Source organism: Gibbsiella greigii, assembly GCF_039540155.1.
Taxonomy (GTDB): Bacteria; Pseudomonadota; Gammaproteobacteria; order Enterobacterales; family Enterobacteriaceae; genus Gibbsiella; species Gibbsiella quercinecans.
Window position 1 is genome coordinate 1 of record NZ_BAABEM010000003.1, and the last position, 115,343, is coordinate 115,343.

General features: G+C 56.7%; 108 protein-coding genes. 40 read left to right on the forward strand and 68 right to left on the reverse strand.

All coding sequences use genetic code 11. The annotated features are described in order from the left end of the window. Window positions 1–10: 10 nt before the first annotated feature. From tuf to AC559G_RS00070, 10 genes are all read right to left on the reverse strand, one after another. A complete protein-coding gene (tuf, locus tag AC559G_RS00025) occupies window positions 11–1,195 on the reverse strand; it encodes an elongation factor Tu (RefSeq protein ID WP_462614683.1) in 1,185 nt (394 codons plus the stop codon). A gap of 83 nt (window positions 1,196–1,278) precedes the next feature. After that, entirely contained in the window at window positions 1,279–3,393 is a 2,115-nt protein-coding gene (fusA, locus tag AC559G_RS00030; RefSeq protein WP_498910325.1) for an elongation factor G, read from the reverse strand. A gap of 96 nt (window positions 3,394–3,489) precedes the next feature. Then, window positions 3,490–3,960: a 30S ribosomal protein S7 gene (gene rpsG, locus AC559G_RS00035; protein ID WP_279027795.1), complete on the reverse strand. Its 471-nt coding sequence runs from the start codon at window positions 3,958–3,960 to the stop codon at window positions 3,490–3,492. 97 nt (window positions 3,961–4,057) lie between these two features. Continuing rightward, window positions 4,058–4,432 carry a 30S ribosomal protein S12 gene (gene rpsL / locus AC559G_RS00040; RefSeq protein WP_004930426.1) on the reverse strand — a complete coding sequence of 125 codons (375 nt, stop codon included), beginning with the start codon at window positions 4,430–4,432 and terminating at the stop codon, window positions 4,058–4,060. 143 nt (window positions 4,433–4,575) lie between these two features. Next, the gene (gene tusB, locus AC559G_RS00045) at window positions 4,576–4,863 is read right to left on the reverse strand and encodes a sulfurtransferase complex subunit TusB (RefSeq protein ID WP_498910328.1); all 288 of its coding nucleotides are present in this window, start codon (window positions 4,861–4,863) and stop codon (window positions 4,576–4,578) included. An 8-nt stretch (window positions 4,864–4,871) separates the two neighbouring features. Next, window positions 4,872–5,231: a sulfurtransferase complex subunit TusC gene (gene tusC, locus AC559G_RS00050; protein WP_438598298.1), complete on the reverse strand. Its 360-nt coding sequence runs from the start codon at window positions 5,229–5,231 to the stop codon at window positions 4,872–4,874. Between the two features lie 8 nt (window positions 5,232–5,239). After that, complete coding sequence (gene tusD / locus AC559G_RS00055; RefSeq protein ID WP_438598297.1) at window positions 5,240–5,629, reverse strand: sulfurtransferase complex subunit TusD; 390 nt, start codon at window positions 5,627–5,629, stop codon at window positions 5,240–5,242. 11 nt (window positions 5,630–5,640) lie between these two features. Further along, window positions 5,641–6,354, reverse strand: coding sequence for a helix-turn-helix transcriptional regulator (locus tag AC559G_RS00060; protein WP_438598292.1), 714 nt, complete (start codon window positions 6,352–6,354; stop codon window positions 5,641–5,643). A 413-nt stretch (window positions 6,355–6,767) separates the two neighbouring features. After that, on the reverse strand, window positions 6,768–7,589 hold the full coding sequence (gene fkpA / locus AC559G_RS00065) for an FKBP-type peptidyl-prolyl cis-trans isomerase (protein ID WP_498910330.1): 822 nt from the start codon (window positions 7,587–7,589) through the stop codon (window positions 6,768–6,770). Window positions 7,590–7,812: 223 nt separating this feature from the next. Then, a complete protein-coding gene (locus AC559G_RS00070; protein WP_498910332.1) occupies window positions 7,813–7,941 on the reverse strand; it encodes a hypothetical protein in 129 nt (42 codons plus the stop codon). Window positions 7,942–7,979: 38 nt separating this feature from the next. Between AC559G_RS00070 and AC559G_RS00075 the strand changes: the two genes are divergently transcribed. Next, window positions 7,980–8,207: a protein SlyX gene (locus tag AC559G_RS00075; protein ID WP_095846791.1), complete on the forward strand. Its 228-nt coding sequence runs from the start codon at window positions 7,980–7,982 to the stop codon at window positions 8,205–8,207. Between the two features lie 54 nt (window positions 8,208–8,261). Here the strand turns inward: AC559G_RS00075 and slyD are convergent, their stop codons facing one another. The 4 genes from slyD to kefG form a co-directional block, all read right to left on the reverse strand. Beyond that, window positions 8,262–8,831: an FKBP-type peptidyl-prolyl cis-trans isomerase gene (gene slyD, locus AC559G_RS00080; protein WP_498910333.1), complete on the reverse strand. Its 570-nt coding sequence runs from the start codon at window positions 8,829–8,831 to the stop codon at window positions 8,262–8,264. Window positions 8,832–8,924: 93 nt separating this feature from the next. Next, complete coding sequence (locus tag AC559G_RS00085; RefSeq protein WP_498910335.1) at window positions 8,925–9,131, reverse strand: YheV family putative zinc ribbon protein; 207 nt, start codon at window positions 9,129–9,131, stop codon at window positions 8,925–8,927. 14 nt (window positions 9,132–9,145) lie between these two features. Further along, window positions 9,146–10,951 carry a glutathione-regulated potassium-efflux system protein KefB gene (gene kefB, locus AC559G_RS00090; protein WP_498910337.1) on the reverse strand — a complete coding sequence of 602 codons (1,806 nt, stop codon included), beginning with the start codon at window positions 10,949–10,951 and terminating at the stop codon, window positions 9,146–9,148. Further along, the gene (gene kefG / locus AC559G_RS00095; protein WP_165907091.1) at window positions 10,952–11,506 is read right to left on the reverse strand and encodes a glutathione-regulated potassium-efflux system ancillary protein KefG; all 555 of its coding nucleotides are present in this window, start codon (window positions 11,504–11,506) and stop codon (window positions 10,952–10,954) included. A 135-nt stretch (window positions 11,507–11,641) separates the two neighbouring features. On the opposite strand from kefG, the gene AC559G_RS00100 reads away from it, so the two are divergent. Further along, window positions 11,642–13,561: an ABC transporter ATP-binding protein gene (locus tag AC559G_RS00100; protein WP_498910339.1), complete on the forward strand. Its 1,920-nt coding sequence runs from the start codon at window positions 11,642–11,644 to the stop codon at window positions 13,559–13,561. 31 nt (window positions 13,562–13,592) lie between these two features. On the opposite strand, the gene AC559G_RS00105 is transcribed toward AC559G_RS00100, so the two are convergent. Together AC559G_RS00105 and prs are read right to left on the reverse strand one after the other, a co-directional pair. Next, window positions 13,593–15,083: a nicotinate phosphoribosyltransferase gene (locus tag AC559G_RS00105; protein ID WP_498910341.1), complete on the reverse strand. Its 1,491-nt coding sequence runs from the start codon at window positions 15,081–15,083 to the stop codon at window positions 13,593–13,595. Between the two features lie 10 nt (window positions 15,084–15,093). Further along, a complete protein-coding gene (gene prs / locus AC559G_RS00110) occupies window positions 15,094–15,954 on the reverse strand; it encodes a ribose-phosphate diphosphokinase (RefSeq protein WP_498910343.1) in 861 nt (286 codons plus the stop codon). A 207-nt stretch (window positions 15,955–16,161) separates the two neighbouring features. Here prs and AC559G_RS00115 point away from each other — a divergent pair, with 207 nt between their 5' ends. Continuing rightward, entirely contained in the window at window positions 16,162–16,881 is a 720-nt protein-coding gene (locus AC559G_RS00115; RefSeq protein WP_438598286.1) for an NUDIX hydrolase, read from the forward strand. A 3-nt stretch (window positions 16,882–16,884) separates the two neighbouring features. Here the strand turns inward: AC559G_RS00115 and tauD are convergent, their stop codons facing one another. The 6 genes from tauD to AC559G_RS00145 all read right to left on the reverse strand — a co-directional run bounded on the left by tauD (window position 16,885) and on the right by AC559G_RS00145 (window position 21,879). Beyond that, window positions 16,885–17,733, reverse strand: a complete 849-nt coding sequence (tauD, locus tag AC559G_RS00120; protein WP_498910345.1) for a taurine dioxygenase — start codon at window positions 17,731–17,733, stop codon at window positions 16,885–16,887. Then, window positions 17,730–18,566 carry a taurine ABC transporter permease TauC gene (tauC, locus tag AC559G_RS00125; protein ID WP_498910347.1) on the reverse strand — a complete coding sequence of 279 codons (837 nt, stop codon included), beginning with the start codon at window positions 18,564–18,566 and terminating at the stop codon, window positions 17,730–17,732. The genes tauD and tauC overlap by 4 nt, the downstream gene beginning before the upstream one ends. Beyond that, window positions 18,563–19,330, reverse strand: coding sequence for a taurine ABC transporter ATP-binding subunit (tauB, locus tag AC559G_RS00130; protein ID WP_498910350.1), 768 nt, complete (start codon window positions 19,328–19,330; stop codon window positions 18,563–18,565). The genes tauC and tauB overlap by 4 nt, the downstream gene beginning before the upstream one ends. A gap of 8 nt (window positions 19,331–19,338) precedes the next feature. Continuing rightward, complete coding sequence (gene tauA, locus AC559G_RS00135) at window positions 19,339–20,334, reverse strand: taurine ABC transporter substrate-binding protein (RefSeq protein ID WP_498910352.1); 996 nt, start codon at window positions 20,332–20,334, stop codon at window positions 19,339–19,341. 149 nt (window positions 20,335–20,483) lie between these two features. Continuing rightward, complete coding sequence (locus AC559G_RS00140; protein ID WP_498910354.1) at window positions 20,484–21,266, reverse strand: PhzF family phenazine biosynthesis protein; 783 nt, start codon at window positions 21,264–21,266, stop codon at window positions 20,484–20,486. Between the two features lie 10 nt (window positions 21,267–21,276). Further along, a complete protein-coding gene (locus AC559G_RS00145; protein ID WP_346082951.1) occupies window positions 21,277–21,879 on the reverse strand; it encodes a LysE family translocator in 603 nt (200 codons plus the stop codon). A 229-nt stretch (window positions 21,880–22,108) separates the two neighbouring features. On the opposite strand from AC559G_RS00145, the gene AC559G_RS00150 reads away from it, so the two are divergent. Both AC559G_RS00150 and AC559G_RS00155 read left to right on the forward strand, forming a co-directional pair. Further along, window positions 22,109–23,089: a YheT family hydrolase gene (locus AC559G_RS00150; protein WP_498910357.1), complete on the forward strand. Its 981-nt coding sequence runs from the start codon at window positions 22,109–22,111 to the stop codon at window positions 23,087–23,089. Continuing rightward, the gene (locus AC559G_RS00155) at window positions 23,086–23,304 is read left to right on the forward strand and encodes a YheU family protein (RefSeq protein ID WP_121554863.1); all 219 of its coding nucleotides are present in this window, start codon (window positions 23,086–23,088) and stop codon (window positions 23,302–23,304) included. Before AC559G_RS00150 ends, AC559G_RS00155 begins: the two co-directional genes overlap by 4 nt. On the opposite strand, the gene AC559G_RS00160 is transcribed toward AC559G_RS00155, so the two are convergent. Genes AC559G_RS00160 through AC559G_RS00190 form a run of 7 tightly spaced genes read right to left on the reverse strand, consistent with a single transcriptional unit; the run spans window position 23,301 to window position 30,496 of the window. After that, window positions 23,301–24,686 (reverse strand): amidohydrolase family protein, encoded by a 1,386-nt coding sequence (locus tag AC559G_RS00160; protein WP_498910359.1) that lies wholly within the window; start codon window positions 24,684–24,686, stop codon window positions 23,301–23,303. The genes AC559G_RS00155 and AC559G_RS00160 overlap by 4 nt on opposite strands. A 9-nt stretch (window positions 24,687–24,695) precedes the next feature. After that, window positions 24,696–25,457, reverse strand: a complete 762-nt coding sequence (locus AC559G_RS00165) for a cysteine hydrolase family protein (protein WP_498910361.1) — start codon at window positions 25,455–25,457, stop codon at window positions 24,696–24,698. A 1-nt stretch (window position 25,458) separates the two neighbouring features. Continuing rightward, window positions 25,459–25,881, reverse strand: coding sequence for a cupin domain-containing protein (locus AC559G_RS00170; protein WP_095846774.1), 423 nt, complete (start codon window positions 25,879–25,881; stop codon window positions 25,459–25,461). A gap of 3 nt (window positions 25,882–25,884) precedes the next feature. Next, a complete protein-coding gene (locus tag AC559G_RS00175; RefSeq protein WP_416261172.1) occupies window positions 25,885–26,823 on the reverse strand; it encodes an ABC transporter permease in 939 nt (312 codons plus the stop codon). Further along, window positions 26,820–27,935, reverse strand: coding sequence for an ABC transporter permease (locus AC559G_RS00180; protein ID WP_498910363.1), 1,116 nt, complete (start codon window positions 27,933–27,935; stop codon window positions 26,820–26,822). Before AC559G_RS00180 ends, AC559G_RS00175 begins: the two co-directional genes overlap by 4 nt. Continuing rightward, window positions 27,919–29,466 (reverse strand): ABC transporter ATP-binding protein, encoded by a 1,548-nt coding sequence (locus tag AC559G_RS00185; protein ID WP_416262652.1) that lies wholly within the window; start codon window positions 29,464–29,466, stop codon window positions 27,919–27,921. The genes AC559G_RS00180 and AC559G_RS00185 overlap by 17 nt, the downstream gene beginning before the upstream one ends. Before the next feature lie 22 nt (window positions 29,467–29,488). After that, complete coding sequence (locus AC559G_RS00190) at window positions 29,489–30,496, reverse strand: BMP family protein (protein WP_498910365.1); 1,008 nt, start codon at window positions 30,494–30,496, stop codon at window positions 29,489–29,491. 110 nt (window positions 30,497–30,606) lie between these two features. On the opposite strand from AC559G_RS00190, the gene AC559G_RS00195 reads away from it, so the two are divergent. After that, entirely contained in the window at window positions 30,607–31,506 is a 900-nt protein-coding gene (locus AC559G_RS00195; protein WP_498910367.1) for a LysR family transcriptional regulator, read from the forward strand. Between the two features lie 37 nt (window positions 31,507–31,543). Here AC559G_RS00195 and AC559G_RS00200 read toward each other — a convergent pair whose 3' ends face one another. Continuing rightward, window positions 31,544–32,335, reverse strand: coding sequence for a creatininase family protein (locus tag AC559G_RS00200; RefSeq protein WP_498910369.1), 792 nt, complete (start codon window positions 32,333–32,335; stop codon window positions 31,544–31,546). 211 nt (window positions 32,336–32,546) lie between these two features. Here AC559G_RS00200 and AC559G_RS00205 point away from each other — a divergent pair, with 211 nt between their 5' ends. Further along, window positions 32,547–33,416, forward strand: coding sequence for a phosphoribulokinase (locus AC559G_RS00205; protein ID WP_498910371.1), 870 nt, complete (start codon window positions 32,547–32,549; stop codon window positions 33,414–33,416). Window positions 33,417–33,427: 11 nt separating this feature from the next. Here AC559G_RS00205 and AC559G_RS00210 read toward each other — a convergent pair whose 3' ends face one another. Continuing rightward, window positions 33,428–33,835 (reverse strand): OsmC family protein, encoded by a 408-nt coding sequence (locus AC559G_RS00210; protein WP_498910373.1) that lies wholly within the window; start codon window positions 33,833–33,835, stop codon window positions 33,428–33,430. Between the two features lie 480 nt (window positions 33,836–34,315). On the opposite strand from AC559G_RS00210, the gene crp reads away from it, so the two are divergent. Beyond that, window positions 34,316–34,948: a cAMP-activated global transcriptional regulator CRP gene (gene crp, locus AC559G_RS00215; protein WP_004090925.1), complete on the forward strand. Its 633-nt coding sequence runs from the start codon at window positions 34,316–34,318 to the stop codon at window positions 34,946–34,948. Window positions 34,949–35,029: 81 nt separating this feature from the next. Here the strand turns inward: crp and argD are convergent, their stop codons facing one another. The 6 genes from argD to ppiA form a co-directional block, all read right to left on the reverse strand. After that, window positions 35,030–36,247, reverse strand: coding sequence for a bifunctional acetylornithine/succinyldiaminopimelate transaminase (gene argD / locus AC559G_RS00220; RefSeq protein WP_416261177.1), 1,218 nt, complete (start codon window positions 36,245–36,247; stop codon window positions 35,030–35,032). Between the two features lie 133 nt (window positions 36,248–36,380). Next, a complete protein-coding gene (locus tag AC559G_RS00225) occupies window positions 36,381–36,956 on the reverse strand; it encodes an aminodeoxychorismate synthase component II (protein WP_498910376.1) in 576 nt (191 codons plus the stop codon). Window positions 36,957–37,013: 57 nt separating this feature from the next. Next, the gene (locus AC559G_RS00230) at window positions 37,014–38,543 is read right to left on the reverse strand and encodes a P-loop NTPase family protein (RefSeq protein WP_498910378.1); all 1,530 of its coding nucleotides are present in this window, start codon (window positions 38,541–38,543) and stop codon (window positions 37,014–37,016) included. A gap of 111 nt (window positions 38,544–38,654) precedes the next feature. Then, window positions 38,655–39,383 carry a two-component system response regulator BtsR gene (btsR, locus tag AC559G_RS00235; protein WP_279026181.1) on the reverse strand — a complete coding sequence of 243 codons (729 nt, stop codon included), beginning with the start codon at window positions 39,381–39,383 and terminating at the stop codon, window positions 38,655–38,657. After that, window positions 39,380–41,077, reverse strand: coding sequence for a LytS/YhcK type 5TM receptor domain-containing protein (locus tag AC559G_RS00240; RefSeq protein WP_498910381.1), 1,698 nt, complete (start codon window positions 41,075–41,077; stop codon window positions 39,380–39,382). The genes btsR and AC559G_RS00240 overlap by 4 nt, the downstream gene beginning before the upstream one ends. 216 nt (window positions 41,078–41,293) lie before the next feature. After that, window positions 41,294–41,863 (reverse strand): peptidylprolyl isomerase A, encoded by a 570-nt coding sequence (ppiA, locus tag AC559G_RS00245; RefSeq protein WP_498910383.1) that lies wholly within the window; start codon window positions 41,861–41,863, stop codon window positions 41,294–41,296. 508 nt (window positions 41,864–42,371) lie between these two features. On the opposite strand from ppiA, the gene tsgA reads away from it, so the two are divergent. After that, complete coding sequence (gene tsgA / locus AC559G_RS00250; protein WP_498910384.1) at window positions 42,372–43,556, forward strand: MFS transporter; 1,185 nt, start codon at window positions 42,372–42,374, stop codon at window positions 43,554–43,556. Between the two features lie 86 nt (window positions 43,557–43,642). Here the strand turns inward: tsgA and AC559G_RS00255 are convergent, their stop codons facing one another. Continuing rightward, window positions 43,643–44,911: a cytosine deaminase gene (locus tag AC559G_RS00255; RefSeq protein ID WP_498910540.1), complete on the reverse strand. Its 1,269-nt coding sequence runs from the start codon at window positions 44,909–44,911 to the stop codon at window positions 43,643–43,645. Between the two features lie 302 nt (window positions 44,912–45,213). Between AC559G_RS00255 and nirB the strand changes: the two genes are divergently transcribed. The 4 genes from nirB (at window position 45,214) to cysG (ending at window position 50,430) form a co-directional block, all read left to right on the forward strand. Further along, complete coding sequence (gene nirB / locus AC559G_RS00260) at window positions 45,214–47,763, forward strand: nitrite reductase large subunit NirB (protein WP_498910386.1); 2,550 nt, start codon at window positions 45,214–45,216, stop codon at window positions 47,761–47,763. Next, window positions 47,760–48,086: a nitrite reductase small subunit NirD gene (nirD, locus tag AC559G_RS00265; protein WP_498910388.1), complete on the forward strand. Its 327-nt coding sequence runs from the start codon at window positions 47,760–47,762 to the stop codon at window positions 48,084–48,086. Before nirB ends, nirD begins: the two co-directional genes overlap by 4 nt. A 30-nt stretch (window positions 48,087–48,116) precedes the next feature. Beyond that, window positions 48,117–48,917: a nitrite transporter NirC gene (gene nirC / locus AC559G_RS00270; protein WP_498910390.1), complete on the forward strand. Its 801-nt coding sequence runs from the start codon at window positions 48,117–48,119 to the stop codon at window positions 48,915–48,917. An 82-nt stretch (window positions 48,918–48,999) separates the two neighbouring features. Continuing rightward, a complete protein-coding gene (gene cysG / locus AC559G_RS00275) occupies window positions 49,000–50,430 on the forward strand; it encodes a siroheme synthase family protein (protein WP_498910392.1) in 1,431 nt (476 codons plus the stop codon). Between the two features lie 69 nt (window positions 50,431–50,499). On the opposite strand, the gene trpS is transcribed toward cysG, so the two are convergent. The 12 genes from trpS to pilM form a co-directional block, all read right to left on the reverse strand. Continuing rightward, entirely contained in the window at window positions 50,500–51,504 is a 1,005-nt protein-coding gene (trpS, locus tag AC559G_RS00280; protein WP_462614701.1) for a tryptophan--tRNA ligase, read from the reverse strand. Between the two features lie 2 nt (window positions 51,505–51,506). Then, window positions 51,507–52,205 (reverse strand): phosphoglycolate phosphatase, encoded by a 699-nt coding sequence (locus AC559G_RS00285; RefSeq protein ID WP_438597896.1) that lies wholly within the window; start codon window positions 52,203–52,205, stop codon window positions 51,507–51,509. Continuing rightward, the gene (gene rpe, locus AC559G_RS00290; RefSeq protein WP_095846753.1) at window positions 52,198–52,875 is read right to left on the reverse strand and encodes a ribulose-phosphate 3-epimerase; all 678 of its coding nucleotides are present in this window, start codon (window positions 52,873–52,875) and stop codon (window positions 52,198–52,200) included. The genes AC559G_RS00285 and rpe overlap by 8 nt, the downstream gene beginning before the upstream one ends. A gap of 80 nt (window positions 52,876–52,955) precedes the next feature. Further along, window positions 52,956–53,768, reverse strand: coding sequence for an adenine-specific DNA-methyltransferase (dam, locus tag AC559G_RS00295; protein ID WP_438597895.1), 813 nt, complete (start codon window positions 53,766–53,768; stop codon window positions 52,956–52,958). 83 nt (window positions 53,769–53,851) lie between these two features. Continuing rightward, complete coding sequence (locus tag AC559G_RS00300; protein ID WP_498910395.1) at window positions 53,852–54,841, reverse strand: SPOR domain-containing protein; 990 nt, start codon at window positions 54,839–54,841, stop codon at window positions 53,852–53,854. A 164-nt stretch (window positions 54,842–55,005) separates the two neighbouring features. Continuing rightward, window positions 55,006–56,094: a 3-dehydroquinate synthase family protein gene (aroB, locus tag AC559G_RS00305; protein WP_498910397.1), complete on the reverse strand. Its 1,089-nt coding sequence runs from the start codon at window positions 56,092–56,094 to the stop codon at window positions 55,006–55,008. 89 nt (window positions 56,095–56,183) lie between these two features. Next, window positions 56,184–56,705 (reverse strand): shikimate kinase AroK, encoded by a 522-nt coding sequence (gene aroK, locus AC559G_RS00310; protein WP_095846749.1) that lies wholly within the window; start codon window positions 56,703–56,705, stop codon window positions 56,184–56,186. Window positions 56,706–57,030: 325 nt separating this feature from the next. Then, window positions 57,031–58,278, reverse strand: coding sequence for a DNA uptake porin HofQ (gene hofQ, locus AC559G_RS00315; protein WP_498910399.1), 1,248 nt, complete (start codon window positions 58,276–58,278; stop codon window positions 57,031–57,033). A gap of 17 nt (window positions 58,279–58,295) precedes the next feature. Then, window positions 58,296–58,640, reverse strand: a complete 345-nt coding sequence (locus AC559G_RS00320; protein WP_498910401.1) for a hypothetical protein — start codon at window positions 58,638–58,640, stop codon at window positions 58,296–58,298. Further along, complete coding sequence (locus tag AC559G_RS00325) at window positions 58,633–59,130, reverse strand: hypothetical protein (RefSeq protein WP_498910403.1); 498 nt, start codon at window positions 59,128–59,130, stop codon at window positions 58,633–58,635. The genes AC559G_RS00320 and AC559G_RS00325 overlap by 8 nt, the downstream gene beginning before the upstream one ends. Beyond that, window positions 59,123–59,659, reverse strand: coding sequence for a PilN domain-containing protein (locus AC559G_RS00330; RefSeq protein WP_498910405.1), 537 nt, complete (start codon window positions 59,657–59,659; stop codon window positions 59,123–59,125). The genes AC559G_RS00325 and AC559G_RS00330 overlap by 8 nt, the downstream gene beginning before the upstream one ends. After that, on the reverse strand, window positions 59,659–60,504 hold the full coding sequence (gene pilM, locus AC559G_RS00335) for a pilus assembly protein PilM (protein WP_498910407.1): 846 nt from the start codon (window positions 60,502–60,504) through the stop codon (window positions 59,659–59,661). Before pilM ends, AC559G_RS00330 begins: the two co-directional genes overlap by 1 nt. 119 nt (window positions 60,505–60,623) lie before the next feature. On the opposite strand from pilM, the gene mrcA reads away from it, so the two are divergent. Further along, a complete protein-coding gene (gene mrcA, locus AC559G_RS00340) occupies window positions 60,624–63,179 on the forward strand; it encodes a peptidoglycan glycosyltransferase/peptidoglycan DD-transpeptidase MrcA (RefSeq protein ID WP_498910409.1) in 2,556 nt (851 codons plus the stop codon). 68 nt (window positions 63,180–63,247) lie between these two features. Here the strand turns inward: mrcA and nudE are convergent, their stop codons facing one another. Continuing rightward, entirely contained in the window at window positions 63,248–63,802 is a 555-nt protein-coding gene (gene nudE / locus AC559G_RS00345) for an ADP compounds hydrolase NudE (RefSeq protein WP_438597886.1), read from the reverse strand. Window positions 63,803–64,267: 465 nt separating this feature from the next. Here nudE and AC559G_RS00350 point away from each other — a divergent pair, with 465 nt between their 5' ends. The 7 genes from AC559G_RS00350 (at window position 64,268) to AC559G_RS00380 (ending at window position 71,245) form a co-directional block, all read left to right on the forward strand. After that, the gene (locus tag AC559G_RS00350; protein ID WP_498910411.1) at window positions 64,268–66,397 is read left to right on the forward strand and encodes an intracellular growth attenuator family protein; all 2,130 of its coding nucleotides are present in this window, start codon (window positions 64,268–64,270) and stop codon (window positions 66,395–66,397) included. Between the two features lie 91 nt (window positions 66,398–66,488). Continuing rightward, complete coding sequence (gene yrfG, locus AC559G_RS00355) at window positions 66,489–67,169, forward strand: GMP/IMP nucleotidase (protein WP_498910413.1); 681 nt, start codon at window positions 66,489–66,491, stop codon at window positions 67,167–67,169. Then, the gene (gene hslR, locus AC559G_RS00360; protein ID WP_438597883.1) at window positions 67,166–67,573 is read left to right on the forward strand and encodes a ribosome-associated heat shock protein Hsp15; all 408 of its coding nucleotides are present in this window, start codon (window positions 67,166–67,168) and stop codon (window positions 67,571–67,573) included. The genes yrfG and hslR overlap by 4 nt, the downstream gene beginning before the upstream one ends. 25 nt (window positions 67,574–67,598) lie before the next feature. Beyond that, a complete protein-coding gene (gene hslO / locus AC559G_RS00365; protein ID WP_498910416.1) occupies window positions 67,599–68,480 on the forward strand; it encodes an Hsp33 family molecular chaperone HslO in 882 nt (293 codons plus the stop codon). Between the two features lie 315 nt (window positions 68,481–68,795). Then, a complete protein-coding gene (gene pckA, locus AC559G_RS00370) occupies window positions 68,796–70,415 on the forward strand; it encodes a phosphoenolpyruvate carboxykinase (ATP) (RefSeq protein ID WP_498910418.1) in 1,620 nt (539 codons plus the stop codon). 126 nt (window positions 70,416–70,541) lie between these two features. Beyond that, complete coding sequence (locus AC559G_RS00375) at window positions 70,542–70,769, forward strand: FitA-like ribbon-helix-helix domain-containing protein (protein WP_438597880.1); 228 nt, start codon at window positions 70,542–70,544, stop codon at window positions 70,767–70,769. Next, entirely contained in the window at window positions 70,766–71,245 is a 480-nt protein-coding gene (locus tag AC559G_RS00380) for a type II toxin-antitoxin system VapC family toxin (RefSeq protein WP_498910421.1), read from the forward strand. Before AC559G_RS00375 ends, AC559G_RS00380 begins: the two co-directional genes overlap by 4 nt. Before the next feature lie 27 nt (window positions 71,246–71,272). On the opposite strand, the gene envZ is transcribed toward AC559G_RS00380, so the two are convergent. Together envZ and ompR are read right to left on the reverse strand one after the other, a co-directional pair. After that, window positions 71,273–72,643 (reverse strand): two-component system sensor histidine kinase EnvZ, encoded by a 1,371-nt coding sequence (gene envZ / locus AC559G_RS00385; protein WP_346082992.1) that lies wholly within the window; start codon window positions 72,641–72,643, stop codon window positions 71,273–71,275. Further along, a complete protein-coding gene (gene ompR, locus AC559G_RS00390; protein WP_004709363.1) occupies window positions 72,640–73,359 on the reverse strand; it encodes an osmolarity response regulator transcription factor OmpR in 720 nt (239 codons plus the stop codon). The genes envZ and ompR overlap by 4 nt, the downstream gene beginning before the upstream one ends. A gap of 509 nt (window positions 73,360–73,868) precedes the next feature. Between ompR and greB the strand changes: the two genes are divergently transcribed. Both greB and AC559G_RS00400 read left to right on the forward strand, forming a co-directional pair. Next, a complete protein-coding gene (gene greB / locus AC559G_RS00395; protein ID WP_498910424.1) occupies window positions 73,869–74,342 on the forward strand; it encodes a transcription elongation factor GreB in 474 nt (157 codons plus the stop codon). 179 nt (window positions 74,343–74,521) lie between these two features. Next, complete coding sequence (locus AC559G_RS00400) at window positions 74,522–76,852, forward strand: Tex family protein (protein ID WP_498910426.1); 2,331 nt, start codon at window positions 74,522–74,524, stop codon at window positions 76,850–76,852. Window positions 76,853–76,924: 72 nt separating this feature from the next. Here AC559G_RS00400 and bioH read toward each other — a convergent pair whose 3' ends face one another. Then, window positions 76,925–77,695, reverse strand: a complete 771-nt coding sequence (gene bioH / locus AC559G_RS00405) for an alpha/beta hydrolase family protein (protein ID WP_498910428.1) — start codon at window positions 77,693–77,695, stop codon at window positions 76,925–76,927. Window positions 77,696–77,733: 38 nt separating this feature from the next. Between bioH and gntX the strand changes: the two genes are divergently transcribed. Both gntX and nfuA read left to right on the forward strand, forming a co-directional pair. After that, window positions 77,734–78,414 carry a DNA utilization protein GntX gene (gene gntX / locus AC559G_RS00410; protein WP_498910429.1) on the forward strand — a complete coding sequence of 227 codons (681 nt, stop codon included), beginning with the start codon at window positions 77,734–77,736 and terminating at the stop codon, window positions 78,412–78,414. Between the two features lie 58 nt (window positions 78,415–78,472). Next, window positions 78,473–79,048, forward strand: a complete 576-nt coding sequence (gene nfuA, locus AC559G_RS00415; protein WP_438599285.1) for a Fe-S biogenesis protein NfuA — start codon at window positions 78,473–78,475, stop codon at window positions 79,046–79,048. A gap of 79 nt (window positions 79,049–79,127) precedes the next feature. Here the strand turns inward: nfuA and malQ are convergent, their stop codons facing one another. Together malQ and malP are read right to left on the reverse strand one after the other, a co-directional pair. Further along, window positions 79,128–81,221, reverse strand: a complete 2,094-nt coding sequence (gene malQ / locus AC559G_RS00420; protein WP_498910431.1) for a 4-alpha-glucanotransferase — start codon at window positions 81,219–81,221, stop codon at window positions 79,128–79,130. Window positions 81,222–81,230: 9 nt separating this feature from the next. Continuing rightward, the gene (gene malP / locus AC559G_RS00425; protein ID WP_498910433.1) at window positions 81,231–83,639 is read right to left on the reverse strand and encodes a maltodextrin phosphorylase; all 2,409 of its coding nucleotides are present in this window, start codon (window positions 83,637–83,639) and stop codon (window positions 81,231–81,233) included. Window positions 83,640–84,133: 494 nt separating this feature from the next. Here malP and malT point away from each other — a divergent pair, with 494 nt between their 5' ends. Further along, complete coding sequence (gene malT / locus AC559G_RS00430) at window positions 84,134–86,848, forward strand: HTH-type transcriptional regulator MalT (RefSeq protein WP_498910435.1); 2,715 nt, start codon at window positions 84,134–84,136, stop codon at window positions 86,846–86,848. 11 nt (window positions 86,849–86,859) lie between these two features. On the opposite strand, the gene AC559G_RS00435 is transcribed toward malT, so the two are convergent. The 7 genes from AC559G_RS00435 to uspA form a co-directional block, all read right to left on the reverse strand. Then, a complete protein-coding gene (locus AC559G_RS00435) occupies window positions 86,860–87,462 on the reverse strand; it encodes an SIS domain-containing protein (RefSeq protein WP_498910437.1) in 603 nt (200 codons plus the stop codon). Continuing rightward, complete coding sequence (locus tag AC559G_RS00440) at window positions 87,459–89,096, reverse strand: FGGY-family carbohydrate kinase (RefSeq protein ID WP_095846724.1); 1,638 nt, start codon at window positions 89,094–89,096, stop codon at window positions 87,459–87,461. The genes AC559G_RS00435 and AC559G_RS00440 overlap by 4 nt, the downstream gene beginning before the upstream one ends. An 11-nt stretch (window positions 89,097–89,107) precedes the next feature. Next, complete coding sequence (locus AC559G_RS00445; RefSeq protein WP_498910439.1) at window positions 89,108–90,061, reverse strand: ABC transporter permease; 954 nt, start codon at window positions 90,059–90,061, stop codon at window positions 89,108–89,110. A gap of 1 nt (window position 90,062) precedes the next feature. Next, entirely contained in the window at window positions 90,063–91,052 is a 990-nt protein-coding gene (locus AC559G_RS00450) for an ABC transporter permease (RefSeq protein WP_498910441.1), read from the reverse strand. Continuing rightward, window positions 91,045–92,544, reverse strand: a complete 1,500-nt coding sequence (locus AC559G_RS00455) for a sugar ABC transporter ATP-binding protein (protein ID WP_498910443.1) — start codon at window positions 92,542–92,544, stop codon at window positions 91,045–91,047. Before AC559G_RS00455 ends, AC559G_RS00450 begins: the two co-directional genes overlap by 8 nt. Window positions 92,545–92,672: 128 nt before the next feature. Further along, window positions 92,673–93,659 carry an autoinducer 2 ABC transporter substrate-binding protein gene (locus tag AC559G_RS00460; RefSeq protein WP_498910445.1) on the reverse strand — a complete coding sequence of 329 codons (987 nt, stop codon included), beginning with the start codon at window positions 93,657–93,659 and terminating at the stop codon, window positions 92,673–92,675. Between the two features lie 441 nt (window positions 93,660–94,100). Further along, window positions 94,101–94,556: a universal stress protein UspA gene (uspA, locus tag AC559G_RS00465; protein ID WP_279024700.1), complete on the reverse strand. Its 456-nt coding sequence runs from the start codon at window positions 94,554–94,556 to the stop codon at window positions 94,101–94,103. Between the two features lie 552 nt (window positions 94,557–95,108). On the opposite strand from uspA, the gene uspB reads away from it, so the two are divergent. Further along, window positions 95,109–95,444, forward strand: coding sequence for a universal stress protein UspB (gene uspB, locus AC559G_RS00470; RefSeq protein WP_438597115.1), 336 nt, complete (start codon window positions 95,109–95,111; stop codon window positions 95,442–95,444). A gap of 107 nt (window positions 95,445–95,551) precedes the next feature. Here uspB and pitA read toward each other — a convergent pair whose 3' ends face one another. Then, window positions 95,552–97,048 carry an inorganic phosphate transporter PitA gene (gene pitA, locus AC559G_RS00475; RefSeq protein WP_279024698.1) on the reverse strand — a complete coding sequence of 499 codons (1,497 nt, stop codon included), beginning with the start codon at window positions 97,046–97,048 and terminating at the stop codon, window positions 95,552–95,554. Window positions 97,049–97,346: 298 nt separating this feature from the next. On the opposite strand from pitA, the gene AC559G_RS00480 reads away from it, so the two are divergent. After that, window positions 97,347–98,540, forward strand: a complete 1,194-nt coding sequence (locus tag AC559G_RS00480; RefSeq protein ID WP_498910449.1) for a BaiN/RdsA family NAD(P)/FAD-dependent oxidoreductase — start codon at window positions 97,347–97,349, stop codon at window positions 98,538–98,540. A 175-nt stretch (window positions 98,541–98,715) separates the two neighbouring features. Here the strand turns inward: AC559G_RS00480 and AC559G_RS00485 are convergent, their stop codons facing one another. Further along, complete coding sequence (locus tag AC559G_RS00485) at window positions 98,716–99,822, reverse strand: porin family protein (protein ID WP_498910451.1); 1,107 nt, start codon at window positions 99,820–99,822, stop codon at window positions 98,716–98,718. Window positions 99,823–100,169: 347 nt separating this feature from the next. Then, complete coding sequence (locus AC559G_RS00490; protein WP_498910453.1) at window positions 100,170–100,880, reverse strand: HAD-IA family hydrolase; 711 nt, start codon at window positions 100,878–100,880, stop codon at window positions 100,170–100,172. Between the two features lie 334 nt (window positions 100,881–101,214). Here AC559G_RS00490 and ptsP point away from each other — a divergent pair, with 334 nt between their 5' ends. From ptsP to AC559G_RS00525, 7 genes are all read left to right on the forward strand, one after another. After that, on the forward strand, window positions 101,215–103,728 hold the full coding sequence (gene ptsP / locus AC559G_RS00495; protein ID WP_498910455.1) for a phosphoenolpyruvate--protein phosphotransferase: 2,514 nt from the start codon (window positions 101,215–101,217) through the stop codon (window positions 103,726–103,728). 40 nt (window positions 103,729–103,768) lie between these two features. Beyond that, window positions 103,769–104,830, forward strand: coding sequence for a PTS fructose transporter subunit EIIC (locus tag AC559G_RS00500; protein ID WP_498910456.1), 1,062 nt, complete (start codon window positions 103,769–103,771; stop codon window positions 104,828–104,830). A 16-nt stretch (window positions 104,831–104,846) separates the two neighbouring features. Then, entirely contained in the window at window positions 104,847–106,100 is a 1,254-nt protein-coding gene (locus AC559G_RS00505; RefSeq protein ID WP_498910458.1) for a class II D-tagatose-bisphosphate aldolase non-catalytic subunit, read from the forward strand. A gap of 20 nt (window positions 106,101–106,120) precedes the next feature. Continuing rightward, window positions 106,121–106,438: a PTS fructose-like transporter subunit IIB gene (locus tag AC559G_RS00510; RefSeq protein ID WP_498910542.1), complete on the forward strand. Its 318-nt coding sequence runs from the start codon at window positions 106,121–106,123 to the stop codon at window positions 106,436–106,438. A gap of 70 nt (window positions 106,439–106,508) precedes the next feature. Then, a complete protein-coding gene (gene tal / locus AC559G_RS00515) occupies window positions 106,509–107,459 on the forward strand; it encodes a transaldolase (protein ID WP_498910460.1) in 951 nt (316 codons plus the stop codon). Window positions 107,460–107,550: 91 nt separating this feature from the next. After that, window positions 107,551–108,408: a helix-turn-helix transcriptional regulator gene (locus tag AC559G_RS00520; protein ID WP_498910463.1), complete on the forward strand. Its 858-nt coding sequence runs from the start codon at window positions 107,551–107,553 to the stop codon at window positions 108,406–108,408. Further along, window positions 108,405–108,791 (forward strand): PTS fructose transporter subunit IIB, encoded by a 387-nt coding sequence (locus tag AC559G_RS00525; protein WP_498910465.1) that lies wholly within the window; start codon window positions 108,405–108,407, stop codon window positions 108,789–108,791. Before AC559G_RS00520 ends, AC559G_RS00525 begins: the two co-directional genes overlap by 4 nt. Window positions 108,792–108,928: 137 nt before the next feature. Here the strand turns inward: AC559G_RS00525 and gcvA are convergent, their stop codons facing one another. Then, the gene (gcvA, locus tag AC559G_RS00530) at window positions 108,929–109,828 is read right to left on the reverse strand and encodes a LysR family transcriptional regulator (protein ID WP_498910467.1); all 900 of its coding nucleotides are present in this window, start codon (window positions 109,826–109,828) and stop codon (window positions 108,929–108,931) included. A 126-nt stretch (window positions 109,829–109,954) separates the two neighbouring features. On the opposite strand from gcvA, the gene AC559G_RS00535 reads away from it, so the two are divergent. From AC559G_RS00535 to gntR, 5 genes are all read left to right on the forward strand, one after another. Then, window positions 109,955–110,869, forward strand: a complete 915-nt coding sequence (locus AC559G_RS00535; protein WP_498910469.1) for a DMT family transporter — start codon at window positions 109,955–109,957, stop codon at window positions 110,867–110,869. Window positions 110,870–111,049: 180 nt separating this feature from the next. Next, on the forward strand, window positions 111,050–111,730 hold the full coding sequence (gene fetA, locus AC559G_RS00540) for an iron ABC transporter ATP-binding protein FetA (protein ID WP_498910471.1): 681 nt from the start codon (window positions 111,050–111,052) through the stop codon (window positions 111,728–111,730). Further along, window positions 111,717–112,490 (forward strand): iron efflux ABC transporter permease subunit FetB, encoded by a 774-nt coding sequence (gene fetB, locus AC559G_RS00545; RefSeq protein WP_279028745.1) that lies wholly within the window; start codon window positions 111,717–111,719, stop codon window positions 112,488–112,490. The genes fetA and fetB overlap by 14 nt, the downstream gene beginning before the upstream one ends. Before the next feature lie 444 nt (window positions 112,491–112,934). Then, complete coding sequence (locus AC559G_RS00550) at window positions 112,935–113,630, forward strand: pirin family protein (RefSeq protein WP_498910474.1); 696 nt, start codon at window positions 112,935–112,937, stop codon at window positions 113,628–113,630. A 110-nt stretch (window positions 113,631–113,740) separates the two neighbouring features. Continuing rightward, window positions 113,741–114,736, forward strand: a complete 996-nt coding sequence (gene gntR / locus AC559G_RS00555) for a gluconate operon transcriptional repressor GntR (RefSeq protein ID WP_279028749.1) — start codon at window positions 113,741–113,743, stop codon at window positions 114,734–114,736. Here gntR and AC559G_RS00560 read toward each other — a convergent pair. Next, window positions 114,733–115,251, reverse strand: a complete 519-nt coding sequence (locus AC559G_RS00560; protein ID WP_462614725.1) for a gluconokinase — start codon at window positions 115,249–115,251, stop codon at window positions 114,733–114,735. The genes gntR and AC559G_RS00560 overlap by 4 nt on opposite strands. Between the last annotated feature and the right edge of the window lie 92 nt (window positions 115,252–115,343).

Consider the following 115,343-nt stretch of genomic DNA (forward strand, 5'->3'; position numbering starts at 1 on the left):
TTATCAGCGATTAAGCGATAACTTTAGCAACAACGCCCGCGCCTACGGTACGGCCGCCTTCACGGATAGCGAAACGCAGACCGTCGTCCATCGCGATTGGGTGGATCAGGGTCACTACCATTTTGATGTTATCGCCTGGCATTACCATTTCCACGCCTTCTGGCAGTTCGATGGTACCGGTCACGTCAGTCGTACGGAAGTAGAACTGTGGACGGTAGCCTTTGAAGAACGGAGTATGACGGCCGCCTTCATCTTTGCTCAGAATGTACACTTCAGATTCGAACTTGGTGTGTGGCTTGATTGAGCCTGGTTTAGCCAGAACCTGACCACGTTCGATTTCTTCACGTTTGATACCACGCAGCAGAACACCTACGTTCTCGCCAGCACGGCCTTCGTCCAACAGTTTGCGGAACATTTCAACGCCGGTACAGGTTGATTTCTGGGTGTCTTTGATACCCACGATTTCAACTTCTTCACCCACTTTGATCACGCCGCGTTCTACACGACCGGTAACTACCGTACCACGGCCGGAGATGGAGAATACGTCTTCGATTGGCAGCAGGAACGGCTTGTCAATTGCACGCTCTGGTTCTGGGATGTAGCTATCCAGTGCTTCCGCCAGTTCGATAACTTTCGCTTCCCACTCTGCTTCGCCTTCCAGCGCTTTCAGGGCAGAACCACGGATTACCGGGGTGTCGTCGCCTGGGAAATCGTATTGAGACAGCAGCTCGCGCACTTCCATCTCTACCAGTTCCAGCAGTTCTTCGTCATCAACCATGTCGCATTTGTTCAGGAACACGATGATGTAAGGAACGCCAACCTGACGGCCCAGCAGGATGTGCTCACGGGTCTGCGGCATCGGGCCGTCAGTCGCAGCAACTACCAGGATCGCGCCGTCCATCTGTGCAGCACCGGTGATCATGTTTTTCACGTAGTCGGCGTGCCCTGGGCAGTCAACGTGCGCGTAGTGGCGAGTCGGGGTATCGTATTCAACGTGAGAGGTGTTGATGGTGATACCACGCGCTTTTTCTTCTGGTGCGTTATCGATCTGATCGAAAGCACGAGCAGCACCGCCGTAGGTTTTAGCCAGTACGGAGGTGATAGCAGCGGTCAGCGTGGTTTTACCGTGGTCAACGTGACCGATAGTACCAACGTTAACGTGGGGTTTTGTACGTTCAAATTTTTCTTTAGACACGGCTTTATTCCTTACTTTTGTGCTCCCTCCTGCTGGGGGGAGCACTGGATCATTGTGTTAAACCCGAAAGCTAGCTTGAAAGCTTATTTACCACGGGCTTCGATAACGGCCTGAGCGACGTTGTTCGGTGCATCATCATACTTCAGGAATTCCATCGTGTATGATGCGCGACCTTTGGTCAGAGAACGCAGCTGAGTTGCATAACCAAACATTTCAGACAGCGGTACCTCGGCATGAATTTTAACGCCAGTCACTTCAGATTCCTGACCGCGCAGCATACCGCGACGACGGCTCAAGTCACCGATAACGTCACCGGTGTTCTCTTCAGGCGTTTCTACTTCAACCTTCATGATTGGCTCAAGCAGAACTGGTTTTGCTTTCTTAAAGCCATCTTTAAAGGCAATAGACGCAGCCAGTTTAAACGCCAGCTCAGAGGAGTCAACGTCATGGTAAGAACCGAAGTGCAGACGCACACCGAGATCAACAACCGGGTAGCCAGCCAGTGGGCCTGCTTTCAGCTGCTCCTGGATGCCTTTATCAACGGCAGGGATGTATTCGCCAGGAATTACACCACCTTTGATGTCATTGATGAACTCGTAGCCTTTCGGGTTGGAACCCGGCTCCAACGGGTACATGTCGATAACAACATGACCGTACTGACCGCGACCACCTGACTGCTTAGCGTGTTTACCTTCGATATCGGTAACTTTCGCGCGAATCGCTTCACGGTAAGCAACCTGAGGTTTACCGACGTTCGCTTCAACGTTGAATTCACGTTTCATACGGTCAACGATGATGTCGAGGTGCAGCTCACCCATACCAGCGATAATGGTCTGGTTAGATTCTTCGTCAGTCCATACGCGGAATGACGGGTCTTCTTTCGCCAGACGACCCAGAGCCAGACCCATTTTTTCCTGGTCAGCTTTGGTTTTTGGTTCTACTGCGATGGAGATTACCGGCTCAGGGAATTCCATACGCTCCAGAATGATCGGTGAATCCTGATCACACAGCGTATCACCCGTGGTGACGTCTTTCAGGCCGATAGCCGCAGCGATGTCGCCTGCACGAACTTCTTTGATCTCTTCACGTTTGTTGGCGTGCATCTGAACGATACGGCCGAAACGCTCGCGCTGAGCTTTCACAGAGTTCAGTACGGTGTCACCGGAGTTAACAACGCCGGAATACACGCGGAAGAACGTCAAGTTACCCACAAACGGGTCGGTAGCGATTTTGAACGCCAGAGCAGCAAACGGCTCGTTGTCATCAGAGTGACGCACAGCCGGCGTGTCTTTACCGTCGTCCAGCATACCGTTGATTGCAGGAACGTCAGTTGGTGCCGGCAGGTATTCGATAACCGCATCCAGCATTGCCTGTACGCCCTTGTTCTTAAATGCAGAACCACAGGTAACCAGGATGATTTCGTTGTTCAGCACGCGCTGACGCAACGCTTTCTTGATTTCTTCTTCGGTCAGCTCTTCGCCGCCCAGGTATTTGTCCATCAACTCTTCAGAAGCTTCTGCTGCGGACTCAACCAGGTTCTGGTGCCATTCGTCAGCCAGATCTTGCAGCTCGGCAGGAATGTCTTCATAAGTGAAGGTCACGCCTGCATCAGCTTCGCTCCAGTTGATGGCTTTCATTTTCACCAGGTCAACAACACCGGTGAAATGCTCTTCTGCGCCGATAGCCAACTGCAGAGGAACCGGGTTAGCACCCAGGCGAGATTTGATCTGGCCGACAACTTTCAGGAAGTTCGCACCCATGCGGTCCATTTTGTTAACGAACGCAATACGTGGAACTTTGTATTTGTTAGCCTGACGCCATACGGTCTCAGACTGTGGCTGAACACCACCGACTGCACAGTAAACCATTACCGCGCCATCAAGAACACGCATAGAACGTTCTACTTCGATGGTGAAGTCAACGTGCCCCGGGGTGTCGATGATGTTGATGCGATGCGGCTCAAACTGCTTGGCCATACCAGACCAGAAAGCAGTCGTCGCTGCAGAAGTGATGGTAATACCACGCTCCTGCTCCTGTTCCATCCAGTCCATGGTGGCTGCGCCGTCATGAACTTCACCGATTTTATGGTTTACACCGGTGTAGAACAGGATACGTTCGGTAGTAGTGGTCTTACCGGCGTCGATGTGTGCACTGATACCGATATTACGGTAGCGTGCAATGGGTGTTGTACGAGCCATTTGATTCCTCTATTCCTAGGGCGTTCAAGTTCAGTTAACCCAAGCGGGCCGGCTTCTTGAAGCGCCCGCTTGGTTAGCATAACTACTGCGTGGTCATTACCAGCGGTAGTGGGCGAACGCCTTGTTGGCTTCTGCCATACGGTGAACGTCTTCACGCTTCTTAACAGCAGAACCTTTGTTCTCTGCTGCATCAGACAGCTCGTTCGCCAGGCGCAGAGCCATGGATTTATCACCGCGTTTACGAGCAGCATCAACGATCCAGCGCATTGCCAAGGCATTACGACGAACCGGACGGACTTCAACTGGTACCTGATAAGTAGAACCACCAACGCGGCGAGACTTAACTTCGACAGTCGGGCGCACGTTTTCCAGGGCTACTTCGAAAGCTTCCAGTTCGGCTTTACCAGAACGCTGAGCCAGGGTCTCCAGCGCGGTATAGACGATTGCTTCAGCAGTAGATTTTTTACCATCTACCATCAGGATATTTACAAATTTGGCCAGCAGCTCAGATCCGAACTTAGGATCCGGCAGAATTTTACGTTGACCAATGACGCGACGACGTGGCATGGAAATACTCCGTTGTTAATTCAGGATTGTCCAAAACTCTACGAGTTTATTTTGACATTAAAGTTAAAAATGTTTGGCCTTACTTAACGGAGAACCATTAAGCCTTTGGCTTCTTCACACCGTACTTGGAACGTGCTTGCTTACGGTCTTTAACACCGGAGCAGTCAAGTGCGCCGCGAACGGTGTGGTAACGCACACCTGGCAAGTCTTTTACACGACCGCCACGGATCAGGATCACGGAGTGCTCCTGCAGGTTGTGACCTTCACCACCGATGTAGGAAGTCACTTCGAAACCGTTAGTCAAACGCACACGGCAAACTTTACGCAGTGCGGAGTTTGGTTTTTTCGGGGTGGTGGTATATACGCGGGTACATACACCACGTTTTTGCGGGCAGGCTTCCAGCGCTGGAACGTTGCTTTTAGCAGCCTTCACAGAGCGTGGTTTGCGAACCAGCTGGTTAATCGTTGCCATTCAAAAAGCTCCTGGTTTTTGCTTCGTATCTTGCTTCGTAAACATGTGATAAATCCCCTCGTATGCACGACTGGCAAAGTACGAGGACGCAGAATTTTATGGCTGACCAGGAAAGGTGTCAAGAAATATACAACATCATGCGCCTACCAGGCCGTTTGAGCCGGGTGTTTTTCGGTCAGCTCAACGAACTCAGTATAACCGATGACCGTCACGTTGTGTGAAATATAACCAGGCAAACCGCGCGCTTCCACATCGGCCTGCAGGGCAAACAGCGCAACAGGAGCCTGCTGAAGCTGCGCCAGATGAACGCTGCCGGCCAAGCCGGCCAGCACCCCATTTTGCAAGAGCAGCAGCGCATCGCCCGGCTGCGCCAAGCGTAACAACGCGGGCAGATCGCATTCGGCAGGGGAATGGCTCAGGGTAAACAGCATGGGGGCTCCTAGAAGGTCATAACCACATCGTAGCCGGCGAGGCGTTGGCGCAGCGCCTGCGGCGCCAACACGGTGGCATCCAGCACCCAGCGGGTTTCCTGCGCCAATCCGCGCGCCTGTAAAGAGGCTTCGCACAGATAACACTGCTCCACGTCATACAGCGGCAGAACGCCAAAAGTGGCGATATAATCGCGCGCCAACACCTTTGCCGGTTGCTGGCCTGGCAGCAGTTGCAAGACGCCATCGCCAATAAAAAACACGCCGATATCTTCGCTTAATGCCGAAGTGGCAAGCAAGGCATCCAGCCCTTCCCTGCCGCTGCTGCACCCATGCGGGCCGTGGGTAAAGACAAAGGCTACGCGTTTCATCTTGCTCATTAAAACTGCACCATGCGATCGCAACTGAGCGCCGCTTCCGCCAGCGCGCCCAGCCCGCTAAGGGTAAAGCCCGGCTGCATATTGCACGCTGGCAGATCCTGGCGCGCGGCTTCTTCGGCATCGGCCACGCCGCGGCGCAGCGCCGCCGCCACGCAGACGTTCAGCGCGATGCCGTGCTGCTGCGCCAGTTGCTGCCAGGCACGCACCAGATCAAACTCATCGCTGGCGGGTGATGTCAGTTGGTTGGCGTTCAACACCCCTTCCCGATAAAAAAACACGCTGCCAAGGCGATGGCCTTTTGCCAGCAGCGCCTGAGCAAACTGGTAGGCACTGCTGGCCTGCTGCGTGCCGTATGCCGGGCCGGTTACCATCAGGCAATAGTCCAGCACGGGGGATGAACTCACAGCAGATCCCCATTTTTGAACTGGCGAATGTACAGGTACACGGTATGTTTGGAGATATTGAGGCGATCGGCCACCTGGTTGATCGCATCCTTGATATCAAAAATGCCTTTTTCGTACAGGTTTAGCACCACCTGGCGATTTTTAACGTTGTTGGCAACGTTGCGATCGGCATTCACTTCTTCAATGGTGAACTCCAGCGTTTGCGCCACCAGTTCGTCGACCGAAGAGGCGAAGTTAACCGGGGAAGGCACTTCCTCCTGGGTTTGCGGCGGCATAAAGGTTTGCATCACCTGGGAAAACGGCACGTCCAGGTTCATGTTGATGCACAACAAACCAATCACGCGCTGCTCACGGTTGCGGATAGCGATCGTCACTGATTTCATCAGCGCGCCGCTCTTGGCGCGCGTGAAATAGGTTTTGGATACGCTGCTGTCATCCCCGGCCATATCGTGCAGCATCCGCAGTGCCAAATCGGTAATCGGCGAGCCAATCTTGCGCCCGGTATGTTCGCCATTGGCAATGCGCACCGCAGAACATTTCAAATCCTCAAGCGAGTGCAGCACGATTTCACAGTAGCTGCCGATGAGCATCGCCAAACCGTCGACCACGGATTCGTACGACTTAAGAATTTCATGATCCGTTTGGCTAAACGGACGTTCGTCCAGCAAATCCATTTCGCTGGCCTCGCTGGATAAAAGCGAATTAGACATTAAAGATTCCACCCTCATAAATCTAGATCGCCTGTGCCAGGGGGCGCAGCTAAAACTGCTCGTTCAGGCCCCGTTTACGCGGCGAATACCGGCTGCGACATCCCTTTGCGGTAAACAGGCTGACATCAGTATGAAACAGCACGACGAGCGTCCACAGGCCAGATCGGCCGGGAACAGTTTTAGATACACGCCCTAAGGGGCAGGCGCCTGGCATGTAATTCCGGACAGCTAGTTTAGCAAAACTGCCGGCATAAATTCCTTGCATTTGCGCATGGTTCTGACGTTAAGCCCACAGGGCCCAGGGCGTCAAGCGATCCGTCAGCATCATGGCTAACGTTGTAGGGGGGATGCTGGGGCAGCAGAACGCAAACTGCCCTGGGCGTTAACCCAGGGCAGTGTTCAGAGGGGCGGGCTTATTGCGCGCTGCTTTCAGCGGCTTCGCCTGCCGGTTTTTCCGCTTTGGCATCGGCTTTCGGCGCGGCTTTTACGTCCAGCAGTTCAACGTCGAACACCAGCGTGGAGTTGGCAGGAATGCCAGGAACGCCGGTTTTACCGTAGGCCAGCGCTGGCGGGATAACCAGTTTGAGCTTGCCGCCTTTCTTGATGTGTTTCAGGCCTTCTGTCCAGCCTGGGATAACACCGTCCAGACGGAAGGAAAGCGGCTCACCGCGGGTGTAGGAGTTATCAAATTCCGTACCGTCGATCAGCGTACCCTTGTAGTTGACCACCACGGTATCGCTGTCTTTCGGCGCTTCGCCGGCACCCGGTTTTTCTACCTGATACAGCAGGCCGGAAGCGGTTTTCTTCACGCCTTTTTCCTTGGCGAAGGCTTCGCGGTATTTCGCCCCCTTCGCTTCGTTATCTTTCGCGTCCTGCTCCATCTTCGCCTGAGCGGAAGCCTTCACACGCGCTTCAAAACCTTGCAGGGTTTTTTCGATATCGGCATCGTTCAGTTTGCTCTTATTGGCGAACGCGTCCTGAACACCGGCAATCAGCTGATCCTTATCCAGCTTGATACCCAGCTTTTCCTGTTCTTTCAGAGAATTGTCCATGTAACGGCCCAGGGAAGCGCCCAGTGCGTACGCGGCTTGTTCGTCATCGTTCTTGAAATTACCGGTACTTGGTGAAGCTGAAGTGTCCGCGGGTTTCGCCGCATCGGCCGCCATTGCCTGGGTCGCGTTCAACACAAATGCCATGGTGGTTGCCAGAAGCGTAACTTTAAACAAAGATTTCATCCATTTCTCCCGTATTTGAAGCAAAGCCCCAAAACGTTATTTAGTAAGATAACCAGGCTACTATAGCCGCCCGCAAGACAACAAAACAGCCGTACAGGTAACCAATCGAGTCAAAATGTGACCACGCATCCATGAAGAAGTTTCGTCTGATTTTCTACCTGTATGATAAATCAGATATTTCTTGATTATGACACACAGAAATAATCCACTCCCCGGCCATTTATCATAGCGATAGCGGGCGCCGCTGCGGTTTTCCCCAGCGCAACGGCCGCCACGGCGCCAGGCCTGACCACGGCGTTGGAAACGACAACGTGAAATAGCGCAACGCAAAGCCCGCGCCAACTGCTAACATAGCGCCTGTTTTCCGCTTTACGACACAGAGGCCGCATCATGCACAATGCCGACAACCAAAGCCTGCTACAGCGGCTTGAAGAGCTGGAGAGCCGCCAGGCTTTTCAGGAAGTCACCATCGAAGAACTGAACAAAACCGTGGTGCAGCAGCAGCTTGAAATATTAAAGCTGCGCGATCACTTGCGCCTGCTGACGGATAAGCTGCGCGCCACGCAACCTTCGATGATTGCACCGCAATCAGAAGAGACGCCGCCGCCGCATTACTAAGAGCGATAAAAAAGGCCGCCTTAAGCGACCTTTTGAAACAACCTGCGCGCCGGATTAATGGCAACCGCACCCGCCGTTGCCGCAACCGCCCTTACCGTGGTCATGATCATGATCGTGGCCATGACCGCCACAGCAGCCGTCGCCGTGTTCGTGATCGTGCTCACCGTGCACATGGCCGTGCTCCAGCTCTTCTTCAGTGGCCGCGCGGACTGCCACGACTTCCACGTTGAAGTTCAGGTTTTGTCCTGCCAGCATATGGTTGCCGTCAACCACAACGTGGTCGCCGTCCAGCTCGGTGATTTCAACCGGAACCGGGCCCTGGTCGGTATCAGCCAGGAAGCGCATGCCAACCTGAAGTTCATCAACGCCCATGAAAACGTCTTTCGGGACGCGCTGCACCAGGTTTTCATCGTAGTTGCCGTAGGCTTCGTTAGCGCCGACATGCACATCAAAGCGATCGCCGACATCGTGGCCTTCAAGCGCTTTTTCCAGACCTGCGATCAGAGAACCATGCCCGTGCAGATAGTCCAACGGTGCACTCACCGGAGACTCATCAACCAAAACACCGTCTTCTGTACGTACTTGGTAAGCCAGGCTGACCACCAAGTCTTTTGCTACTTTCATGATATCTCCTACCGTTGGAATCTAAACCGGACAGATTGTAACGGAAATCTGGACCGCTGTACCCTTCAGCATAAGAAATCACGGCAAATAACGCTACTCTGGATGGAAAATCCCTATCACCTGTTCCTGCGGCCGCACGTGTTTTTCCACCTGTGCTGCTTCAGGTTGGCGCTGATGGTGGCCGCATTTGACGCATTCGACAACTTCCACCTGATCCTCACGCCAAACCGCCAGGGTATCCATCGCGTTACAGGCCGGGCATACGGCACCGGCGATAAACCGCTTACGCGTTGCAGACATTGTTGCGCTCCTGATCACTCATATTCGTCCCAACCATTAAATTGCCGCTTTTCCTGCTGCATTTCCCGGTAAAACAGCTCATCAAGCTCCCGTCGGGCCTCTTTGACCCGGGAAATCTGCGCGACGTCCCCCTGATGCGGTGGCATCAGCTCACGCAGCATGCGCATATCCAGCCGCCGAAAGTGCTGCTGTGCGCGGTATGCCTGGTGCGGATGCATGCCCAGCGTCATCAGCGCCTTGCGCCCCAGCTCCAACGCACTGGAGAAAGTTTCGCGGCTGAATAGCTCCACCCCGGCCTGCAACAGCTCATGCGCCTCTACGCGGCCACGTGCGCGCGCCAGGATGGACAAATGGGGAAAGTGCTGCTGGCACAGGTGGACGATTTCCATCGTGTCTTCCGGGCCGTTACTGGTTATCACGATCGATTTGGCTTTTTCTGCGCCCGCGGCGCGCAGCAGTTCCAATTCGGTCGCATCGCCGTAATAGACCTTGTAACCATAGCGCCGCAGCATGCTAACCGCACTGACATCACGCTCAAGCACGGTGACACGCATTTTATTCGCCATCAGCAAGCGCCCGATCACCTGGCCGAAGCGGCCGAAGCCGACAATAATCACCTGCGGATCGTCATCTTCCACATAGGGGATCTCTTCATCTTCACTGGCAGCGTTGTAACGGCGGGCAAGGATACGGTCGATAATCTGCATCAACAACGGCGTAGTAATCATCGACAGCGTAACCACCACCAGCAGCAATGCCAACTGATCCGCGTCCAGCAAATGCTGGGTCGCCGCGGCCGAGAACAACACGAACGCAAACTCCCCGCCCTGGCTCAGCACGCCGGCGAACTGCAGGCGCACCGAGGTACGCAGCCCAAACACCCGCGCCAGCCCGTACAGCACACAGGATTTAAGCGCGATCAGCGCCACCACGCCAATCAATACCTCGGCCAGATGGGTATAAAGCACGCCCATATTGAGCGCCATCCCCACCGAGATAAAAAACAGCCCCAACAGCAGCCCTTTGAAAGGTTCGATGGCGATTTCCAGCTCGTGGCGGTACTCACTTTCCGCCAGCAGCACGCCGGCGATAAAGGTGCCCAGCGCCATCGAAAGGCCCAGTGCGTCCATAAACAGCGCCGCACCCAATACCACCAGCAGCGCCCCCGCGGTAAAGATTTCGCGCACGCCGGAAGCGGCGATATAACGGAACAGCGGGCGTAGCAGGTAACGGCCGCCGATCAGCATGCCGGCGAAGGCCGCCACTTTTAGCGCGATTTTCTGCCAGTCATCGCTGGTGCCGCCGCCGACCAGGATCGGGATCAGCGCCAGCGCCGGAATCACCGCCATATCCTGGAACAACAGGACGGAAAAGCCGAGCTGGCCACCTTCGTTACGGTTCATCCCCTTTTCGCGCATCAATTGCAGCGCCATGGCGGTTGAGGACATCGCCAGGCCGATGCCGCCGATCACCGCCGCCTGCCAGGAAAAACGGGAAAGGCAAAGCAGCGCAGCCAGCAACGCGGCGGTAATCAACACCTGCCCGGCCCCCACGCCAAAGATAGAACGGCGCAGCGCCCACAGCTTGGCGGGGTTCAGCTCCAGCCCAATAATGAACATCAGGAACACCACGCCCAGCTCGGAGAAATGCAGGATCTCCGCCACGTCGCGAATGAACCCCAGCCCCCACGGACCAATGGCCACCCCGGCGATCAGGTAGCCGAGCACCGCCCCAATGCCCAGCCGCCGCGCGATCGGCACCGTCACGACGGCTGCGAACAGAAACAGCAGGATGGCAGTCAGTAAGGTATTTCCTTCCATTTATTGCATTCCTTGCTGCGGTAATGGATTACGTAGCCAGTCGCCATAGGCTTTGGCGTGGCTGGCCAACACGTCCGGCTTCAACCGGCGCGCCCAGTAAACGATGATTGGCGTCAGCCAATGCATATGGCACATGGCCGCCGTCAGTTCGAACGGGCGCAGAACATCCTCCATGGGATAACGATTATAGCCGCCGCTACGGTACGCCCCTTCCGGCTCACCGGTGGTGATCACCGAGCGCCAGTATTTCCCGGCCAGCGCATCGCCGCCCACGCCGCTGGCAAAGCCGCGGGACAACACGCGATCCAGCCATTCTTTCAGCAGTGCCGGGCAACTGTAGGTATACAAAGGATGTTGGAAAACAATAACCTGATGGTCGCGCAGTAATTGTTGTTCAAAATGGATATCAATAAAGAAATCTGGGTAGTGCGCGTACAAATCGTGCACGGTGACATGCTCCAACTGCTGTGCCGGTTGCAGCAAAACCCGGTTGGCTACCGAGTCCTGGGATTCCGGATGGGCGTACAGCAGCAAAACCTTGGGCGGCTGCGACATCATTCCCCCTCCAAAGCGTCGTCATGATAGCGGTTTTCCGTTACCATGCTGCGCAAAGACTAAAAATAGGGCAGCATCTGCCCTGTCAATGTTTACACCATCTCAATTTAACATACTCTAAACTTACGGCGCTTTATGATTGTTTTCTCCTCGCTACAAATCCGACGCGGCACCCGCGTCTTGCTGGATAACGCCACCGCTACGGTTAATCCGGGCCAGAAAGTTGGGCTGGTGGGTAAAAACGGCTGCGGCAAGTCGACCTTGCTGGCGCTGCTGAAAGGTGAAATCGCCGCGGACGGCGGTAGCTACACCTTTCCCAGCAACTGGGCGCTGGCCTGGGTTAACCAGGAAACGCCCGCGCTCGACATGCCGGCGCTTGAGTATGTTATCGACGGCGATCGCGAATACCGTCAGCTTGAGGCCGAATTGCAGTTGGCGAATGAGAGAGATGACGGCAACGCCATTGCCACGCTGCATGGCAAACTGGACGCCATTGGCGCCTGGACCATCCAGGCGCGCGCGGCCAGCCTGCTGCACGGCCTCGGTTTTTCCAACGAACAGCTGCAAAGCCCGGTCCGGGCGTTTTCCGGCGGTTGGCGTATGCGCCTCAACCTGGCGCAGGCGCTGATCTGCCGTTCCGATCTGCTGTTGCTCGACGAACCGACCAACCACCTGGATCTGGACGCGGTCATCTGGCTTGAGCGTTGGCTGAAAAGCTATTCCGGCACGCTGGTTCTGATCTCGCACGACCGCGATTTTCTTGATCCGATTGTGGATAAAATCCTGCATATCGAACAGCAAACGCTGAACGAATACACCGGCAACTACTCATCATTCGAGCGCCAGCGCGCCACCAAACTGGCGCAGCAGCAGTCGCTGTATCAGCACCAACAGGAAAAAGTGGCCCACCTGCAACACTACATTGACCGTTTCCGCGCCAAGGCGACCAAGGCCAAGCAGGCCCAGAGCCGCATCAAGATGCTGGAACGTATGGAGCTGATTGCCCCGGCGCTCGTCGATAACCCGTTCAGCTTCAGCTTCCGCGAACCGGAAAGCCTGCCCAACCCGCTGTTGCGGATGGATAAGGTCAGCGCCGGCTACGGCGACAAGGTCATTCTGCAGTCCATCAAGCTGAATCTGGTACCGGGTTCACGCATCGGCCTGCTGGGGCGCAACGGCGCCGGTAAATCGACGCTGATCAAACTGTTGGCCGGCACACTGGCGCCATTGAGCGGCGAAGTCGGCTTGGCGAAAGGCATCAAGCTTGGTTACTTCGCCCAGCATCAGTTGGAGTTTTTGCGTGCGGATGAGTCGCCGCTGCAGCATCTGAGCCGCCTGGCGCCACGCGTGCTGGAGCAGCAACTGCGCGATTACCTCGGCGGCTTCGGCTTCCAGGGCGATAAAGTCACCGAAGCGACGCAGCGTTTTTCCGGCGGGGAAAAAGCCCGCCTGGTGCTGGCGCTGATCGTCTGGCAGCGCCCGAACCTGCTGCTGCTTGATGAACCGACCAACCACCTGGATCTGGACATGCGCCAGGCGCTGACCGAAGCGTTGATCGATTTCGAAGGCGCGCTGGTAGTGGTTTCGCACGATCGTCACCTGATCCGTTCCACCACCGACGATCTTTATCTGGTGCACGACGGCCAGGTCGAGCCTTTTAGCGGCGATCTGGAAGACTACCAGCAATGGCTAAGCGATCTGCAAAAACAGCAGGCGCAGCAGGACGCCGCCCCGAAACAGGATAACGGCAACAGCGCCCAAGCGCGTAAAGACCAGAAACGGCGCGAAGCGGAATTTCGCAGCCAAACCCAGCCGCTGCGCAAACAGATCGCCAGACTGGAACAGCAGATGGAAAAACTGGGCGCCGATCTGGCGGCAATTGAAGAGAAACTGGCGGATTCCGCGCTGTACGACAACAGCCGTAAGGCCGAGTTGACCGACTGCCTGCAACAGCAAAGCCAGGCCAAATCCGCGCTGGAAGAAACGGAAATGACCTGGCTCGATGCGCAAGAACAGTTGGAACAGTTAACCCAGGCGTTTGAAGCGGAAAATTAACGCCGCGCCCTGAGTGGGCGGCGGCGAGTTATCAGCACAGGCGGCCAAGGCGCTGGCGGATCTGCGCCAGCGAGTCCTGATGGTAAAGTTTGCCATCGAGGAAACGGGTTTTCAGTTCGCCCCGCTGCTCCTGCTGCCAGTTTTGGTTATCCAGCAGTTGGTATTCGCCTTGCTCGTCACGTATCACCCGCAACAAGCCACGCGCCGATTGTTTTAAGCCGTTATCGGTTTTTGGCTGTTTGAAGATAGCGCGCCCCACCCCATTCACTTCACCGTAGGTCGCCTTCATCGCAAAGCCAAACGTATCACGGGTATTATACTGATAAGTAAAGGAACCTACGCCAAAAACCACGTTTGCGCTGGCAAAGCCCTTCGCCGCCAAGCGGCTAAGAATCTCCTGCGCCCGCGCCAGCGTGATCGAATCGCCGTAAATCAACCCCACGTGCGGATCCAACACCTTGTAGCCTTTGCTGTTTACCGTGCCGCCAAAGATTTCCCATAGCACTTCCACAGACCCTTTCTCCTGCGCGCTACGCGTCGGGCTATGATCGTGGTCATCACCGCTGCCGCAAATAATATCGCAAGGATCGCCGCTGTCCGGGCGGAATACCACGCGGCCGTCTCGCGCCATGATCTTGCCGTGCAGTTCCCGGGTAAACTCCGTCAAAACCCGCCAGTAATCCCAAGTATCCGATACGATGGACACCAGGCCGTTCGGGTATAAATCTTCAATCAGCCGGCGAAAAGTCTCGATCTCCGTCGCCTGCTCGCCCATACACATCACGCTGTGTTCCGTCGCGGGAATGCTTCCCGCTACAAAGTAATCGCCCGCGGTGGGGTAATACTGCTGCGCGTACAGGATGGCGGGGATATTATCGGTGCCTTTAAAGCTCAACAGGTGCCCCACGCCCGATTGCGCCACGTCATGCAGGCCCGACATGCCACGGAAGGAAAAATCGTGGCATTGAAAATCAAGGTGCGCCATATCATCACAGGTGAGATCCGCCCACGCCTGGCAAATTTTGCGGTAGTGATGGGCGATGGTGGCATTGGTCGATGCCTTCCACAATTCGGCAGAGATCACCGTTTCCAGATAGTTAACCAGCCAAAAGAACTCATCCCGCGTGTTGGTGATGGTAAGCACCGGCACTTTCATCCCGACTTTGCTGCCCTCATCCAGCGCTTTGATATGCAGCGGCAGATAGCCCAGCCGGTGCAAGGCGCGAATATGCTCAACGGAGACCCGATCCTGGCCAATATAGCTGTCCATCAGTGCCTTATACTCACCCACCACTTTCTCTTCCGGCTGCGCAAAAAACTGTTGGTTGAATAAGTCCACCATAAACCATTGCAGGAAACCCTGCAGGCCGAAGAAGACCAGTTTTCCATCTGCCTGCGGCGAGGCAAAGAACCGATCGCTGCGCGGCGTGAAGTTGGAGTACACCCGCGTGGTGCCCTGCGGGTACTGTTCACGGTGGGAAACCTTATAGCCGTCAATCGCCAAAATTGGATTGGTTAACATCAGCAACTCCTTAGTGGGCGTAAATACGCTCAATATCAATCAGTTCAACGCATTCCCCGGCGATATCCGCCGCCGCATAAGAGGTAGTGGTATAGATATGATCAATACCTTGCGCCAGCAGGCGCGACGTGCCCTGGGAGAACACGCCGTGCGTGACATACAGGCTGACGGTGCGGGCGCCGGCCTGCCGCAATACCTGGGCCGCGCCGATAAACGTGCCGCCGCCATCGCACAGGTCATCAACAATGAGCACGTCTTTTCCTGGCACATCCCCCGCCAGCAGTTCAAAACCGGTGAGTTCCCCCGTTAACACATCGCGGTGCTTGGTCATGGTGCCGTATTCCGCTAGGCCAAAATGCGCCGCCACCGCGTGGATTTTTTTCAACGCGCCGGCGTCCGGCGCGATGAGCATCAAACGTTGTTGCGCCAGTAAGCCTGCCAGCCTGGCACTGTGCTGCATGCACTGCTGTTGCGTAATGGCATGCAGCCGGTTGACCGCTGCGGCCGCCACGTCGCTGTGCGGATCCAGTACCGTCACGCGATCAAAAGCCAGCGTATTCAACAGTTGGCCGAACACCTTAAGGGCAAAGCTGTCGCCATCGCCCATATGGCGATCCTGGCGGGCATACGGCAGATAAGGCAGTTCAAGCAGACTCTCTTTAATCAGGAACCGGTGGCGCACGGCGTCCACCAACTGCGCCAGCAGCATAAAATCATCCATGCTGCGCATTGCCGTGGCGCGAATACGCATCTGCGTGGCCGTGGTTATCGCCGGCTGGTGGAAACGGGCATACACCGCCCCATCGGGAAACCGGCCGGTGATGACCGCCACCGGAACCGAATCCAAAAATAGCTGTAGTTGTGCGCTCATTTGCCATTCCTCATCTTGCTAACAATTAATGTCCCTAGGACATTTATATAATTGTCCAACAGACATTAATTGGCAAGTAAAAAATAGCCTAATTACGCACAATCAATATAACCATTTGTTTATACTTGACTTTAACTCTGAGCATCGGCTTGCTGCCTTGGCTGGGAATTGTTATCTTGTCTCAAAGACTCTTTTTGCGAATTCCTCATGCCAACAGAAGCCGAATACCTGGAAAACTACGATCCTCGCCGTTTCCCTTCCCCCATCGTCACGGTAGACAGCGTGTTGTTTACCGTACACGGTGGGCAGTTGTGCGTTCTGCTGGCCAAGCGGGCCAACCACCCTTTTTTGGGCCGTTGGGGGTTGCCGGGCGGGTTTATCGATCTGCAGCGTGATGATTCCACGCAGGCAACGGCGAAGCGTAAGCTGATGGAAAAAACCGGCGTGGAACCGCCTTATCTGGCGCAGTTAGAGAGTTTTTCCGGCCCGGACCGAGATCCGCGGGGCTGGAGCCTGACGACGGTCTATTTTGCTCTGATCGCCCATGCCGACTGCCAGCCGCACATCGCCGCCGTGGAGGATGTGGCCTGGCGGCCGCTTGGCGCACTGCAGGCCGAGCAACTGGCGTTCGATCATCAACGCATCATTACGGCGGCGCTGCAACGGCTGCGGCAAAAAACCACCTATTCCATGCTGCCGGTCTATTGCCTGCCGGCGGCCTTCACGCTGGCCCAGCTACAAGAAGTGATTGAGATCATTCTGGCGCACCCGGTGCAGCGCAAAAGCCTGATGCGGCGCTTTGAAGCCTCGGAGATGTTTGAAGAAACCGGTGAGATGGCGGCGACAGGCGCCCGCAAGGCGCGCCTGTACCGCAAAAAGGCTGGGGTGGATATGATTAACTTCTCCCGTAACCTGATGGTGGACTAACCCTCAGGCGCGGTAGAAAGGCTTATCCCCCAAAATGGTCGCCCGGTGCATAATACGCCGCTGCGGCAGATAGTCCGCGTTGGCGTAGTGCTGAGTAACCCGGTTATCCCAAATCGCCACGTCATTTTCCTGCCAGCGCCAGCGCACCTGGAACTCCGGTTTGCTGATGTGGGCAAACAAGAAGTTCAGCAACGCATCGCTTTCTTTTGGCGCCAAATCGACAATCCGCGTGGTAAACCCTTCATTGACGAACAACGCCTGCCGGCCGCTCACCGGATGGGTGCGCACCACCGGGTGCAACAGCGGTGGGTTCTTCTCTACCGCCAGTCGCCAGCGCTGGTGTTCTTCTGCGCTGCCACGGTGCTTATGTTCCGGGAACGACTTGGTGAAGTCATGCTCGGCCTGCTGGCCGGCCAGCAAGGTTTTGAACGGCGCCGACAGCGCCTCATAGGCCGCGATGCCGCTGGCCCACAGCGTATCGCCGCCGGTGGCCGGTAGCGTTTTGGCGGCCAGAATCGCCCCCTGCGGCGGGGTTTCAATAAAAGTGACGTCGGTGTGCCAGTTATCGTTGTCCGGCGGGTTATCGTTGTGGGTATCCAGCACGATGATCTCTTCCACCTCGCCGGCATGCGGGTACACCGGGTGGATGTGCAGATCGCCAAAACGCCCGGCCAGATCGCGCTGCTGCAACGGGGTAATCGGCTGGTTGCGGAAAAACAGCACCTGATGTTTGAGCAACGCATGGTAAAGCTGTTCAAACTGGCCGTCGCCCAACGGCCGCGCCAGCGTAATATTCTCCACCAGCGCACCGATGTATGGCCCCAGCGGGGTGATTTTCAAGCGTTCGTTCATTGTTGTACTCCATGCCACGGGGTCAATCGCCGCTGTACGGCGCGCAGCCCCAGTTCCAAACCAAATGCAATAATCGCAATCACACTGATACCCGCGATCACCACGTCAGTCGCCAGGAACTCACCGGCGGATTGCACCATAAAACCCAGGCCGCGCGTGGCGGCGATCAGCTCGGCCGCCACCAGCGTCGACCAACCGACGCCAAGCCCGATACGAATGCCGGTCAGGATTTCCGGCAGCGCGTTGGGCAACACCACAAAGCGCAGCACCTGCCAGCGGCTGGCGCCCAATGCCAGCGCAGCGCGCACCCGGACCTGCGCGACGCTGCGCACCCCGGCCACGGAGGAAAGCGCTACCGGCGCGAAAATCGCCAGATAAATCAGCAAAATCTTCGATGTTTCACCAATGCCGAACCAGATAACCATCAGCGGTAAATAGGCCAGCGGCGGCACCGGGCGGTAAATTTCAATCAAGGGATCGAGAATGCCGCGCACCGTGTCGTTCAGCCCCATCGCGATGCCCACCGGTATGCCGATAAGCACCGCCGCCAATAGGGCGACCAGAATACGCCCCAGGCTGGCGGCCAGGTGCTGCCACAGGGTGGCATCCATAAATCCCTGCGGGCTGGCGATGACCATCAACTGGTGCAATACCTGCTGCGGCGCAGGCAGGAACAGTGGGCTAATCACCCCCAGCGCGGTCACGCCCCACCATCCCGCCAACAACGCCAACAGCGTGGCGCCACCTAGCCACAGCGTGCGCGGCAGGTGAAAACGGCGCGCGGCCAGGGCCTTGGGCCGGGCCGTCGCCTTCAGGGGAAAATCCAGGCTCATAGCAACGCCTCACGCTGTTGGAAGACTTTGCCCAGCACATATTCGCGCTGGGCGATAAATTCAGGATCGGATTTGATGGCGCGGCACGCCTCACCGCTGGCATAGCGTTGGCCAAAGTTCAACGACAAGCGCTCCACAATCTGCCCCGGGCCGGGCGACAACAGCAACAACTCACTGGCGAGAAACACTGCCTCTTCAATATCATGGGTGATCAACAGCACCTGTTTGCCGGTGTCGCGCCAGATGGTCAGCAGCAGTTCCTGCATCTGTTCGCGGGTAAAAGCGTCCAGCGCGCCGAACGGCTCATCCAGTAACAGCAATCGCGGGTCGGCGGCCAGGGCGCGGGCGATCCCTACGCGCTGGCGCATACCGCCGGAAAGCTGCCAGATGAAATGCTGCTCATAACCGCTCAGGCCCACGCGCGCCAACATCTTCCGCGCCACGCGTTGCCGTGCCGGCTTGTCGATGCCCGCCAGTTGCAGGCCAAACTCGACGTTATCCACCACGTTGCGCCACGGCAGTAAACCTTCATGTTGAAACACCACGCCCCGCTCAGCACCGGGGCCGGTAACCGGGTTGCCATCTAACGTAATACTGCCGGCAGAAGGCGTGTTAAACCCGGCGATCAGGTTCAGCAACGTGGTTTTTCCGCAGCCCGAAGGCCCCAAAACCACCACCAGTTGCCCTGGGGCAATCTGGAACGACACATCGCGCAGCGCCTGGCGCCCCTGATACTCGGCCGAAAGATGATTAACCTGTAGCATTCCGCCCCCTAAGACCGCGGCGCAGCCTGCACCTGTTTCACAAAACGGTCGGTCACATAGGCGCTGTAATCGCTGTCAACCTGTGGGATCTTACCCTGTTCTTTAAGGAATTCGGCGGTATCCCGAATGGCGTTATCCACCGGTTTAGCAAGCTGCGTGATTTGATCGGCCACCGGCAAATAGCGGTTGCCTTTGACCAGCCCCGGCACCTGCGCTTCCGGCACGCCGCTCAGGCGCGCCAACGTGCTCAGGTTGGTTTTGTCCTGCAGCCATTGATCCGGCGCGGCCAAATAGGCTTTTTGCGCTGCCAGCGTGCTGGCGGCAAAAGCCGTCACCACGTCCGGGTGCTGCTCGGCAAAGTCTTTACGCACCACCCACACATCCAGCGTCGGCGCGCCCCATTGCCCCACTTGTTCAGAGTCGGTCAGCACCCGCCCCTTTTGCGCCAGTTCGTTGACGGCGGGCGCCCATACATAGGCTCCGTCAATATCGCCGCGCTGCCAGGCGGCGACAATCGCCGGGGGCTGCAGGTTGAGAATTTTCACTTGTTCAGGTTTGATGCCCCAGTGCTTTAACGAAGCCAACAGGCTGTAGTGCGTGGTGGAAATAAACGGCACCGCGATACGTTTGCCGATCAGATCTTGTGGGGTTTTTATCTCCGGCTTGACCACCAGCGCTTCGGAACTGCCAAGCTGCGAGGCGATAAGGAACACTTCAATGGGGAGTTTCTGGCTGGCGGCCACCGCCAACGGGCTGGAGCCGATATTGCCGATCTGTACGTCGCCGGAAGCCATCGCCCGCAGCACGCTGGAGCCACTGTCAAATTTGCGCCAGTCAACCGACGCGCCTGACGCCTTGGCGAAGCTGTTTTCCGCCTGGGCGACTTTGGCAGGCTCGGCCGACGTTTGATACGCAACGGTCACATCCACCGCCTGTGCACCGGCGGCCATCAGCGACGCCAACAACAGCGTTACGCCGCGTAATAAAGGGAATTTGCCTGCCATGATCTGCTCCATTGATAGCAACTGTTGAGTAATTCACAGTTTTATCTAAGCAAGACCAATGCATAAAAGAATAAAAAAATATCTTTTATTCTCTATGTGAATATAACATTCTCGTCTATCCCAGCAAACGTTATTGCCGCAGCCAACGATCAGAGGGTAATTTCACCACGCAGGAAAATATGAGCATATCCGCCAATCAGCGTGCGATCGCCGTGCAATTCGCAAAACAGCTCCCCGCCACGCACTGAAAGCTGCTGGGCATGCAGCTTGTGGCGGCCAAGCCGGGCTGCCCAGTAAGGCATCAACGTACAATGGGCGGAGCCCGTCACCGGGTCTTCGCTGCGATCCAAAGAGAAATAGCGCGAGACGAAATCAACCGTGGCGCCGGGTGCCGTGACGATCACGCCACAACCCAGTTCGTCGATCAGCGCCGGGATATTGGGCTGCAGCACGCGTACCTGCGCCTCGCTTTCCAGCACCACCAGCATTGCCCTGGCTTGCCAAACTTCGGCCGGCACCGCCCCCAGCAAAGCCGGCAGTGGTTGCGGCACGGCGATTTTTTGCGGTGGACGGGAAGGAAAATCAAGAATCAAACGCTCACCGTCTTCTGCGGCGCGCTTCACATACAGCTCACCGCTGGCCGAGCGAAAACGCATATCGCTCAGCCCAGGGTTCACTTCGCTAAAAAGCACGCGTGCCGTAGCCAACGTCGCGTGCCCACAGAGATCCACTTCCCGCGTCGGCGTGAACCAACGGATGGCATACATATCGCCGTCATCCCAAACAAAGCTGGTTTCCGGCAGGTTCAGTTCATTGGCGATAGCCTGCATCTGCGCGCCCGCCAGCGGTTGCTTCAGCAGGCAAACCCCCGCTGGGTTGCCGCGCAGCCCGTCGCCGATAAAAGCATCAACGTGGAAATAGTTCTCTGTCATCGCTCCCCCTTTAATGCCAAATCAGCAGGACGCAGGCCGCCGTCAATACACCCATTGAGACGTTAAAGATCACCCAGGCTTTTTTACTGCGCAGCAGGCGACCAATCACGGTGCCAAAGCCCAGCCAAATGACACCGGCAACCATATTCACCGCAAAAATACCGCAGGCTATCGCCACGATAGAGTGATTATAGCGCGCGCCCTCCAGGCTGAAGCTCGCCACGGCGCCCAACGCCATCAGCCAGGCTTTGGGGTTGAGGAACTGCAGCAACCAGCCCTGGTACAGGCGAATCGGTTTGGGCGGCGCGACGTCGGTTTCCAGCTTTTCATACGCCGCCGTCGCCACTTTCCACGCCAACCACAGCAAATACAGGCTGCCGAGGATCTTCAGGATCAGGTGCAGGGACGGATAAACCAGGATCAGGCTGCCAACGCCGAAGGCCACCAGCAGCAAAATGCTCTGCATGCCGAGCATAATGCCGATCATCAGCCATAGCGAACGCATAAAGCCGAAGTTGGCGCCGGAGGTGGTCAGTAGCATATTGTTGGGGCCAGGTGTGATAGCGGCCACCCACAGGAAGCCTAACATTGAAAGAAATAAACTTAATTCCATGAATCGGGTGCTCCTCACCCTAAGACTTTTTTGCCGCATTTATTATTAGCTCAAGCCATTGAAGTTATCAGTGCGCGATTAATCACACAATATGTCCTTTATCAATCACGCTAACGCGGTAGGGTTTTCCTACCATAGCGGTTTACCGGCCCCGAGGGCATGCTCCGGTTGCCGCCCGCGCGCCGCTTGCATATAGTGGCTCCGATTCCCCAAAAGATATTGATTCGTTATGCATGAAACATTTCACCCGTTGCCCGGCGCCAAAAACCCGCACCTACAAACCCTGCTGCCAAGACTAGTGCGCCGCCGGGTATTACTGGAACCGTACTGGCAGCGGCTGGAATTACCCGACGGCGATTTTCTCGATCTGGCCTGGAGCGAAGACCCACGCCAGGCGCGCGCTAAACCCCGCGTAGTGCTGTTTCATGGCCTGGAAGGCAGTTTCTTTAGCCCGTATGGTCACGGCCTGCTGAACGCCTGGCGTGAACAAGGCTGGCTTGGGGTGGTGATGCATTTCCGCGGCTGCAGCGGCGTGCCCAACCGCGGAGCGCGTATTTACCATTCCGGCGAAACGGAAGATGCCCGCTTCTTCCTGCGCTGGCTGCGCACCACCTATGGCGATGTGCCAACCGCCGCGGTCGGCATTTCACTCGGCGGCAATATGCTGGCCTGCTATCTGGCACAGCAGGACCAGAACAGCCTGTTGCAAGCCGCGGCGATCGTCTCTGCGCCCTTGATGCTGGAGCCCTGCTCCCTGCGCATGGAGCAAGGGTTTTCCCGCGTTTATCAGCGCTATCTGTTGGGGCAACTGAAGCAGAATGCCATGCGTAAACTGCTGCGCTACCCCAATACTCTGCCGCTGGATTTGCCGCAGTTGCAAAGCCTGCGGCGTATCCGCGACTTCGACAATGCCATCACCGCACGCATCCATGGCTTCAGCGACGCCAACGATTATTATCGCCGTTGCAGCGCCCTGCCGCTGCTGCCGCAGATCCGTACGCCGCTGTTGATCATTCACGCCAAGGACGATCCGTTCATGACCGATGCGGTGATCCCGGATCTCAGCTGCCTGCCGGCCAACGTCGAGTATCAGCTAACGGCGTTTGGCGGCCACGTAGGCTTTGTCGGCGGCACGCTGAAAAAACCGCAAATGTGGCTGGAATCGCGCATTCCCGCCTGGCTTACCCCTTATCTGGAACCCAAACAGTGATTATCCCCTGGCAAGAATTAGCAACGGAAACCCTGAACAACCTGATTGAATCCTTTGTGCTGCGTGAAGGCACCGACTACGGCGAACAGGAACGCACGCTGGAGCAAAAAGTAGAAGACGTGCGCCGCCAACTGAAAAGCGGCGAAGTGGTGCTGGTGTGGTCCGAGCTGCATGAGACAATCAACATTATGCCGCGCACCTCGTTCCACGGCTAACCGGCAAATGAGCGCCATGGCCGCGGGCGGTCATTACCGGTACGCGCCGCCAGCGCCTGAGCGGCGCGTTGCGAACGCGCCAACACCTCACGCTGGTTAACGGTGGTGATTACGCCGTTACGCATTACCGGTCGGCCATCAATGAAAACGTCTGTCACCTCATGCCCCAGGGCGGAGTAAACCAGCGAAGAAACCGGGTGATGGATTGGCGTCATCGCTGGGTGATCGGTCCCCACCACCACCACATCGGCACATTTCCCAACCTCTAACGATCCCACCGTGTGTTCCAGGCCAATCGCCCGGGCTCCGTCAATGGTGGCCATTTCCAGCACTTTTTCCGCCGTGATGATAGTAGGATCGCGATGCACGCCTTTTTGCAACAGCGCCGCGGTTTTCATTGCCTGGAACAGGCTATGGTTGTTGCTGCTGGCCGGGCCATCAGAGCCCAGGCCCACGGTGATCCCCGCCGCCAGCATCGCCGGGATCGGCGGCACGCCCGAAGCAAGATAAAGGTTGCTGCACGGATTGTGGGAAACACGCACATCGTGACGCTGCAGGATATGAATGTCACCAGCATGGCATTGCACACAATGCACGGCCAACACATCCGGGCCAAGAAAACCGATATCGCCCAAAAACTCGGTATCGGTACACTGAAAACGCGATTGCGACTGCTGGATCTCGAAATCGGTTTCCGCCACGTGGGTGGTGATGAGCACGCCGGTTTCATCCGCCAACTGGCGCGTACCACGCAGCGCTTTTTCATCCAACGCCCAGATCATGCTGGGCGCCAGTCCTACTTTTACCCGCCCCTCCGGTTGGTGGTAACGCGCAATCAGCGCACGGGCATCTGCCAGCGCCTTCTCCGGTGTTTCGATCAGTGCCTGTGGAATGCCATGCTCTGCACCCGCGGTGAGAAACCCACGGCACACATGGCCGCGTATGCCGCTACACTGGAATGCTTCAATCACACGGGCCGTTAACCCCGGGCGCGGGTGAGCATACATAAAATCCACTAGCGAGGTGACCCCAGAGCGAATTGACTCAACGCAGCCATGCATAGCCGCGGCAAATACATCCTCTTCCGTTAAGGCCACTGCGCTGGGGCCCGTCATGCAGGTGAACCACTCCTTCAATACCCGATCGTCCCCCAGCCCTTTTAACAGCGTCTGGAACAGATGGGTATGGGTGTTCACCATGCCGGGCATGATAATATTGCCACAGCAATCAATCACTTCCGCCTGCGGATAGGCCGCGCTCAACGTCTGCCGTGTGCCAATCGCCTGAATCCGATTGCCGTCAATGACCAGGCTGGCCCGTTCCAGAATTTCGCGCCGGGCGTTCATGGTGATCACCCAACCATCGGTAAGCAGATACGCCACATTCTCTCCTTACAGCCGTTGCCGCAACTCCGCGGAGTTCACCACAAAGCCGAAACATTGTTGTACGTTATACAACGTGGCATCCAGGCAGTAAGCCGGGGACGTCGTGGCGCTGCAGTCTTCCAGCAACAGGCAATCGTAGCCACGGAAATTTGCCTCCTGCAGAGTACAGAGCACGCATTGATCCACGTTTACGCCGGCAAACAGCAGCGTCGTCACGCCGAGATTACGCAATACGCTATCCAACACCGTATCCTGGAACCCCGACATGCGGTATTTATCGATGCGAATATCGCGTTCATCCGGCGCCAATTCATCCACAACGGCCGCGGCCCAACTGCCGGCCTGTAATACCGGCGCGCCGGAAACCGGTAGCGCATCGCCAAGCCCTACCCCATCACCCTGTGGGTTATACACATGCAGCAGCGCCGGGCTAAGATTTAGCCGGTCTGGACGATTGCCCCAGTTTAGCCAAATCACCGGCACGCCAACGGCCCGCAGCGCCGGCAATAGCCTTTGCAACGGCGCAATCGGCGCACGCGCCGGGCTGACATCCACCCCAATATGGCCAAGCCAGCCATCCCGGTGGCAAAAGTCATTCTGCATATCGATAATAATCAGCGCGCTACGCTGGCGATCAAACGTCACTTCACGGCCACGGCTACCGATCGTCAACGGGTGCGGCATTACCGGCGTTCGCACCATATCCACCTGCGTAGCCGTAACGTGCCATTGATTATGCCGGGCGCTTCCCAGCGGATTCCCGCCCATATCACCCTCCAATCAATACCCGTAAGTCTTCTTCATCAAGCTGCATTGGCTCGCCGCTGCGAATCAGTTCAGCAAAACCCTCGTTCGGCGTCATCACGGTTAAGGTATACAGTTTGCCGCTGCCGGTGTTACGGATCAGGTGTTCATTGCCCGGGTGCAGTAACAGCGCATCCCCCTGGCGAATCGCCACCTCATCACCGTTGCAGCTCGCCACGCCTTCGCCATGCAAAACATAGAAAAACTCGTGCGCATGCGGGTGTTCATTGGGCGGCGTCGCACCGCCAACCGTGAAAATTTCCACCACAAAAATGTTATCAATACCGTCCTGCTGCCGATCGAACAGGACGGCGAAATAGTTGGTGTCGTTCGGGCTGATACGGAATACCTGCGCATCGGCCGCGTTGGTCAGACGGAAGCTATTCATCCATTACTCCTTGCGATAAGGTTGAGTCAATGCGCCCGGTTGCACCGTGCGCCCCACCACGCCGGACATCGCCAGAATGGTGAGCAGATAGGGCAACGCCAGCAGTAGCTGCGGTGGTAGCGTGCTTTCAAACAGCTGTAGGGAAAGCTGGAGCGCATCGGCGGCACCAAAGACAAAGGCGGCAATCAGCGCTTTTACCGGGCTCCAGCGGCCAAAAATGACGATTGCGAGTGCGATGAACCCTTGGCCGCTGACAATATTGTCGCGGAACAGGCCAATCTGCGCGGTCACCAGGTAACTCCCCGCCAGCCCGGCACCCACACATGAGAGCAACACGCCCCAGGTGCGGATCCGCAACACATTGAGCCCCGCCGCATGTGCAGCACGGGGGTTCTCCCCCACGGCGCGCAGCGATAAACCAAAACGGGTATGAAACAGGCCATAATGGGCGACAGCCACCAGCAACAGCGTGATATACAGCGGCAAAGGCTGGGAAAACAGCACCGGCCCAATTGCTGGAATGGCGGATAACAGTGGAATTTGCAGCGGCTCAAGCATGCTGATGGTGGGTGAAGAGGCGTTGCCCATCACCAGCGAATAGGTCCAGGTCGCGATGCCGGCGGCCAGAATATTAAAAACGATGCCAACGACGATTTGGCTGGCGTGCGCACGCAGATAGAGCATGGCCAGCAACACCCCAACCACCAGGCCGGCTGCACCACCGGCGATAAACCCCAGGGCCGTTGAACCGCTGAAGACGGCGACCATATAACTTCCCAGGGCACCCATTAAGATCGTGCCTTCAATGCCGATATTCAGCACCCCGGCGCGCTCGGCATAAATTTCCCCCAGCGCGGCCAACAGCACCGGGCCAGCCAGCCTGACCGCCGCCGCCAGCCAGGTAATTAAAAACGCGGCATCAATATGCGCCAGCTCACTCATGGCCTATCCCCCGATAACTGCGGTGCTGACCGGCGTTGGCCCGGCCACCGCAAGCGGTAATAACGCAACACATCGCCGGCCAGGATCAGCAGCACCACCAGGCTTTGCAGGATCAGCACCACCGAAGTCGGCAGCCCGCTTTGGCGCTGCATGGCGCTGCCGCCAACTTCAAGGCCGCCGTAAAGGATCGCGGTGGGGATGACCAGCACAGGGTTGAGCCGGGCCAATAACGCCACGACCACGCCAATAAAGCCAACGCCGCCGGAAAGCCCTTCCATCAGGCGGTGCTGTACGCCCAATACCGCACAAAGCCCCGCTAGCGCGGCCAGGCCGCCCCCCAAAAACACCGCGCTCATCTGCCGCTGGCCAACCTGAATGCCGCCGTAGCGCGCCGCTTTGGGGTTCAATCCGCTGACAATAATTTCATAACCGGCGGGCGTCGCGCGTATCAACCACCACACAAACAGGGTGGCGACTAATGCAATGGCGATGCCCCAATGCGCTCGCATACCTGGCATCAGATAGGGTAGCCAACTATCCACCGGCAAGCGCGGCGTTTGCGGCAGATCGCCCGGCGCACGCATCGGCCCGGAAACCAGATACTGCACCAGGAAAATCGCCACATAATTGGCCATCAAAGAAATCAGCACATCGTTGCCGCCAAAGCGCACCCGCAGCGCGCCAACCCACCCGGCCCATAACGCGCCAGCAAGAAAAGCCGAGATCAGTACCAATGGCCAATAGGCCCAAACGGGCAATGCCCAGGGGAACCCCTGCGGCGTGCCTGCCAACGCCATCCAACTGGCGACCGCCGCTCCCACAAGAAAGCACCCTTCAAAGCCGATGTAACCAAGCCCGGCGCGCCAAATAACAATGGTGGCCAGCGAGATCAGGATCAGCGGCGTACTTTGCACCAGCGTCAGGCCAAAGCCGCGTAGCGTGCCGAAGGCTTCACTGAACAAAAAGCCATAGGCGGTTATCGGATTGCCGCCGAAGGGAATAAACAGCAAACCGGCCAGGAAAAATGCCGCCAGAATGGCGCCCAGGCTGGTTGAGGTAATCGCCAGGGCGGAATCGGCTGGGGCAAGGCGTTTTTCAAGCAGCGTTTTCATCTACGGCCTCCTCGCTGAACTTGCCACCGGCCATCAGCTCACCCAATTTTTCCGCCGTGGCTTCGCGGGCATCCAGTACGCCGGCGATCTGGCCGCCATACATCACCGCAATGCGATCGGAAAGGTTCAGGATCTCTTCCAACTCCGCCGAAATCATCAGAATGGCACAGCCGCTGTCGCGCGCTGCCAATAACCCCTGCCAAACGGCCTGTACAGCGCCAACGTCCAGGCCGCGAGTGGGTTGCTCCACCACTAACAAACGTGGGGTACGCGCCACTTCACGCCCCAGGATCAGTTTCTGCAGATTACCGCCGGAAAGTTTTCCGGCCTCAAACTCCGCATCGGGCGTGTGTACCTGGAAATGCGCAATAATCGACTGTGCATGCTGCGCCATTTTTTTGCGGTCCAGCAACCAGCCGCGCGCCCGGGTAAAGCTGCGCTGTGCGCCCAACATGGCGTTATCAATGATCGACAACGCAGTCACGGAGCCCACACCACGCCGATCGGCAGGAATAAAGCCAATACCTTTGGCCCGTCGCTGCGCCGGCGACGCCTGGGTAATATCTTCCCCACCCAACCAAATCCGCCCCGCCTCTATGGCGCGCAGATTAAGCAAGGCGTCCGCCAATTCCGACTGACCATTACCATCCACACCGGCGATACCAAGAATTTCCCCGGCGGCGACCTTCAGCGACACCCGCCATATTTTCTGCCGCCCACTCTCATCGCGCAGCGCGATGTTATCAACATGCAAAACGTTCGCCCCGGTTTTACAGGGCGCCTTATCCACCCGTAACACTACATCGCGCCCGACCATGCGCCGCGCCAGATCGGTTTCCGAAGTGGCGCTCACCGCAACCGTCTCTACCATTTTTCCGGCGCGCATCACCGATACCCGATCGGCTATCGCCATGATTTCGTAAAGCTTATGCGTAACAATGATCACCGAACGCCCTTCGGCGCGCAGCGATCGCAGCGTGGCGAACAGCCCGGCTTTTTCCTGCGGGGTCAGCACTGCGGTCGGTTCATCCAGGATCAACACCTGGGCATCGCGGTAGAGCAGCTTGAGTATTTCAACGCGCTGCTGTACCCCAATCGGCAGGTGATGAACTTTCGCCCAGGGATCGACCGCCAAACCGTGCCGCGCAGACAGAGCCTGTAAACGTGCGGCGGCCGCAGACAGATCGAGCCGGCCCCAGGCGCTTTCTTTCAGGCCCAGCACCACATTCTCGACAACGCTCATCGGCTGAACCAGCATGAATTCCTGATGTACCATGCCGATGCCACAGGCTATCGCGTCGCTGGGATCGCGTAATTGCACCGGCTGCCCATCCACAATGATTTCACCGGCATCCGGATGGTATAAGCCATAGAGAATCTGCATCAGCGTGCTTTTACCCGCGCCGTTCTCGCCCAGCAAGGCGTGAATCTCGCCTGCCCTGACGGCCATTGACACACTGTCATTGGCCGTCACGCGCGCAAAGCGTTTGGTAATATTATTCAGCGCGACGCGCACCGCCGCCGTTGCCACCGTCAAGCTGCGCCTCCCCAAGTCAAACTTTTGGCACCAGCGTGCCTTTGTCCAACTGTTGCCATATCGTCTGGAACTGCTGCCAGGCGCTCGCACTCACTAACCGGCTATCAAACGGCTCGCTGCCGTGCACCACTGACCAGGCCTGGGCGACGCTGGGGCCCCATTCTTTTCCGCCGAGAAAGGCCTTGTTCGCCACCGATTCGCCAACCTGTTCCACCATCCAGTCCAGGTTCTGCTTGAAGCTGCAGGCGATAAAACCGGGGGCAACGTCTTTCTGATCGGCATAACAGCCGATCGCCTTCACTTTTGCCGCCGCCGCGCCCTGCAGGGCGCCCAGGCCAGTAACATCCGCCGCATGCCAGATCACGTCGGCACCGTTACCGATCATGGTCGTGGCCGCTTCTCGCCCCTTCGCCGCATTGTCGTAATCGCCGGTGACGACCCCTAGCCCTTTAATACCCGGGCGGGTTTTCTCCGCGCCCTGAATAAACGCGCGCATCATGGCCTGCTGCGTCGGGTTATCGCCGCCGCCGACAAAACCCACGGCTTTGCCCTTTTCAGAGATCAACGCAGCCAGCGCCCCTGCGCCCCAGGCCGCCTGCAGATAGGCCAGATTGACGTATTCCACGTTGTCTGGCGTGTTTTCCGCCGGCTTAAACGTGGAGGCGAAAAAGTAAGTGTCGGGATAGTCCGGTGCAATCTCGGCAAACGCAGAACCGTATTCAAAACTGTGACCGATAATCAGCGTGTAGCCATCATCGGCATAGCCGCAGATCACTTGATCCATCTGCGCCTGGGAGACGCTTTCGCTGTACGCCACGCCATAGCCGGCTTGTTTCAGCGCCTGCAGCCCCTGATAAGCCAGCATGCTCCAGCCACCGTCTGCAATCGAGCCCGGCAGCAGCAACGCCACCTTGACGTTCTTTTCCGCCGCCTGCGCTCTGGCCGACAGCAGCGGCGCCAGTGTTGGAAGCAACACCGCGCCCGCCAGCATTTTTGCGAATCCCCTGCGACTTAAATCTGCCATTTTCATGCCCCTCCGCGTAAATTTTGTTCAGTTATGACGCGATTTTCGTTACCTTAAAAGCACATATTTTCGTACTTAGCGATGCTTAAAAGGCAACGCATGGAGAAGACATGCTTCAACACCGCCTGCTGGTTTATCTGGATGAGGTTGCGCGCAGTGGTTCGATCCGCAAAGCGGCGGCACGCCTACATATTTCCGCTTCGGCGATTAATCGCCAGATACTGGCGCTGGAAGATGAGCTGGGTACGCCGTTGTTTCAGCGCTTGCCGCGCAAAATGTTGCTCACGGCGGCAGGGGAGACGCTGATTCACCATGTGCGCCAGAGTTTCAAAGAGCTGGAATGGGCGCAGATTAAAATTGAGGAATTGAAAGGGTTGCGGCGCGGGGAAGTCACCGTAGCCATGATGAGCGGGCTGGCCGCCAATTTGGTGCCGCGCACCGCGGCCGAGTTTCGCCGCGCCAATCCGCGCGTAAAACTGGTGCTGCGCCAAATGACCACCGGTGAAGACATCACCAATGCTGTCGCCTCCGGCGAAGCCGATTTGGGCGTCGGATTTGATTTCGAGCTGCCGCCAACTCTGCGCATCATCGCCAGCGTGGTCAGCAGGTTAGGTGCAGTCATCGCGCCAGGCCACCCGCTGGCGGATAAGAGCAGCCTGCGTCTGAGCGACTGCGTACCACATCCGCTGGTGATTGCGGATAAAAGTATGGTGATTCGCCCGTATCTCAATGAAGTTTTCGCCCGTGCGATGATCAAAGCGCAGCCGGTGATCGAAACCAACTCGATTGAGGTAATGCGCCAGGCCGCGATGGTGGATCAGGCGCTGACTTTCCTCACCCCGTTCGATATTGACGTCGATCTGCGCAGTGGGCGGCTGATTTATATTCCGGTACGGGAATTGGCGCAGCAGACACAAACGTTGATGCTGATTGGGCACAACCGCGGCACCAGCGCCATTGGCAGCGTACTGGCGGAAACCATGAAAGGCCTGATGCTGCAAATGGCCTAGCGCCACCGGCAACAGGCGGGCGCGACGGCCTGAATGTTCAACCGAGGTGGCTGATGTCAAAATCCCGCACTTCCTCGATCAGTTGCACCAACGCCTGGGCGGCCCGTTCGGTCTCCGTTTTACCACGCCCGGCATCCGCTGCGGCCGCATTGCCGGTGGTGCCCGCGGGGTGCAAATCTTCAGCCATCCAACCAAAACCCACGCCGCCTTCGGGCGTCAGAATGCCCCCTTTCGCGGCCAATGCAACCGATGCCGAGACAAAGTTTTCCGCATAGGCCATCTGGACCAGATCAGGGTGCAGATACAACATCACGCTGGTTTCAGACTCCCCACCGTGGATACCATGCTGTAACTCTTCAGCGGCATAGAGATCGCGGGTGTCGATGGTGTGAAACCAACTGGCCCCCACGGCAAACATATTCAGCTCAATACGCAGTTGGCGGCAAACAATCTCCATCAACTGCGGCTGGCCACCGTGCGAATTCCAGAAAATCAGTTTACGGATCCCCGCTCGCCAGGCGCTTTTCGCCACTTCAAACCACACTTTACCCAAAATCTCGTAAGGCAATGTCAGGGTGCCTGGATAGTGCAAATGCTCATCGGATTTGCCAATCGGCAACATGGGCAAAATCAACACCGGTAAATCAGCGGGCATTAGCTCCACCGCACGTTGCACTATCCCGGCATTGATCGCCGTATCCACCCGAACGGGCAAATGCGGGCCGTGCTGCTCGACGGCGCCGATCGGCAACACCGCCACTATCTTATCCATTTCCAGTTCACTGAATTCCCGCGTAGATAAATCCCACCACCAACGCGACGACGGCATATTCATGGCTTTCCTCCCGTTTTTTTACAGTCTCGCCAATTTCGTGCTGCTGTTGAAGCAGCAAAATTGCGCCTATGCGTTGCTTTTTTCGCATCCCTCCGCCGCAAAGATGACACCGGTGCGCGAAACGTGATAACAATGCTAGGCTGTGGCGACAGCCTGAAGGCGGGGCACGGCCACATCGCCAGATTTCTCACGGGGAACGGTATTTATGTCAGCTAAACATCCTGTCATTGCGGTGACCGGCTCCAGCGGCGCCGGCACCACAACCACCAGCGTGGCGTTTCGCAAAATATTCCAGCAGTTGAATATCCGCGCCGCCGAGCTGGAAGGCGACAGCTTCCACCGCTATACCCGGCCGGAGATGGACGCCGCGATCCGCAAAGCACGCGATCTTGGCCGCCACATCAGCTACTTCGGTCCGGAAGCCAACGATTTCGGCCTGCTGGAACAAAGTTTCATTGAATACGGCAAACGCGGCACCGGCCGTTCGCGCAAATACCTGCACACCTACGACGAAGCAGTGCCCTACAACCAGGTGCCAGGCACTTTCACCCCTTGGGAGCCCCTGCCGGAACCCACCGACGTGCTGTTCTATGAAGGGTTGCACGGTGGCGTTGTCGCCGACCATCATGACGTCGCCAGGCATGTCGACTTGCTGGTGGGGGTGGTGCCGATCGTCAATCTGGAGTGGATCCAGAAACTGATCCGCGATACCGGCGAGCGCGGCCATTCACGCGAAGCGGTGATGGATTCCGTGGTTCGCTCGATGGAAGACTACATCAACTACATCACGCCCCAGTTTTCACGCACCCATATCAACTTCCAGCGGGTGCCGACGGTGGACACCTCCAACCCGTTCGCCGCCAAAGCGATCCCGTCGCTGGATGAAAGCTTTGTAGTGATCCATTTCCGCGGGTTGGAACAGATCGACTACCCCTATCTGCTGGCGATGCTGCAAGGCTCATTTATTTCGCATATCAATACGCTGGTGGTGCCTGGCGGAAAAATGGGGCTGGCGATGGAATTGATTATGGCGCCGCTGGTGCTGCGCCTGCTGGAAGGGAAAAAAATCGAGTAATACGTTGGGCGTCACTCCAGCGCGCGGATTTCAAAGCTGTGGGTGACGCTGGCGGCCTTACCGAGCATCAGCGATACCGAGCAATATTTTTCCGCCGACAGATTCACCGCACGTTCAACAACGTTACCGGTAAGCCCTTTACCGGTAACAATAAAATGCAGGTTGATATGGGTAAATATGCGCGGCGCCTCCGCGCGGCGCTCTGAGGTCAGTTTTACCTCACAATCGCGCACATCGTTACGGCCCTTTTGCAGAATCGAAACCACGTCAATCGCGCTGCACCCGCCGACAGACATCAACACCATTTCCATTGGGCTCGGCGCTTTTTCCCCGGCGTTGCCGTCCAGCAGCACCTGATGGCCGGAGGCGGATTCGCCCAGGAACGTCAAACCTTCCACCCACTTGATTCTTGCCTGCATACTCGTTACTCCGCTTGGTTTATGCAGCCCAGACTACGCTTTCGCAATAAAACTGGCAACGGAACCTGACGTGAATCATGCTGAAGCGAGACAACACAAGACACTGGCCTCACTCTGTGCTAAAACCACACTAGACTGTATCCTATCATTGCGCGTGAATGCGGCGGCAATCGCGGGCTTTGCGGCAGTATGTTGTCTTTTTGCCGGCTCCACGATTAATGGCAGGGCTCAGTCTGAAAATCCCCTTTCCAATGAGCAGGCTCCAGGGAAACGTTCGAGGAAAGGTGCCTGACGTGGTATGTTAACAGAATGTAGCTTGCAGCATTTCCGGCAAGTCAATATGCTAAAGCAGTAGCGTATTTTATGGCACGCCTCAAAACCTGTTGATAGCCACCACGCGCACGTGGGCTAACACATGTTTTACAGGGAACTCTGATCCCTGTGACACAAGGCAGCGATTACAACAGAGGATAACAGCGAATGGTTCTCGGCAAACCGCAAACAGACCCGACTCTCGAATGGTTCCTGTCTCATTGCCATATCCACAAATATCCATCCAAAAGTACGCTGATTCACCAAGGTGAAAAAGCCGAAACGCTTTACTACATCGTTAAAGGCTCCGTCGCGGTGCTGATTAAAGACGAAGAAGGTAAAGAGATGATCCTCTCCTACCTCAACCAGGGGGACTTTATCGGGGAACTTGGGTTATTTGAAGAAGGCCAGGAGCGCAGCGCCTGGGTAAGGGCGAAAACCGCCTGTGAAGTGGCTGAAATTTCCTACAAGAAATTCCGCCAGTTGATTCAGGTGAACCCGGATATCCTGATGCGCCTGTCTGCGCAGATGGCAAGCCGTCTGCAGGTTACTTCAGAGAAAGTGGGCAACCTTGCTTTCCTTGACGTTACCGGGCGTATCGCACAAACCCTACTAAACCTGGCGAAACAACCGGATGCCATGACTCACCCAGACGGCATGCAAATCAAAATTACCCGTCAGGAGATCGGCCAGATTGTCGGTTGCTCACGCGAAACCGTCGGCCGTATTCTGAAAATGCTGGAAGATCAAAACCTCATCTCTGCCCACGGCAAAACCATCGTGGTTTACGGCACGCGTTAATCACACGCGGGGCGCCAGTAAATAGCAAACGCCCCGTGGCCGGTTGGCCACGGGGCGTTTATTTTGACGGCGCTAACGCGCTCAGGCGTTTATCACGTCCTGCACCGCTTGTTCAAACAGCGCCATCCCCGCGTCGATATCCTCCAGTTCCACCACCAGCGAAGGCGCAAAGCGGATCACATCCGGCCCGGCGTTAAGGATCATCAGCCCACGCGCCGCCGCCGCAGTCAAAAACTCACGCGCCTTGCCGTGATAGCCCGGCACCAGTTCCGCGCCGATCAGCAGCCCCATCCCCCGCACTTCGGAGAAAATCGCGTACTTCTCGCCAATCCGTTGTAGCGCCTGCACAAACAGGCCGTGGCGCTGTTCAATGCCGCTCAGCACCTCTGGCGTGTTGATGACGTCCAGCGCCGCTTCAGCGACCGCGCAGGCAAGCGGATTGCCGCCGTAGGTGGTGCCATGGGTGCCCACGTGCATCACCGAAGCGATCTCCTCGGTAGTCAGCATGGCGCTGACCGGGAAACCGCCGCCCAACGCTTTGGCGGTGGTCAGAATATCCGGCGTTACGCCATAGTGCATATAGGCGAACAGCTTGCCGCTGCGCCCCATGCCGCTTTGCACTTCATCAAACACCAGCAGCGCCTGATGGCGATCGCACAGCTCGCGCACCCCTTTCAGGAACGCAGCGTCCACCGGCATAATGCCGCCCTCGCCCTGGATGGGTTCCATCACCACCGCACAAGTGTGGTCGTCCATCACCGCCTTCACGGCGGCCAGATCGTTGAACGGCACATGCACAATGTCGGCAGGCTTCGGCCCGAAGCCGTCGGAGTATTTCGCCTGGCCGCCGACCGAAACGGTAAACAGTGTGCGGCCGTGGAAAGCGTTATAGAACGCGATGATTTTAGTCTTGTACGGGCTGTGGCGGGTAATTGCGTAATGCCGGGCCAGTTTAAACGCCGCTTCGTTGGCTTCTGCCCCGGAGTTGGCGAAAAATACCCGATCGGCAAATGTCGCCGCAATCAGCTTACTGGCCAGGCGCAGCGCCGGCTCGTTAGTAAACACATTGCTGGTGTGCCACAAGGTTTCCCCCTGCTCTTTCAACGCCGCAACCAGCGCCGGGTGGCAGTGGCCAAGCGCCGTCACCGCAATACCGCCAGAGAAATCAATATATTCTTTCCCTTGCTGATCCCACACGCGGCTGCCCTGCCCTTTCACCGGCACAAACTGTGCAGGTGCATAAACGGGCAAAATTACCTGATCAAATGTACTACGGCTGACTGTGGATTTTTCGGTCATTCTTGGGCCCCACCCTGTACGCAATAAGAATTTATCGTTGCCATTAAGTGAAAATATAATCACAAAATATGCATAAAAAACCAATCAAGGGCAAATCTAAATCGTCAAAAGCGGGTAAAAAAAACCTAACCGATTAACTCTTAAGGAAATTGCCCAAAAGCTGATGCCCCTGCTCGCTAAGAATGCTCTCCGGATGGAATTGTACCCCTTCCAGCGGCAGCGTGCGGTGGCGGATCCCCATAATTTCATCGCGCACACCTGCGCGCTCACTCCAGGCCGTCACCTCAAAGCAATCCGGCAACGTAGCGGCCTCCAGCACCAGTGAGTGATAACGGGTTACGGTCAGCGGATTATTCAGGCCGGCAAACACGCCGCGGCCGCCGTGGCAAATGGCGGAGGTTTTGCCATGCATCACGTTGCGGGCGCGCACGACGTTAGCGCCAAATGCCTGCCCCAAAGCCTGATGGCCCAGGCAAACGCCGAGGATCGGCAAGCGGCCAGCAAAATGGCGGATCGCCGCCAGGGAAATGCCGGCCTCATTCGGCGTGCACGGGCCGGGGGATATCACCAGTTGCCGCGGAGCCAGGCGTTCAATGTCTGCCAGTTGCAGTTCGTCGTTGCGCTTGACCAGCACCTCGGCGCCCAGCTCGCAGAAATACTGATAAAGATTATAGGTAAAGGAGTCGTAGTTATCGATCAGCAGCAACATACTCAAATCAACTTATATAAAAATAACGGTGTTTTCTTGCGCTGACGGGGCCGGCGCTTACTTTTTGCGGCCGCCCATGATTGAACCCAGCACGCCGCGCAGGATTTGGCGGCCCAGATCGCGCGCCATACTTTTCGCGGCGGTCTGCACGATGCCGTCACGCTTGCCGCCGCGCGGGCCGGTTGAACCGAACAGGATCTCGTTCAGCCCCCCCATTAATCCCCCGCCGGCCGATTCCTGCGCCGGTTTGGCCGCCGGCTGGCCGGGCTGCGGTTTACCCACGGTAGCAAAGCCTTCGGCAGAGAGCTTCTCATAGGCCGACTCACGATCCACCATATCCTCATAGCGGCCGTACAGCGGTGATTTATTGATGGCGCTGTTCAACCCCTCGGCGCCCAACATCCCCATTTTCGATTCCGGCGCGATAACCATGGCGCGCTCCACCACGTTAGGCCGGCCTTTTTCATCCAGGAAAGACACCAGCGCTTCGCCCACACCCAGCTCGGTAATCGCGGTCTCCGCATCAAATGCCGGGTTGGCGCGCAGGGTTTGTGCCGCCGCCTTCACGGCTTTTTGATCGCGCGGGGTAAAGGCACGCAGCGCGTGCTGCACGCGGTTGCCCAGTTGGCCAAGCACGCTGTCTGGAATATCCAATGGGTTTTGGGTGACGAAGTAAACGCCCACGCCTTTGGAGCGGATCAGGCGCACAACCTGTTCAATTTTGCTCAGCAGCGCTGCCGGCGCATCGTTGAATAACAGGTGCGCTTCGTCAAAGAAGAACACCAGCTTCGGCTGTTCCGGATCGCCGACTTCCGGCAGTTGTTCAAACAGCTCCGCCAGCAGCCACAGCAGGAAGATGGCATACAGTTTCGGCTGATTAATCAGCTTATCGGCCGCAAGCAGGTTGATCACGCCGTGGCCGTGGCCGTTGCTGTCGGTACGCATCAGATCGTTGATATCCAGCATCGGCTCGCCGAAGAACTGGTTAGCACCCTGATCTTCCAGCGCCAGCAGCCCACGCTGGATGGCGCCGATAGAGGCAGTGGAAATATTACCGTACTGGGTTTGGAACTGTTTGGCGTTGTCGCCGACATACTGCACCATGGCGCGCAAATCTTTCATGTCCAGCAGCAACAGGCCGTTGTCATCGGCTATGCGGAACACCAGTTGCAGTACGCCTTGCTGAATATCGTTCAAATCCAGCAACCGCCCCAACAGCAGAGGGCCAAGATCGGATACCGTGGCGCGGATCGGGTGGCCCTTTTCGCCAAAAATATCCCATGGAATGATGTTGCACGCCTGCGGCTGCCAGTCGGTTACGCCGATCGCCGCAAGCCGCGCCTGCAGCTTTTCCGAAGGCTCGCCCGCGGCGCCGATGCCGGACAGATCGCCTTTCACGTCCGCCAGGAACACCGGGACGCCAATGCGGGAAAACTGCTCGGCCATTCTTTGCAGCGTGACCGTTTTACCGGTGCCGGTGGCGCCGGTGATCAAGCCGTGGCGGTTCGCCAACGCGGGTAAAATAGCCAAGTCCTGCGCCGGCTTCCCGGCGTGCAGCGCTTTGGCGATAATCCGTGCTTCACTCATTTCATGTTCCTTAACGCAAACGGGGCGCAAATGCGCCGGTGAATGCGATAAAGCTATAAGCGCAGCGTAAGCCCGTCAAGCACGGCATACTCGGCAACGGAAATGGGGCGGCTAACCGCGCAACCCGAGCTCTTCCTTCAACGATTTCAGGTAGCGGCGGCTGACCGGTACCGGTTCCCCCACCGCCATGATCATTTCCGCCGCGCCGCTTTCCTCGAAGCGAATTTCCCGCACCTGTTCCAGATTGACCAGGTATTGCCGGTGGCAACGCACCAAAGGCGTGCGGCTTTCCAGGGTGCGCAGCGTCAGTTCGGTGAAACACTCCATGCCGTCGTCGCGCACCACGTAAACGCCGCTCAGGCGCGAGCGAATGGCGATCACTTCATCGAAACGCAGCAGATAAATCCGGCTGTGCCCGGTACAAGGGATATATTTCAGGTAGCCGGCGCTCTCTTCCAGCGCGGCGATATCCTGCGGCGCACGGCTTTGCTGCAGCCGCTGCAGCGTTTTATTCAACCGCTGCGGCTCGGCAGGCTTAAGCAGGTAATCAAACGCATGTTCCTCAAAGGCCTGCACCGCGTATTCATCGTACGCGGTAAGGAACACGATATACGGCATACGGTTAGGATCAAGCATGCCGACCATCTCCAGCCCGCTGATGCGGGGCATCTGGATATCGAGAAACACCACGTCCGGCTGCTGGCGGTGGATCACGCTGATCGCCTCAATGGCATTGGCGCATTCGCCAATCACCGTAATGCCCTCATGCTCTTCCAGCAGGTGGCGCAGGTTATCACGGGCGGAAGGTTCGTCATCAACAATCAGGACGTTCAACGTCATGCGGCCCCCATCAACGGCTCGCCGAGCGGCACATTGAGCGTAATACGGGTAAATGCTTCCGGTTCACACACCACCTGCACACCGTAGCCCTCACCGTAGCGCACGCGGATGCGCTTATCCACCAGGTTCATGCCCAACCCCTGGCTGTGCGGCTGCGGCTGGAATAACCCGGCGTTATCGGTCACCTGCAGCAACAGGTGCCCCGCTTCACAGCGCGCGCCGATGTCGATCCGGCCAACCCCCAGCATATGCGAAGTGCCGTGCTTGATCGCATTCTCGACGATCGGCTGCAGGGAGAATGCCGGCAGGCGCACCGCCATCAGCTCTGGCGGCAGCGAAACGGCGATCTCCAGCCGATCGGCAAAGCGCGCCTTTTCAATTTGCAAATAGGCGTTCACATGCTCCAGCTCATCCGCCAGGCTCACTTCATCGTCTGAGCGTTTGAGATTCTTGCGGAAAAACGTGGAAAGATACTGCACCAACTCGCAGGCGCGATCGCCGTCACGCCGAATGACCGCCACCAGCGTATTCAGCGCGTTAAACAGAAAGTGTGGGTTAACCTGCGCATGCAGCAATTTGATTTCCGACTGCGCCAGCAGCTGTTTGTGGCGCTCATATTGCCCGGCCATGATCTGCGCCGAAAGCAGGCTGGCTATCCCTTCCCCCAGCGTGCGGTTAATGGTGCTGAACAGTTTGCTTTTTGGCTCGTACAGCTTGATGGTGCCGATCACCCGCTGGTTCTCGCCGCGCAACGGGATCACCAGCGTTGAGCCGAGTTTGCAGTTGGGGTTGATCGAACAGCAGTAGGCCACTTCATTCCCATCGGCATAGACCACCTGGTTGTGATCGATCGCGTGATGAGAATGGGCCGAAGCGATCGGCGTGCCCGGCAGATGGTGATCGTCGCCGATACCAATAAACGCCAACAGCTTTTCGCGATCCGTAATCGCCACCGCGCCGATGCCCAGTTCCTGGTAGATCACCCGCGCCACCTTCATGCTGTTTTCCTGATCGAAGCCCTGGCGCAAGATGCCCTCCGTCAGTTCGGCAATCTTCAACGCTTTGGAAGAAAACGCGCTGGTGTATTTCTCAAACATCGCGCGGCGATCGAGCAGAATTTGCATAAACATCGCCGCGCCCAGCGTGTTGGCGATCATCATCGGCAACGCAATGTATTCCACCAGCCGCAAAGCCTCGCCGAATGGGCGGGCGATGGCGAGGATAATCGCCATCTGCAGCATTTCAGCCACCAGCGCCACCCCGGCAACGAAAAGCGGATTGAATAACAGATCGATACGGCGGCGGCGCATGGCGATGCAGTGCACAATGCCGCCCACCAGGCCTTCGGTGATGGTCGAAACCGCACAGGCGACGTCGGTCATCCCGCCGAGCGTATAGCGGTGCAGCCCGCCGGTCAGCCCCACCAAGAAGCCCACGGAGGGCCCGCCAAGCAAGCCGCCCAATACGGCGCCGATGGCGCGGGTATTGGCGATGGAATCCTGGATATGCAGGCCGAAATAGGTGCCCATAATGCAGAACACCGAAAAGATCACATAGCACAGCAGCTTATGCGGCAGGCGGATGGTGACCTGGGTCAGCGGAATAAACAGGGGTGTTTTACTTAACAAGTAGGCGATAACGAGATACACGCACATCTGCTGCAATAACAGCAACACCTGATTAAATTCATACATCTTTGCAGCTTATCCTGAACGAAGGCCAATGAACGCCGGGTTGCCAGCCACAATGGCCTGCCGCCATAAAAGATAATAGCAGCGCCATCAGCAACCTGATTACCCATCGCGCATTAAACCATGCCGTGCAGAAGAAAAAAGTGATGTACACAATGCTTCGGAAAGGAGGGAAAACACAGGCCGGCCCCCAGGCGGGGCGCCGGCGCGCGGTAAAACTTACGGCAGCACTTTCGCCGACAGAATGACGACCGGTTTGCTGGGCACATTCTGGTAAGGGCCGACATTACCGGTCGGCACCTGGGAGATTTTATCCACCACATCCATGCCTTTCACCACTTTCCCAAACACCGCATAGCCGAAGTCACGCTGGCCGTGATCCAAAAAGGCGTTATCCGCCACGTTCAGGAAGAACTGGCTGGTAGCGCTGTCTTTATCCGCGGTACGCGCCATGGAGATAGTGCCGCGCAGGTTGCGCAGCCCATTGTCCGCCTCGTTTTTAATCGGCGCATTGGGGCTTTTCTGTTGCATGTCTGCGGTAAAACCGCCGCCCTGGATCATAAAGCCGGGGATAACGCGGTGGAATGTAGTGTTGTTATAAAAACCGCTGTTCACGTAGTCGATGAAATTTTTGGTCGACACCGGCGCTTTCTGGCCATCAAGCGCCAGTTCGATATTCCCGGCCGAAGTGGTCAACATCACGTGGGTTTCATCGGCGGCCAGCGCAGCAGGCGCCGCTGCGACCAGGGAACACAAGGCGACAAGAGTCACTAAAGTACGTTTGAACATGCACAGATCCTTCTTCTAAGAGACAAACAACGTGAAAGCGCATTGATTCTAAAGTGCCCTTTCCGCGAGTACCAGCCATTTACCTATATTTACGCAGCCACCCACGCAACTCGGCCGGGCGACCACCGCTGGCGGCGTGTTAAGGCCGTATCCGTCGGCGACCGGCGACATTGCGATCCGATCAAGATCACAAAAACATTTACCAATTACTGACTTATTGCATAAAAAATAGATAGCAATCACAAAAAAAACGGTTAGCTATGTTAGGATTCCTAGCCTGGGGGGTCGTGTGGAGATTTTCCGTCGGCAGAGGAAAATCTGCGGCCTTAATGCCAGTTTGTAAGAGCCTTCCAATAGCCTTGTTTGCTGCGGTAATTTTATTGCGGAGCCCCCATCGGGGCTTTGTGTATGCGTTGTGCATACAGGCGCTAATATTTCCGAGCTGCGGTAATAAAAGGTCTGTTGGGCAGCGCTCTGAACCTCAACAGACATATCGGGCTCATAGTCAATGAATAACAGCAATCGCATCCGGCTAACCTGGATCAGTTTTTTTTCTTACGCGCTGACCGGTGCCTTAGTTATCGTCACAGGGATGGTGATGGGAAATATTGCAGAATACTTTAATCTGCCGATTTCCAGCATGAGTAATACCTTTACTTTCCTTAACGCCGGCATCTTGATTGCTATCTTCCTGAACGCTTGGCTGATGGAAATCATCCCGTTGAAACGCCAGCTCATCTTCGGCTTTATTCTGATGGTGTTGGCCGTTGCCGGGCTGATGGTCGGTAAAAGCCTGGCCGTGTTCTCCTTGTGCATGTTTGTGCTCGGCGTGGTTAGCGGTATCACTATGTCGATCGGCACCTTCCTGATTACCCATATGTATGCCGGCCGCCAGCGCGGCTCCCGCCTGCTGTTCACCGATTCCTTCTTCAGTATGGCAGGGATGATTTTCCCGATCGTAGCCGCCATGCTGCTGGCGCGCCACATCGGCTGGTATTGGGTCTACGCCTGCATCGGCCTGCTGTATGTGGCGATCTTTATCCTGACGCTGTGCTCCGAATTCCCGGTGTTGGGCAACAAAAGCCCGGCCAGCGGCGAGCCGGTGGTCAAAGAAAAATGGGGCATCGGCGTGCTGTTCCTGGCGATCGCCGCGCTGTGCTACATCCTGGGCCAGTTGGGCTTTATCCAATGGGTGCCGGAATACGCCACTAAAGCCTTCGGTATGGATATTGGCCAGGCCGGCAAGCTGGTCAGCGATTTCTGGACCTCTTACATGGTGGGCATGTGGGTGTTCAGCTTTATCCTGCGCTTTTTCGATCTGCAGCGCATCGTTACCGTGCTGGCGGCTCTGGCGACGGCGGCCATGTACCTGTTTGTCAGCACCGATAACCCGGAACACCTGGGCTACTTCATTATGGGCCTGGGCTTTATCTCCAGCGCGATCTACACCACGCTGATTACTCTGGGTTCACTGCAGACCAAAGTTTCCTCGCCGAAGCTGGTCAACTTTATTCTGACCTGTGGCACCGTCGGCACTATGCTGACCTTTATCGTGACCGGGCCGATCGTGGCGCAAGGCGGAGCGCATGCCGCGCTGGTGACCGCCAACGGCCTGTATCTGGCGGTATTCGTGATGTGCCTGCTGCTTGGCTTTGTCACCAAACACCGCAGCCACGGCCACGTAACCCGCTGATTGCGGTTTATCGCCATACGAAACAGGGCGCCTTGGCGCCCTGTTGTTTTATCCCCACCGGCTATTTCCTTTTGCACCCGCCCTGCTTAGCGGCGGAAATCCACCTGCTCATCCTGTGCCAGGTGCAGAGTGGTTTGCGCCGGCTGGGTTTCGGCAATCACGACCCCGCGGCGAATCGAATAGCGCACCGGCGTTTGGCGCCGCACCGCATCAAAACCGCTCTCTGCCGGCAGGATCACCAGGTTGGCGCTGTTGCCCGCCACCAGCCCGTAATCATCAAGATGCAGCGTACGCGCGCTGTAGGTGGTGATAAGCTTCAGGCCGTCGTCAATCTGGCCGTAGCCCATCAGTTGGCAAATATGTAGGCCCATGTGCAGAACCTGCAGCATGTTGGCGGTGCCGAGCGGATACCAGGGATCGAACACATCGTCGTGGCCAAAGCAGACGTTAATGCCAGCGTCCAGCATCTCTTTCACCCGGGTAACGCCGCGCCGCTTCGGATAGCTGTCAAAACGCCCCTGCAGGTGAATGTTCACCAGCGGGTTGGCGACAAAGTTGATGCCGGACATTTTCAACAGCCGGAACAACCGCGAGGTATAGGCGCCGTTATAGGAATGCATCGCGGTGGTATGGCTGGCCGTCACCTTATCGCCCATCCCCAGCTTCAGAGCCAGCGCCGCAACGGTTTCGACAAAACGCGACTGCTCATCGTCGATCTCGTCGCAATGCACATCCACCAGCCGCTGGTATTTATCGGCCAGCGCAAACGCCTTATGCAGCGATTCCACACCATATTCACGCGTAAATTCAAAGTGCGGGATAGCGCCAACCACATCGGCGCCCAGCCGCAACGCCTCTTCCAGGAGCGCCTCGCCGTCGGGGTATGACAGTATCCCCTCCTGTGGGAAGGCGACAATCTGCATCGTGACCCAGGGCTCCACCTCCTGCTTCACCTCCAGCATGGCGCGCAGCGCGGTCAAAGAGGGATCGGATACGTCAACGTGGGTGCGTACGTACTGCACGCCGTTGGCGATCTGCCATTTCAGCGTTTGCCAGGCACGCTGCTTAACGTCTTCATGGGTTAACTGCGCCTTGCGCTCCGCCCAGCGTTCAATGCCTTCAAACAGCGTGCCGGACTGGTTCCACGCCGGCTGCCCGGCGGTCTGGGTGGTATCCAGGTGAATGTGCGGCTCGATAAACGCCGGCAACGCCAGGCCCCCTTCGGCGTCCAGCACGTCGCTGCGCCACTCCTGCCCTTCCGGCTGCGGGATAATGTGGGCAATGCGCCCCTGATCAATCGCCAGTTGCCACAGCCCCTCATGCCCGCTCAGGCGCAGGTTATCGATAAACTTCACGGGATTGTTCGCCACCTTTCACCTCTGCTCTGCCACACCCTTTTCCCCATCATACGGGGGCAATAGGCTGCTGACAAAGTGGCTCACGCCACACCAGCCCCACTTTTCCGCCAAATGCGTGTATTTCTCATTAACTGCAACGTTTCAGCTAAAGTTTAATAAAAACCACAACTTATAAAATATCTTTTAAAATCATCCATATAACACCTTGTAGGTATATGGAAGCGTGCTTGATTTGTATCAATAAACCGCTATCGGGGAAGAATAAGGTAAGGCAAGAAAATGAAAAAATTGAGGCAAAAATGAGCAAAGTCAAGCTTGCCGTCATCGGCAATGGCATGGTCGGCCACCGGTTTATCGAAGATCTGTTAGAGAAAGCAGACAAAGACCAGTTTGCGATTACCGTGTTCTGTGAAGAACCGCGCGTCGCTTACGATCGCGTGCACCTTTCTTCCTATTTCTCTCACCATACCGCCGAAGAGCTTTCACTGGTGCGCGAAGGCTTTTATGAAAAACACGGGGTGACGGTGCTGGTGGGCGAACGCGCCATCACCATTAACCGCACCGAAAAGGTCATACACTCAAACACCGGGCGCACGGTGTTCTATGACAAGCTGATCGTCGCCACCGGCTCTTACCCGTGGGTGCCGCCGATTAAGGGATCGGAGGGCCAGGACTGCTTTGTATACCGTACCATTGAAGATCTGAACGCCATTGAAGCCTGCGCCCGCCGTAGCCAACGCGGCGCCGTGGTCGGCGGCGGCCTGTTGGGGCTGGAAGCCGCTGGCGCGCTAAAAAGCCTGGGGGTGGAAACCCATGTAATTGAATTTGCGCCGGTGTTGATGGCCGAACAACTCGATCCAATGGGCGGCGATCAGCTGCGCCGCAAGATTGAGCGCATGGGGGTGAAAGTACACACCGGTAAAAATACCCAGGAAATCATCCACCACGGGCAGAACGCGCGCAAAACCATGCAGTTTGCCGACGGCACGGCGTTAGAAGTCGATTTCATCGTCTTCTCCACCGGCATCCGCGCGCAGGACAAGCTGGCGCACCAGTGTGGGCTGGCCACCGCACGCCGCGGCGGCATCGTGATCGACGATCAATGCCAAACCTCGGATCCAGACGTCTACGCTATCGGCGAATGCGCCTCGTGGAACGAACGCACCTTCGGCCTGGTGGCGCCGGGCTACAAGATGGCGCAGGTGGTGGCCGATCATCTGCTGGGGCGTGAAAACGCCTTCGAAGGCGCCGACATGAGCGCAAAACTGAAGCTGCTGGGCGTAGACGTCGGCGGCATCGGCGACGCCCACGGCCGCACTGAAGGCGCGCGCAGCTATGTCTACCTCGACGAAAGCCAGGAAGTCTACAAGCGGCTGGTGGTCAGCGCCGACAATAAAACCCTGCTCGGCGCGGTGCTGGTCGGCGACACCAGCGACTACGGCAACCTGTTGCAACTGGCGCTGAATGCTATCGAACTGCCGGAACACCCGGACAGCCTGATCCTGCCGGCGCACGCCGGCAGCAAGCCGGCCATCGGCGTGGATTCCCTGCCGGAAACCGCCCAAATCTGTTCCTGCTTTGACGTCAGCAAGGGCGATATCATTAACGCGGTGAACATGGGCTGCCATACCGTGGCCGCCATCAAGGCGCAAACCAAAGCCGGCACCGGCTGCGGCGGCTGCATCCCACTGATTACCCAAGTGCTGAATGCCGAACTAAGCAAACAGGGCATTGAAGTCAACAACCACCTGTGCGAACACTTCGCCTATTCGCGCCAGGAGCTGTACCACCTGATCCGTGTGGAAGGCATCAAGTCGTTCGAAGAATTGCTGGCCAAATACGGCAGCGGCTACGGCTGCGAAGTGTGTAAACCCACCGTCGGCTCGCTGCTGGCATCCTGCTGGAATGAGTATGTGCTCAACCCGCAGCTCACGCCGTTGCAGGATACCAACGACAATTTCCTCGGCAACATCCAGAAAGACGGTACTTATTCGGTGATCCCACGCTCCGCCGGCGGTGAAATCACCCCGGAAGGGCTGCTGGCTATCGGGCAGATCGCCAAGGAATACGGCCTGTACACCAAGATCACCGGCTCACAGCGTATCGCCATGTTTGGCGCGCAAAAGGACGATCTGCCGGCCATCTGGGAAAAACTGATCGCCGCCGGCTTTGAAACCGGCCATGCCTACGCCAAAGCGCTGCGCATGGCGAAAACCTGCGTCGGCAGCACCTGGTGCCGCTATGGCGTTGGCGACAGCGTCGGCTTTGGCGTGGCGCTGGAACACCGTTACAAAGGCATCCGCACGCCGCACAAAATGAAGTTTGGCGTCTCCGGCTGCACCCGCGAATGCGCCGAAGCGCAGGGCAAAGACGTTGGCGTGATCGCGACCGAAAACGGCTGGAACCTCTACGTATGCGGCAACGGCGGCATGAAGCCACGCCATGCCGATCTGCTGGCGGCCGATCTGGATCGCGAAACCCTGGTACGCTATCTGGACCGCTTCATGATGTTTTATATCCGCACCGCCGATAAGCTGCAACGCACCTCCGTCTGGCTGGACAACCTGGAGGGCGGCATCGACTACCTACGCAGCGTCGTCATCGACGATAAGCTGGGTATCAACGCGCAGCTGGAAGCCGATATCACCACCCTGCGCGCCGCCTTCCGCTGCGAGTGGAAAGAAACCGTCGAGCACCCACAGGCGCAGTTGCGTTTCGCCCACTTTATCAACAGCGGCCGACGCGATCCCAACGTGCAGATGGTCGCGGAGCGCGAACAGCACCGCCCGGCGCGCCCGGATGAGCGCATCCCCGTGAAGTGGCTTGCAACCGAGGAGAACAACGCATGAGCCAGTGGATTACCGTTTGCCCGCTCGCCGACATCCTGCCCGGCACCGGCGTCTGCGCCCTGATTGGCAGCCAACAGGTGGCGATATTCCGCCCTACGGCGGATGAGCAAGTGTTTGCCATCAGCAATATCGATCCCTTCGCCCAGGCCAGCGTGCTTTCCCGCGGCCTGATCGCCGAACACCAGGGCGAACTGTGGGTCGCCAGCCCACTGAAAAAACAGCATTTCCGTCTGAATGACGGTTTTTGTCTCGAGGATGAAAGCCGTTCGGTGCCCAGCTTTGCCAGCCGGGTGGCCAACGGCATGGTGCAGATCGCCGCATAACCTTTGTATTATTAACCTTTGGGATCACGTATGTTCACCGACACCATCAATAAATGCGCCGCCAACGCGGCGCGCATCGTTAAGCTGGCCAAAGAAAACCCGTTGGGCTTTTGGATCAGTTCGGCCATGGCCGGGGCCTATGTCGGCCTGGCTATCATCCTGATATTCACCCTCGGCAATCTGTTGGATCCGGCCCTGCGGCCGCTGGTGATGGGAGCCACCTTCGGCATCGCGCTGACGCTGGTGGTGATCGCCGGCTCCGAGCTATTCACCGGCCACACCATGTTCCTGACCTTCGGCGTCAAGGCCGGCGCTATCCGCCCCGGCCAGATGTGGGCCGTACTGCCGCAAACCTGGCTCGGCAACCTGATCGGCTCGGTGTTCGTGGCACTGTTGTATAACTACGGCGGCGGCAGCCTGCTGCCCGTCGATACCAGCCTGCTGCACACTGCGGCGCTGGCGAAAACCACCGCGCCGGCCAGCGTGCTGTTTTTCAAGGGCGCACTGTGCAACTGGCTGGTGTGCCTGGCGCTCTGGATGGCGCTGCGCGTAGAAGGCGCGGCCAAATTCCTGGCCATCTGGTGGTGCCTGCTGGCATTTATCGCCTCGGGCTACGAACACTCCGTTGCCAACATGACGCTGTTTGCTCTCTCCTGGTTCGGCCACCACAGCGATGCCTACACGCTCGGCGGCATCGGCCATAACCTGCTCTGGGTAACGCTGGGCAATACGCTGGCCGGCGCCGTGTTTATGGGATTGGGCTACTGGTACGCCACACCGCACGCCCAACGCCCACAGGCAGAAAAGGCCCCCACCCGCCAAACCGCGTAATAACACCTGCATGGCGGCCACCCGGCTGCCGTGCCTGAATAGACGCGTATGCCCCTGGCACTGAATACCCCGAGGATAATCGATGGACTACCTGCCTATTTTCTGCCAACTGCAACACAAGCCCTGCCTGCTGGTGGGCGGCGGCGAGGTTGCCGAACGCAAAGCACGCCTGCTGCTGGACGCCGGTGCGGCGCTGACGGTCAACGCCTGCGCCTTTAGCCCGCAGTTTCACACATGGGCGGCACAGGGCCGGTTAACGCTGGTCAGCGGCCCCTTCCATGCCGAGCTGCTGGCGGATAAGTGGCTGGCGATCGCCGCTACCAATCGGGTTGAAGTCAATGCACTGGTCTATCAGTGCGCCAACCAACAGCGGATCTTCTGCAACGTGGTGGACGACCCTAAACGCGCCAGCTTTATCATGCCGTCGATTATCGATCGCTCCCCGCTGATGGTGGCCGTTTCTTCCGGCGGCAAAGCACCGGTGCTGGCGCGCCTGCTGCGCGAAAAACTGGAAGCCATGCTGCCACAGCATCTGGGCAAGCTGGCGGCACTCGGCGGTGCGCTGCGCCAACGGGTGAAACGGCATTTTGCCGAGCCTGGCGCCCGCCGCCGCTTTTGGGAAAAGCTGTTTGCCCACCACCGGCTGGCGCAGGCGCTCGCCAATCAGGACGCTGACCAGGTAAACCGACAGGTCGAGGCGCTGTTCAGCCAGCCGCTGGCGGCCCGTGGGGAAGTCACGCTGGTCGGCGCCGGGCCCGGTGATGCCGGGCTGTTGACGCTCAAGGGGTTGCAAGAACTGCAACAGGCCGACGTGGTGGTCTACGATCGGCTGGTGTCAGAAGGCGTCATGGCGCTGGTGCGCCGCGACGCCGAGCGTATTTTTGTCGGCAAGCGCGCCGGCCACCACTGCGTGCCGCAGCAGCAAATTAACCAGATCCTGCTTACACAGGCGCAGGCGGGCAAGCGCGTGGTGCGCCTGAAAGGCGGCGATCCGTTTATCTTCGGCCGCGGCGGGGAAGAGCTGGAAGCGCTGGCGGCAGCCAACGTTCCCTTCTCCGTGGTGCCGGGCATTACCGCCGCCTCGGGCTGCTCGGCTTACAGCGGCATCCCGCTGACCCATCGCGATCATGCCCAGAGCGTGCGCCTGATCACCGGGCATGCCAAAACAGGCGGCAGCCTGGCCTGGGCCACGCTCGCCAAAGAGCAGCAGACGCTGGTGTTTTATATGGGGCTGACGCAGGCGGAGAAAATTCAATGCCAGTTGTTGGCGCACGGCATGAGCGCCACCATGCCGGTCGCGCTGGTAGAAAACGGCACGTCCTGCCGCCAGCGGGTGATTGAGGGGCAACTTGGCCAATTGGCCATCCTGGCACGCCAGGCGGCCAGCCCCAGCCTGATCGTTGTCGGCAGCGTGGTAGGCCTGCGCAGCAAGCTGAACTGGTTTACTACCCAGGCGCAGTTGCAGCAAACGGTTCACGAGGATGCGTTATCGCAACGGCAGGGCGTGTTGTAAGCGGGCAATGCGCCAGGGGAAACACGGTACGCCGGCAAGCCAATGCCTGCCGGCGCTTACGGCGATGAATCAGGGGTGCGCGACAAAGCCCACGGCCTGATAGACCTGCGCCAGCGTTTCCTGCGCGCGTGCGCGGGCTTTAGCGGCGCCGTCGCGCATCACCTGCTGCAGGAAGGCTTCATCGTTGCGGAAGCGGTGATAGCGCTCCTGCAGCTCAGACAGCATGCCGGAAACCGCATCGGCAACCGCGCCTTTCAGGTGGCCATACATTTGGCCTTCAAACTCGGCTTCCAATTCAGGGATGCTTTTGCCGGTTACGCCGGAGAGAATATCCAACAGGTTGGAGACCCCCGCTTTGTTCGCCAGATCGTAGCGAATGACCGGCGGCTCGTCGGAGTCGGTCATCGCCCGCTTGATTTTCTTGGTCACCGCTTTCGGATCTTCCAACAGGCCGATCACGTTGTTGCGGTTATCGTCCGACTTGGACATCTTCTTGGACGGATCCTGCAGCGACATCACGCGCGCGCCGGATTTCGGAATAAACGGCTCCGGCACCCGGAAGATATCGCCGTAGATGGCGTTAAAGCGGCCAGCCACATCACGGCTCAGCTCCAGATGCTGTTTCTGGTCTTCGCCTACCGGCACCTGATTAGTTTGATACAGCAGAATATCCGCCGCCATCAGCACCGGATAGTCGAACAGGCCGGCGTTGATATTTTCCGCATAACGGGCGGATTTATCCTTGAACTGGGTCATGCGGCTCAGCTCGCCAAAATAGGTGTAGCAGTTCAACACCCAGCTCAGCTGGGTATGTTCCGGCACGTGCGACTGCACGAAGATCGTGCTTTTTTGCGGATCGATACCGCAGGCCAGATACAACGCCAGCGTATCCAGCGTGGCCTTGCGCAGCTTCTCTGCGTCCTGACGCACGGTGATCGCGTGCAAATCGACGATACAGTAGATGCAGTCATATTCATCCTGCATCTGAACCCACTGACGCAGCGCACCCATGTAGTTGCCAATGGTCAGTTCGCCAGACGGCTGCGCGCCGCTAAATACGATGGGCTTACTCATGTTTAAATTTCCTGATTCTCTAAAGATGACAGCCCAAGAGCGGGCAACAAATCGGCAAAGCGTTCCAGCACCCGATCAGGCTGGCTTAAAGCAATCGCTTCACCGTAGTTATAACCGTATGTCAAACCGACGCAGGGGCAGCCCGCCGCCTGCGCCGCCTGAATATCATTACGTGAATCACCAACAAACAGCAACTCGTGGGTACGCAGGCCCAACTTGCCAAGCACCAGATACAGCGGCGCCGGGTGCGGTTTTTTCTCTACCACATCGTCAGCGCCGATCACCAGGGTGAAATCGGCAGCAATCCCCAGGGCAGCCAGCAACGGCGCCACAAACGGCGTCGGCTTGTTGGTCACCAGCGCCAACGGGTAACCGTGCGCGACGAGCTGCGTCAGCGTTTCGCGCACCTGCGGGAACAGCCGGCTGCCGCTATCGACGGTTTGCGCGTAGAAATGGTCGAACCGCCCGCGCGCTTGCCGGCACAAGGCCGGGGTAGCTTCAGCCCCGGCCCAGTGCAGCGCACGTTGCACCAGCATATCGGCACCGTTGCCGATCCAGGTGCTCACGCGTGCTTCGCCGGCCGCCGGCAGGCCCATTTCCACTAAAGCCCGATCGAGCGCCGCCGCCAGCCCCGGCACGCTATCAACCAGCGTGCCATCAAGATCAAAAGCCAGAGCGCGAACAGCGCTGAAATCAGCCATGGGTCACCTTCGCCAGTTCGCTACGCATTTGGTCGATAACGGCACGATAGTCCGGCTTGCCGAAAATCGCCGAGCCGGCAACGAACATATCCGCGCCCGCCGCCGCGATTGCGCCGATATTCTCCACTTTCACCCCGCCATCCACTTCCAGGCGGATATCACGGCCGCTGGCGTCGATCAGCTTGCGCACCTGGCGCAGCTTATCCAGCGTGGCGGGGATAAACGACTGGCCGCCAAAGCCGGGGTTAACGGACATCAGCAGGATCACATCGACCTTGTCCATCACATAATCCAGATAGCTTAACGGAGTGGCCGGGTTGAACACCAGCCCGGCCTTGCAGCCCTGTTCTTTAATCAGTTGCAGGGTACGATCGACATGCTCAGAGGCTTCGGGATGAAAGGAGATGTAGCTGGCGCCGGCCTTGGCGAAATCCGGCACGATACGGTCAACCGGCTTCACCATCAGATGCACGTCGATCGGTGCGGTAATGCCGTAATCACGCAGCGCCTGGCACACCATTGGGCCAATGGTCAGATTTGGCACGTAGTGATTGTCCATCACGTCAAAGTGCACCACATCGCCGCCGGCGGCCAGAACCTTGGCGGTGTCCTCACCTAAACGGGCGAAGTCCGCTGACAGGATGGATGGGGCAATCAAAAACTGTTTCATCCGCTTCTCCAAACATAGGGTTTGAGGTTGTCTATGCCGGGGCTTTACAGGCGGTGCCCCGCCATGGATCGTGATCCAGATTACCGATACAACGCCAAAAGTTCGTTCACTTTGCTGCGGCCAAGTATATTGCGGCTGATGGTGCGGCGCGCCTTCACCACAAACAACGAAGCATGCTGATACCAGTCGCGCGTCAGTTCGGTATCATGGTTGGATATCAGCACCGGCACCCGGTTTTGCACTGCCAGCTGGTGCGCAATTTGCGCCAAGCCTTGCTGATCGGCAATGCTGAAGCTGTTGGTGTGATAAGCCGTAAAGTTCGCCGTCGCTGAAAGCGGCGCATAGGGCGGATCGCAATACACCACAGCGCCCGGCGTCGCTTTCAACATGGTATCGCGGTAATGTTCACAGACAAAAGTGGCGTTGCTTGATTTCTCCGCGAACCAGTACAGTTCTTCCTCTGGGAAGTAGGGCTTTTTATAACGCCCGAACGGCACGTTAAATTCGCCGCTGAGATTATACCGGCAGAGGCCGTTGTAACAGTGACGGTTCAGGTACAGAAACAACAGGGCGCGCTGGTAAGGCTCGCTACTCGCATTAAACGCCTGGCGCAGCAGATAAAACTGATCGGCGTTGTTGAATTCGTCGGTGAACAGGATGCGGGCATCGCGCACAAAATCATCGGTGCGCTGCTTAACGATGTTATACAGGTTGATAAGATCGCTGTTGATGTCGGCGAGAATGTAGGACTCGTAATCCGTATTGAGGAATACTGAACCCGCACCCACGAAAGGCTCGATTAAGCAGTCCCCCGCTGGCAGATGACGACGTATCTCGTCCACCAGCGGGTATTTACCACCAGCCCATTTTAAAAAAGCGCGGTTTTTCTTCATGCCGTCGTTAGCTACTTATAGAATTCAGAGCGGCGGATTGTACTCTGTTTCAGACAGCACATCAGCGCACAAAGTTAAATGATTTATTTTTTAATGTCTTGCTGAACCTGACGTATTGGCCGCGCCCAGGGGTTTTTGGCCTGAACATCCGCCGGCAACGCCGCAACAGCGCGCTTCGCATCCGCAGGAGAAGCATAGACACCACTCACCAACACATACCACGGTTTACCATTACGCTGGGTTTCATACACCAGATAGTTTTTCAACTTCTGCTGGCGGGCAAAAGCGTTCAGCGTATCAGAGCGTGATGCACTGCTCAGCTGCAGGGTAAAGTGGCTACCTGGAGCGGATTGGATAGTACCGTTACCGCCAGTGCTGGCAACCGTAGGCGCCGGCTTACGGGCAGCCGCTGGAGCATGCGTGGCCGGTGCTCTATGCGGCGCTGCGGCCTGCGCAGGCTTGCTGGCAGGCTTCGCCGGCGCCTTGTGGGGTTGCGGCGGCACATTGCCGTGAACAGGACGCGTGGCTTCACGCGCGGCGGCACCGCTCATCACCGTCGCCGGCGCGGTCGGCAGCGTGGAAACAGCGCCTTGCGCCGCGCTATCAACCGCCCCCTGCTGCTGGGACAAAGCATCAGTCATATTGCCCGGCAGTTCTACGCGCTGTTGCGCACCGCCCTGTGGAGGAAGAGGCTGTGCTTCCGTCGGGGTGCTGGCGATCGGCGGCACGCTGATAGTCTGCGGCTGAGAGGAAGTACTGACGCCATTCGCGTCATGGGTATCCGTTGTACCGCCGGGAACCCCTTCATTCGCGGTGGTCAGCGAAGACGATCCCGCCAGGTTAATGTCGCGGGATGCGCCAGGCTGCGCCTGATTCGCCTCATGCTTGGTAGGGGCCTTCAGCGCGGCGCCGATACCAATCACAATCAACAGCAGCACCAGAATGCCAATGCCGATCATCAGATGCTGGCGTGAAACAGCGAAACGCGGCCCTGATGGCGCCGGCTTGCGCGAGCGCGTGGGGCGATCGCTGCTGTCTGGTCTTAAATCGTCTTCCGGTTTAAATTCATCCATCTGAAACCCTCCAACTAGAGGTAAAAGCCCACCACGCCGATATAATGCGCCAAGAGCTCATTAACCTGAAATAGTAACAATGGGCCGAACCCATCCGCACCTTAACTAATATAGATGCAAATTAGTTCTAAGCCACTGTTAATTAGCTAAATTTTTCATTTACTCTACTGCGGCAGGCAATCGGCGATCGAAGCCAGCACAAGGTCATGCACCACACCGCCGCGGACTTCCGCTTCACCAATGGCTTTCGGCAACACCAGACGCAGCTCGCCCGCCAGCACTTTCTTATCACGCATCATATGCGGCAAATAGGCTTGCGGCGCCATTTCCCGCGGCCCGGTAACTGGCAACCCGGCACGCACCAACAATGCCTTAATGCGTTCCACATTCTGAGCGGAAAATTGGCCAAGGCGCCGGGCGGCTTGCGCAGCCATCACCATGCCGGCCGCCACGCCTTCGCCGTGCAACCATACACCATAGCCCATTTCCGCTTCGATAGCATGGCCGTAGGTATGGCCCAGGTTCAGCAACGCACGCTGCCCGCTTTCGCGTTCATCAGCGGCCACCACTTCGGCTTTCAGCTCGCAGCAGCGGCGGATACAGTACCCTAGGGCACCCATATCCAGCGCCCTTAGCGCATCAATGTTATTTTCCAGCCAGACGAAGAAATCCGCATCAAGAATAATCCCGTATTTGATCACTTCAGCCAAGCCAGAGGATAATTCGCGCGCGGGCAGGGTTTGCAGGCAGTCCAGATCCACCACCACTGAGGCTGGCTGATAGAACGCGCCAATCATGTTTTTACCCAAGGGGTGATTGACGGCCGTTTTGCCGCCAACGGAGGAATCAACCTGCGCGAGCAGTGAGGTGGGTACCTGAATAAAACGCACGCCGCGCTGGTAGCACGCCGCGGCAAACCCCGCCAGATCGCCAATCACGCCGCCGCCGAGGGCAACCAGCGTGGTATCGCGACCGTGGGGTTTTTCCAGCAACGCCGAGAACACCTGTTCGAGCACCGCAAGAGATTTGTATTGCTCGCCATCAGGTAAAATCACCTGATCCACTCTCACCCCGGCTTGCTCCAGCACGCGCCGAACGCGCGCCAGATACAGCGGCGCCAAGGTTTCGTTGGTGACCAGCATTGCTTGTTCACCTGCCTTTAGCGGCATAAAAGAAGCCGGATCGTTAAACAACCCGGCATCAATAGTAATCGGGTAGCTGCGCTCCCCAAGCGTTACGGTAATTCTCTCCATGCCCGCCCAGTGCCCTCTTTTTTCCCTGCTCTGACAAGGAATACAATCAGTCTTACCGCATTAGCCAGGTGCTAATGCGGAAACCGCAATCAGTTACTTTCCAGCAGATTAATGATCTGGTTGGCAACTACTTTAGCGCTTTGATCGTCGGTGCGAATAGTCACATCCGCAATTTCTTCGTACAACGGATTACGCTCTTTCGCCAACGCTTCCAGTACTTCACGCGGAGGGGCATCCACCTGCAACAGCGGGCGTTTTTTATCGCGCTGGGTGCGCGCCAACTGCTTCTCTATGGTGGTTTCTAAATAGACCACGACACCCCGAGCTGACAGGCGGTTACGCGTTTCACGCGACTTTACCGAGCCGCCGCCGGTCGCCAACACAATCCCTTGCTTTTCCGTCAGTTCATTAATGACTTTTTCTTCACGATCGCGGAAGCCATCTTCGCCTTCTACGTCGAATACCCAGCCCACGTCAGCTCCGGTACGTCGCTCAATTTCTTGATCGGAGTCGAAGAACTCCATATTGAGTTGCTGAGCTAACTGACGGCCAATAGTGCTTTTGCCAGCACCCATAGGCCCAACCAGAAAGATATTGCGTTTCTCTGCCATGTTTTTCGGTATTACTAAGACAATTCGTTAATGATAACCCGCCCCGCCAATCAAATTAGCGGCGGGACCTAAACTGAAACCTCATGAGCGATAGTGCGAGATCAGACGGAAAATTATCTCAACACTCTTGGTAGTTTGGCAACCGAATAAATTGCTGCCCACGCCGCCGGGAGGGAAACCATATGTTTTTAACGGCGTCTTGGCATTAATAAAAAAACCCCGGAGCCTAATTCGGTAACCCTTGTAAGCTAATTCGGCCGCAGCGTCAAACGCAGATGCCCCTCTGGCGAGAAAAAAATGTATCTCTGTATCAACTTTTCGCGCTTCATGTCTTGATCAGCGTCGGCGTAATGAAGATCACCAGTTCACGCTTTTTATGCTGCCGAGTGCTCTGCCTGAACAAACCGCCCAATACGGGCACATCTCCAAGAAGCGGCACCTTTTCGGCGGTTTTAGCGTTCTCCCGCTGGAATATTCCCCCCAGCACGATGGTTTCACCATTTTTCACCGTGACCTGGGTTTTAATCTCCTGTTTATCGATCGCCAATATCTCACCCTCGGCCTGCGTGATAGAACGGCCGGGCATGTTTTGGCTGATTTGCAGCGTGAGGGTGATACGGCCGTTCGGCAAGATCTTGGGCGTGACCTCCATCCCCAACACCGCTTCCCTAAACTCGATCGACGTTGCGCCACTGGCGCCGCTGGACACCGCATAGGGGATCTCGGTGCCCTGCTTGATGCTCGCCGTTTGTTGGTTGGCCGTCAACAGCCGGGGGCTGGCGATGATCTCCACCTCATTTTCCTGCTCAAGCGCGGTGAGCTCCAGATCCAGCAAACGCCCGCTGATCCGGGCCAGGTGAAACCCCACGTTGGCAGCGCTGTAATCCAACGGCAGCCCAACGTTGAAGCCGTCGATACGCAGCGTTTTCGCTGGGCGCTCATCGGCCGCCAGCCCCCAGCGCACGCCCAACGCCCGCAGGCTATCACTGCTGATGGTCACAATATGTGCGGCCAGTTGAACCTGTTCAAGCGGCGCGTCCATCGCAACAACCCAATGTTTTAATACCGCCAGCCTTGGCGGCGTATCGCGGATCATCAGGGTATTGGTCCGTTTATCCACCAGCACGCTGCCACGCTCACTCAGCAATGTGCCACGCTGGGCATTAAGGCTTTGGGCAGTTTGCTCCGCGTCGGCATGGTTCAGCGCCAACGCCACGCTTTGCAACGGTTGCTGCTGCGCCGCGGCCTGTGCCAGGCGCAGTTTTTCCTGCTCATCAGGCTCGGGAAGCACCATCATTACATTGCCATCCATCGTCATGCTCAACTTAGCCATTCGTAAAATGACGGCCAGCGCCTGCTGCCAGGGCACCTCGTCCAGCCGCAGCGTCAAATTGCCGGCCACGCCCTGCGCCGTCACCAGATTCAACTGCTGAAAATCGGCCAATGCCTGCAGCACCACACTAACCGGAGCATCCTGGAACTCCATGGAGATGGGCATATTCTCCTGCACCGCCGCCATGACCGGCGCATACAGGCTCCATAGCAGCATGGCTGCCCAAGCGAATCCTTTCATCAATATTCCTTTCCTTATTATTTACCGAGCGCCAAAACCACGCCTGCGGGTGCGCAGGCCGCCTCTGCCGTAGCAAGGCCCAGCGCAATTTGGCGCCGTTCGATCGCCTGCACCTGCCAACGCCCGGCTAACAGCATTTGCGCCGGCACCAGACGAAGCCACCCCATATCGGGCGCCACCAGCCAGGCATGGCGTGCAGCATCATTGCCGATAATCCCTTTTAATTGCCAACCCTGCAGGATGCTGCCGGGTTGCTCACACACCGCCACCGGCGGCGGCTGGAACGGGTTGCGCATATGTTCGGCAACGGCAGGCAATGCCCAGAGCGCCATCAGCAACCCTAACCCAAGGCGATTAATCATGCGGCTCCCCGAGGTTATCCTGCAGCAGCATCTGTACCGCCAGTTCATCACCATGCGCCTGAATGGTTAATTGGCCAATCCCCCACTGCACCGGGATGTTTTCCAGCAGTTGCAACAAGCCGGAATAATCAATCAACAGATGCAGACGTTGCCGGCCCGGCTCCCCCCGCTGCCAGCGTTGCAGAGAACCGCCAGCGTCTTGCAACAACTCGCCCACATCGGCGGGAGCGCCCGGTTCCGCCGATGATTGCAAACGGGCTTCCATCTCGGCCAGCGCAGGCAACTGCGCTAATTGCTGTCGCAATTCAGTAAGTTGCGTAGCCAGTTGCCGTTGTTGCGCCTGCTGTTCGCGGCACGCCAGCCATTCATTACGCAGCATCAGTGCGCCCGGCAACAGGCACAGACCAAGCAGCCCCCATTGCCCAATCAGCCACTGCCACCCAGGGCGCACCAACCAAGCCTGCAGCCAAAGCGGTAAAGGCTTATCCATTCCCCCTCCATTGCGCCTTCAGCGTAAATGACAGCGACCCATCTTCACCTTGCACCACCTCTTCCAGCCGTTGCTGCTGCAGCGAGGATAAAGCGGCTAATTCGTGGCCAAACCGTGCAATGGGCAAATAGCGGTGGCTCATGCCACGCAACACCAGCCCCTGGGGGTTCCCCTCCAGCGCCACCAGCCATAACGGCGCGGGCGCCAACGAGGAACAATGCCGCAGCAATTGCAGATAGCGCCGGTTTTGCTCGCCATTGCGCGCTAGCTGCGCCGCGCGGGCAGCCTGCTGCGCTAAGCGCGACATAGCCAGTTGAACCTGTTGATAGCGCTGCGCCAGTTCACTTTTATGCTGCGCCAACTGTGCCAGCGCCTTACCCTGCCGCACCTGTTGCTGGTGCAAAAAAGCAAATAAGGCGATGCCTGCCACCAGCGCCAAAACCCCCTGGCCGGCGAAAACCGCGCGCCAGAAACGATAACGCCGCCACTGCACCCGCGCACGCCACGGCAGGAAGTTCACCCGAAACATCAGCTATCCGCCTCGCGCAACGCCAGCCCGGCGGCCAACACAAATGCCCCGGCCAAGGCCGGCAGCGGCGGCGACAGCTGCGCAAAGGCGGTAAAAGGCGACCAGGACAGCGCCCCTTCGGGCAAACCTTCCGCCAATATGCTGCTGTAATACACCTCTTTTTCCCCAAGCGCGGGGCAGTGCTGACGCATCATCGCCAACGCCTGCCCCGCGTTATGGCACTCGCTGGCCCGCAGCATGCCGTAGGTAAAAGGCACGCTGCGCGGCCCCACCCATAACCACTCCTGTTCCAGGTGATGCAGCAGACCCGCCTCCGGCGCCAGCCCGCAGGCGGCCGCCGCGCTGGCGAGCGCACAGGGCGTAATATCCACCACATCGGGATACAGCCCCGCCGCCTTCAGGCAATGCAACCACTGCTGCAACTCCTGCTGGCGTGCCGCCGTCAGCAGGAGCGACGTTGCTTCGGCCGCCGCCGGGCGATAATCCAGGGCGAGCATTTCGCGATCGAGCGGAAAGCGCTTGCTCCCCTGCGCGGTAATATAGTCATGGCGCACCGGCTCACGCAGACGCGCATCCGGCGCCGGCATGGCTTGCTGCAAAATGCGCTGGGCAGGCAAGGCAATGCGTAACGAAATATGTTTTGGCAACCGCACCCGCCATTGCCGAAGCGCCGCGATCAGCACCTGCGGATGGTCAAGATAACCATCGCGCAACACCGGCTGTGTTAACGGTTGCTGCCACCAGTGGCGCAGTTGCCAACCGCCGCGCCGCCGTAAAGCCGCCAGGGCGCACACGCTGTTTTGCTGTATATCCAACCCCACCTGCCATACTTGAGACAACCGCATTTCGCCACCCTCCATGTAGCCAAGATGATAAAAGAACATATCCATGTCGCAGGCTTGCCTTTATACTACTGCGCGGTTGTTTATAAACTGCCCAAATGACATGAAATGGGAAATTTAAGGTGAAGTTCGTAAAGTATTTTTTAATCCTTGCAGTGTGTTGCATCGTGCTGGGAGCAGCCTCGATTTTTGGCTTGTACAAATATGTCGAGCCACAGCTGCCCGACGTCGCAACGCTGAAAGATGTGCGGCTGCAAATCCCGATGCAGGTTTACAGCGCCGATGGCGAACTGATCGCCCAATATGGTGAAAAACGCCGTATTCCTCTACAGTTAGCGCAAATTCCTCCGGTGATGGTGCATGCATTCATCGCCACCGAAGACAGCCGTTTCTATGAGCACCATGGTGTCGATCCGGTGGGTATTTTCCGTGCGGCTTCGATTGCGCTGGTCTCTGGCCACGCATCGCAAGGGGCAAGCACCATAACCCAACAGTTGGCGAGAAACTTCTTCCTCAGCCCGGAACGCACGCTGATGCGTAAAATCAAGGAAGCTTTCCTGGCTGTACGCATCGAACAGATGCTGTCCAAAGATGAAATTCTGGAGCTGTATCTCAACAAGATCTATCTCGGTTACCGCGCTTACGGCGTGGGCGCTGCGGCGCAGGTCTACTTCGGCAAAGACGTCAGCCAGTTAACGCTGAGCGAAATGGCGACCATTGCCGGCCTGCCAAAAGCCCCATCGCTGTATAACCCGCTCTACTCCCACGATCGCGCCGTGGCCCGGCGTAATGTGGTGCTCTCACGCATGTTGGACGAGCACTACATCACTCAGGCGCAGTTCGACCAGGCGCGCAACGAACCGCTGGTCGCCAACTACCACGCCCCGGAAATCAGCTTCTCCGCGCCGTATCTTGCCGAAATGGTGCGCCAGGAAATGATCAAGCGCTATGGTGAAAACGCCTATACCGATGGCTATAAGGTCTACACCACCATCACCAAAAAGCTGCAGTTGGCGGCGCAAGAAGCGGTGCGCAATAACGTATTGAACTACGATATGCGCCACGGCTATCGCGGCCCATCCAACGTGCTGTGGAAAGTGGGTGAAGCGGCCTGGAACCAGAAGCAGATTATTGATTCATTAAAGAATCTGCCTAACTATGGCCCACTGGCGCCCGCGGTGATCACCGATGCCAATGCCGAACAGGCCACCGCCATGCTGGCCGACGGCAGCAACATCGCTCTGCCGATGGCCGGTATGCGCTGGGCACGGCCGTACAAATCCGACAATCTGCAAGGGCCAACGCCAAAACGGGTAACCGACGTGGTGCAGGCCGGCCAGCAGGTGTGGGTGCGCAAGGTGAACGAAGACTGGTGGCTGGCACAGGTGCCGGACGTCAACTCCGCACTGGTGTCGATCAACCCGCACGACGGCGCCATTAAAGCGCTGGTAGGCGGTTTTGATTTCAACCAGAGCAAGTTCAACCGCGTGACCCAGGCGCTGCGCCAGGTGGGCTCCAATATCAAGCCGTTCCTGTACACCGCGGCAATGGACAAAGGCCTGACCCTGGCCTCTATCCTGAACGATCTGCCAATCACCCGTTGGGACGCCGGCGCCGGCACCGACTGGCGGCCGAAAAACTCGCCGCCGACCTACGACGGCCCTCTGCGCCTGCGCCAGGGCCTGGGGCAATCCAAAAACGTGATGATGGTGCGCGCCATGCGTGCCATGGGCATCGATTATGCGGCGGAATACCTGCAACGCTTCGGTTTCCCGGCGCAGAATATCGTGCACTCCGAATCGCTGGCGTTGGGCTCGGCCTCCTTCACCCCGCTGCAAGTGGTACGCGGTTATGCCGTGTTCGCCAACGGCGGCTATCTGGTTGATCCTTACTTTATCACCCGGATTGAAGACGAAAGCGGCAATGCGGTATTTGAAGCCAAGCCCAAAATTGTCTGCGACAGTTGCAACCTGCCGGTGATTTATGGCGATACCCACCGCTCGGCGGTGCTGTCTGATGACAACGTGGAAAACGTGGCGGTCTCACAGGAGAGCAACAACAGCGTGCCTATGCCGCAGCTGGAGCAGGTTACCCCGGCGCAGCTGCAGCAGGATGGCGATCAGCAGTACGCGCCGCACGTGATCAGCACCCCACTGGCGTTCCTGATGCACGATGCGCTGAACAGCAATATCTTCGGCGAGCCGGGTTGGATGGGTACGGGCTGGCGCGCCGGGCGCGATCTGAAGCGCCATGATATCGGCGGCAAGACCGGCACTACCAACAGCTCCAAAGACGCCTGGTTCTCTGGCTATGGCCCCGAAACGGCCACTTCGGTGTGGATTGGTTTTGACGATCACCGGCGTAACCTAGGCCGTTCGTCATCCTCCGGTGCGATTGAAGATCAGATCGCCGGCGGTGAAGGCGGGGCGAAAAGCGCCCAGCCGGCATGGGATGACTTTATGAAAGTCGCGCTGGAAGGCATTCCGGAGCAGAAAGTCACGCCGCCGCCTGGCATTATCAGCGTCACTATCGACAAGAGCAGCGGCAAGCTCTCTAACGGCGGCGGCGGCAGCCGTTCCGAGTACTTTATCGAAGGCACCCAGCCAACGGAGTACCCGACGCACGATGCCGGCACCACGCTGACCGATCCGGGCGGCGAAAGCCATGAGCTGTTCTAACCGGCGATAAATGTACAAAAGGGCCAGCAAGCTGGCCCTTTTTTATTGGCGGTACACCACGCGGACGATCAGCGCGCGCCGCGCAGGAAGGCTTCCGTCAGGAACAGCGCGCTAACGTTACGCGCCTCGCGGAAATCCGGCTCAGCCAGCAGCGCCATCATGTTGGCGATTGGCCAGCGCACCTGCGGCAACGGTTCCGGCTCATCGCCTTCTAGGCTTTGCGGATAGAGATCGTGCGCCAGCACGATATTCATCTTGCTCGAGAAATACGACGGCGCCATGGTCAGTTTACTCAGGAAGTCAAAGCGCCGGGCGCCAAAGCCCACCTCTTCCATCAGCTCACGGTTGGCGGCTTCCAGCACCCCTTCACCGGGATCGATCAACCCCTTGGGGAACCCCAGCTCATAAGATTCGGTGCCGACCGCGTATTCCCAGATCAGCAGCAGATCGTCGCCGATAACTGGCACAATCATCACGGCCTCGCGTTCTGAAGGCCGCATGCGCTCATACACCCGGCGAACACCATTGCTGAACTCCAGATCGACCGACTCAACGTTGAATAAACGCGAACGCGCAACCGTTTCTACCTTTAGGATTTTGGGTTTTTGCAGGTGTTTGTCCATGATTGCCTCAAAGAGATCACCCACCGTCTACGGCACAAACCGCCGCGATAACATGGATAACCAGAGTTATGATTGGCGCAATGCAGGGTTGCCAACATACTAAAACGCCAGCCAAATTCGATCTTGATCACATTGTGCGTTAATGAGAACCTTAACTGCAACGAGCACAGTCAGTAATTTACTTTTTTTTAACAGGCAGAGCCAGTGCCTGCGGCTTTTCCGGCCACAATCAGCAAATATCATCGGTGAGAATAGGATTATACCGATATCGGCCAAGATGGCCGATTATTATCATCACGGGGTACGGTGCCTAAGAACAGAGGATGTTTCCGACTAAAACTGAGACTCAGTTAATGTTTTCCTCCTTCTGTTATTCTTCTGGATGCCTGCAGGCAGTTTAGTCCGTATAATATGTGACCTTTCATATAAAGGTTAGTGGGGTTCACGGCGCGAGATGGGGATAGCATGAGCACAATAGTGTTGATATTGGCCGTAGTGCTTGTCTGCCTAATTGCCGCCGGGCTGTACTATTGGTACAAGGCCCGCAACCAGCCACTTCTTGCGCACGCCTTGCCGTTTATCAAACCCACTCACCGCAAGATGACCGCCGACGAACGGGCCGCCGTTGAGCATTACCTTAATCTGCAGAACCGCTTGGGCGGCAATAACCTGTTGCCCGGCGCCCTTGGGCTGCCCGCTGCCAAGCTGGCGTTAACGCCACAGAGTGAAAACGTCTATCCCGTGACGCATGCCATCACCCGCTATGGGCTGGCCAGCGACGAACCCAATAAATGGCGTTATTACCTTGATACAGAAGAGGTGCACCTGCCGCCGTTCTGGGAGCCCTATATCAGCGCAGACAACCATGTCGAAGTGATCAAAACCCAGACGCTGCCGCTGGTGATCTCGCTCAACGGTCACTCGCTGCTTGACCATATTCACGATCGGCCGCCAGCGCCGGTGTTGGCCGCCAAGCCCGCCCGTAACGCGTCGATCCGTAAAGAAGAAAGCGAACACGTCGAGCTGGTGAATATCCGCAAGGAAACACCGGAAGAGCACCAGCTCAACCGCCCGAACGGCATCAAGGAAGCGGGTATTATCTCCGCCGCTTTGCTGCTGCTGTTTTTCAGCCTGATAAGCCCAGTGTTGGTGATCCCGTGGATGATTTTCGTCGCGGTGTTGATGATCATCTGGGGAGGCTGGAACCTGTTCCGGCGGCCAACGGAAAATGAGCTGAAAGAGATCCACTGCCTGCGCGGTATGCCAAAACGCTGGGGGTTGTTTGGTGAACCGAACCAGGGGCAGCTCAGCAACATTTCGCTCGGCATTATCGATCTGATCTACCCGCCGCACTGGCAACAGTATGTGAACCGCGATCTCGGCCATACCACCGACGTGGATATTTACCTTAACCGCCAGGTTGTGCGCCAGGGGCGCTATCTTTCCCTGCACGACGAGGTGAAAAACTTCCCCCTGCAACAATGGGGGCGCAACGCGGTGCTGACGGCCAGCTCGGCACTGATCCTGCTGCTGCTGTTGACTTATATCCCGCTCAGCCTGCCGCTGAAGCTCAGCATGGCCTGGCTACAGGGCGCGCAAAAGGTGGAGGCTGCCACCGTCCAGATGCTGGAAGCCACACCGCTGCACATCGGCGATACGCTGAAGATTCAGGGCAGCGGCATGTGTTATGTGCCGCCGCAGGCAGGCAGAGAAGGCAACGCCAACTTTATGCCCTTCGACTGTTCGGGCATTTACTGGAATAACGCCGAACCGCTGCCGCAGCCGGAATCAGAGGTGATCGACAAAGCCACCGCGCTGCTGGCGACGGTCAATACCCAATTGCACCCCTCAGGGGCAGAACAGAAGCTCAATCCGCAGTTGGCCAGCGCTATTGAAAAATCCGGCATGTTCCTGCTGGATGATTTCTCCGATATCGTGCTGAAAACGCAGGATCTGTGCAGCGGCGAAAACGACTGCATCCGGCTTAAAAACGCGCTGATCAATTTAGGCAACGCCAAAAACTGGGACAGCCTGGTAAAACGCGCCAACGCCGGCAACCTGCAAGGGGTTAACGTGCTGCTGCGCCCGGTCAGCGCGGAATCGCTGGAAAGCCTGGCCAAGGCGGCCGCAGCCTCGTTTATTTACCATGAAACCCGCCAAGCCGCCTCTGCGCTCAATAGCCCGCCGCCGGGCGGCTTCCTGATCACCAGCGACGAAGGCAAGCAGTTGGTGAACCACCCCACGCCGCCGGTGCCGTTGAACGAATATAACGCGCTCGACCAGTGGAACGAACTGCAACGCTTGGCGAGCATGCTGCTGCATACCCCCTTCCAGGCACAGGGGGTGATTACCAATATCAGCGTCGATGCCAATGGCACGCGCCATATCGCACTGCACAGCGAGCCCGATATGATTACCCTGTGGCGCTATCTCGGCACCAGCCTGCTGCTGCTGTCGGTGGCGGTGATCGCCGGTTACAACGCCTGGCGCTTGCTGCAACGTCGGCGTATGAACCGCCACCGCATCGCCGATATCCAGCGTTATTACGATAACTGCTTCAATCAGCCGCTCATGCCCACGCCGCCAGCGCGGTAAACGCCACCCGCCTCCCCTGCCGCGGGCGCTTATGCTAGGCTATATCTCATCCCTAAGAATCCACCTCGCCGATTGGCCCTGCGGAGTTGCCATGCCCCCTGAATTTGACTGGAGTAACATTGACACAGTCCTGCTGGATATGGACGGCACCCTGATCGATCTGGCTTTCGACAGCCACTTCTGGCTGCAGCAGGTACCGCAGGCGCTGAGCCAACAACGGGCGATCCCGCTCGAGAAGGCTTGCAAAATCATCCATGACGAGTACCTAGCGGTGCAGCACACCATGAACTGGTACTGTTTCGATTACTGGAGCGAGCGGCTGGGGCTGGATATCTACCGCATGACCAGCGAAGCCGGCAGCCGAGCGCGGCTGCGCGAAGACACCCGCCCGTTCCTGCAGGCGCTGCGCCGTAGCGGCCGGCGCACCATCCTGCTGACTAATGCCCATCCGCACAGCCTGCAGGTGAAAATTACGCACACCGGGTTGGATCAGCACCTTGATTTATTGCTTTCCACCCACACATTTGGTTATCCGAAGGAAGATCAACGTCTGTGGCAGGCGGTGCAGCAACACACCGGTTTTGACCCTCAGCGCACGCTGTTTGTTGATGATGGGGAGCCTATTCTCGACGCCGCGCGGGCTTTTGGCATCCGCTACTGCCTGGGCGTGCAGAACCCAGACTCCAGTACGGGGGAGAAAACCTTTCAGCGCTACCCGGCAATGCGTGATTACCGCACACTGATACCAGCGCTGGAAACGGAGGGCCGATGAAAGCAAAAACCACCGCGGATGACGCAGTCCGGTTGGACAAATGGCTGTGGGCAGCCCGTTTTTATAAAACCCGCGCACTGGCGCGCGACATGATCGACGGCGGCAAAGTGCATTACAACGGGCAGCGCGGCAAGCCGAGCAAAGCCGTTGAGATCAATGCCGAGATCAAATTGCGGCAGGGCAATGAAGAACGCACGGTGATCGTGCTGGCCGTTAGCGGCCAGCGGCGCGGCGCCAGCGAAGCGCAGCAGATGTACCAGGAAACGGCAGCCAGCATCGCCAACCGTGAAAAAATGGCGCTGGCGCGCAAAATGAACGCGCTGACCATGCCGCACCCTGACCGGCGACCGGATAAAAAAGAGCGCCGCGATCTGATTAAGTTTAAATTCGGCGAGTCGGATTAACGGCTCGCTCTACTGAGAGAAAACTATGTCTAACCATGACCAATTGCACCGCTACCTGTTTGAAAACTATGCGGTGCGTGGCGAGCTGGTGACTATCAGCGAAACCTATCAACATATTCTGGCCGGCCATGACTACCCGGCGCCGGTGCAAAAGCTGCTGGGTGAGATGCTGGTCGCCACCAGCCTGCTGACCGCCACCCTGAAGTTCGACGGTGACATTACCGTACAGTTGCAGGGCGACGGCCCGCTGAAGCTGGCGGTGATCAACGGCAACAACCAGCAGCAGATGCGTGGCGTAGCACGCATGCAGGCAGAGATCGCGCCGGACAGCACGCTGCACCAAATGGTTGGCAACGGTGTGATGGTGATTACCATTACCCCCTCCGAAGGCGAGCGCTATCAGGGCATCGTCGGCCTGGAAGGCGAAACTCTGGCAGAATGCCTGGAAAGCTATTTCCGCCAGTCGGAACAGCTGCCGACCCGCTTGTTTATCCGCACCGGCGAAGCGGCCGGCACCCCAGCGGCGGCGGGCATGCTGTTGCAGGTGCTGCCGGCACAGGATGGCAACAACGCCGATGATTTCGATCATCTGGCGCAGTTGACCACCACGATCAAGAACGAAGAGCTGTTCGGCCTGCCTGCCAACGAAGTGCTGTATCGCCTGTACCATCAGGAAGAGGTTACCCTGTATGAACCGCAGGCAGTCACCTTCCACTGTACCTGCTCGCGCCAGCGCTGCGCAGATGCGCTGCTGACGTTGCCGCCTGAAGAGGTGGCCACGATGCTCGAACAGGACGGCAATATTGATATGCATTGCGATTACTGCGGCAACCACTATGTGTTCGATGCCGTTGACGTCGCTGCGCTGCATAACAACGGCAGCAGCGCTGATAGCCATTTGCACTGATCAACGCCCTTCACCGGCGGGCGCCTCGCCCGCCAGCTCCCCCCCCCCCCAGATAAAACAACACGATATAGCCGTTCCTTGTGTCTATACTTGATAGGCGCCGTTCGCACGCAACGCCGCTCGGCAGGTTAACTTTGCCAAAACCAGGCGATCTGCAGAGTGATCTGATTTACATGTTTACTTTTTTCCGTGTACTACTTCTCATAACGTAATTAAAAATGGTATCTAACGTTAATTGTTTGATACCTATCGCGGCTATATGTCGCCGAATCCCTACAATTGCTGGCAGAAATTATGTAACCAAGGAGTAGTAATATGCGTGCTAAAGGTATAACCCACCAGGATCTTGCTGTTTACGGGATCCATAACGCCGGCGAGATTATCTACAACCCGGGTTATGAATTGCTGTTTACGGAAGAAACCGATCCGTCGCTGGAAGGGCTGGAGCGTGGCATAGAAACCAAGCTGGGCGCAGTCGCCGTTGATACCGGGCGTTTCACCGGCCGAACACCGAAAGATAAATACATCGTGCGTGACGATACCACCCGCGATACCGTCTGGTGGGCCGATCAGGGCAAAGGTAAAAACGACAATAAACCGCTTAGCCAGGAAACCTGGACGGACCTGAAACAGCTGGTGGCCGAACAGCTCTCCGGTAAACGCCTGTTCGTGGTTGATGCATTCTGTGGCGCCAACCCTGATTCGCGCCTTAAAGTGCGTTTCATTACCGAAGTGGCCTGGCAGGCGCACTTCGTGAAAAACATGTTTATCCGCCCCACCGAAGAAGAGCTGCAGGGCTTTGAGCCGGATTTCGTGGTGATGAACGGCGCCAAATGCACCAACCCGAACTGGCAGCAGCAGGGGCTGAACTCCGAGAACTTTATCGCCTTCAACCTGACCGAGCGCATGCAGCTGATCGGCGGCACCTGGTACGGCGGCGAAATGAAAAAAGGTATGTTCTCGATCATGAACTACCTGCTGCCGCTGAAAGGCATTGCTTCTATGCACTGCTCGGCCAACGTTGGCGAAAAGGGCGATGTGGCGGTATTCTTCGGCCTGTCCGGCACCGGCAAAACCACACTGTCGACCGATCCCAAGCGCAAGCTGATTGGCGATGATGAACACGGCTGGGACGACGACGGCGTATTCAACTTTGAAGGCGGCTGCTACGCGAAGACCATCAACCTGTCGGAAGAAGCCGAGCCGGATATCTTCCATGCCATCAAACGCGATGCGCTGCTGGAAAACGTCACCGTGCTGGCCGATGGCTCCGTCGATTTCAACGACGGTTCAAAAACCGAAAACACCCGAGTTTCCTACCCGATTTACCATATCCACAACATCGTCAAGCCGGTATCCAAGGCGGGCCATGCTACCAAAGTGATTTTCCTGACCGCCGATGCCTTCGGCGTGCTGCCGCCGGTTTCGCGCCTGACGCCGGATCAGACCCAGTACCACTTTCTCTCTGGGTTTACCGCCAAGCTGGCCGGCACGGAACAAGGCGTTACCGAGCCCACGCCAACCTTCTCCGCCTGTTTTGGCGCCGCCTTCCTGTCGTTGCACCCCACACGCTATGCCGAAGTGCTGGTGAAGCGCATGCAGGCCGCCGGCGCCCAGGCTTACCTGGTGAATACCGGCTGGAACGGAACCGGCAAACGGATCTCCATCAAAAATACCCGCGCCATTATTGATGCCATTCTTAGCGGCGAAATCGATGAGGCCAGCACCCAAACGCTGCCGATCTTCAACCTGACCATCCCGACCGCGCTACCGGGCGTTAACACGGAGATTCTGGATCCGCGCGCCACTTACGCCAGCGCCGCGCAATGGGAAGAAAAGGCCAAAGACCTGGCGCAACGCTTCATCAACAACTTTGATAAGTACACCGATACACCTGCGGGCGAAGCGCTGATCAGCGCAGGGCCGAAGCTCTAACTCCGGCCATCGCCGTCGATCCCTCCCAGGCGCAGTTTCTGCGCCTTTTTTTCGTTTCGGCAATTGTGCCGAAACGCATCGCCGGATGATAATGCCGTGCCATCATTGAAAGCATAGGGGGTTTTCGTGGCGACCATTACCATCAGGAATCTTGACGACGACATCAAAGAGTTGCTGCGCATCGCCGCCGCCAGAAACGGCCACTCAATGGAAGAGGAAGCCCGGGTGATATTGAAACAGGCCCTGGTGCAAAGGCCGCCGCGCTATGGCCTGGCGAGCCGGATTCAGCAACATGTTGCGCCGCTGGGCGGCGTAGAACTGGCGCCGGAAGCCGCCGGTAACCCCAAGAAATGATTATTCTGAACACCCCGGTGCTGCAGGAGCTACTGCGCCCCACGCCGCATTACAACGTCGTGAAATGGCTCAATGAGCAAGACACCTACGCATTTTACCTGTGCGCCCCGGTGGTCGCCGAGCTGTTCACTGAAGTGGCCGCGATGCCGGCCGGGGAGAAACAGGCGGCCGTTAGCGCCAGCCTGCTGGGGATGCTGCAGGAAGAGTTTGGCGAGCGCATCCTGCCGTTTGACGCCGATTGCGCCCTGCGGCTAGCGCAGCTAAACGCCGCAAACCGGCAAAATGAACGGCCGATGAGCTACCCGGATGCCCAGATCGCCGCCATCTGCCTGCAGCACGGCGCCACGCTGGCGACGCGCAACACCCAACCGTTCCTGCACTGCGGCCTCAATCTGATCGACCCCTGGCGGGTGCCGACCGGCCACCGCCTGCATCAAGATGCGGCGGAATACTACGTGATGAGCCGCAAATCCTGACCGCTGAACGGCGGCAGCGCTCGCCGCTCAGCCGTTTTCCTTCACCGCCGGATGCGCGTTGGCCGGTTCTTTCCCTTCCAACGGCAGCGGCAGATAGGCGCGGATGCGCAGGCCGCCGCGCTCACTGGTGCCGATATCCAGCACGCCGTCATGGCCGTCGATAATCCTCTGCACAATCGCCAGCCCAAGGCCGGTGCCGCTGGTGCTGCGTGCGCTGTCGCCACGCACGAACGGCTGGAATAGGTGCTTGAGCTCTTCTGGCTTGATGCCCGGCCCATCGTCTTCCACCTGGAACCAGCCGCGTTGCAATTCACGCCCGCTGCTGACCTTGATCCAGCCATTGCCGTAACGCGCCGCATTCACCACCATATTGACTGCCGCCCGCTTAATTGAGAGCGGGTGTAAATGCATTAGCAGTTCGCCCGGCGCCAGATCGGTTTCAATCACCCGTTCGTAGCCGCTTTCGGCCGCCACTACTTCGCCCAGAATGGCATTCAGATCGCCCAGTTCCATCTGCATCTCCTGCCCGGTGCGCAGGTAGTCGATGAACTGCTCGATAATGTCATTACACTCTTCAATATCCTTGTTGATCGACTCCGCCAGATAGCCGTCTTCGGCGCTCATCATTTCCGTAGCCAGGCGGATACGCGTCAGCGGCGTGCGCAAGTCGTGGCTGACCCCAGCCATCAGCAGCGTGCGGTCGTCAGCCAATTGCTTCACGCCCGACGCCATCTGGTTAAAGGCGCGCGTGACGGAACGCACCTCAGACGCGCCGTACTCGCGCAGCGGCGGTGGGATAATGCCTTTCCCCACCTGCAGCGCCGCGTGCTCCAGCTCCACCAGCGGCCGGTTCTGAATGCGGATAAACAGCCAGGCGCCGCCGATAGCCAGCAGCATGATCGCCAGGGTATAGCGGAACAGCGGCGAGAAATCGCCCTGATGAATTTCGGTGAGCGGCACGCGCACCCAGATATCCGGCGAGAGCCAGGTTTTCAGCCATACCACCGGCGAGTTCTTGTTCACCTCCACCCGCACTTCAGTCGGCCCGCCCAACTGCTGCGCCATCTGCTGGCTCAGGAACTCATAGTGCTGCGCCCAGCGCAGGCCGCTTTCTTCAGCGGCGGCATTGGTATAGAGGGAAATCCCCAGCTCACGGTAGATTTCGCGGCGGAACGCCGGCGGCACCTCAAGCAGGGTGCCATCCTCCAGTTGCAGTTGGTCGGTCATCAGCATACGCACTTCGTAAGCCAAGACCTTATTGAACTGTTGCAGGCTGGGCAGAATGGCGAAGTTCAGCACTACCAGGTAGGTCGTCACCAGGCTGACGAACAGCAAGGTGACGATCAACAGCAGGGTTCGGGCAAATGAGCTACGCGGTGAAAAGCGCAATCGCCTCATGCCTTACTGCCGTCCGGTACGAAGACGTAGCCCAGGCCCCAGACGGTCTGGATGTAACGTGGATGTGCGGGATCTTCTTCAACCATGCGGCGCAGACGGGAAATCTGCACGTCAATCGAACGCTCCATCGCGCTGTATTCACGGCCACGCGCCAGGTTCATCAACTTATCACGCGAAAGCGGCTCGCGCGGGTGGCTCACCAGCGCTTTCAGCACGGCGAACTCACCGCTGGTCAGCGGCATAGGTTCATCTTCGCGGAACATCTCGCGCGTCCCCAGGTTCAGCTTGAACTTGCCGAAGGCGATCACCGCTTCTTCCTGCGAAGGAGCGCCCGGCAGTTCATTGGCCTGGCGGCGCAGCACCGCGCGGATACGCGCCAACAGTTCGCGCGGGTTGAACGGTTTTGGAATGTAGTCATCGGCGCCGATTTCCAGGCCGACGATGCGGTCAACCTCTTCACCCTTGGCCGTGACCATAATGATCGGCATCGGGTTGCTCTGGCTGCGCAGACGGCGGCAGATCGACAGGCCGTCTTCGCCAGGCAGCATCAGATCCAACACCATCAGATGGAAAGACTCACGCGTGAGCAGGCGATCCATTTGCTCAGCATTAGCTACGCTGCGAACCTGGAAGCCCTGTTCGGTTAAATAGCGTTCCAAAAGCGCACGCAGGCGCATGTCATCATCGACGACCAGAATCTTATGATTCTCTTGCATTGTATGACTCCCAAAGGCTGTATTGCCCGATTCAAGGCTGTGGGTTCATGCCTAAACTGCGCCGGCAATTTGGCACGGCACGAATTGCCGGCCCGGCAGGCCCAAATAAACGGCAAATAACGCAGCATATGGCCAAAAGGCCACAGCCCCACATTGTTAAAAAACCCTGCCATCACGGACAGCGTTTAATGGTATACATTCTAGCCGAAATTGTTACAAAGCTTATTGTTCTGCCCAAATATCAACAATTTTCGTCTGATTGGCGGCCGAAATGCAGCGGCCCGGCGCGGGCAGAAGAGCCTACGGCAGTTTAGCGTAGCGGCGGTAATAAAAAATGCCGCGGGCTGGCAATTTTGCTCACCGGCGCAGTATCCGGCCGCTATCGGTTGATTTTCAGCCTCTTTGGCTGCACTGCGCCGGGTTCTGCACTAGAATCGCACCGCATGATATGGCACTTTACGCCATCCCCGGATAACTTTCCCGTAGACCTTCCCTGAAAGTGGATACCGATGAGAACACAGCTAATCACCCGCGAGGGGTATGACAAACTCAAACAGGAACTGGATTATCTCTGGCGTGAAGAACGCCCCGAAGTCACCAAGAAGGTGACCTGGGCCGCCAGCTTGGGCGATCGCAGCGAAAACGCCGACTATCAATATAACAAGAAGCGGCTGCGCGAAATCGATCGCCGCGTGCGCTATCTTACCAAGTGCCTGGAGCAGTTACGGATCGTCGATTACTCGCCGCAGCAGGAAGGGAAGGTGTTCTTCGGCGCCTGGGTCGAGATCGAAAACGATGACGGCGAGGTGAAACGTTTTCGCATCGTCGGTTATGACGAGATTTTCGGCCGCAAAGACTACATCTCCATCGACGCGCCGATGGCGCGCGCGCTGTTGAAAAAAGCGGTTGGCGATGTGGCGCTCGTCAATACGCCGGCGGGCGAAGCGCAATGGTATATTAATGCCATCAGCTACTCGGCCTGACTTTCAGTTTTTTCTGAACCGCCGCCGGCAGCAGCCACCGTGCCAGCTACCCTGCCGCCTTCCCCCGCGGCTCCCGGCGGCAGCGCTGCGCGCCGGCGAGCGGCAAGGCTGGCATTTTCCTGGGGCAATACGTATAACTGTCCCCTGTTTATTCACCGCGCCTAACAGATATCAGAATTATGAATGAACCACTGAGCCGCATTATCGCGACAGAACTGCAGGCCCGCCCGGAACAAGTTGATTCGGCCATTCGCCTGCTGGATGAAGGAAATACCGTCCCGTTTATCGCCCGCTATCGTAAGGAAGTGACCGGCGGCCTGGACGACACACAGCTGCGCCAGTTGGAAACCCGCCTGGGCTATCTGCGCGAGCTGGAAGACCGCCGCCAGACCATCCTCAAATCGATCGAGGAACAAGGCAAGCTGACCGAACAGCTGGCAGGGGCGATTAACGCGACGCTCAGCAAAACCGAGCTGGAAGACCTCTACCTGCCGTACAAACCCAAGCGCCGTACCCGTGGGCAGATTGCCATTGAAGCCGGCCTGGAGCCACTGGCGGACACCCTGTGGCAAGATCCGCAGCAGCAGCCGGAAACCCTGGCGGCGCAGTACGTCAGCGAAGAAAAAGGCGTGGCGGATGTGAAAGCCGCCCTCGACGGCGCGCGCTACATCCTGATGGAACGCTTCGCCGAAGACGCCACCCTGCTGGCGAAAGTGCGTGACTATTTGTGGAAAAACGCCCACCTGGTAGCCAAAGTGGTTGAGGGCAAAGAAGAGGAAGGCGCTAAATTCCGCGACTACTTCGATCATCACGAACCGATTTCACAAGTGCCTTCACACCGCGCGCTGGCGATGTTCCGCGGCCGCAACGAAAGCATCCTGCAGCTGTCGTTGAATGCCGATCCGCAGTTTGAAGAAGCGCCGCGCGAAAGCCATGCGGAACAGATCATCATCAATCACCTCAACCTGCGCCTGAACAACGCCCCGGCGGACGGCTGGCGCCGGGCGGTGGTCAACTGGACCTGGCGCATCAAAGTGCTGCTGCACCTGGAAACCGAGCTGATGGGCACGGTGCGCGAGCGTGCGGAAGACGAAGCCATTAACGTTTTCGCCCGCAACCTGCACGATCTGCTGATGGCGGCGCCCGCCGGCATGCGCGCCACCATGGGGCTCGATCCGGGCCTGCGCACCGGGGTGAAAGTGGCGGTGGTCGACGCCACCGGCAAGCTGGTCGCCACCGATACCATTTACCCCCACACCGGCCAGGCCGCCAAGGCCGCCGCCGTGGTTGCCGCGCTGTGCATCAAACACAAGGTTGAGCTGGTCGCCATCGGCAACGGTACCGCCTCACGCGAGACCGAACGCTTCTTCGCCGCGGTGCAAAAACAGTTCCCGGAAGTGCAGGGGCAGAAAGTGATCGTCAGCGAAGCCGGTGCATCGGTGTACTCCGCCTCTGAACTGGCGGCGCTGGAGTTCCCGAACCTTGACGTTTCCCTGCGCGGTGCGGTGTCCATCGCCCGCCGCCTGCAGGATCCGCTGGCGGAGCTGGTGAAGATCGAACCCAAATCCATCGGCGTCGGCCAATACCAGCACGACGTCAGCCAAAGCCAACTGGCGAAGAAGCTGGATTCAGTGGTGGAAGACTGCGTAAACGCCGTCGGTGTGGATCTGAACACCGCATCCGTGCCGCTGCTGGCGCGCGTTGCCGGGTTAACCCGCATTATGGCGCAAAACATCGTCGCCTGGCGCGATGAGAACGGCCGCTTCAGCAACCGCGACCAGTTGCTGAAGGTCAGCCGCTTGGGGCCGAAAGCCTTTGAGCAATGCGCCGGCTTCCTGCGCATCAACCACGGCGACAACCCGCTGGACGCTTCCACCGTGCACCCGGAAACCTACCCGGTGGTGGAACGCATCCTGGCGGCTACCCAGCAAAGCCTGCAGGATCTGATGGGTAACCCAAGCGCCGTGCGCAGCCTGAAGGCCAGCGATTTCACCGATGCGCAGTTCGGCGTGCCAACGGTGACCGACATCCTGAAAGAGCTGGAAAAACCCGGCCGCGATCCGCGCCCGGAATTCAAAACCGCCACCTTTGCCGACGGCGTGGAAACCCTCAACGATCTGCAGCCGGGGATGATCCTGGAAGGCACCGTCACCAACGTCACCAACTTTGGCGCGTTCGTTGATATCGGCGTACATCAGGATGGGCTGGTACACATCTCTTCGCTGGCGGATAAGTTCGTCGAGGATCCGCATACCGTGGTGAAAGCCGGCGACATCGTCAAAGTCAAAGTGATGGATGTGGATCTGCAGCGCAAGCGTATTGCACTAAGCATGCGCCTGGATGAACAGCCGGGTGAAGGCACCGTGCGCCGCGGCGGCAATGCCCCGGCGCGGGATAACGGCAGCCGCCCGGCGGCCAATCAGCACAAGCCCCGCAGCGTTGCCGGCGCGCCGGCAGGCAATAGCGCGATGGGCGATGCTCTGGCCGCTGCCTTCGGTAAAAAGCGTTAACTACGCCACCATGCAGAGCGGTGATGAGCCGCTCTGCGTATTACTCTCCGCTCTCCATCACACCGGCCAATGCTAGCGTTCGGCGACAAACCGGGTTATCACCTCAGCAAACCCTTCCGGGTGGGAGATAAACGGCGCGTGCGCAGCCTTGGGGATAATGACCGAGCACGACTGCGGCCACTGGGCATCCAGCAAAGCGGCGACCTTGCGCGGCACCAAACCATCGAGATAACCGTAAATCCGCAGCAACGGCAGCGTGAGCGCCGCCATCGGCCGGCGCAAATCACAGGTACGCAGTATTTCCAGGCCGCCGTTCAGCACATCGACGCCCGGTACCGGCTGGCTCAACACCACCGATTTCAGCAAGCGGGCATCCTGGCGGGCGCTGGCCGTTCCCAAGGTCTGTAGCGCCAAAAAACGCTCCACGGTACGCTGGAAATCATGGCTCAGCTGATGCTGAAAACCGCTTAAGACGTCAGGGCGGATCCCCGGCCAGTCATCATGAGCAGAGAAGCACGGCGATGACGCCACGGTAATCAGCCCCTGCACGCGCTGCGGTTGCGTTAAGGCAATCTGGCTGACGACCAGCCCGCCCAACGACCAGCCCAGCCACCAGGCCTGCGGCGGTGCCGCTGCCAACACTACCTCCGCCATCTGCGCCAGCGATAGCGCACCAAAGCCCTGGCTGCGGCCATAGCCGGGTAAATCCACCAGATGCAGGCGAAAATGCGGCGCCAACCGCTCCAGCGTGCAACCCCACACTTGCGCATTCAAACCCCACCCGTGCAGCAGCACAAGATCGCGTTCGCCTTCGCCTATCGTTTGCCAATACAGCGCCGTCATCGTTATTGTCCTTGTTATCAACCGTCACGGAGGCGCCTATGCTATCAATCCGCAGCCGCTGTTGGCTATGCCGGCAGCCATTACGTCTGGCCGCACAAGGCATTTGCAGCTATTGCCTGCCGCCGCTGTTGGCCACGCCGCCCTGTTGCCCCCGCTGCGGCCTGCCGGCGGACGCGCGCTATATCTGTGGGCGCTGCCTGCAACGGCCGCCGCCGTGGCAGCGTATGGTGTTTGTGGCGGATTATCGTCCGCCGCTCAGCCAATTAATCCAGAAGTTCAAATACCATCATGCGCCGGAATTGGCGCCCACGCTGGCACGCCTGTTACTGTTACGCTACTTGCAAACCCGGCGAGAGCAAGATCTGAACAAACCCGAGATCGTTGTCGCGGTACCTTTGCAGAGAAAACGCGCCTGGCGACGGGGCTATAACCAAACGGATTTGCTTGCCCGCCCGCTGGCGCGCTGGCTGGGGTGCGAATATCGCCCCGCGGCGCTGCGCCGGGTGCGGGCGGCCACGCCGCAACGGCAACTGACGGCCCGCCAGCGGCGGCGCAACCTGCGCGGTGCATTCCGCTGTGATGACAATCTGGCTGGGCGGCACGTCGTGCTGCTGGACGACGTGGTCACCACTGGCAGTACCGTGGCGGAAATCGCTAAACTATTACAGCAGCAAGGCGTCGCGTCATTGCAGATATGGTGCATTTGCCGCACGTTGTAGTGCCCTGGCAATGGGCGTATTATAACCAACTAAAGAAGTCAACTACTGAGCTAATGCTATGATTCGTATAACAGATGCTGCACAGGAACATTTTGCCAAACTGCTGGCAAATCAAGAAGAAGGCACCCAAATCCGCGTCTTCGTGATTAACCCGGGCACGCCGACGGCCGAATGCGGCGTCTCTTATTGCCCGCCGGACGCGGTGGAAGCAACGGACGTCGAATTGAAATTCGATAAGCTGTCTGCTTACGTCGATGAGTTGAGTGCGCCGTATCTGGAAGATGCCGAGATCGACTTCGTGACCGATCAGTTGGGCTCACAACTGACGCTGAAAGCGCCTAACGCCAAAATGCGTAAGGTCAGCGACGATGCCCCATTGATTGAACGGGTTGAATATGTTCTGCAATCGCAGATCAACCCACAGCTGGCTGGCCACGGCGGCCGCGTAACGCTGATGGAAATCACCGACGATGGGCTGGCGATCCTGCAATTCGGCGGCGGTTGCAACGGCTGTTCGATGGTCGACGTCACGCTGAAAGAAGGCATTGAGAAAGAGCTGTTGCAGACGTTCCCTGAACTGAAAGGTGTGCGCGATCTTACCGAGCACCAGCGCGGCGAACACTCTTACTTCTAACCGCCGGCGCACGTGCCTATGCGCGGGCGAGCAACCACCGGAGCAGGGCGGCCTGCCCTGCTCCGGTGCTAAACACCCGCTACCCCACTGAAACCTTCCGCCGCCGCCGGTCTAAATCCTTCAGTAACCGATTCACCTGCCGATCGGCAAACATCGCCTCCAACGTTTCCGTCAGCTTCCGCCGCCAGTTTGGGTACTGATTGCTGGTGCCGGGAATATTCACCGGCTGCGCCATGTCCAGCCAGTCTTCCGGTTGCAGGCCGAGCAACGCACTGGCGCTATCGGCGATATAACGCTGCAGGCCGCGGTTCAGCAACGGGCTCATGGCCAGCGTTGCCGCGCGTTTGCCCACCTTCTGCGGCACGCAGCCATAGCCATGCAGGCCATCAAGCAAGCCCTGTTTGGCCCGATCGCGTTCGGCATATAGCCCACGCAGCACCTGCGCATCCGGATACAGCCCCAGCTTCTCCCCCAGATGCAGATCGTCGCTTTGCCAATAGCCGCGCAAGGTGGGCAGATCGTGGGTGGTGATGGTGGCCATCGCCTGCACTGGGTAAGCCTGCGGCGCCCGGAACTGGTTCTCTTCATCATGCTCGAAATACAACACTTTGTAAGAGTAAACCCCGCTGTCGCGCAGCTTGCTGACGATTTCGACTGGTACGGTGCCCAAATCTTCACCGATGATCATGCAGCGGTGCCGCTGGCTTTCCAACGCCAACACCGCCAGCAGATCATCCACCGGATATTGCACATAGGCGCCGCGATCGGCCGTTTCGCCATACGGGATCCACCACAGGCGCAGCAGCGCCATCACGTGATCGATACGCAGTGCGCCGCAACTGGTCATATTGGCCCGCAGCAAATCGATAAACGGCTGGTAGCCGCGCGCTCTCATCACGTGCGGATCTATCGGCGGCAGGCCCCAATTCTGCCCCAACGGGCCGAGGATGTCCGGCGGCGCGCCGACCGAGGCCTGCAGGCAATACAGTTCACGCTCCCACCAGGTTTCCGCGCCGCCTTCGGCTACGCCCACCGCCAGATCGCGGTACAGCCCAATAGGCATCTGCTGCCGTTGGCTCAGACGAAAGCAGGCATCAAACTGGCTGGCGGCCAGCCATTGCAGCCACTGATAAAACACCACCTCTTCCTGGTGCCGTTGGCAAAACTGCGTGACCGCTTCGCTGTTCGCCTGGCGGTATGCCGCCGGCCATGCCGGCCAGCCCCACATGGCGCCATCCTCCGCGCACAGGTGAGCATGTAAAGCGTCGAACACCGCCTGCTGATACAGGCTGCTGCCGCCGGCGGCTACGAAGGTATCGAAAGCCTGTTTTAATGGATCATCCGCGCTGCGCGCTAAAAACAGCGGAAAAGCCAGCTTCAACGCCGCCAGCTTCAGCCGGGTCACCGTGCCGTAATCCACCCAGTCACTGCTGCGTGCCGCGTGCAACTTTTTTTGGGTGGCCGTTTTCTTCCACCACTTTTGGGCCGCTGCGCTGCGCTGGAAATCCTCCACCGCGTTCACATCAATATAAATCACGTTCAGCCAGCGCCGGGATGACGGGCTGTAGGGGCTGGCGCTTTCCGGGTTGGCCGGATACAGCGCGTGAATCGGGTTAAGGCCGACAAACGCTCCACCGCGTGCGCCCACTTCCACCACCATCCGTTGCAGATCGCCAAAGTCCCCGATGCCCCAGTTGCGCTCAGAACGCAAGGTGTATAACTGAACACAGGCTCCCCACAGCTTTTTCCCCGCCTGCAGGCTAACCGGCTCAAAGCAGCGTTGCGGCGCGACGATCAGCCGGCAGCCCCATTGCTGTTCCCCCTGCGCCAACGTCAGTTGGTGATAGCCCAACGGCAGGTTATCCGGCAGCGTCAAGGTCTTGCTTGCCCGGGCGCGCCCCTGCCGTTGGCCGCCCTCTTCCAGCACCAGTTGCCAGCGGTATTCGCCGCTGCCCGCCAGCGGCAGAGCGATCGGGCTGCCGGCATGAAACACTTTCACCGCCGGCAACGGCGCGGTTTGCGTCGCACCCGGCGCGGCCTGCTGATGGTTCATCGCCGCCAGCAGTTTACGCTTGGTGTCATGCCCAATGGCCTGCAGCTTGCCATGGGCATTGATGAAGTCGGCAGCAATACCCGCCCGCGCCGCCGCCTGCTCAATACCTTTACGCTCCATACGTTCTCCTTAACGTTTGGCCTGCCAGATACGCTGTTGATAATCGCGGATCGCGCGATCCGAACTGAACATGCCAACGCGTGCGGTGTTAAGGATGGTACGGCGCGTCCATTCATCACGGTTGCGATACAGCTGATCGACCTGCCGTTGCGTCTGGCAATAATCGGCAAAGTCCGCCAACACCAGGTACGGATCGCCGCCGGCCAGCAGACTGTGCAGCAGCATGTCAAAGGCGTGTTTGTCGCCGTGGCTGAACAGGCCGCTGGCCAGTTCGTCCAGGATGGCTTTCAGGTGTTTATCTTTCTTGCGGTAGGCGAGCGGATCATAGCCCTTCGCCTGCAGCGCCTTCACTTGTTCCACCGTGTTGCCGAAGATGAAAATATTCTCCTGGCCAACCTGCTCGGCAATCTCAACGTTGGCGCCGTCCAGCGTGCCGACGGTCAGCGCCCCGTTCAACGCCAGTTTCATGTTGCCGGTGCCGGAAGCCTCTTTGCCCGCAGTGGAAATTTGCTCGGAAATATCCGCCGCCGGGATCATCAGTTCCGCCACCGACACGCGGTAATCGGGAATGAACACCACTTTGATCCGATTCTGCACCAGCGGATCGTTATTGATCACCTCGGCCACCTGATTGATGGCATAGATGATGTTCTTCGCCAGGTAATAGCCCGGCGCGGCCTTGGCGCCGAACAAAAATACCCGCGGCACGATATCCAACTGCGGGTTATCGCGCAGTTGGCGGTACAGCGACAGGATATGCAGCAGGTTGAGGTGTTGGCGCTTGTATTCGTGCAGGCGTTTAATCTGTACATCGAAAATGGCGTCCGGGTTCAGCGTCAGGCCCATGACGTTGTGCACATAGCTGGCCAGCGCCACTTTGTTATCGTACTTAATCTGCTGATAGCGCTGGCGGAAGCCGGCATCGTCGGCGTATTTTTCCAGCCCTTGCAACGCATCCAGATTATTCGCCCACTCCACCTTCAGCGTTTCATCGATCAGGCCCGACAGCGCGGGGTTACACTGTTTCAGCCAGCGGCGCGGCGTGATGCCGTTGGTCACGTTGTGGAACTTTTCCGGCCACAGTTGGTGGTATTCCGGGAACAGATCCTTCACCACCAGATCCGAATGCAGTTGCGCTACGCCGTTGACGGCAAAACCGCTCACCACGCACAGGTTGGCCATGCGCACCTGTTTGTCATGATGGACCGCCAGCTTGGCCCATACGGCTTTATCGTTCGGCCAGTGCTTATCGACCAACGTTTTGAAGTTGGCGTTAATCTGTTTGATGATGGAAAAATGGCGCGGCAGCAGGCTGCGCACCAGTTTTTCGTCCCAGCATTCCAGCGCTTCCGGCATCAGCGTGTGGTTGGTATAGGCGAATGTTTTACTAGTGATCGCCCAGGCGGCATCCCAGCTTAATTGGTGTTCATCAAGCAGAATGCGCAGCAGTTCCGGGATGGCGATGGTGGGGTGGGTATCGTTGAGCTGGATCACTTCATATTTGGGCAGTTCTTCCAGCTTGCGCCCTGCCTGATGGTGTTTGCGCAGAATGTCCGCCACGGAGCAGGCGCACTGGAAATATTGCTGCATCAAACGCAGGCGTTTGCCGGCCTGGTGATTGTCATTGGGGTAGAGCACTTTGGTCAGTTTGGCGGCTTCAATGCCCTGTTTCTCTGCCTGCAGGAACTTGCCGTCGTTGAAATCGCCCAGATTGAACGGGTGCGCGTGGGTGGCCTGCCACAGCCGAAGCGGCTGGGCCACGCCGTTGCGGTAGCCCAATACCGGCAAGTCCCAGGCTTCGCCACGCAGGGTAAACGCCGGGCGCCACAGTTCGCGGCCATCCGCTTGCTTTTCAAGCTTGCCGCCAACGCCCACGTCCACGCTGAGCGCGGCATTATGACGGAACCACGGGTAACTTTCACGCTGCCAATCGTCCGGCGCTTCCTGCTGTTGGCCGCCGCTGAACGACTGGCGGAACAGACCATACTGATAATTCAGCCCATAGCCGGTGGCAGGCTGTTCCACCGTGGCCATAGAATCAAGAAAACAGGCCGCCAGGCGCCCTAATCCCCCATTGCCCAACGCCGGATCGGTTTCCTGCTCCAGCAAATCCGCCAGCGCGATCCCTTGCTCCGCCAGCACGCCTTCCACGGTATCGTACCAGCCCAGGTTAATCAGGTTGTTTGACGTCAGGCGGCCAATCAGGAACTCCATAGAGATATAGTTCACGTGGCGCAGCGTTTTGCTACTGCGCGTGCGCGGCGCCGGCTGGGCCGCCAGTTGTTCCGCCAGCGCGGCGCTGACCGCCTGCCACCACTGGTGCTGGGTCATCTGCTCAGCGGCATCCAGGCCAAAGCGTTGCCATTGACGGGTCAATGCCGCAACAAAGGCATCCTTTTTAAGCGTAGGCTGTGACATAGGGAAACTCTCTATCCTGTAAGTGGGCCAATTTGGGGTTATCGTGCCGGGGAGCGCGCATGAGAGCATCATCCCGCCTGGGGATTAGCTGGGGAGGAGGATTGGGGCGTAGTTAAAATTGTGATCGCAGACACTTTTTGCCCCCTGAATGCAGCAAAAAGCCGCCGTGGGCGGCGGCAAACGAACAATATGCTCTATTAACGTTAGCATAGTTGTGCGCATTGCTGGATTTTTGCACGCCGCGCCCGATTCACCCCTAAAAAAGTAGGGAAAACGGCGCCGCTCGCTGGCGGATATAAACGTAAAAAAGTGTGATCGGCAGCAACTTAACTCCAAGCGATGCAGGAAGCTTGTTGCAATACGTGTAACGTTGTCGGAAGTTAAGTAGATAATAAAATAATGTGTTGCGAGCCTCTCTCTCGGGAATGGCGATGTAATACATACCTTTGGGCAGGTTAACGGCTGCGTAAAGCGCAACGGGCGTCTGAAAAACTATGCTGATCCCTTCAAAACTGAGCCGTCCGGTACGGCTGCAAAATACCGTGGTGCGCAATCGCCTGCTGGCAAAGTTAGCCAGTGCGGCAAACTATCGCCTGACGTTGGTCAACTGCCCGGCCGGCTATGGGAAAACAACGCTGGTGGCCCAATGGGCCGCGGGCAAAGCGGATTTGGGCTGGTATTCACTGGACGAAAGCGACAACCAACCCGAGCGCTTTGCCAGCTATCTGGTCGCCGCCCTGCAACAGGCCACCGGCGGCCACTGCGTGAAAAGCGAAGCGCTGAGCCAAAAACACCAATATGCCAGCCTGCCCGCGCTGTTCGGCCAACTATTTATTGAGCTTTCGACCTGGCACCAGCCGCTGTATCTGGTGATTGACGACTACCATCTGATCACCAATGACATCATCCACGAAGCGATGCGCTTTTTCCTGCGTCACCAGCCGGAAAACATGACGCTGATTCTGCTGTCGCGCACGCTGCCGCCGCTTGGCATCGCCAACCTGCGCGTTCGCGATCAGTTACTGGAGCTAAGCAGCCTGCAGTTGGCGTTCAACCATCAGGAAGCCAAGCAGTTCTTTGATTGCCGTTTGTCCATGCCGCTGGAGCAGCACGACAGCAGCCGCCTGTGCGATGAAGTTGAAGGCTGGGCCACCGCGCTGCAGCTGATCGCCCTTTCCGCCCGCCAGGCCACCTCCTCCGCCCAGCTTTCCGCCAAACGGCTGGCCGGGCTCAACGCCAGCCACCTGACCGACTATCTGGTCGATGAAGTGCTCGATCACGTCGATCCCGCGGCCCGCGCCTTTTTATTACGCTGTTCCGTGCTGCGCTCAATGAACGATGCGCTGATCGTCCGGCTGACGGGTGAAGACAACGGCCAGCAACGTTTGGAAGAGTTGGAACGCCAGGGGCTGTTTATCCACCGGATGGACGACACCGGCGAATGGTTCAACTTTCACCCGCTGTTCGCTTCTTTCCTGCGCCAGCGCTGCCAATGGGAGCTGGCGATGGAGCTGCCCGGCCTGCACCGTGCGGCGGCTGAAGGCTGGCTGGCGCTCGGCTACCCGGCGGAGGCCATTCACCATGCGCTGGCCGCCAGTGACGTCAGCATGCTACGGGATATCCTGCTGCAACACGCCTGGTCGCTGTTCCACCACTCGGAGCTGGCCCTGTTGGAAGAGTGCCTGAATGCCCTGCCGTATGAGCGCCTGATCCAAAACCCCAAGTTGGCGTTGCTGCAAGCCTGGCTGGCGCAAAGCCAGCACCGCTATAACGAGGTGAATACCCAGCTCGAACGCGCCGAGCAGGCAATGCTTGAGCACAAAATTGAGATCAACCCAACGCTGCATGCGGAATTCAACGCCCTGCGCGCGCAGGTGGCGATTAACGCCGGCAAGCCGGAAGAGGCCGAGCGGTTGGCCGCCGAAGCGCTAAAATTCCTGCCGCTTTCCAGCTACTACAGCCGCATTGTCGCCACCTCGGTTACCGGCGAAGTGCATCACTGCAAAGGGGAACTGGCGCGGGCGCTGCCGATGATGCAGCAAACCGAGCAAATGGCGCGCCGCCATCACGCCTACCACTACGCGCTGTGGGCGCTGCTGCAACAAAGTGAAATTCTGATCGCCCAGGGGTTCTTGCAGGCCGCCTACGAAACCCAGGATAAAGCCTTTGAGCTGGTGCGCGAGCAGCACCTGGAACAGTTGCCGATGCACGAATTCCTGTTGCGCATCCGCTCGCAGATCCTGTGGTCGTGGGCACGGCTGGACGAAGCCGAGGAAGCGGCGCGTGAAGGGCTGAAAGTGCTTAGCAACTATCAGCCGCAACAGCAGTTGCAGTGCCTGGCCATGCTGGCGAAATGCTCGCTGGCCCGCGGCGATCTGGACAACGCCAACGCCCATCTGCAACGCTGCGAGGCGCTGCTGCACGGCTCGCAATACCATCGCGACTGGCTGACCAACGCAGACAAGCCGCGCGTGATTTACTGGCAGATGACCGGCGATACCCAGGCGGCCGCCAACTGGTTACGCCACACCGAAAAGCCGGGCATGGCCAATAACCATTTTATGCAGGGCCAGTGGCGCAATATCGCGCGCGTGCAGATCCTGCTCGGGCAGTATGAAGAAGCGGAAGTGGTGCTGGATGAACTGAACGACAACGCCCGCCGCCTGCGGCTCTCAAGCGATCTTAACCGCAACCTGTTGTTGAGCAACCAGCTCTATTGGCAGATGGAGCGCAAGAACGATGCCCAACGGGTATTGATCGAATCGCTGTCGTTGGCTAACCGCACCGGCTTTATCAGCCACTTTGTGATTGAAGGCGAAGCCATGGCGCAACAGTTGCGCCAGTTGATTCAGCTCAATACCCTGCCGGAGCTGGAACAGCACCGTGCACAGCGTATCCTGCGCGACATTAACCAGCACCACCGGCACAAATTTGCCCATTTCGATGAGAACTTCGTTGAAAAACTGCTGACGCACCCGCAGGTGCCGGAGCTGATTCGCACCAGCCCGCTCACCCAGCGGGAATGGCAAGTGCTGGGGCTGATTTACTCCGGTTACAGTAACGATCAAATCGCCGCTGAACTGGCCGTGGCCGCGACCACCATCAAAACCCACATCCGCAATTTGTATCAAAAACTGGGCGTCGCCCACCGCCAGGAAGCCGTGCAGCAAGCCCAGCAGTTGCTGCGGATGATGGGCTATGGCGCCTAGGTAAAAGGCCGCTAGCGCCCTTCCCGCAGGCTTTTGCCCACATTCCCGCCGGGGTGCACCGCCAGCAGGGTTTGCTTATCAAAGCCGTTGCGCGCCATCAGGCAGGCGCAAGCGGCGTCAAAGATCGCCAATACCAGCACAATTGACGTTGTTGCCAGCATATTCAGCGGATCTATCTCCTTTTCCACCCCGGTTTTGATCGTCAGCTGCGCCGCACGGGCGATAGCGGAATCAAGATTTTCAGTGACGCAGATAATCGGTACGCCCTTGGCATGCAGCGTGGGAAGCAGGCGTGCAAGCTCTTCCGAATTACCGCCGCGCGAGATCAAAATCATCAAATCTTCGCTGCGCAAAAAGCCCAAATCACCGTGCGCCGCGTCGGTGGCATTCAGATAGATTGCTGGCCGCTCCACACAGGCCAACATATGGGCGACCTTGCGCGCGGCGATGCCGGATGTGCCCACACCGCTAACGGCAATCTTGCCTTTACAACCGCTGAGCTTCGCGATCAACTGTTGCCAGGTTGCGGCGTCAATCCGCTGTGGCAACTGCGCCAATTCACGGCTGTAAACCGCCCAGGCATCGACGGCACGCTGCCATTCCTGCTCGCTCATGCCCCCTCCTGCATCAGTTGTCGATACTTCATGTGGTCATGGTACAGCTCATGAAAAACACGGTATTTGCGATCGTAATACTGCTTAATGCTATTGGTCTGCGGCGTAACGGTTTTACCGATGCGGCTCATGGCGTTCATCGCCTCCGGCAGCGTGTCAAATACCCCGGCAGCAACGGTGCCCATCATGGCGCCGCCCAATAACATTGCTTCGCTCTCTTCGGGCAAGAGCATCGCGCAACCGGTCGCATTCGCGTGTTCCTGCACGAAGATCGGGTTTTTGGTGCCGCCGCCGCTGGCCATGATGGTATCAATGCTGTAGCCGCTCTGGTTCATGGTCTCAATGATATGGCGCGTGCCCAGCGCGATCGCCTGAATCGCCGCCAGGTAGTGCAGCGCCATGTCTTCCGGCGTGCGTGAAAGTTTTAACCCGGTCAGGACGCCCGTTAAGGTTGGGTTAGCGCGCGGCGAACGGTTGCCGTGGAAATAGGGCAGCATATGGATATCCCTGGTCAGGAAGGCGATATGCTCCGGCTCGCCCGCCATACGTTTTAGCAACGCGTTCAAGACTTCATAGATGGTTTTCCCGCCGGTTTTGGCCTGCGCCAGCAGCTCCGGATAGCACGGATGTGACTGAATGACGTGATCGATAAGCGCCCCGGTGGCTGACTGCCCGCCTTCATTCAGCCAGTAGCCCGGCAAAATGGCGGAATAATAAGGGCCCCATACGCCGCTGATAAAACGCGCGGTGCGCGACATCGCCATATGCCCGGTGGAGGTGCCGCCGATTAACGCGATTCGTCGATCGAAATCCGCCACCTCGCCGGAAACCCCGGTGGCGCCAATGGTGCCCAGCGTCCCGGCGTGCGCATCAATGATGGAGACGCTGACGGCAGTGCCGGCGATCAGGCCCATTTCGCCGGCGGCGCGTACGGTCAGGCCGTGGCCCAGCGGCTCGCCCATTATTTTCACATCGCTGCCGATTTTTGCTGCGTCGTGTTCCAGCACGTCTTCCAGCCCAATCTGTTTGAAATAGCTTTTTTCCCAACGCTGTTCATGGCCGAGGTAGGTCCATTTACACACGGTTGAGCACAATGAGCGGGTGGCGTCTTGGGTGGCGCGCCAGGTGAGGAAATCCGGCAGATCGAACAGGTAGCCGGCATTGGCCCAGGTGGTGGGCATGTGTTGCTTCAGCCAGAGCATTTTCGGCGTTTGCATTTCCGGCGAGATAATACCGCCGACAAAATCCAGCACCCGATGTTTGGTGGCGTTGATACGCTCAGCCTGAGCGATCGCCCGGTGATCCATCCACACGATGATATTCTGCTCGGTGCGGCCGGACGGGCTGACGGTCAGCGGCTTGCCTTCTTTATCCAGCACCACCAGCGAGCAGGTGGCGTCGAACCCCAGCCCTTTCACCTGGATCGGGTTGATATCAGCCTGGTTGACGGCATCACGTACCGCGTTGCACACCGCCTGCCAGATATTGTCTGAAGATTGTTCGACAAAATCCGCCTTTGGGCGGTACAGTTCGATAGCCCTGCTGGCCTGCCCGACCATATGCCCGTTGAGATCGAATACGCCTGCGCGCGCACTTCCGGTGCCAACATCTACGCCAATGAAATAACTCGCCATTCTTCTTCTCCTCAGGCCTTTCGATTCTGTAATGCGATAAACAGGATCAGCACGCCGCCCCACAGGGCCATTGTCAGATAGCTGCTGACGCCCAGCAGATTGAGGCCGCTTTCCAACATCTGTAGCACGATCAGCGCCAGCAACAGCCCCAGGATACGGCCAAACCCACCGTCCGGATTAATGCCGCCGAGCACCGAGGCCAGAATGGTCACCAGCAGATAGGATTCGCCGTAACCGGCCTTGGCGGAGTTGAATTTCGCCATCATCAGCAGCGCGGCCCCCCAGCCAAGCAGGGCCGAAAGGATATACACGGCGATTTGTACCCGCGCCGTATTGACGCCGCTAAAGCGGGTCGCCTGCTCGTTGGAACCGATCAGGTACAGGCTGCGCCCCAGCGTCGTGTGTTCCAACAGCAGCCACAGCCCGGCGGCCACCAACAGGAACAGCAACAGCGCCACCGGAATGCCAAGAATACTGCCATTGCCGATGTACTGAATCACTGCGGGGAAGCCAGAGATCACGGCGCCGTTGGAAAGCAGGATATTCAGCCCGCTGATGAGCGTCATTGTGCCCAGCGAAGCCAGAATCGGCGAGACACCAACCCAGGCGACCAGCGCGCCGTTCAGTAGGCCAATGGCAAGCGCGACCGCCAGCCCGGCCAGCAGCGCCAGGGCGATAAACAACGGTTGATCGGGATGGCTGATGATGATCGCCGCCATCACCAGCGAACAGGCATTCGCCCCGGCGATAATCGACAGATTGATGCCGCCGGTTAGCATGGTGATCCCCATACCGAGCGCCAGCATACCGAGGATCGGCAACTGCGAGGCGATCGACTGGAAGTTGCCGGCGCTGAAGAAACGCCCGCCCAGCAGCCCGGCGAACAGCAATGCTACGGCGATGATGATAATCCCCTGCAAGCGGATGATACGGTCGCCGGGGAGAAAACGAATTAACTGCGACATGTTATAACTCCTTGGCCAACTTACGTTTTTCATTCCAGGCGGTTGCGCTGATGCTGATCAGAATAATCATCCCGCTAAACACCGTATGCCAGTAAGAAGAAACGCTAAGCAACGTCAGGCCGTTTTGCAGGAAAGCCAGCAGCACGACGCCAAGCAAGGTGCCGGTAAGAGAACCACGCCCACCGGTCATGCTGGTGCCGCCGAGCACCACGGCGGCCAGCACCGTCAGTTCAAAGCCAAGCAGCGAATTGGGAGCGACTGATTGGGTTATCTGCGCCTGCACAACGGCGGTAACACCGGCCAGAATGCTCATATAGCCATACACGTAGAAGTGCAGCCGCAGCAGGTTTAGCCCCAGGCGCGATGCCGCATCGCGGTTGCCGCCCATGGCGAAAATCTGGCGGCCCAGCCGGGTAAAGTTCATCAGTACGCCGGTGATGACGATGACCGCCAACAGGCACAGCAGCGGCAGCGTCAAGCCGTAGTCATAGCCATCAGCGGCGGTGAACGAAAACCAACTGATGCCATCCATGAACCAGTCCGGAAAGCCATACAACCAGGTGCCGTTGGTGGCATACACCAACAGGCCATAGAACAGGTTGAGTGTGGCAATGGTGATAATAATGGCGGGCACCTTCAGCCAATAAACCAGAAAGCCGTTCACCAGCCCAAGCAGCAGCCCCACGCCAATCGCCAAAGCGAACGCCAGCGGGAAGTTGCCGCCATGATCAATGACCCAGCTTGCCATCACGTACTGGGCGATGGCGGTGACCGCCGGGAAAGAAATATCAATACCGCCGGCGATCAGCACCACGAACAGGCCGCAGGCCAGGATCCCCAAAATGGCATAGCTGGTGGCGACGTCCGTCAGGTTGCCGAGCGTCAGGAATTCGGTCGTCGTGGCGCTCAGGCCGATAGCCAGAAACAGCACCATCAGGCCCAGGTAAAGCTCATGCCGCCCTGCCAGGCGTGCAAGAAGGGATTTATCCATTGACCACCTCGGCAATCTGTTGTTCCGTACTGTGGTGCGGCGCAAATTCGGCCACCAGTTCGCCTTTGCGCATCACCAACACCCGGTGGCTGTTATAGTAGGCTTCCGGGATCTCATCGCAGATCATCAACACCGCCATCCCTTGCGCGGCCAGATCTCTGGCGATCTGGTAGATCCCTTCTTTATTGGCGATATCGACGCCGACGGTAGGCGAATCAAGGATCAGGATCTTCGGCTGGGTAGCGACCCATTTGGCGATCGCTATGCGCTGGGCGTTGCCGCCGGATAGCGTCTTCAACGGCAGGCCGCTATCGGAGACTTTGATATTCAACTCGCGAATCAGCTTATCGACCAGGGCGCGGGCACGCTGGTGATCCAACAGCCCGAGTGGCGTATGTAGCTTGTCAAAAACGGTGACGATGGTGTTGTCAAAGATGGATTGCTCCATGATAAGCCCCTGCGTCAGGCGATCTTCAGAGACGTAGCCGATACCATGGCGCACCGCATCCCGGTTAGTGCGCAGTTGCACCGGCTGCCCCGCAATGCGGATTTCACCGCCGTCAGGGTGCGCCATGCCAAACAGCGCCAGGCACAGCTCCGTGCGGCCGGCGCCCAGCAGGCCAACGATGGAAACAATTTCGCCGGCACGCAACGCCAGGTTGATATTGTGATATTTTCCACGCCGCGTAAGCCCGCAAACCTCCAGCAGCGGAGTGCTTTCCACCGCTGGCTGCGCCGGCAGTTGGCTGTAATGGAAGCGTTGGCCGGTCATCAGGAAAGCCAGCTCGTGGCTGTCCAACTCGCTTGCCGGGTAAGTGCCGACCAGTTGGCCGTCGCGCATTACGCTGATCCGATCGGCCACTTCCATAACTTCATCCAGCCGGTGGCTAACGAATACGACGCAGATGCCAGCCGCTTTCAGCTCATTAACCACCCGCAGCAGGCCATCCACTTCCTGGCGGGTGAGCGAAGCGGTAGGCTCGTCCATGATCACCAGCCGCGCTTCGGCGGCGAGCGCCCTGCAGATGGCGACCAGTTGGCGATCGGCAATCGACAGTTTCTCGACTTTTTTATCCGGATCGATACGCACGCCGACGCGGGCCATAACATCCAGCGCGGTCTGACGCATCGCGCGTTGATTAACCCAAAAATGCCCGCCGGGTAAGTGGCGATGGATAGCAATATTTTCCGTCACCGTCAGGTTAGGGAATAACGATAGATCCTGGTAAATAACTTGAATGCCGTAATAAGCGGAAAGCTGTGGCGTCAGGGAATGGAATAGTTTCCCTTCAAATAAAATAGTGGCACCTTTTTCGGGTTGGTACACCCCGGAAATAATTTTAATAATGGTGCTTTTACCACAGCCATTTTGCCCGGCCAGGCAATGCACCTCGCCTTTATTCAGCGTGAGATTGATCCGATCAAGGGCCAATACGCCAGGAAACTGCTTACTGATATTTTCCAGCGTGATAAATGCAGTGGTTGATGTCATAACGTTAGCCTGTGCAATGTGTTATTTTGACGCGGATGCATAAAATAATGGCTATTGTTTTTCAGGCGCACGCCTCTTTATAGCCAGAGGAGTGCGCTTCTTTTCCCTGGTGTGGCGCAAGATAAAAATTAAAAGCCCAGTGATTTGGCGTTGTCTTTCGTCACTTCCAGAATTTTGTTGAACCGAATGACTTTGTGTTCCATATCGACATCCGCCTTGCCCAGCCCATCAATGGTCAGATCCGGGGTGACTTCCTTACCTTGCAGCAGCTGATCGGCCACCGTCACCAGGGCATAACCTGCGTCTTTCGGGTCCCACAGCAGGGCCTTTTTGATATCGCCGCGCATCAGGTAGGGCGCCGCCTGGGCCGGCATGGCAATGCCCACGACGCTAATCTTGTCTTTGGCGCGCTTGCTGGCGACCGCCTGGCCGGCACCAATCGGGCCGAGGGAGCCGAAACCGATGATGCCTTTCATCTGCGGGTAGGTTTTCGTCAGATCCAGCGTGGTGGCATAGGATTTGTCGATGCTTTCCGCCACCGGCAACCGGGAAGTGACCTCAAACATGTCTGGGTACTTTTCTTTCTGGTATTTAATGGCGAAATCCGCCCAGGCATTGTGCAACGGCACGGTCAGTGAACCGACATAAATCGCGTAGCCGCCCTTACCGCCCATGTTCTTGGCCAGCTCATCAATATTGGCCTGAGCATATTTCTCACTGTCGATGGTTTCGATATCCCATTGGCCGATTTGCTGATCCGGCGATTCATGGGTGAGCACCACAATGCCTTTATCGCGCGCTTTCTTCAGCACCGGCTCCAGCACTTTGGCATCGTTCGGCACCACAATAATAGCGTTCACGTTTTTGGCGATCAGATCTTCGATCACTTTCACCTGGGCGGCGGGATCGGGGGTTGAAGGGCCGGTTTGGTAAGCATTAACGTCCAGTTTGGTCGCCGCTTCTTTAACACCGACCTCCATACGGTTAAACCACGGAATCCCCGTAACTTTGGCGACCACGGCAATGTCATATTTCTCCGCAGCAAAGCCCGGTGTTGTTGATAATATGCACGCAGAAACCACACATGCATTGAATAATGCGAGGTTAAATTTCATAGCTGTACCTTTTTTATCTGTAGGGGGAGGTTTCTCCACGGCCTGCAGATTACAAAGGAATGGAATAGCACGCGCAGTCGAAGTTAACAAAATGTGATCTGTGCCCATTAAGGTAAAATTACCGGCGATTACTTGTTAAAAATAAGTTAATTATTTACATGGTGGTAATATTACAACGCGCCAGAACGAAAAAACAAACCATTTGTTAACAATAAATAAACAATAATATAACTTAAGATGCTTTGCCTGCCGTGGTATAACCACTGCAGCCGTGAGGCAATAACGCTATTGGTGGGATCTGTGAACAATATCACTTTTCACCGGCGTAAAGACAGCCCTGCCAGATTGAGGTTATAGGCTTGCCGCATAAAAGAGACGCGCCGACCCGCCGGCGGGAAAGACCCCCATCCCGAACAGAATGGGGGTGAAGCAAAATCGTGCTTACTCGGTTTCTTCTTCTTCAGCTTCATCGTCATCGCGCAGCGGCACGATCAGCATGTCGATATGCACGGTGTTGATCAGTTGGCGCGCAGAGGACATCAGTTTGCTCCAGAAGTCCTGATGATGGCCGCACAGCACCAGATCCATATCGTATTTTTTGATGGCATCGACCAGCACCTGCGCCAAATCGCCACTACCGCTCAGGGTTTGAGTGATCGGATAACCGGCGTTCTGCGACAGTTCGGCCAATGCGTGGCGGGTTTCTTCAGAGATGCGCTTTTGCATATCGCCAAGGTTGACGTCGATCAGGCCGGTGTAAAGATCGGAATAGTTAACATCCACATGAATCAGAGACACCTTCGCATTATACGGCCGCGCCATTGATACGGCTTTCTCGACCAGCGTCTTGCTTTCTGGCGATAGGTCAACCGCGATCAGAATGTGTTTGTAAGCCATGAGAATACTCCTTCCATATAAGACTGATTAAAGAGTTAGCAGATATTCGGCGTTGCAATCCGGCGCTTTCGGTCTACCTGCATAATATCATTCAGATAACACAGTGATATGTTGGGGCGATCACACTGCATTGTATCAATCGATTCTGTCACCGTTACGCTTCCGTTTTACACCGACTGCACTGAAAATCCTATTATTTAAGTGGATATTACTCGCCTGCGCGCCAGAAAGATAAGCGTATCTGGTCAAAAGTATAGCCTGATCGCCGTTGCTCATCGCGCAGTAAAAAGCTGTGGTTATGCGTTATAACCAAGTGGTAGGTGACAACCGAGCGGATTGCGATAAATTTTATGCATGATGCAGATTGGTTTGCGTCTCATTATCCTACAATAATGAATAGAGGCCTCGCCGTTCCCTGTGTGACATCAATAGCAATACCCCCTGGGACTCTGCCGTGGGCGATGCGCCAGAAAGCCGTTGAATTTGTGGTAGTGGTTGGGTGGTTGGCCGCGGTGGATTGCCGCGGATGACAACGCCTTGAGGAGGGGAATCATGATCAGTACCGTCGCGCTGTTTTGGGCTTTGTGTGTGGTCTGTGTGATAAACATGGCGCGTTATTACTCTTCTCTGCGGGCGCTGCTGGTGGTATTGCGCGGCTGTGACCCGTTGTTGTATCAATATGTCGACGGAGGGGGCTTTTTTACCACGCACGGCCAGCCGAGCAAGCAGCTAAGGCTGGTGCGGTACATCTATGCGCAGCGCTACACCGATCATCATGATCCCGAGTTTATCCGCCGCTGCGAGCGGGTGCGCGGCCAGTTCGTACTGACTTCCGCCCTGTGCGGCCTGGTGGTGATAAGTCTGCTTGCCATGCTGATTTGGTATTGAGCCAATCCCCTTGTCATACCGCAATCTTCAGGCATTGGGCTGATAGACGGGTGAAAAAAATGCCAGTCAGCAAGCTGACTGGCATCGCATTCTGTGTGGCCCGGTGCTTAGATCAGCTTCAGTGCCAACCAGTAGAGCCCGCCGGAAAGCACGATCGATACCGGCAGGGTTAACACCCATGCCATCAGGATATTCTTCACGGTTTTGCTCTGCACGCCGCCGCCATCGACAATCATCGTCCCGGCGACAGCAGAAGACAGCACGTGCGTGGTGGATACCGGCATCCCGGTATAGCTGGCCACGCCGATGGAGAGCGCCGCTGTCATCTGGGCCGATACGCCCTGAGCATAAGTCATGCCCTTCTTGCCGATCTTCTCGCCGATGGTGGTCGCGACGCGGCGCCAGCCCACCATGGTGCCCAGCGACAACGCCAATGCAACCGCAACGATAATCCACAACGGCGCATATTCAACGGTTTGCAGCAGATCCTGGCGCAGGTTGTTGAGGAAGCGCTTATCTTCTGAGGAAGTTTCCGGCAGCTTGGCGACACGGCTTGCGGTATCGCTGACGCACATCAGCAGGCGGCGCAGATGGCTGCGCTGTTCAACCGTCAGTTGATCGTAGCTTTGCAGATCGTTCAGCAGGCCGGTGGTGTATTCCAGCGCAGGCAGCGCGCTTGAATTGTCGCAGTGGAATTCCGCTTGATCGCCGGCGGTACTATCCGCGATAGCACCCAACGGCTGCAGCGTCAGCACATGCGACAGCGAATCACCGTGCGACTGATAAAACTGCTGCAAGTGGTTAACGGCATCACGCGTGCGTGTGATGTCATAACCGGTTGCATTCATATTAAGCACAAAACCGGCAGGAGCAACGCCAATCAGCACCAGCATGATCAGACCAATGCCTTTCTGCCCGTCGTTAGCACCGTGCGAGAAGCTAACGCCGATAGCTGACAGGATCAGTGCGATGCGGGTCCAGAACGGCGGTTTGCGTTTGCCGTCGACCTTTTCGCGTTCGGCTGGGGTCATATGAATACGCTGGCGTTTTTTAGTACCGCTCCAGTAGCGACGCAATATAAACACCATCACCCCGGCGACCAGCATCCCCACCAGTGGGGAAAAGATCAATGACAGGAAAATACTGATCATTTTCGGGATGTTCAGCGCATCGACCGCTGACGTATGGGTCACCAGGGCATTGGTTAACCCCACGCCGATAATGGCGCCGATCAGCGTATGGGAACTGGACGCCGGCAGACCAAAATACCAGGTGCCGAGGTTCCAAATAATGGCGGCCAACAGCATTGAGAACACCATCGCTAACCCGTGCGCTGAACTGACGTTCAACAGCAGATCGGTCGGCAACAGATGAACAATGGCATAGGCGACACTCAAACCACCGAGTATTACGCCAAGAAAGTTGAAGACACCTGCCATGACGACCGCAAGCTGCGAACGCATAGCGCGAGTATAAATGACGGTAGCAACCGCATTGGCCGTGTCGTGAAAACCGTTAATGGCTTCATAAAACAAGACAAACAACAGTGCGAGAATCAACATCAGGCCGGTATGAAAATCCAGGCCAGCGAACAAATGCAACATAAGCGTTAAGCCAGGTTGGTGGACATGAACGCCGCGCATTATCGGTGACAATCGGTGCCGGGGAAAAGCAAAATATGACGTTTTTTTGATTTCAATGTGACCATTTAATGACAATAAACTAATAAAAATAATTAATTTCAATGCATTATGTGGATTTCTAACCTGTAATATTTTCTTACTTTCTTCGGTTATTATCACTCATTAAGCGCTTTTTCTCGGTAAATTTGCCGATGAGTGGCGGCAAAATAGCGTAAAATGGCGGCCTTTTTACGGCAGTTGTGATTTTCGAGGGGCTTGGGTGGAACAGTTTGATGTCGTCATAATCGGTGCGGGCGCGGCCGGGATGTTTTGCGCGGCGCAGGCAGGGCAACTCGGCTGCCGGGTGCTGTTGCTGGATAACGGCAAAAAACCGGGCCGAAAAATCCTGATGTCCGGCGGCGGGCGTTGTAATTTTACCAACATGCACGCGGATCCGGCGGCCTACCTTTCCAGCAACCCGCATTTTTGTAAATCGGCGCTGGCGCGTTATACTCAATGGGATTTTATCGATCTGGTCAACCGCTACGGTATCGCCTACCACGAAAAAACGCTCGGCCAGTTGTTTTGCGATGAATCGGCCCAGCAAATTGTCGATATGCTGGTGCAAGAGTGTGAGCTGGGCCTGGTCTCTCTGCGGTTGCGCAGCGAAGTGCTCGGCGTAGAAAAAACCGCTGCCGGGTTCGAACTGCAGCTTAACGGCAGCATAGTGAGCGCTCGCTCACTTGTGGTAGCCAGCGGCGGGCTTTCGATGCCGGGGCTGGGCGCAACGCCGTTCGGCTATAAGCTGGCGGAACAGTTCAGCCTGAAAGTATTGCCGACACGGGCCGCATTGGTGCCGTTTACCCTGCATAAACCGCTGTTGGAACATTCGCAATCGCTTTCCGGCGTTTCGGTGCCGGCAGAGATCACGGCGGAAAACGGCACCCGTTTTCGTGAAGCCATTCTGTTTACCCACCGCGGCCTGTCCGGCCCGGCGGTGCTGCAGATCTCCAGCTACTGGCAACCGGGTGAGTTTGTGAGTATTAACTTACTTCCTGCATTTGATTTAGCGGGGTTCCTTGATGAGCAACGCCAGGCGCACCCGAACCAAAGCCTGAAAAACACGCTGGCACTGCATTTGCCAAAACGGTTGGTAGAGTGCCTGCAAACGCTCGGGCAACTGCCGGAAGCCACATTGAAGCAGCTTACGTCAGGCCAGATCGCAGCGCTGGTGGATAACCTGCAAAACTGGCGGGTACAGCCCAACGGCACCGAAGGCTACCGTACGGCGGAAGTGACCATCGGCGGCGTTGATACCCACGAACTTTCCTCAAAAACGATGCAGGCCAACAAAGTACCCGGCCTGTATTTTATCGGTGAAGTGGTCGACGTGACCGGCTGGCTGGGGGGATACAACTTCCAGTGGGCCTGGAGTTCTGCCTGGGCATGCGCGCAAGCGCTGGCGGCGTCATAAAAATAAGGTGATAGCCGGCTGCGCTATCACGTTATAAGGGTAAAAATCAGAAACGGCAGATGAAACCAGCGCTAACGCTATTATCCTGATAGCGTGACGACAGCAGGTTATCGTTTCTCATTAGTTAACGCCTATCGGCTAAGCCTTTCATTCGGGCAGGTAGCGCTACTTATACCTAGAACTGGTAGCCTAATGCAACGGCAAAGATATTGTCGTTTTTTATCCCCAGTTTATTATCATCATTGAGCCGGTTGATTTTATAGTCCACATAGGTGGACATGTTCTTATTGAAATAGTAATAAGTACCAATCTCAATATGCTTTACCAGATCGGCACTGCCGATATTTTCAATATCTTTTGCCTTCGACTGGGCATAAGACACCGACGGGCGGAAACCGGATTTGAACTGATACTGGGCCACCAACTCTATTTTTTCAGCTTTATTGGCAAAACCATTAACGCTTGTCGCCGTACCATGAATCACGGCCGTGCCGGAAATCGGCACAATGTTGTGGCTTTCAGAGTAAGTCGCGGCCAAATAGACACTGCCAGGATCGTATTTCAGCCCAACGGCCCATATATCGGCCTTATTCCCTTTGCCGTAGGTACCTTCTTTCTGTGCGCTCACTCTGTTGGATGAGGCATAAGCTGCGCCCACGCGTAATCCGTCAAAGACTTCATAGCTGGAAGATATACCCCATCCATCACCGTTAGCCTTGCTGGCAGAACGGTTGTCATTCTGGTTTTTTTGGTTTTTCCCCTGATACTGCACAGCAACATTCAAACCATCAACCAGGTTAAAAAAGTTATTGTTACGGTAAGTGGCCACGCCATTGGTTCGGCCATTCATAAAGTTGTCGGTCTTGATATACGTGCCGCAACCAAATTCCGGCATCATGTCAGTCCAGGCGCCGATATCATAAATAATCCCGTAATTGCGGCCATAATCGAATGAACCCAAGTTTTTATATTTCAGGCCGGCAAACCCCAGGCGGGTCTTGGTGTCTTTGGTGCTGTCGGCTTCGGTGTGATTAGCCGAAAGTTGATATTCCCATTGCCCATAACCTGATAAGTCCTCTGTAATCTGGGTGCTGCCTTTAAAACCAAACCGAACGTAAGATTTATCACCGTTATTATCAGCATCCTTGGATAGGTAATGGAGCGCTTTGACCTTGCCATATAAATCAAGCCTATTGCCGTCCTTGTTGTATAATTCCGCAGCAGATGCTGCATGGGTAAATAACACTGCCGGAATGATAATGGCGCAATACTTACGTCTCATCGGGGGTCCTGTTTTGTTTAATTAAAAGTCAATTGCTGCTTGCGAGGGAAAGTGCGGGGTGTTTCGAGCCAGGATAATATCGGTTTTTTATGATGTATTTATGACGTCTTCTCATCAACGTCTTTGCGGCAGCTATTCTAGACGGTTATCTCTTCAGATCAAAGCGGTATCACCCTGATGTGGTGCAAAAATACCCCATTGAAGAAAAAATATTGCGCGGCTATTTTCTGCGGTAGCGAATGGGTTAATTTGTGCTCACGCGGCCATGGCAAAAAGATAACAGGGTAATAATTAGATTATCACCGATTAAACAACGGATGACCGGTAGAGTGTCGCCAAAATCGCAATTAACACTTCAGGGTAAAATAATATCCGCGGGCCGCAGCAACGGAGACGCCAAGGTAATCAGCGACCGTCAGAAAAGGGGTAATATCATGGGGTACCGTCTTGGTGGTTAACACTTCCACCACCGCACATCCCGCTTGTTGCGCGGAGACCAGGCCGGCGAACGAGTCCTCAAAGGCAATACAGTCTGCGGCCTGAAGATTGAGCCGGCCGGCCCCCAACAGAAAAGGCTCTGGGTTTGGCTTACCATGCTGAATATCCTCACTGGTAACCAATACTGGCGGAGCCGGAAACCCTACCCGTTTAATCCGGGCTGAAGCCACTTTCAGCGAACCAGATGTCACAACCCCCCAAGGTACAGCGAGCCGCTGCAGCGTTAACAGGAATTCAACAGCGCCCGGAACCGGCGTGATACTCGCCGTGTTACGCGCTTCAAAATTTTCAAGCAGGGTAAATTCATGCACCAAATCAGCGCCGCTGGCCCCAGGCATGAAATGGCGCAGGGTTGCCATTGCCGGTTTTCCATGCAGATAACGCCGGACGGCCTCACTGTCCAACCCTTTGCTATTGGCCCAGGAACGCCAGGATTCTTCTACGAAATCAAGGGAGTTAACCAAAGTACCGTCCAGATCAAACAGCAATCCTTTGAAATGCATTTCTGCCCCCTGCCGTGCAAAAAAATAGGTAGAGTTATTTTTTATCTCACCGAGCACCCAGCATTAAAGGGGAGAAAAGTCGCTTTTATATTTATTTTGTTATCTCTTCTGGCTTATTGAGAAATTTGTGACATCGATCCCAAACAGGAAAATAGTTTTAATACCGGCAAATACCGTTAATTTACATCGCATTATCTATAATTCGCTATAGGTAGCAAAGTATGACAGGAGTCACAAAAATTCAAGTAGGTTCTTTTTTTGCAGAAAAGGTGACTTTTTTACTATAGGAACTTTCCCGATAACGATAAAGGATTATAGGCATGCGACACGGGGCGTCATTCCTGTTCATCCAAATTTATCAGAAATACGATTAACGTTTTCGGGAGTGGTTATGTCAGAGCGGGTAACGTATAAATGCGAGCTGAAAGAAGGTATCCATGCGAGACCGGCAGGCCATATTGAACGCCTTTGTAATACATTCCAGTCAGAAGTGATATGGAAAAATTTACGGACGGGGTTACAGGGGAACGCCAAGAGCGCGCTTTCCATCGTCGCGACGGATACCTTATTGGGTGATGAATGCCAGATCGCATTGCAGGGTGACGATGAGTTCGATGCGGCCATGCAGCTTGCAGACCTGCTTGAGAAATTACCCGCTTTTGACGTTGATCGGGATGATGAAGAAACCGCTTCGCCATCTGGCTACCTGCCGCGGGCATTACGTGAGACAAAACCGCATTTTATTGAGGGCGCACGTATCGGCGGCGGCGTAGCGATGGCGAAACCGCGGGTTATCCAGAGCCTGTCTTTCGCAGAAATGCTGGCACGCGCGCCGGGCGGCGAATCGGCCCCCCAAAGCGAAAAAATGCACCTGCTGGACGGGTTAGAAAAACTTAAACAGGAAAAGGACGCCGCCCTGCAAAATAGCCGTGGCGTTGAGCACGATATTATTCAGGCGCATTTGTCCATTATTACGGACGTGGCGTTCCAAACGGCGATTAGCGATTATATCAATGAGCATAAAAGCGCGTGGGTTGCCATTGTTTCCGCGGCAATGGATTTTTGCGAAATTCTCAACCACTCTTCCAGTAAATATATCAAAGAACGGGCGCTGGACGTTTTCGATATCACCCTGCAATTGTTGATAAAAATCTACGGCCCGCATGCGTTGCCGCAACAGAGTCTTGAACTGCAAGAGCCCGCCATTATTCTCGCCAACAGTTTGACGCCCAGCCAATTTCTGGCAATCAATAAAACGTATTTAACCGGGCTGGTTCTCACCGCGGCGGGCAAAACATCCCATACGGCTATTCTGGCGCGCTCACTCGGTATCCCGGCGCTGGCCAGCATCGATTTTTCATCGCTGAATCTGGATCCACAGCATGAAATCATTATCGATGGCGATCTCGGCCTGCTGATCGCTACCCCCAGCGAGAACGTGGTGCGCTATTACCACTATGAAATCAGCACGCGGCACCTGATGCAGCAGCAAATGTTGGCCGATGTCCATGCCAAGGCCTGCACCACCGATGGCCATCGTCTTGAGATCGCCGCGAATATCGCCAGCCTTGAAGAAGCCGCGGTGGTTTTCGCCAGCGGAGCCGAAGGCGTTGGGCTGTTTCGCACGGAAATGTCGTTCATGGATCGCGCCACGCCCCCGGATTTTGCAGAGTTAGCCGCGCTTTATACCCAGGTGGTTAAGTTGGCCGCCGGCAAGCCGGTGATCTTCCGCACGTTTGATATCGGCGGTGATAAACCCGTCGACTATTTAAACATTGGCACAGAGGAAAACCCGTTTCTAGGATACCGCGCCGTGCGCACCTATCCCCACTATCTGGCACTTTTCAAGATGCAGCTGAAGGCGATTTTAAGCGCTTCGGCGGTGGGCAACGCCAAAATCATGATACCGATGATTGCCAGCGTTGATGAAGTAGCCTGGTGCCGGGCGGTATTGGTATCGGTTAAGCAAGAGATGGTCACGGCAGGCCAGCCCTTCGATGCAGAGATCGAACTCGGTGTGATGCTTGAAGTCCCCTCCGTGATCTTCGCCATCCCCGAAATCGCCGAATATGCCGATTTTTTCAGCGTGGGAAGTAATGACCTGACGCAATATTTGTTTGCAGCCGACCGCGGCAATAACCGGGTGGAAAGCGTTTACGATAATTATTCGCCCGCTTTTTTAAAAGCGCTGCAATTCGCGGTTGATGAAGTCCACCGTGCCGGAAAATGGATCGGTCTGTGCGGTGAACTGGGCGCCAGTAAGGATTTTCTGCCGGTATTCATCGGCATGGGATTTGATGAGCTTAGCATGAGCCATGCCTCCATCCCCGCCGTCAAACATGCATTGCGAACGTTGAACCACGCAAAATGCCGGCAATTGGCGCAGGCGTTGGTGAAGGCAAAAAACTCATCCGCGGTAAAAAACCTGCTTGCGCATCCTGATGTAAAAGCGATCACGGCAAAACCGGTTTTAGCCCAGGAATTTATTCTTTGCGGGCTGGAAGCCAATGATAAAAACGAAGTCATTAAAAAAATGACCGATAACCTCTGGCTGCGGCACAGAACGGATAATCGAGAAAAGCTGTGTGACGATATATGGCGCCGTGAAGATTCATTCCCGACCGCGGTCGGCTTCGGTTTCGCGATTCCCCATACCAAGTCTGATTATATCAATGATTCGGCAATCAGCGTCGCCCGCCTGGCGGCACCGGTTATTTGGGGCGAGCAGGAAGTGGATACGGTCTTTATGCTGGCCATCAGTAAAACCGCAGATGATAACGAACACATGAAGTATTTTTCGACGCTGGCCAGGAAACTTATGAATGAGGAGTTTCGACATGAAATAAAAAACGCAACCACCTCCGAAGAACTCTACAACCTTATAGTCAGAACATTAGAAGTCTGAATATAAAAAAGTTACCTCATTTTAAAAAGTCGAGGTTTATATGTTTAAACTTTTAAAAAATACTAAAAGACATTTCATGACGGGCGTGTCGTACATGATTCCTTTTGTCGTCGCCGGTGGTGTTCTTCTGGCATTGGCAGTCATGTTCAGCGGCAAGGCAGCGGTACCCGATCATGGTTTTTTAAAAGCCATGTCAGAAATCGGCATCGCCGGCCTGACGTTGTTCATCCCTATTTTGGCCGGTTTTATCGCCTATTCCATGGTTGAAAAACCGGGGATTGCGCCCGGCGCGATCGGCGGTTTACTGGCGAACCAGATGGGGGCCGGTTTTCTGGGCGGGATGCTCGCCGGTATTATTGCCGGCCTGGTGGTCTATGCGCTGTTGCAATGCATCGCCAAGCTGAAAGTGCCCGATTTTCTGCGCCTGATTCTGCCGATTTTCATTATTCCGTTGGTCGGTACTTTCCTGACCGGGATGGCTATCTATTACATCGTGGGCGATCCCGTCGCCTGGCTGATGAAATGGTTAAGCGTCTGGTTATCCGGCATGCAAGGCGCCTCATTCGTTATTCTCGGCGCCATCCTCGGTTGCATGATCACCTTCGATATGGGCGGCCCGATGAACAAGACGGCGTTTTTCTTTGCCGTCGCGCTGATCACCACCAACCCACAGTTGATGGCGGCCGTCGCCGCGCCGGTATGTACCCCGCCGTTGGGCATGGCGCTAGCAACCTTCTTGTTCAAAGGCATTTTCAATGATGAAGAGCGTGAAGCCGGCAAACCGGCGCTGATCATGGGGTGCATTGGCATCAGCGAAGGCGCGATACCTTTCGCCGCGGCCGATCCGATGCGGGTGATTCCAGCCAATATGATTGGTGGCGCGGTGGCTTCGATTATTTCGCTCTGGTTTGGCGCCACCAATGCCGCTCCGTGGGGTGGGCTGATTGTACTGCCGGTTATCGGCAACCCGGTTGGCTACGTCATTGCCATTATTGCCGGCGCATTAACCACGGCCGTCGCCGTGAAGGTTCTAAAAACCGTAATGAAACCCAAGGCATCAGAGAAGAAAGACGATGATGGCCTGGATATTTCTTTTGACTGAAAAAGCAGGAGTTATCATGAAAAATACGTTGAAACAATATGTCGATTATATCGTTAAAGGCGGTAAGTCTACGATGCTGGGTATTGGCCCGATGTCGCCGGCGCTGATTCAAGCCTGCTTTGAGCTCGGCAAAGAAAAAGATTTGCCGCTGATGTTTATCGCCAGCCGCAATCAGGTCGACGCAGATGAATTCGGCGCCGGCTATGTGAATAACTGGGATCAATTCCGCTTTGCGGCAGATTTAAAAACCATGGCGGAGAAAGTGGGCTTTGACGGTGACTATTTCCTGTGCCGCGACCACGGTGGCCCGTGGCAGCGCGATAAGGAACGTAAAGACCATATCCCGGAAGCCGAAGCGATGGCACTGGCGCGCCGTTCTTACAAAATAGATATGGATGCCGGTTTCGATCTGCTGCATATCGATCCGACCAAAGACCCGTATGTCGTCGGCAAAGTGATTGATATCGAGTTGGTGCTGAGCCGGACGGTAGAGTTGATTCGCTTCTGTGAAGAATATCGTGAGGAAAATAACCTTAAAGAATTCTTCTATGAAGTGGGAACGGAAGAAACCAACGGCGGCCTGACCGATATCAGCGCCTATGAAGATTTTATCGTTGAGCTTAATAAACGCCTCACCGCTGAAGGCCTGCCGCAGCCGTTGTTTATCGTCGGGCAAACGGGGACATTAACCCGTCTGACCAAAAACGTCGGCCATTTCAACGATAAACAATCCGCCGCGCTCTCCGCGATCAGCACGCGCTATGGCGTTGGGCTGAAAGAGCATAACGGCGATTATCTGCCCGATGACATTCTGCTCAAGCACCCGGGCCTGGGGATCACCGCGATGAACGTTGCCCCCGCTTACGGCACGATCGAAACACGCGCTTACCTCAAACTTGCCACGGTTGAGCAGGATCTTGCCGCGAAAGGGTTTATTCCATCCGCCTCCGAATTGAAAAGTGTCTTAACCCGTGAATGCGTGCTAAGCCACAAATGGGAGAAATGGATGACGGATGAACATAAAAATAAAACCGAGGAGCAAATTTTCAGCGAGCCGGATTTGCTGAAAGAAATTCTGGAGCTTAGCGGCCACTATAATTATGAGAAGCCCAACGTCGTGCGTGAAATGCAAAAAATGTTTGCTAATCTGAAATCATTCGGCATTGAGCCAGAACGTTATGTGGTGAATAAAATTAAGGACATGATTCAGAACGAAGCCGAATGCTTTAATATGCCAGGCCTGACCGCCCGCGTTGCCGCAGCACAGTAACAAGCAAAAAGGTAAACATGATGACTATTCTGGTTGCAGTGACTGCCTGCCCGACGGGTGTCGCACATACCTACATGGCCGCGGAATCTTTACTTATTGCCGCCCAGAAAAAAGGTTGGGAAATTAAAGTAGAGACGCAAGGCGCCACGGGTATTGAAAATGAGCTAACGCTTTCCGATATTAATAGGGCTGATATAGTCATATTAACGAACGATGTCACCATTAAAAATGAAGGCAGATTTTCCGGTAAAAAAATAGTTCGTGTCGGCGCTAATACCGCCGTCCGGCATGGCGATAAGATTATGCAGAAAATTGCCGAAAATCTCGGCGTAAATTGATGTATTAACAACAAGGGGTGGGCCCCTCCTTGTTCTTTTAATAATGACCGACGACGAACAGGTTTCTATAATGAATCAGCTAGAGAAATTAAAGCAGCGGACAATTATTGTCGCTGACAGCGGTGATATTGACAGTATTATTGCGTATCAACCGCAGGATGCTACCACCAACCCCTCGCTTATTTATAAGGCGGCGCAGCTTCCGCAATACCAAAAATTGGTTCGTGATGCCGTGGTTTCCGTTAAATCACGGCAAAAGAATGAAGATAAACTGCTCAGTGATATTGCGGATTACCTTGCGGTGAGTATCGGCACGCTGATCCTGCAAAGCATCCCGGGGCGTATTTCAACGGAGGTGGATGCCCGCCTGTCGTTTGATACCGCAGCCAGTATCGCCAAGGCGCGCGAGCTGATTGCCCGCTATGAGGAAAAGGGGGTGGGCAAAGAACACGTTCTGATTAAACTGGCTGCAACCTGGCAAGGCATCCGGGCGGCAGAAACGCTTGAACAAGAAGGCATCAAATGTAATCTGACGCTGTTGTTTTCCTTTGCGCAGGCGCGGGCATGCGCGGATGCCGGCGTATTTCTGATTTCCCCCTTCGTCGGCCGTATTTCCGATTGGTATAAAGCCAAAAACCCGGGCGCCGTTTACACCGTTGAGCATGATCCCGGCGTGGAATCGGTCAGGAAGATTTACCACTTTTACAAGATGCATGGTTACCAAACCATTGTGATGGGGGCCAGTTTCCGTAGCCCCGAACAGGTGCTTGCTCTGAACGGTTGCGATCGCCTGACTGTTGCACCACAGCTGCTTGATAAATTGAAAAATACCGATGGCGATCTCCCCCCTCGGCTCAGCTATGATGGTACGGTACAGACCAAACCACAGGTAATGAGCGAACCTGAGTTTTATTGGTCTCATAACCAGGATGCGATGGCCGTGGATAAACTGTCTGAAGGGATCCGTCTGTTCGCGATTGATCAAAACAATCTCGAAGCATTGCTAAGCCAGTATCTCTGAAGTCGCGGGCAGGAAACCTGGCCGCCGATAGTGGGCGAGCTATCCAGCGCTGTTGCGCCCTGTCCTTCCATGATCAGGCTGCAGGCGTTTTATGAGTGTATTCATACAGTCGATTTTGAGTGAGTTTAGCAATCTTTGTTCTGGTGCGGATTCCGTATTGGTGGCCAACGGCAGCGCTCAGGCGCCGACCATGGCCTATCGCCTGCACGTCCCCAGAATTGAACTGACGGTTAAAGGCATATTGAACATGCTGCTGCCAAAAGGTGAGGATAAGATCGTTAAGTACGATCGTCCCGTGGGTTCGATTACCTATATACCGGCAAACGGCTGGAATTTTCCGCAATGGTCTGCGCCTGTCATTTCACTGTCCGTCGTATTTTGGAAACAGGATATCGGGTTCAGCATTATCAATTGGGATGGCGCTCAGTTTAAAGAAGTCGAGAAATTTAACCTGCAGAACACCAGCAGCACCGTGCGGGACAGGTTACTTGAGCTGGCTGAATCGATGGCGTGGGCACAAGACAAAACCAGTGAAACTTTTGCGCACATTATTTATGCCTTAATCAGTGATATTTCCTATCAGTTGGCCGAAGGCATGAAAGAGCGCAAGGAGCCGATTTCGCTTATCGACGAAATTAAACGGTTTATTGACAACAATTATCATCATGAGATCAACCGGGAGAATGTTGCGGATGTATTTAATATATCACCAGGATATCTTTCCCGTTTATTTTCAAAAGACTCAGACGTTAAGTTTAATGAATATCTGAAATCAACCCGGATATCGCGTTCACGGGTGCTGCTGACGAACACCGCGCTGAAGATTAATGAAGTTTCTGAACGCTGTGGTTTCACGGATACGAATTATTTTTGCAAAGTTTTCCGGGAGATTAATGATTGTACTCCTCTTGAATACAGGCGAAGAAACAAAGGTATAAGTTTATTATGACGCAGATAATCAAAGAAGAGGCACTTCACGCCGGCGGTGATAAAAGGTTAAGCATTGTTGCCGTCACGGCATGTGCGACGGGGGTTGCTCACACCTATATGGCCGCTGAACAGTTGGAAAGATTGGCGAAAGACAATAATCTGGCGATCAAGATCGAAACCCAGGGGGTGTTGGGAATAAAAAACAAGGTCACCGTGACAGACGTCAATCTGGCGGATTTGGCGATCATCGCCTCCGACATCACGATCGATGAGCCATCACGCTTTGATGGCTGCCGGATTATTAATGTCCGGATCAGTTCGTTGTTGCTCAGGCCAGCCGAACTGATCGTGAGTATCAAGAAGATCATTCATCAACCGCGAGGTAAGGTGATTGATTTGTAGCCCATAATGGTTTCTGTAAGCCGCTGCTTGCTCTTTATAATAAGAATCTTTTTTCTTAGATATGCGGGTGCCTGCTTAAAATCGCTCAACCGATTATTGTCCATCCTCGCCATTTCCCATCCTGCCGCTATTGCTCTTTACTTTGCCCAAATGTTGCCCTCTGCCGCCGCTTCAGCCGCCAGCCAACGGCGAAAACGCTGATTGGCACGTTGCAAAAGGGCGGATGCGTCGTAAACCAGGTAATAGGCCGTGATTGACGCCAACGGCAGGCGTAACGGGTTGATCAACCGCCCTGCCGCCAGCTCCTGGCGGACCAACGCGGTGCGGATCAGCGCAATGCCTTTGCCTGCCAGCGCGGCGTCAATCGCCCCGTTGGAATCGACGAACACCGGGCCTGGCAAGTGGGGCACCGTCTCAACCCCTGCCGATTGCAGCCACAAGGCCCAATCCTGCTTGTGTTCATCATGCAGCAACGTAAAACTGAGCACCGCCGCCGGGGCGTCCAAGGCGCCGTGCTTTGCCAAAAGCGCCGGGCTGCATACCGGGCACAGATCATCGCTGACCAGCTTTTCCACTTCCAGCCCCGGATAGTGGCCAAGCCCGTGCCTGATAGCAAAATCGACGCCTTCCGCCAGCAGATCCACCTTTCTGTTGGTGGTATTAAGCTGGATGTCGATGCCGGGGCAGATTTTCTCAAAGCGGGGCAGCCGCGGCAGCAACCATTGCATGGCAAACCCGCTGGTGCAACTGACGGTAATGCTCCGCTGCTGGCTTTCACTGCACAGCCGTTCGGTCGCTGCGTCGATCAGGGTAAACGCTGGCCTGATCGCCTGTAGATAGATCTGCCCTTCGCGGGTGAGCGCCAACTGGCGGTGGCTGCGAATAAACAGCCGTGCCTGCACCCGCGCCTCAAGTTTAGCGATCTGCTGGCTCACGGCCGCCGGCGTGACGTGTAGCTCCTCGGCGGCCTTTTTCATACTCATTAAACGCCCGGCGGCCTCAAAGCACATCAACGCATGCAAAGGTGGGAGCTTCATAAAAACCTCTGGTTGGGTTAAGAAAAACTAACTTACCTCAAAAAAAGCCGTTTGAGATACCCCCTGCCCCGATGCTGGAATGGTGGCGTAAAACAATCACGCACGATAGATAAACCAGGAGCATATATGAGATGTGCAGATTACGGCCGGTTAATTCTGTTAGCCGCCCTATGGGGCGCCAGTTTTCTTTTCATGCGCATTGCCGCGCCGGCGTGGGGGGCAATGAACACCGCCTTTTTCCGCGTATTATTTGGCTTTTCCGGCCTGCTGGCGATAGTATTTTTCATCAAGGTCAAAGTTAATTTTTCAGGGAAGTTCGGCGTGTCGTTACTATTGGGGGTGATTAACTCCGGCGTGCCTTTCCTGATGTATTGCCTGGCGGCAAAACTGTTACCCGCCGGTTATTCGGCTATATTGAATGCCACCACGCCGTTAATGGGCGTGGTGTTGGGCAGCCTATTTTTCCATGAAACCTTAACCGTTAAAAAAATGAGCGGGGTGGTGCTTGGGCTGGCTGGCATCGCTCTGATCACGGCAACCGATGCGATGGTTTCTTTACATACAGCCCTGCTAGGGAGCCTTGCCTGCCTGGTGGCGACCGGTTGTTATGCCGTTGCCGGTTTTTTGACCCGCCGCTGGATCGCCGAACGCGGCGGGCTGGAAGCCACACTGGTCGCCACCGGTAGCCAGCTTGGGGCGCTGTTGTTCCTGCTGCCCTTTTTTGTCTATTCCATTTTCACCGGGCCGCCAATCAACTGGCAGCGGCCCGATGTCTGGCTCTGCGTGCTGGCCGTCGGCGTTATCTGCACGGCTTTCGCCTATGTGCTGTATTTCCGCCTGATCGCGGATATTGGCGCGCTGCGTGCGCTGACGGTGACGTTTTTAATTCCGCCGTTTGGGATTTTATGGGGCTACTTTTTTCTGGATGAACGCCTTTCGGCCGGTTTTGTCGCCGGCGTGGCGGCGATCGGCATTGCCGTCTGGCTGGTCGTAGGGGAACAAAATCCAGCCCAAAACCACGATGTGCCGCTGCGAAAATAATACGAGCGTTGCCTGCCCGTTTCTGCAAGCCCTATACTATGCGGCGTTCCGCTGGCGGTTATTTCGCGGCCCTCTAGCTAACAAGCGCCTTATATGCCCACCTCCCTGGTGATTATTACCAGGCGGCTGGCGCCGTGGCGGTAACCCGCCAGTAAATTCAAGAAAACAACCGGAGTCATAATGAAGGAAAGCAGTAGTATATTGGAGTTGGATGATATTCATTATCAAATAGATGGCACGGTTATTCTTGATTCTGTTTCTTTCAGCCTGCAGCCCGGTGAATTTAAGCTGATCACCGGTCCTTCCGGGTGCGGGAAAAGCACCCTGCTGAAAATAATCTCTTCTTTGCTCAGCCCTACGCACGGGCGAATTCTCTTTGCGGGTAAAAATATTGATGACATCCCGCCAGAGGAATATCGCAAACAAGTTTCTTATTGTTTCCAAACGCCGGCGCTGTTTGGCGACACCGTTTATGACAACCTGGCGTTGCCCTATCAAATCCGTAAGGTAAAGCCGGATGAACACAAGCTGGTGCAGGATCTGCAGCGCTTTTCATTAGCGCCCGACATGTTGAAAAAAAGCATTAATGAGCTTTCTGGCGGCGAGAAACAGCGGGTTTCCCTGATCCGTAATCTGCAATTTTTGCCCAAGGTCCTGCTGCTGGACGAAATCACCAGTGCGCTGGATGAAGAAAACAAGGCCAGAGTGAACACGCTGATTCAACAATACGTCAAACAACAGCAAATGGCGGTGCTGTGGGTAACACACGATACCAACGAGATCGGCCACGCGGACGACGTGATCAGACTGAGCGCCAACGCACGGGAAAAGCAGGAGGAGAAAAATAATGAACCAACATAACATCACCAATGAATCACTGGGCCTGTCGATGCTCCTGGTGCTTATCGCCATTCTGATTAGCCACAAAGAAAAGCTGGGGCTGGAAAAAGACATCATCTGGAGCATTTGCCGGGCGGTCGTGCAGTTGGTGATTGTCGGCTATGTGCTGAAATACATCTTCGATCTGAACAATAGCCTGTTGACCGTGCTGATGGTGCTGTTCATCTGCTTCAACGCCGCTTATAACGCGCAAAAGCGTAGCAAATATATCGACCGCGCCTTTTTCATCTCCCTGGTGGCGATTACCACCGGGGCGGTGCTGACGCTGGCCGTGCTGGTGCTGACCCGCTCAATCGTATTCACCCCTATGCAGGTGATCCCGATCTCCGGCATGATCGCAGGCAACGCGATGGTCGCCGTTGGCCTGTGCTACAACAACCTGGGGCAGCGCTTTAAAGACGAACAGCAGAAAATTCAGGAAATGCTCAGTCTGGGGGCTTCGCCGAAGTTTGCCTCCGCCGCCTTAATCCGCGACAGCATTCGCGCCTCGTTGATCCCCACCGTGGATGCGGCGAAAACCGTTGGGTTGGTTAGCTTGCCAGGGATGATGTCCGGCCTGATATTTGCCGGTATCGATCCGGTGAAAGCGATTAAGTATCAGATTATGGTGACATTTATGTTGCTGGCCACTGCCAGCCTGTCGACCATCATTGCCAGCTACCTCGCCTATCGCAAGTTTTATAACCGCCGTGAACAGCTGATCGTCAGCCTTTTGAAATAACCCGTCCGCAACGGCCCCGCAATGGGGCCGTTTGCTTAGCCGACGTTATTTGCTGCGGCTCAGGCGGCGGCTTGCGCGATACAAGGAATAACCGCTGGAATTATCAGCGCATTCCCACTAAACGAGATTATTTCGCATTAGGCAAAAAAACGCTTTACAGCTGCGAATGATAATGATTATTATTGCCATGCGTTCTCGGGATGGTCATCAAATTTTGCTGCCATCACTTGAAGGCACGACATTGCTCACATTGCTTCCAGTGTTTACTTAGCCAGCTCGGGTGCTGGCTTTTTTTTTGCCTTGCGTTGGCGTTTCCCCCTCTCGTTAATCCCTGTTTCTGGTGATGTTATTCCATCGAATTTCTTGAACAGAGAGATGAGTTTTTTACGCTTTCTTCTTTTTTAGCCAGGCATAGACTGAATAAAACATTGAGGAGAGTTGAACATGATTTATTTACGTAAGGCACAAGATCGCGGCCATGCCAATCACGGTTGGCTGGATAGCTGGCATACCTTCTCGTTTGCGAACTACTATGATCCCGACTTCATGGGGTTCTCCGCACTGCGGGTGATTAATGAAGACGTGATCGACGGTGGGCAAGGCTTTGGCACCCATCCGCACAAGGATATGGAAATTCTGACCTACGTGCTAAGCGGCACGGTTGAGCACCAGGACAGCATGGGTAACAAGGAGCAGATTAACGCCGGTGAGTTCCAGATCATGAGCGCCGGCACCGGAGTGCGCCACTCTGAGTACAATGCCAACAGCGATCGCCCGTTGCACCTGTACCAGATCTGGATTATCCCGGCGCAGATCGGCCTGCCGCCGCGCTATGAACAACGCATGTTCGATGCGCCGCAGGGGCGCCAACTGGTGCTATCGCCAGATGCGCGCGACGGTTCGCTGCAGGTCTTTCAGGATATGACGCTGTGGCGTTGGGCGCTGAAGAACGGTGAACAGTCGGCATACCCGATCCCAGCCGGGCGGCGCATCTGGATCCAGGTGGTGCGCGGCAGCGTAACGGTTAACGGTCACCCGGCAGGCGCCAGCGATGCATTCGCCGTGTGGGATGAAACGGCATTGTCCATCCAGGCCGCACAAGACAGCGAAATATTGCTGTTCGATCTGCCACCGGTGTGATGTCACACTATATCGGCTCCGTCCTGGGGCCGGCCTTGAGACAATAATACCGGGCCGCCATTTTTTTTGCTAAAATGGCGGCCCATTCACGGATTGCCAGTTCATCAATAATGAAGAAAAAACGGCCGGTACTTCAAGATGTTGCAGATCGGGTTGGCATCACCAAGATGACGGTAAGCCGTTATTTGCGCAATCCCGACCAGGTTTCTGCTTCTTTGCGGCAAAAAATCGCCGTTGCACTCGATGAGCTGGGCTATATTCCCAACCGCGCGCCGGATATTCTTTCCAATGCCACCAGCCGCGCTATCGGCGTGCTGTTGCCCTCACTGACCAACCAGGTGTTCGCCGAGGTGTTGCGCGGTATTGAGAGCGTGACCGACGCACACAATTACCAGACCATGCTGGCGCACTATGGCTATCTGCCGGAGCGTGAAGAAGAACGCCTGACGTCGTTATTGTCTTATAACATTGACGGCCTGATCCTCTCTGAACGCCACCATACGCCGCGCACCCGCAAAATGATTGAGATCGCCGGCATCCCGGTGGTGGAACTGATGGACTGCGTCTCGCCTTGTATCGATCTGGCGGTGGGCTTCAACAACTTTGAAGCCGCACGCCAGATGACCCAGCAGATCATCACCCGGGGCTACCGGCACGTGGTGTATCTGGGGGCGCGGCAGGATGAGCGCACCATCATTAAACAGCAAGGCTATGAGCAGGCCATGCGCGAATCTGGGCTGGAACCTTACAGCGTGATGACTAAGCGCTCTTCTTCCTATTCAGGCGGGGGCGAGCTGTTGCGCCAGGCGCAGCGTGATTACCCGCAGATCGACAGCATTTTTTGTACCAATGATGACCTGGCGATCGGCGCGGCGTTCGAATGCCAGCGGCAAGGGTTGGCGATCCCGCAGGACATGGCGATTGCCGGTTTTCACGGCCACGATATCGGGCAGGTGATGACGCCAAAGCTGGCCAGCGTGCTGACGCCGCGTGAACGTATGGGGCAGATCGGCGCAGAGCGCTTGCTGGCCCGCCTGCGCGGGGAAATGGTCGTGCCGAAAATGGTGGATGTCGGCTTTACCATCAGCCCCGGCGGCAGTATCTAATCGAATGATTTCGCCTTTAACGCCGTAACGCAGCGTTGCACTACGCTGGCGACGTCGGTATCAATATCGATGCAGATCACGTCTTTTTCATCCGGGCCGGGGGCTTCCAGCGCGTCAAACTGGCTTTTCAGCAACTCAGGCGGCATAAAGTGCCCGGCGCGCGCCTTCATGCGGCTGAGTATCACATCGAAGCTGCCTTTCAGGTAAATAAACACCATATTGTCGTTATCTTTGCGCAGGCGGTCGCGGTAGCGGCGTTTCAACGCGGAGCAGACAATAATCCCGGTTTCGTTTTTATGAACCAGGCTATAGGCCGCATCATTCAACCGTTCCAGCCACGGCGCCCGATCGTCATCGTTGAGCGGTTGGCCGCTCGCCATTTTCTGGATATTGGCGCGCGGATGCAGATCGTCGCCGTCGATGAATTTTGCATGGATTTCCTGCGCCAACGCCGCGCCAATCGTGGATTTGCCGCTGCTGGAGACGCCCATCAGGATGATGCTTTTTCCTGCCATAATTTTGATCTCTATCTCAGAATGCGAATTTTGCTGGGTAACCTGGTTCCGAATATTATCATGTTACCGGTATCATGATACCGGTAACAAAT

Excerpts from the sequence above, each read along its gene's own strand:
- ompR (WP_004709363.1), bottom strand. The coding sequence starts at position 73,359 with ATGCAAGAGAATCATAAGATTCTGGTCGTCGATGATGACATGCGCCTG.
- tal (WP_498910460.1), top strand. The coding sequence starts at position 106,509 with ATGAATCAGCTAGAGAAATTAAAGCAGCGGACAATTATTGTCGCTGAC.
- AC559G_RS00180 (WP_498910363.1), bottom strand. The coding sequence starts at position 27,935 with ATGAAAACGCTGCTTGAAAAACGCCTTGCCCCAGCCGATTCCGCCCTG.
- cysG (WP_498910392.1), top strand. The coding sequence starts at position 49,000 with ATGGACTACCTGCCTATTTTCTGCCAACTGCAACACAAGCCCTGCCTG.
- ppiA (WP_498910383.1), bottom strand. The coding sequence starts at position 41,863 with ATGTTCAAACGTACTTTAGTGACTCTTGTCGCCTTGTGTTCCCTGGTC.
- AC559G_RS00105 (WP_498910341.1), bottom strand. The coding sequence starts at position 15,083 with ATGTTAACCAATCCAATTTTGGCGATTGACGGCTATAAGGTTTCCCAC.
- trpS (WP_462614701.1), bottom strand. The coding sequence starts at position 51,504 with ATGAGTAAGCCCATCGTATTTAGCGGCGCGCAGCCGTCTGGCGAACTG.
- AC559G_RS00500 (WP_498910456.1), top strand. The coding sequence starts at position 103,769 with ATGTTTAAACTTTTAAAAAATACTAAAAGACATTTCATGACGGGCGTG.
- rpsG (WP_279027795.1), bottom strand. The coding sequence starts at position 3,960 with ATGCCACGTCGTCGCGTCATTGGTCAACGTAAAATTCTGCCGGATCCT.
- prs (WP_498910343.1), bottom strand. The coding sequence starts at position 15,954 with ATGAGCGCACAACTACAGCTATTTTTGGATTCGGTTCCGGTGGCGGTC.
- AC559G_RS00435 (WP_498910437.1), bottom strand. The coding sequence starts at position 87,462 with ATGAGCGAGCAGGAATGGCAGCGTGCCGTCGATGCCTGGGCGGTTTAC.
- dam (WP_438597895.1), bottom strand. The coding sequence starts at position 53,768 with ATGAAGAAAAACCGCGCTTTTTTAAAATGGGCTGGTGGTAAATACCCG.
- kefB (WP_498910337.1), bottom strand. The coding sequence starts at position 10,951 with ATGGAAGGAAATACCTTACTGACTGCCATCCTGCTGTTTCTGTTCGCA.
- tusC (WP_438598298.1), bottom strand. The coding sequence starts at position 5,231 with ATGAAACGCGTAGCCTTTGTCTTTACCCACGGCCCGCATGGGTGCAGC.
- malP (WP_498910433.1), bottom strand. The coding sequence starts at position 83,639 with ATGTCACAGCCTACGCTTAAAAAGGATGCCTTTGTTGCGGCATTGACC.
- gcvA (WP_498910467.1), bottom strand. The coding sequence starts at position 109,828 with ATGAAGCTCCCACCTTTGCATGCGTTGATGTGCTTTGAGGCCGCCGGG.
- AC559G_RS00195 (WP_498910367.1), top strand. The coding sequence starts at position 30,607 with ATGCTTCAACACCGCCTGCTGGTTTATCTGGATGAGGTTGCGCGCAGT.
- rpsL (WP_004930426.1), bottom strand. The coding sequence starts at position 4,432 with ATGGCAACGATTAACCAGCTGGTTCGCAAACCACGCTCTGTGAAGGCT.
- rpe (WP_095846753.1), bottom strand. The coding sequence starts at position 52,875 with ATGAAACAGTTTTTGATTGCCCCATCCATCCTGTCAGCGGACTTCGCC.
- envZ (WP_346082992.1), bottom strand. The coding sequence starts at position 72,643 with ATGAGGCGATTGCGCTTTTCACCGCGTAGCTCATTTGCCCGAACCCTG.
- AC559G_RS00560 (WP_462614725.1), bottom strand. The coding sequence starts at position 115,251 with ATGGCAGGAAAAAGCATCATCCTGATGGGCGTCTCCAGCAGCGGCAAA.
- AC559G_RS00460 (WP_498910445.1), bottom strand. The coding sequence starts at position 93,659 with ATGAAATTTAACCTCGCATTATTCAATGCATGTGTGGTTTCTGCGTGC.
- AC559G_RS00100 (WP_498910339.1), top strand. The coding sequence starts at position 11,642 with ATGATTGTTTTCTCCTCGCTACAAATCCGACGCGGCACCCGCGTCTTG.
- AC559G_RS00230 (WP_498910378.1), bottom strand. The coding sequence starts at position 38,543 with ATGAGTGAAGCACGGATTATCGCCAAAGCGCTGCACGCCGGGAAGCCG.
- AC559G_RS00145 (WP_346082951.1), bottom strand. The coding sequence starts at position 21,879 with ATGGAATTAAGTTTATTTCTTTCAATGTTAGGCTTCCTGTGGGTGGCC.
- aroK (WP_095846749.1), bottom strand. The coding sequence starts at position 56,705 with ATGGCAGAGAAACGCAATATCTTTCTGGTTGGGCCTATGGGTGCTGGC.
- AC559G_RS00380 (WP_498910421.1), top strand. The coding sequence starts at position 70,766 with ATGATTATTCTGAACACCCCGGTGCTGCAGGAGCTACTGCGCCCCACG.
- fusA (WP_498910325.1), bottom strand. The coding sequence starts at position 3,393 with ATGGCTCGTACAACACCCATTGCACGCTACCGTAATATCGGTATCAGT.
- malT (WP_498910435.1), top strand. The coding sequence starts at position 84,134 with ATGCTGATCCCTTCAAAACTGAGCCGTCCGGTACGGCTGCAAAATACC.
- AC559G_RS00285 (WP_438597896.1), bottom strand. The coding sequence starts at position 52,205 with ATGGCTGATTTCAGCGCTGTTCGCGCTCTGGCTTTTGATCTTGATGGC.
- AC559G_RS00210 (WP_498910373.1), bottom strand. The coding sequence starts at position 33,835 with ATGCAGGCAAGAATCAAGTGGGTGGAAGGTTTGACGTTCCTGGGCGAA.
- AC559G_RS00505 (WP_498910458.1), top strand. The coding sequence starts at position 104,847 with ATGAAAAATACGTTGAAACAATATGTCGATTATATCGTTAAAGGCGGT.
- slyD (WP_498910333.1), bottom strand. The coding sequence starts at position 8,831 with ATGAAAGTAGCAAAAGACTTGGTGGTCAGCCTGGCTTACCAAGTACGT.
- malQ (WP_498910431.1), bottom strand. The coding sequence starts at position 81,221 with ATGGAGCGTAAAGGTATTGAGCAGGCGGCGGCGCGGGCGGGTATTGCT.
- kefG (WP_165907091.1), bottom strand. The coding sequence starts at position 11,506 with ATGTCGCAGCCGCCCAAGGTTTTGCTGCTGTACGCCCATCCGGAATCC.
- pckA (WP_498910418.1), top strand. The coding sequence starts at position 68,796 with ATGCGTGCTAAAGGTATAACCCACCAGGATCTTGCTGTTTACGGGATC.
- AC559G_RS00060 (WP_438598292.1), bottom strand. The coding sequence starts at position 6,354 with ATGTCTAATTCGCTTTTATCCAGCGAGGCCAGCGAAATGGATTTGCTG.
- tusB (WP_498910328.1), bottom strand. The coding sequence starts at position 4,863 with ATGCTGTTTACCCTGAGCCATTCCCCTGCCGAATGCGATCTGCCCGCG.
- AC559G_RS00075 (WP_095846791.1), top strand. The coding sequence starts at position 7,980 with ATGCACAATGCCGACAACCAAAGCCTGCTACAGCGGCTTGAAGAGCTG.
- fkpA (WP_498910330.1), bottom strand. The coding sequence starts at position 7,589 with ATGAAATCTTTGTTTAAAGTTACGCTTCTGGCAACCACCATGGCATTT.
- nirB (WP_498910386.1), top strand. The coding sequence starts at position 45,214 with ATGAGCAAAGTCAAGCTTGCCGTCATCGGCAATGGCATGGTCGGCCAC.
- AC559G_RS00400 (WP_498910426.1), top strand. The coding sequence starts at position 74,522 with ATGAATGAACCACTGAGCCGCATTATCGCGACAGAACTGCAGGCCCGC.
- AC559G_RS00175 (WP_416261172.1), bottom strand. The coding sequence starts at position 26,823 with ATGAGTGAGCTGGCGCATATTGATGCCGCGTTTTTAATTACCTGGCTG.
- AC559G_RS00240 (WP_498910381.1), bottom strand. The coding sequence starts at position 41,077 with ATGTATGAATTTAATCAGGTGTTGCTGTTATTGCAGCAGATGTGCGTG.
- nudE (WP_438597886.1), bottom strand. The coding sequence starts at position 63,802 with ATGGACAAACACCTGCAAAAACCCAAAATCCTAAAGGTAGAAACGGTT.
- AC559G_RS00190 (WP_498910365.1), bottom strand. The coding sequence starts at position 30,496 with ATGGCAGATTTAAGTCGCAGGGGATTCGCAAAAATGCTGGCGGGCGCG.
- gntX (WP_498910429.1), top strand. The coding sequence starts at position 77,734 with ATGCTATCAATCCGCAGCCGCTGTTGGCTATGCCGGCAGCCATTACGT.
- AC559G_RS00115 (WP_438598286.1), top strand. The coding sequence starts at position 16,162 with ATGCCAACAGAAGCCGAATACCTGGAAAACTACGATCCTCGCCGTTTC.
- tauA (WP_498910352.1), bottom strand. The coding sequence starts at position 20,334 with ATGGCAGGCAAATTCCCTTTATTACGCGGCGTAACGCTGTTGTTGGCG.
- tauB (WP_498910350.1), bottom strand. The coding sequence starts at position 19,330 with ATGCTACAGGTTAATCATCTTTCGGCCGAGTATCAGGGGCGCCAGGCG.
- aroB (WP_498910397.1), bottom strand. The coding sequence starts at position 56,094 with ATGGAGAGAATTACCGTAACGCTTGGGGAGCGCAGCTACCCGATTACT.
- AC559G_RS00440 (WP_095846724.1), bottom strand. The coding sequence starts at position 89,096 with ATGGCGAGTTATTTCATTGGCGTAGATGTTGGCACCGGAAGTGCGCGC.
- uspA (WP_279024700.1), bottom strand. The coding sequence starts at position 94,556 with ATGGCTTACAAACACATTCTGATCGCGGTTGACCTATCGCCAGAAAGC.
- fetB (WP_279028745.1), top strand. The coding sequence starts at position 111,717 with ATGAACCAACATAACATCACCAATGAATCACTGGGCCTGTCGATGCTC.
- hofQ (WP_498910399.1), bottom strand. The coding sequence starts at position 58,278 with ATGAAAGGATTCGCTTGGGCAGCCATGCTGCTATGGAGCCTGTATGCG.
- AC559G_RS00070 (WP_498910332.1), bottom strand. The coding sequence starts at position 7,941 with ATGTTAGCAGTTGGCGCGGGCTTTGCGTTGCGCTATTTCACGTTGTCG.
- nirD (WP_498910388.1), top strand. The coding sequence starts at position 47,760 with ATGAGCCAGTGGATTACCGTTTGCCCGCTCGCCGACATCCTGCCCGGC.
- AC559G_RS00550 (WP_498910474.1), top strand. The coding sequence starts at position 112,935 with ATGATTTATTTACGTAAGGCACAAGATCGCGGCCATGCCAATCACGGT.
- AC559G_RS00320 (WP_498910401.1), bottom strand. The coding sequence starts at position 58,640 with ATGATTAATCGCCTTGGGTTAGGGTTGCTGATGGCGCTCTGGGCATTG.
- nfuA (WP_438599285.1), top strand. The coding sequence starts at position 78,473 with ATGATTCGTATAACAGATGCTGCACAGGAACATTTTGCCAAACTGCTG.
- yrfG (WP_498910413.1), top strand. The coding sequence starts at position 66,489 with ATGCCCCCTGAATTTGACTGGAGTAACATTGACACAGTCCTGCTGGAT.
- gntR (WP_279028749.1), top strand. The coding sequence starts at position 113,741 with ATGAAGAAAAAACGGCCGGTACTTCAAGATGTTGCAGATCGGGTTGGC.
- ptsP (WP_498910455.1), top strand. The coding sequence starts at position 101,215 with ATGTCAGAGCGGGTAACGTATAAATGCGAGCTGAAAGAAGGTATCCAT.
- AC559G_RS00350 (WP_498910411.1), top strand. The coding sequence starts at position 64,268 with ATGAGCACAATAGTGTTGATATTGGCCGTAGTGCTTGTCTGCCTAATT.
- AC559G_RS00535 (WP_498910469.1), top strand. The coding sequence starts at position 109,955 with ATGAGATGTGCAGATTACGGCCGGTTAATTCTGTTAGCCGCCCTATGG.
- AC559G_RS00450 (WP_498910441.1), bottom strand. The coding sequence starts at position 91,052 with ATGGATAAATCCCTTCTTGCACGCCTGGCAGGGCGGCATGAGCTTTAC.
- pitA (WP_279024698.1), bottom strand. The coding sequence starts at position 97,048 with ATGTTGCATTTGTTCGCTGGCCTGGATTTTCATACCGGCCTGATGTTG.
- AC559G_RS00165 (WP_498910361.1), bottom strand. The coding sequence starts at position 25,457 with ATGGGCGGGAATCCGCTGGGAAGCGCCCGGCATAATCAATGGCACGTT.
- AC559G_RS00325 (WP_498910403.1), bottom strand. The coding sequence starts at position 59,130 with ATGGATAAGCCTTTACCGCTTTGGCTGCAGGCTTGGTTGGTGCGCCCT.
- AC559G_RS00205 (WP_498910371.1), top strand. The coding sequence starts at position 32,547 with ATGTCAGCTAAACATCCTGTCATTGCGGTGACCGGCTCCAGCGGCGCC.
- fetA (WP_498910471.1), top strand. The coding sequence starts at position 111,050 with ATGAAGGAAAGCAGTAGTATATTGGAGTTGGATGATATTCATTATCAA.
- tauC (WP_498910347.1), bottom strand. The coding sequence starts at position 18,566 with ATGAGCCTGGATTTTCCCCTGAAGGCGACGGCCCGGCCCAAGGCCCTG.
- crp (WP_004090925.1), top strand. The coding sequence starts at position 34,316 with ATGGTTCTCGGCAAACCGCAAACAGACCCGACTCTCGAATGGTTCCTG.
- AC559G_RS00330 (WP_498910405.1), bottom strand. The coding sequence starts at position 59,659 with ATGTTTCGGGTGAACTTCCTGCCGTGGCGTGCGCGGGTGCAGTGGCGG.
- AC559G_RS00485 (WP_498910451.1), bottom strand. The coding sequence starts at position 99,822 with ATGAGACGTAAGTATTGCGCCATTATCATTCCGGCAGTGTTATTTACC.
- AC559G_RS00300 (WP_498910395.1), bottom strand. The coding sequence starts at position 54,841 with ATGGATGAATTTAAACCGGAAGACGATTTAAGACCAGACAGCAGCGAT.
- AC559G_RS00510 (WP_498910542.1), top strand. The coding sequence starts at position 106,121 with ATGACTATTCTGGTTGCAGTGACTGCCTGCCCGACGGGTGTCGCACAT.
- AC559G_RS00170 (WP_095846774.1), bottom strand. The coding sequence starts at position 25,881 with ATGAATAGCTTCCGTCTGACCAACGCGGCCGATGCGCAGGTATTCCGT.
- greB (WP_498910424.1), top strand. The coding sequence starts at position 73,869 with ATGAGAACACAGCTAATCACCCGCGAGGGGTATGACAAACTCAAACAG.
- tsgA (WP_498910384.1), top strand. The coding sequence starts at position 42,372 with ATGAATAACAGCAATCGCATCCGGCTAACCTGGATCAGTTTTTTTTCT.
- hslO (WP_498910416.1), top strand. The coding sequence starts at position 67,599 with ATGTCTAACCATGACCAATTGCACCGCTACCTGTTTGAAAACTATGCG.
- pilM (WP_498910407.1), bottom strand. The coding sequence starts at position 60,504 with ATGCGGTTGTCTCAAGTATGGCAGGTGGGGTTGGATATACAGCAAAAC.
- btsR (WP_279026181.1), bottom strand. The coding sequence starts at position 39,383 with ATGACGTTGAACGTCCTGATTGTTGATGACGAACCTTCCGCCCGTGAT.
- AC559G_RS00525 (WP_498910465.1), top strand. The coding sequence starts at position 108,405 with ATGACGCAGATAATCAAAGAAGAGGCACTTCACGCCGGCGGTGATAAA.
- AC559G_RS00455 (WP_498910443.1), bottom strand. The coding sequence starts at position 92,544 with ATGACATCAACCACTGCATTTATCACGCTGGAAAATATCAGTAAGCAG.
- AC559G_RS00150 (WP_498910357.1), top strand. The coding sequence starts at position 22,109 with ATGCATGAAACATTTCACCCGTTGCCCGGCGCCAAAAACCCGCACCTA.
- AC559G_RS00445 (WP_498910439.1), bottom strand. The coding sequence starts at position 90,061 with ATGTCGCAGTTAATTCGTTTTCTCCCCGGCGACCGTATCATCCGCTTG.
- tauD (WP_498910345.1), bottom strand. The coding sequence starts at position 17,733 with ATGAACGAACGCTTGAAAATCACCCCGCTGGGGCCATACATCGGTGCG.
- AC559G_RS00140 (WP_498910354.1), bottom strand. The coding sequence starts at position 21,266 with ATGACAGAGAACTATTTCCACGTTGATGCTTTTATCGGCGACGGGCTG.
- bioH (WP_498910428.1), bottom strand. The coding sequence starts at position 77,695 with ATGACGGCGCTGTATTGGCAAACGATAGGCGAAGGCGAACGCGATCTT.
- AC559G_RS00520 (WP_498910463.1), top strand. The coding sequence starts at position 107,551 with ATGAGTGTATTCATACAGTCGATTTTGAGTGAGTTTAGCAATCTTTGT.
- argD (WP_416261177.1), bottom strand. The coding sequence starts at position 36,247 with ATGACCGAAAAATCCACAGTCAGCCGTAGTACATTTGATCAGGTAATT.
- AC559G_RS00225 (WP_498910376.1), bottom strand. The coding sequence starts at position 36,956 with ATGTTGCTGCTGATCGATAACTACGACTCCTTTACCTATAATCTTTAT.
- AC559G_RS00085 (WP_498910335.1), bottom strand. The coding sequence starts at position 9,131 with ATGTCTGCAACGCGTAAGCGGTTTATCGCCGGTGCCGTATGCCCGGCC.
- hslR (WP_438597883.1), top strand. The coding sequence starts at position 67,166 with ATGAAAGCAAAAACCACCGCGGATGACGCAGTCCGGTTGGACAAATGG.
- nirC (WP_498910390.1), top strand. The coding sequence starts at position 48,117 with ATGTTCACCGACACCATCAATAAATGCGCCGCCAACGCGGCGCGCATC.
- uspB (WP_438597115.1), top strand. The coding sequence starts at position 95,109 with ATGATCAGTACCGTCGCGCTGTTTTGGGCTTTGTGTGTGGTCTGTGTG.
- AC559G_RS00200 (WP_498910369.1), bottom strand. The coding sequence starts at position 32,335 with ATGCCGTCGTCGCGTTGGTGGTGGGATTTATCTACGCGGGAATTCAGT.